Source organism: Paenibacillus sp. FSL P2-0121, assembly GCF_037975345.1.
GTDB lineage: Bacteria > Bacillota > Bacilli > Paenibacillales > Paenibacillaceae > Paenibacillus_AQ > Paenibacillus_AQ odorifer.
The window spans coordinates 5302577-5417919 of sequence record NZ_CP150245.1; the positions used below are offsets into that span (position 1 = coordinate 5302577).

Below are 115343 nucleotides of genomic sequence, written 5' to 3' on the forward strand. Positions count from 1 at the left end.
GATCTTTGGGCGATCCTTGCGCAGCTGGTCGCTCACCGCTCTTGCCCTGGCTCCCGAGCCGCGATCCCGCAGGGCAGCAATCGCTCGGGGCGCCATACGCGACCTTGCGCAGCTGGTCGCTCACCGCTCTTGCCCTGGCTCCCGAGCCTCGTTCCCGCAGGGCAGCAATCGCTCGGGGCGCCATACGCGACCTTGCGCAGCTGGGCGCTCACCGCTCTTGCCCGGGCTCCCGAGCTGCGATCCCGCAGGGCAGCAATCGCTCGGGGCGCCATACGCGACCTTGCGCAGCTGGTCGCTCACCGCTCTTGCCGTAAAGGCCCCGCAGGTGAACCCGCCAGGGGAGCCTAAGAAGGGCCGCTCCTTCAGCCACATGAATCCGTTCGTTTCCACCACCGTACCTAGTTTGCACGAGGCTTTACTTTGCGGGTGTCCAGAGGGCAGCAGCCCTTGGGGTCCCCCTTAGAAAGGGGGATTTAGGGGGATGGCCGCCCCGGAACAACAAAATAAGCGTCATCCCACCCCCAAAGGGGCGAGACGACGCTCGCGATACCACCCTAATTCTGCGCATGAGCACATCCTTAAGGGGAGTGTATTCAGCACAATCTCAGTCCTGCGCGTAAATCTTGTGCACAGGTCCGGTGTAACGTCCGGCAGACGGTTAGGCTTACGCACGATCAACGCTTCAGCTTAACTTCTAGGGGAAGATCTTCCGGCAGGGTTCGAACAATCGGCTCGCAGCAATCGCCGACTCTCTGGAGAACGTTACCTTGTCGTACTTGTCCCGTCATCGAATACATATAAACATTATACAGATATGTTCTATTTATAGACTTTTTGAATCTAAATGTCAACAACCATTCGCCCAATCTAGCTATTATGAGCGTACTTGCACATGGAGTTCACTTTATTATGGTCTATTTTATCGGAAAATAAAAATAGAGGGAATAGCTCCCTCTATTTAGCCAATTATCGTCTGAAACCTTTAGATGCGATGAAGAACATCATCCTTGAAAGCTACGTTCTCGCTCGCCTCACGACTCTCTAAGGCATTCCAGTCATCCTGTGATAACAGCTCCAGCTGAGCTTCCACTAATGTCCGGAAACGAGTGCGATAGATCGAAGCTTGCTTGCGCAATTCTTCAGTCTCAATAGCAACCTTACGGGATTTGGATAACGCTTCGTTAATAATACGATCGGCGTTTTTCTCCGCTTCCTTGATAATGAGCTGGGATTCCTTCTTGGAGTTGTTCTTCACATCATCCGCCGCTTCCTGAGCGACTAAGATCGTCTTCGATAAACTTTCTTCAATATTCACAAAATGATCCAGACGCTCTTGAATAGACAAAAGCTGATTCTGCAGTTCCTTGTTCTCACGGATGACGCTTTCGTAATCCTTGATCACTTGATCCAGAAATTCGTTGACCTCGTCCTCATCATAACCGCGAAGTCTCCGAGAAAACTCCTTGTTATGTATATCGAGCGGTGTTAATGGCATGCTGTGCACCTCCTAGAAATTTCGGACCTTCTTTATCTCTAAATCGCAACTAAGCGGCAGACAAAGAAGAAAGACTGTACTTCAAGTAAAGGCAGAAGGTGTTCCTGTGTTCCGCCTGCCATTCATGGTCCGCCTCTTCTTAAAAGTATCGGCGTCCAGCTTAAAAAATGTTTGATTCCCTCGAAATAATCAATTTCGACAAGTAAGACCGTATTCCTGCAAGGGATTCACACAAATTTACCAATCTGAACACGGTATCGGCCCTTTTTCGTCAAACTGCCGACCTCTAGAACCTTGAAGCGACCAAAGCCTTGAATAGATACCATGTCACCATCCTTAAGACCGCAGGATGGGTCTTCCTCCACTTTCCAGTTTACCCGAACACGTCCAGCCTTGATGGGAGCAAGAATTTTGCTTCGGCTAAGCCGTGTTACATCTGCGGCAATGCCATCCAATCGCAGGGATGCTACAGTCAAATCCATCAATTCCAGCTTAACCTCACTATTACGCAAGGCGGAAAGGGGTAATACTTCCGTACTTACCTGTATCCGGTGCACTCCAGTTAAATTCATAGCTAAATAATCTGCAATATCAGCAGCGACTACAACATGACAACCATCGTCCAGAACATGAATATCACCGATTTTGCCTCGTTTAACGCCCAGCCCCAGAATAGAACCCATGTAGTCCCCATGCTCCAGAGCCAGAAACTTCTGCTCCCCTGAGGTTATTGCAAGCACCTTCAGCTCCATGTCTTCCTGATCCAGGTCACGATAATCAGGAGCGACAAGCGCTCGCTTCCGCTCTGCCTCAGCATGTCCACCTTCCCATTTAACAATCACATCAGGATGGCGGTTAACTAAAGTTTGCAGAATAAAACCTTGGCGGGGATCGAGAAATTCAGTTAATTTAGTCTCATGATATTCTCCAGCGTTGGTAACCCATTCGAAGGCCTTGTCCACAAATTGACGTTCATCGGGATGAAAATGCCCGTAAACTTCGTTCTTCATCACAATTGCCTAAAAAATCAAATGCAGGATAGATTTAAGTCCGCCTGCAGCGAATTCCAAGACAAGTAATGCAATAATTGGAGAGATATCAAGTGTACCGAAGAGCGGTGGAATAAACCGTCTGAAAGGTGTTAAATACGGCTCTACGAGTTTGCTTAGCAGTTCTCCAATGAAGTTATCACGAACGTTGGGTAACCAGGACATTAGCACATAGAAAATAATCATGTAAAAATAAATGTTAAACAAAATATCGATAATGTAATCAATTTGAAGCAAAGCCCATTCACCTCATTCTGTTATAGTCTTGATCGTCACCTAGGATTTCTGTAATGGAGCCTTGAATTTCAACAGTATCTGGAGTGCACATAAATATATTGCCCCCAATTTTAGAGATTCCTCCCCCAAGGGCATAAACAGTTCCGCTGAGAAAATCAATAATTCGCATTGCTTGATCATTGCGAACACGCTGCAGGTTAATTACTACCGTCCGATGCGAACGGAGATGATCAGCAATCTCCTGTGCCTCATCATATGAACGTGGTTCATATAATACAACCTTGACATTTTTTTGCGAATGGATACTGACAACGTTGCCCCTCTGATTTTTGCGGGTTTCTACAGGGGCCGGCTCATACTCATCCTCTTCGTGGATTTGCTCCCGCTCCACAACTTCCTCTTCCTCCTGCAAGCCCAAAAAACTCATAAATCGGTTCATAACGCTCATCACGATCCCTCCTAATGGCCTACTAACACCGTACCCAGGCGTACCCAGGTGGCTCCTTCCTGTATCGCCACTTCAAAATCATTCGACATTCCCATGGACAGCTCCGTAATCGGCTCAGGTGTCAAAGCAAGTTGATTAAGCTCATCGCGCAGCTCACGAAGTCCGCGAAATACAGGACGGGTAAGCTCCGGATCACCTTCTAAAGGTGCCATCGTCATAAGTCCAATTACCTTAACGCGGTCCAAACTAGCGATTTCACGTAAAAATCCAGGTACTGCCTCAGGTGACAGACCAAACTTCGTATCTTCGCCAGAGATATTCACTTGAAGAAACACATTCACTTCCTGATCAGCAGCAAGCGCCTTTTTGTGTAATTCTTGCGCCAGAGACATCCGGTCCAAAGAGTGTATATATTGAAATTTGCCAATAACGTCTTTAACCTTATTGGTTTGCAAATGCCCGATAAAATGCCATGTCCCTTTGTCCCCTAAAACCTTCCATTTGTGCTCAGCATCCTGCCAGCGACTCTCAGCAACATGCTCTAGGCCTGCCTCCAATACGGAGGATACCATTTCCAGAGAAACATATTTCGTCACTGCAATTACCTTGACGTCATTACGATCCCGGCCGCTTGCCGCGCAGGCACGTGCTACACGTTCCTCTACCTCAGCAATCCTCTCCTGCAGTGTTAAAGACAACTTTCAACTCTCCTTTATTCCGATCCAGCTCGTCATTCTGCCTGTAATACCGTTTTCTTTGCGATAAGAAAAAAACAAATCACGATTACAGCTTGTACACCATGTTGTACATTCGATATGAGTCGGCAATATTCCTGCTTTTATCATAATGCGTCGATTCATTTCTTTCAAGTTTAGCAAGTATTTACTCTGATCAGTCTCTGAGGCTCTGTAAAGCTCCACAGCATCGAAAGTTTCTATCCCCTCATTCAAGCTGCCCTCCAGCTGCCGAACATGCTCCATCACATAATCATCCACCTCATAACAGCAGTCGCCAATGGATGGACCGATCGCTGCCACAATATCATGTGGATGGCTGCCGTATACCGTTTGCAGCTTACTCACCATAGCTGCGGCAATCTGAGCCACCGTTCCTTTCCAGCCTGCATGCGCAAGACCGACGACTCTACGCACGGGATCATAAAAATAAAGGGGCACACAATCCGCATAAAAAGAAGTCAACAAAACCCCAGGCACATCCGTCAGCAGACCATCCGTAGCTTGAAATGCCGATGCTCTGTCCTGTTGTCCCCGCCCACGGTCTACTTCCCTTACTACAGCTATCTCTGCCCCATGAGTTTGTTCTCCACAGGTCCATGCTTCCGGCTTGAAATCAAGAGCTTCGGCAAGCGCTCTCCGATTGCTCAGGACATCTTCAGGAGCATCCCCAACGTGAAACGCACAATTCAGGCTGTCATAGGGCGCCTTGCTAGCCCCTCCCTGTCTACCAGTAAACCCCGCTGTAATTTCGTTATGCTCCACTCGCCAAGGCTCCAGATGGAGCAGCATAAGCATTTCTTTCCCCTGCACAAACGGTTCCATTTCCTCACCTCCGCCTTAGTGTACCACATGTAAATACCCGTACAAAGTGACGGTTAAGCCTGATCGCCTAAATTCTTAAATAAAAAAACAAAAAACGCACCTAATTAATAAGTGCGCCGTTCGCTGCGATCTCCCCGTTCCAGATACATCGTTTCACGCTCTTCCTGTCCCGGAGACATCCGCGACTCTTCAATCTTCACGAGTACTACATCGGACCCGATCTTAACTATATTCCGCCATGGAATAATCAGATCTGTCCCGCCTCCGAACAATCCCATAAACCGAGTGTATCCGGGTATAACGATGGCATCAATGACACCACGGCGCAAATCAAGCTCCAGATCACTAATCTGCCCCAGCCGCTTGCCATCTACAATGTTGATAACATCCTTCGTCTGAAAATCTGAGATTTTCATTTTTTTGGCAGACCCTTGATAATCCTCGTTCATCTCACCACCCCTGTACAATCCGACCTATAGTCCAATATATGATCCGGAAGCTTGTCAACATGCATTAAAAAGAGGAGACAACCCAAAATCCTTAACCCGGATTCTGGAATATCTCCTCATGGCTACTGCTCTAAGATTTCACGTGTTTTTGCATTTGCTGAATCGCAGATTTCTCCAGACGTGAGACCTGTGCCTGTGAAATGCCAATCTCATCTGCGACCTCCATCTGTGTTTTCCCTTCGAAAAACCGCATGGATAAAATTCGTTTCTCCCTTTGTCCTAACTTACGCATCGCTTCACGTAATGCAATTTCTTCGATCCACGACACATCCTTATTCTTATCGTCGCTAATCTGGTCCATTACATAAATAGGATCGCCGCCGTCATGATAGATCGGCTCGAATAAGGACACTGGATCCTGAATGGCATCAAGAGCAAAAACAACATCTTCCTTCGGCACACCCAGCGCTTCTGATATTTCGAATATCGTCGGTTCCCGTGAGTTCTGATTGGTCAGACTATCACGTACCTGGAGCGCCTTGTAGGCGATATCTCTGAGAGAACGTGATACCCGAATCGGGTTGTTATCACGCAGGTAACGCCGAATCTCACCGATAATCATCGGAACTGCATATGTGGAGAATTTAACGTTTTGTGATAAATCGAAATTATCGATGGCTTTCATCAGACCGATGCAACCCACCTGGAACAAATCGTCAACAAATTCTCCCCTATTATTGAACCTCTGGATAACGCTTAGAACAAGTCTAAGATTACCGTTTACCAATTTCTCTCTGGCGGATCGCTCGCCCTGCTGCTGCAGCGAAGTGAACAGTTGCCGCATTTCCACATTCGTTAGAACAGGCAGCTTAGCAGTATCCACACCGCAAATCTCGACTTTATTACGGGTCATGATGATTTACCTCCCAAGGAGAAACATTACTGTACATTATCTCCCGGGCTCGCCATTTTATTCCTTGCTAATTTCACCTTACACCATCTTGTTAAACTCCTTGCGCAGCCGCTTGATAATTCTTTTCTCCAGCCGCGAAATATAAGATTGGGAGATGCCGAGCAGATCAGCCACATCTTTTTGTGTCTTTTCTTCGCCTCCGCGCAGGCCAAATCTCAGCTCCATAATGAGTCTTTCCCGATCACTCAGCTTTTCCAGTGCCTTTTGCAGCAGCTTGCGATCAACCTGTTCTTCTATGTTCCGATAAATGGTATCATTTTCCGTTCCTAATACGTCAGAAAGCAATAATTCATTGCCATCCCAATCAATATTAAGCGGCTCATCAAAAGAAACCTCACTCCGTGTCTTGCTGTTCCGCCGCAGATACATCAAGATTTCATTCTCTATGCAGCGGGATGCATAAGTAGCCAGTTTTATTTTTTTCTCAGGATCAAAAGTGTTCACAGCCTTAATTAAGCCAATAGCGCCAATCGAAACCAGATCCTCGATATTGATGCCGGTATTCTCAAATTTACGAGCGATATATACTACCAAGCGAAGATTGCGCTCAATCAACATCGCACGAACAGCTGCATCGCCGCTAGACAGCCGCTGAAGCAGATATTCTTCTTCTTCCCGTGTCAGCGGTGGAGGAAGTGCCTCACTCCCGCCAATATAATAGATTTCCTGACTCTTCAGCCCTAGTAGAAACAGCATGCGGTAATATTGCAGCTGCAGAGCAATTTTCCATTTGACCATTATTTGTTCCTCCTCCAAGAAGTGCACGGTTCGCGTGTGAAGCTTTCAAATCCCGCTTTCAGCCATCAGAAGTTTGGTTCAGCTAGCTTTAAAGATTAGGAAGGCAGTGCTGCAACAGTAGCACTCTCTTTTTGAGTCAAATCAGGATGTATTACAGCCCGATAGGCTCCATCCCCCGACAATGTCCCACCATCCAGCCCAATCAAGACTCTTTTACAATAAAAGATATCTTCACCAAGCTTTATCGTCACCTGATCAGGCTTCAGTGCGAGCATAAATGATGCCCCCCGGTTAACTCCCCTGTAAGGCACCAGTCGCATCCTGTCCTGCCAAGCAAACGACTGCCCGTCCGTTTCTAGTAAAAGTTTGTCCGCTCCGTCCTGAGTGAGTCTACCTTTCCATGTTTCAGGCAGATGTCCCTCCCAGAGCGAAGATTCCATAACCATCACCGGTATGCGGGTCAAAGGATCACAAAGCCGGTTACCTGTGTCTAGCAGGCCGGGACAGGAAACAGTCACTCCATCAATTTCTACTACCACCTCACCGATATAGGTTTCAAGCTGCTCCCTTCTGATTCGTGAGGAGTGCACTGCCTTGAAGCAGATTAACACCAGGGGAAATACTGCAATTACAAACCAAAAGCCAATCTTTAGGCGGTAAGCATGCCCTCCTGAAGCAGTGAACATAATACCATTCCAAATATCACCGGAGCTCTGCAGCAAATAGTGAATACCTACAATCCCACCAGCCGCTGCGAAATTGATAATATAAAAAGCTCCCATAGTGCGAAGGTAGCTTTGCAGACTCCCAAAACCAAAGGCAATCCATAGCATAACCACCGACAATCCAAACTTAATGAGGAAGGTATACATGAAAGACAACTCCGGCACAAACATCATCACCACATACAGCGCACCAACCAGAGCTGAGAGGACTAAACGCCACCATGATATCCTCAGCTTGACCATCCAGCCTGTCAGCCACAAAAGAATTCCGTCGATCACTAGATTGGCGGCGAATATCAAGTCAATATAAACAACCAGTGCATTCACCTGCTTACTATGGCGGAATCTATCCTGTAGCCAAAATGGATCAGGCTCTGTTTTTTTGGACGATATGATTAGTATAAAAAGTCTCGCATTCAAAGTCTGTCTAAACTTGGGGGGCATTCTTAAGGTTTTTTTGTCGAGTTATAGCGCGGGAGGGTTTTATTCCTACTGAACAACATTTCACATAAAAAAAAAGCACCGCATTGCCCTAGCTCTATTAGCTGGGGAATACGGTGCTTCATATCTTTTAATAAAAATATTTAATTAGTCATTGTTGCCACGATTACGGTTACGCAGGAACGTCGGAATATCTAATTGATCTGACGTATTCTGATTCCCGAACGGACGCAGATTAGCAGCGTTCTTATCCGGTGCTGCCGCTGGCTCGTTATTCGTCGAGACCGGACGGCGTCCTGGAGCTTCAGGCGATGGTTTATGTTCAAAGCCAGTAGCAATTACTGTTACTTTGATATCATCCTTCAGGCCTTCATCAATTATCGCACCAAAGATCATATTCACTTCAGGATCAGAGGCGGATGTAACAATCTCAGCCGCTTCATTGACTTCGTATAGAGAGAGGTTAGATCCTCCCGTAATGTTCATGATTACGCCGCGGGCGCCTTCAATAGACGTTTCCAAGAGTGGGCTCATGATGGCTTTACGTGCTGCTTCAGACGCACGGTTCTCACCATTTGCAATACCAATACCCATAAGCGCTGAACCGCGCTCTGTCATGATCGTCTTTACATCCGCAAAGTCAAGGTTAATCAGACCAGGAACCTTAATTAGGTCAGAGATACCTTGAACAGCCTGCCGGAGAACATTATCTGCTTCACGGAAAGCTTCCAACATCGGTGTTTTCTTATCAACAATTTCAAGCAAACGGTCATTTGGAATGACGATTAGTGTGTCGACTTTTTCTTTCAAAGCTTCGATTCCAAGCATTGCCTGGTTATAACGTTTTCTTCCTTCAAATGTGAACGGGCGAGTCACTACACCCACAGTCAGGGCTCCACACTCTCTAGCAATTTCAGCTATAACTGGCGCCGCACCTGTACCTGTACCGCCACCCATTCCTGCAGTAACAAATACCATATCTGCACCTTTAAGGGTATTCGAAATCAGATCACGGGATTCCTCCGCTGCTTTCTTACCGACTTCAGGGTTGGCGCCTGCACCCAAACCGCGGGTCAGCTTGTCCCCAATCTGCAGCTTGTGCTCCGATTTGGCCATATGCAACGCTTGGGCGTCTGTATTAACCGTAATAAATTCTACACCCTGAACGCCGTTTTCAATCATCCGGTTGACAGCATTACTACCTCCGCCGCCCACGCCGATGACTTTTATTTGCGCCAAGCTCTCCATTTCAAAATCAAATTCTAACATATTGTTCCATCTCCCCCTCAATGTGCTTGGATGGCCGGTCCAAGTATATCTGGACTTACACTTATATAAACTCGCTAAACATATTTTTTAGACGCTCCACAAATCCGGGCTTCTGAACAGTTTCCTGACTCGGAGTGGCGTTCTGCTTGCTCCGGTTGACCGTCTTTTTGTTGCTGCTTCCACCACTGTTTCTTCCACGGAAACTACGGACAACATTATGCAGAATACCGACACCGCCGGTAAACCCAGGGTCCCGTACACCGATATAATCCGGCACGGCGATGCGTACAGATGCAGCCAGCTCAGTCTGAGCAGCCTTCAATACACCCGGCATCGAGACAGTCCCACCTGTTAGTATATAACCTCCAGGCAGTTCACTGTAACCAAGCCGTTTAACTTCTTGACGAATCAGGTGGAATATTTCTTGCACCCTTGGCTCGATAATGGCCGCCAGATCCTCTTGGTTAAATTCCTTCTCCACGTTACTGCCAATGCGCAATACCTTGAAGACAACGTCTGAGGCTGCATCGTCAATCCAAGCACAACCATATTTAAGTTTTACCTTCTCCGCTTGATCAGTAAGTGTCCGAAGTCCGTAGGCAATATCATTGGTTACGAATTCTCCTCCGATCGGAATCGTGGAGGTTGCACTAAGAGAACCCTCTTCGTATATGGCTATTGTTGTTGAGCCCGCACCGATATCAACCAGAACAGATCCCATCGATTTCTCGTCCTTGGACAGCGCCAATCCACCAGCTCCAAGAGACATCAGCACAAGATCCTTTACCTTCAGCCCTGATTTCTCAACACAGCGTAGTAGATTATGTATTGGCGTCTTAGCACCCGTAATGATTGTTGCCTCAACTTCCAGACGAACACCAATCATTCCGCGCGGGTCTTGAATTCCTTCAAGACCATCGACGATAAATTGTTTGGGAACAACATCAATCACTTCACGCTCCGGAGGCATAGCAATGACTTCCGCAGCTTTAATTACGCGATCGATATCATCATCGCCGATTTCACGATCCTCATTCTGAACGGCCACAACACCGTGGCTGGATTGCAGGCCAATATGATTACCGGAAATGCCTACATAAACCTCTGATATTTGAATACCCACCATCTGCTCTGCATGATCTATAGCACTTTTGATCGATTGCACAGTTTGGTCGATATCTACAATCGCGCCTTTACGTATTCCTTCCGAATCGGCAGATCCAACGCCAATAATATTAAAGGTTCCATTGGTAACTTCCCCAATTATTGCCCGAACTTTGGATGTACCGATGTCCAAACTAACAATGATGTCATTGTTGCTCAAGTCCTATGGCACCTCCTGTTATAATCATAATTAATTGCATTACCTTATCCCGGTCCCGGGAAACTTCTCTGTACATATTCAACATACCTAATCCTTTCCCTCTTTTTTCTACAAATTTTTTGAACGGAATAATATTCCAACATCCCCAAATGTGAATAGTTACTCATATGTTATTGTAAAAATAGCAATTATCACAAGAAATATCGGCCTAATTGGTCATTTCAACCAAATATAGTACTATATCTCAAAAAAATCGAAGAAAAAAGAGGGATATAGCTTATTGCCCGTAACTCCGATTGTAGCATTTTTTTAACTCTATTAGTAGGGACTATTTACCTCCACACTACTCTTGCGCAACATCTTCTTCATCGCTTACAACCTGAAAGGGAACATATGAATCGGCTTCTAGCATTTTAATCAGTCCAGGCTGTTCAGTCTCTATAATCTGATTCAAATAGGACACCTTGCTCTTTAGCAATGAGATGGCTGTAATCACCTCAAAACGGGATCTAGTATAGAGCTTGATCCGGTCTGGAAAAGACAAGGTCGGCGAGGGAACAATCTCAGAGATATCACTTGTCAATTCATTAGGAATGCTTGCTAATGCTTGACAAAGCTTAGCCTTATTCGGATCTTCCGGGTCCCAGTTCGTTAATATGGGTTTCTCAACGGCAATTCCTGTCTCATTAACAGGGACTGCAGCTCCACTGGACAGAATTGCCTTCAAGAGGCCTCCCTGTTCCAGTTCATAGGCTACCGCTGAAAACTCCTCAATCTTCACTGTGATCACCCCGGGGAAATCCTTCTGCACGCTGACGTCTTTAATCGTCTTAAGCTTCAGCAGAGATTCTTCCACATCTTTCGTTGATACAGCAAAGAATTGCCCACCTATTTTAATTCCACTTTGTGAGAGTAGCTCTTCACTAGTAGAATACTTACTACCTTGAAAATCTATCACTGTAATATGGCTAATAGACGATCTAAAAAAAATCACAGCAAGAAGCGCAGTGAACAGCAGCAGCAGGATCGCCGTAATCTTACGGCTCATTTTTTTCTTAGGCTTGTCCTCTTTAAGAAGAGGTAATCGGGTTGTAGTCATTCTCATAATTCTCCGTAATAAGGCCCTGTCTCCTTCTCTGGGAGATCTGGAAGGAGACAGGGAGCTTTAATTGGCCAAATCAAGTGGATCCGTTACAGGCACCTTACGGCTTATACGCGCGCCAAGCTTCTGAAACAGCTTCTCTATTCCATCATAACCACGGTCAATGTGATGCGCTTGCTCAACGACCGTAGTCCCTTGTGCAGCAAGCCCGGCAATGACCAGAGCTGCACCCGCCCGCAAATCAGTAGCTTCCACAGTAGCACCATACAATCTCTGAACGCCGCGAATAAACGCACGATTCAAATCGATAGAAATGTCAGCACCCATCCGGGCCATTTCTTCCACATGTTTGAACCGTCCCTCAAACACCGTCTCCTTGATCACACTAAAACCATCGGCGAGCGACAGCAGCACCATGACCTGAGATTGCAGATCCGTCGGGAAAGAAGGATAAGGAGAGGTTACAATTCTCTCAACCGCACGCGGACGCCCCATGCAGCTGACATTAATTATATCATTGCATACTGTGATTTGAACACCAGCCCGCTTAAGCACATGAATAAGCGAAGTCAGATGCCCGGCGTTCGTATGTGTCAAGGTCACATTCCCACGTGTAGCTGCCGCAGCAATCATTACAGTTCCAGCCACTATCCGGTCTGGGATTACCTCGTACGTACAGGGATATAAGTTTTTGACACCCTGGATCGTAATGGTATCCGTGCCTGCACCGATAATCTGAGCACCCATACTATTCAAAAATTGCTGTAGATCCTGTATTTCCGGCTCTCTTGCTGCTCCCGATATCGTCGTTGTCCCCTCTGCCTTGGCGGCAGCCATCATAATATTCTCCGTGGCTCCAACACTTGGATAGTCGAGATGAATATCACTCCCTACAAGCTTTGAGCCCCGACAGGATATTCGTCCGTTGCTTTCCTCGATCTCCGCCCCCAGTGCTTTAAGACCCTGCAAATGAAGATCGATTTTACGCTCCCCGATCGCACAGCCACCAGGCTGATAGATCGTTACCTCACCAAATCTGGATAACAGCGGTCCCATTAAAAAAATGGAAGATCTCATCTGCCGCATCAAATCCTCAGGTACATGAGATGTCCCCACGGCTGACGTATCTATCGTCACCGTATCCTCTTGATGCACGCACCTGCAGCCCAGCCGATCCAAGATGTCTAGCATAGTCTCGATGTCCAGCAGCTTCGGCACATTATGCAGTGAGTGAACTCCTTCGGCCAGCAGGCTTGCCGCTAGAATCGGCAGCGCCGCATTTTTTGCTCCATGGATACGAATGGTGCCTGACAGGGGACTTCCACCCTCAATCACCAATTTGTCCAATGTATCACCTCCGAGATTACCGCTCACCCACCACAAACACTTCCGATACAAGGTCATATGAAATGTACAAGATTATCCTGCACTACCTTTCAGGTTAGGAAGTGTCCTGGGTGATTGTCACGATTATAGGATTATCCTATGTTCGTTCCTCCAAGTGTGTGACAGAGAGCTGCCAATAAGGAAAAACCTCTCAAAGGTTAATGGCTTAAGACTGTTTACCGGCTAGTCTTCGGAGTTCGTTAGTGACAATGGCAGCAGAATCCCTTTTGCCCAGTCGTTTGGAAGCCTCGGACATTTTTTGGCGTACAGCTTCAGTTCCAATGATTGCTTGCACAGCTTCATAAAGCGCCTTACCATTCAAATCCTTCTCAAGCAGCACCACAGCGGCCCCTTCGCGTTCCAGCTGTCTTGCATTCGCCTCTTGGTGATTATTCGTCACATTAGGAGAAGGGATAAGTACAGAAGGAATGCCCAGCGCTGTAATCTCAGCGAGAAAGGATGCCCCCGCCCGATTTACGATTAAGGAGGTACAAGCCAAGACCTCCGGCATATTGTGAACATAAGGTAGGACATGCAGCCAGTTCGGTGTGCTACCCAGCTTCTGACGCAATTCAGCACGGGTATCCTCAAAATAAGGCTCACCTGTAACGTAAACATAATGAACACCATTACCCTTACCCACAAATGGGGCCATTTCAATCATGGCTTTATTAATAGCCTTAGCCCCTTGACTGCCGCCAACAACCAAAACAACCGTGCTGTTATCCGGAATGCCCAGCGAGGCAAACCCCCGTTGTGGACTAGCCGTAGTAACCGTCGTTGCCCGAGGATTACCTGTGTAGATTACGTGCTTGCTCCCCGGAAAAGCAGATTCTGTCCCTTCAAAGCTTACGGCCACTGTACTCGCGTAACGACTTAGAAAACGATTTGTTAAACCAGGGATAGCATTTTGTTCATGGATCAAGGTTGGGATGCCCAGCCGGGATGCAGCGTAAACGACTGGACCACATACATAACCGCCTGTACCAATTACAACATCAGGCTTAAACTCTCTTAACATTTCTTTGGAAGCCTTAACGCCCTTTAAAAAACGCATCACCGTCTTGACGTTGTCCATGGACAGCTTGCGCCGAAAGCCAGTGATGTCGATAGATTTGAAAGGGATATTCTCTTGGGGAACGAGCTTGCTCTCTAAGCCACGCGTTCCACCAATATACAGGAAGGTAGATTCACTATCTTCTGATTCCAGTTGTCTAGCAACAGCGACTGCGGGATAGATATGACCACCCGTGCCTCCGCCGCTTAATACGATACGCATGTCTTTCACCTCGCATAACGGGATAAGTTCAATAGAATGCCCAGGGAGGTTAACATCAGTGTAAGTGAAGAACCTCCATAGCTAATCAGAGGAAGTGTGATGCCTGTTACAGGCATTAGACCGATGACCACACCAATATTAATAATGACTTGCACAGCCACCATACAGACGATGCCAACGGCCAAATAGCTTCCAAAACGGTCAGGCAGACTCATCGCCACCTTCATTCCGCGCCAGATTAGAATAAGAAACAAGATCAACACAGCCAAACCACCGATAAACCCCAGTTCCTCGGCCAATATAGAAAAAATAAAATCGGTCTGCGGCTCAGGTACATAACTGTACTTCTGCCGGCTCATTCCAAGTCCGAGACCCCCGAGCCCTCCAGGCCCAATCGCGTATAGCGACTGAATAATCTGGTAGCCTGCACCGAGGGGATCGGACCAAGGATCAAGAAAAGCGGTGATCCGCTGCAACCGGTAAGGTGCTGCGGCAACCAAAGCAACAAACCCAGCCACCCCAGCTACTCCAAGTGAGAGTAGATGTTTCATTCTTGCCCCAGCTGTAAAGACCATCATTAAGGCTGCGCCAAACATAACGGTACCTGTGCCCAGATCCGGCTGGAGCATAATCAGTGCAAAAGCTGATCCGATAAGCGCTAACGGGGGAAGTAAGCCACGAGTGAAGGAGGTGATATCATACTCTTCTTTTCCCAGCCAATTCGCCAGAAATAGAATCATCCCCATCTTCATGAACTCGGAGGGCTGAATCCCGAAGGAGCTGATTCCGAGCCAGCTGCGCGCTCCCCCGCGAACTACACCAATGCCGGGAATAAGCACCATAACGAGCAGGATAAAGCAGACAATCAGTGCCGGCTTAGCCAGCTTTTTTAACACTTTGTAGTCTGTATTCGCTGTAACAAACATTGCAACAAGTCCCAGTCCTGCAAACAAAAGCTGCCTCTTTACAAAGTAAAACGAATCTCCATAATTGCGGAAGCCTAAAACAGATCCGGCGCTGTATACCATCACCATGCCGATCACCAGCAAAGAAAGAATGGGAATCAGCAACCAAATATCGGGAGCATGACGAGTTTTGTTCATCAGGAGCACACCTCTTGCATCCGTAGTAGGGGCTTATCCACCCCCCTACTTAAAGGTTATGCACCGCCTCTTTAAAAATACACCCGCGCTCTTCATAGGATGTAAACATATCCCAACTAGCACATGCAGGAGACAGGAGAACGATATCTCCTTCTTCCGCCAGAGCGGAAGCTTCCCGCACAGCTGCTTGCAGCGCGGCGGCGGCGCTCTCCCCATTATCGACGGAGATAATCTGCTTTAATCCTGCCAGCTGTGCTACATTTATTAGCTTGTCCTTGGTTTGTCCTAACGCCACCAAAGCTTTGACGCGTCCGCTCAGGACAGGCAGCAGCTCCATATAATCGGAGCCACGGTCTAATCCGCCAGCAATCAATACCACCGGCCGCTGAAACGATGTCAAAGCCGTAATTGTCGCTTTGGAGTTCGTTGCTTTGGAATTGTTATAATAAGCGGCTCCAGCCTTATCAGCTACATACTCCAGGCGGTGCTCCACACCGCGAAAAGAAGAAAGCACTTCGCTTAATAGAGAGGGGGCCGCTCCAGCGGCAATAGCAATTCCACAGGCAGCCAGCGCATTCCCCACATTAAAGCGACCCGGAAGGGCGATGGAATCTACATCCGCGATTATCGTTTCCTTGTCCGCAGATTCGCGATAGATAATGTGGCGCTTCAGCTCATCATCTTGCCCCGTAATGTAGGACGGGCTAACAAATACTCCATGAGGCAGCTCCTCAAACAAGGAGAATGGAAGAATCGAAGCCTTCATATAGGGTACAAGTTCCCGGCAGACAGGATCATCCCAGTTCAGCACTGCTGTATCCGTAGCTAATTGATTAGCGAACAGCTTGGTTTTGGAATCCACATAATCTTTCATGCTTCCATGATAATCCAGATGGGTCTCTGCAATATTCAGCAGACAGCCTATCTTAGGCCGGAAGGTCTCCGTTCCTTTAAGTTGAAAGCTGCTAAGCTCAACTACCATCCAATCATCCTTTGTAGCCTCTTGTGCAGCCTGACAGAGAGGCGTACCAATGTTGCCCGCAACTATAGGGTTCATTCCCGCAGCTTCCAGCATATGGCCTACCCAGGTCGTCGTTGTCGTCTTACCATTGGAACCCGTGATCCCGATCATCGGCGCTGCACAAAGTCGATAAGCCACCTCTACCTCTGTGACCACTTCAATTCCAAGCTCAATTGCCTTTTGTACAGGGGGCGCAGAATAAGGAATGCCTGGATTCTTGATTACCAGACTTACACCTTCATGAATAAGACCTTCCGGATGCCCACCGCATATAACACAAATTCCCAAAGATTCCAATTCGGAAGCTTCGGGACTTTGATCTCTTTCCTTTTTATCGTTCACCGTAACTACAGCGCCGCGTTCATGCAGCACTTTAGCCACCTGGACACCGCTTTTAGCAAGCCCAAGAACCACAACTTCTTCACCACGATACTTATCTGGATGTTTCATTCTCTACAACCCCTTGCTAATAAATAGTCCCACAGCAGCCAACACCAAGCTAACCGCCCAGAACGAAATTACCACACGCCACTCCGACCAGCCACCAAGCTCAAAATGATGGTGAATCGGGCTCATTCTGAATACACGTTTGCCACGGGTTTTAAATGAAACGACTTGAATCACAACGGACAACATTTCAATTACAAAAACACCGCCAATGATGAGAAACAGCAGCTCACTCTTCGTGACAATAGCAATAGCACCTATCGCGCCACCAATACCAAACGAACCCGTATCCCCCATAAATACTTTAGCAGGGTGGGCATTAAACACAAGAAAGCCAAGTACAGCACCAATCATGGCCGCAGCACATACACCTGCCGCAATAGACGTAGCCTGCATTGCCACCACCGCGTATGCGGCCAAAGCAATGGCGCTAACCCCAGACAACAGTCCATCGACTCCATCTGTAAAGTTAACGGCATTCGTCACTGCCATCATCATAATAATGATGAATGGATAATAGAACCAGCCACCCCAATCAAAGCTGAAATCAGTACCTGGAACGCTGATACTTGTACTGTGTCCGGCATAGATCAGAAGACCGCACATTAAAGCACCAACCAGCAGCTGTCCAAATAACTTTTGACGTGCTGTGAGCCCTAAGGAACGCTTAAACACAATTTTGATATAGTCATCCAAAAATCCAATCAATCCAAAACCAAGCGTAGCTACAAGCAGTACATAAAAATCTGTATTCACCACAGAAAATTTCAGATAAGACAAGGTAAAAGCTACGATAATCACGATACCGCCCATAGTCGGCGTTCCCGCTTTCTTCAAATGGGTTTGCGGTCCGTCATCTCGCACCTGCTGTCCGAATTTCATCCTGCGCAGAAGCGGAATGAAGAGCGGAGCGGCAATGACCGCAAGGATAAAGGAAACAGCAATAGTCAATAACAATAGTTGATAATCCATGGGTACACCCCCTCCAATGATTTAGGTCTGTTGAATATCTTTATTTAGGCTCTGAAGCACTTCCTCGAGCTTCATCCCTCTTGATCCTTTAAATAGAACAATATCCTTAGCACTGCATTTCTCTAGAAGGACAGCGGTTAGTTCCGCTTTATCTGTAAAAGCTTTTACGCGCTCTTTGCCGAATTTCTCTTCTGCTGCTTTGGCAATATGAACGGATAATGGTCCGTAAGTACATACAAAATCAGTTAATGAAGGGTCAAGGTAGTAGCCTATTTCTTGATGAAATTCTACTTCCTCCGGCCCAAGTTCCAGCATGTCCCCGAGCACAGCGATTTTATTGCCACTGCATTTCATAGATTGCAGGACATCTATAGCCGCCTTCATAGAAGTAGGGCTGGCATTATAAGCATCGTTTAAAAGCGTAAGTCCGGAGGAAGTCCGAATCACTTCAATCCGCATGCCCGTCAACTTGAGCCTGCTGAGACCCTCCTTCATATTCTGCTCCGTAACCCCAAAATGACGAGCAACCGCTAGTGCAGCCAGAGCGTTAACAACGTTATGCTGACCTGGCAGCGGTAATGTAAAAGCATGTTCCTTATGACGGCTTGACGTGAACGTCATGCCACCAGTATGGGACATCATCCCTGTTGGATAATCATCATTATCCTCATTTAGACCAAATCGGAAGGTTCTCATCCCTTCTGGAGCCTTAAAAGTGGACTCTTGCATTACCTCAGTCAGCAGCGGTTCGTCACCATTATAAATCAGCAATCCCCCCGGCTTCAGCCCTTCAGCAATCTCCAGCTTGGCGCGGGCTATTTCTTTACGTGACCCCAGCTGCAGTAAATGCGACTCGCCTACATTAGTAATTACCGCTACGTCTGGTTCAGCCAAAGAAGCCAGCAGAGCAATTTCTCCCCGCGAGCTCATCCCCATTTCAAGTACAGCGATCTCTGTATCCTCAGCCATGGATAAAATAGTAAGCGGAAGACCGATATGATTATTGAAATTCCCTGCTGTCTTATGCACTTTGAACTGCACTTCAAGCAGAGACATAATGATATCTTTTGTTGTTGTTTTCCCGTTGCTGCCCGTAACAGCGACAACCTGTGGAGCCACTTCCTTCAGATAAGCAGCGGACAACTTCTGAAGAGCCTCTAGTGTATCTTCAACAATAATAACTCCGCCACCTTCAGGTACCGGTCCTTTATCGCGTTGCCACAAGGTTGCACCCGCACCAGCAGCCAGTGCTGCGGCAGCATAGTGGTGACCATCGAATTTGTCTCCAGATAGAGGCACAAACAGGCAGCCGGGTGTGATCTTACGGGAGTCGGTAACGACTCCCGTAAGGGTTGTATTCATAGCTTCGACAGCAGCAGGTTCCCCTGCGCACATGGCAGCAATATTTTCAAGCGTTCTTGTAATCAATAGTTTCGGCCCCTTATAACTTCTTTAGCGACGATGCGGTCATCGAAATCATGAACCACTCCGCCAATCAGTTGATAGGTCTCATGACCTTTCCCCGCAATCAATACTACATCGCCAGGGCTTGCCATTTCAATAGCCTTCCCGATAGCTTCTCGGCGATCAACAATCATATGATACCGGTCAGAGGTGACTCCATCCTCTACTAGTCCTGCTTCTATATCCTTCAAGATTAGTTGAGGGTCCTCCGTCCGGGGGTTGTCAGAAGTTACGAATACCATGTCGCTATATCGTGCAGCGATCTTCCCCATTAATGGACGTTTCGTCCGGTCTCTGTCACCGCCACAGCCAAACACTGTAAGCACTTTGCCGGTAGCAAATTCGCAGACCGTTTTTAATACATTCTCTAGCCCGTCTGGTGTATGTGCGTAGTCAACGATAACAGCAAATTCCTGACCTTCATCCACTGACTCCACCCGTCCAGCTACACCATCGATTGCCTCAAGACTAGTCTTGATATCAGCCAGAGAGACATCTTCCAATAAAGCAGCTGTAATCGCCGCGAGTGCATTGTAGACATTGAACTTACCAACCATACGGAGCGAAATGTCCGTCTTCCCCTTAAACGTATCTACATGGAAAAAAGTTCCTTTTGCGGTGATCGATATTTGCGAAGCTCGGACATTAGCGTTGTTATCAATGCCATATGTAATCACTTCCGCCGCAGTTTGGGTTGCAAAATATTGACTGGCTTCATCATCCGCGTTCAACACCGCATATTTGCGTTCTTCCTTCCACGGAGAGATCACATTTCCCAATCTGGAGAAAAAGAGCCCTTTAACCGCCCGATACTCCTCCATTGTATGATGATAATCCAGATGATCTTGGGTTAAGTTCGTAAAAATTGCCGTACGGAAGTCCGCACCCTTCACACGTCCTTGCTGAAGTGCGTGAGAGGATACTTCCATTACACAACATTCCACACCTTTGGAAGCCATATCATGAAGGGAACGCTGCAGATCTAGCGATTCTGGAGTTGTGCCTGACATAGGGTAGCTTTTGCCGTTATAGCGCATTTGAATTGTTCCAATCAGACCTGTCTTCATATTCTGATCCTGCATAATCCGCTCAATGAGATAAGTCGTTGTTGTTTTGCCGTTTGTGCCCGTCACCCCGATCATTCTCATCCGGCTGCTAGGTGAGCCAAAGAATGCATTCGACATGACAGACATCGCAAACCGGCAGTCATCCACAACAATCTGCGGGATATCAAGCTCCAGCTTGTGCTCACATACAATAGCCGCCGCTCCGGAGGCTACTGCTTGCGGCGCATATTTGTGCCCGTCCACGGTGTGGCCAGGCAAACAGATGAATAGATCTCCCGGGCCTACACGGCGGGAATCCGTCTGAAGATCAGTAATCTCCACATCTCCATCCCCGTATAGTTGCGAAGTAGCAAGACAAGCAGATAATTCGTTAACTTTCATAGTAATCCCTCACTCTACATTTTCGGATACGAGCTGAAACCTTATACCTTAATCATTATTCACTAGATGCTCCCATATAAATCCTGATGGTTGAGCCCTGTTCTACTCTGGCCCCAGCCTTAGGAGCTTGATTGATGACCGTATTTCCTGTGCCTGAACGTGCAAGATTAAAATTCATATTTAAATCCTCATAGATATCCTGCACCGTTGCTCCGGTAAGATCAGGTACGGTCACTATCGGAGTTTCGCCATACTTATAAGTTTTGGGAAGCTGATCACTGCGCTCCGGAACCTTCATATAGTGCAGCGAGTCTTCCAAAATATTTTGCACGATTGGAGCTGCAACCACACCCCCAAATTGAATCCCTTTCGGATTATCCACGGCAGTGTACACAACGATCTGAGGATCATCCGCTGGCGCAAAGCCAATAAAAGAAACAATGTGCTCTGTTGGAGAATAACGTCCATTTACAACCTTCTGTGCAGTACCCGTCTTGCCACCTACACGATAGCCGTCAATAAAAGCCGGCCGTCCTGTGCCTTTGGCAACCACGCTCTCAAGTGCTGCCCGCACCTTCTTGGATGTCTCCTCCGAAATGACCTGCCGCACAAGCTCTGGCTTCACCTCTGATACAGTCTCTCCAGTAACCGGATTAACCCATGCTTTTGTTACATGCGGTTTATAGAGATTACCGCCGTTGATAGCCGCGGATACCGCAGCAATCTGCTGAATAGGCGTAACCGAAACCCCTTGACCAAAGGCTGTAGTCGAAAGCTCTACCGGACCTACTTGATTAAGCTTGAACAGAATACCATTAGCTTCCCCATTCAGATCAATTCCCGTTTTGCTGCCAAAACCAAAATCACGAATATATTTGAAAAGTGATTCTTTTCCCAGCCGTTGCCCTAAGGCGACAAACCCAGGGTTACAGGAGTTCTCAACTACCTGTAGAAAGGTTTGACTACCATGACCGCCCTTTTTCCAGCAGCGCAGCTTTGCGCCCGCCACCTCGATAAACCCCGGATCATAGAAATGATCGTTCTGAAGATCTACTTTACCTTCCTGCAGCGCAGCAGCCAGAGTGATGATTTTGAACGTTGAACCAGGTTCATAGGTCATCCAGATAGGCAGATTCCGGTTGTAAATCTGCGCATCATATTCCTTGTATGATGCTGGTTCATACCCCGGTCTGCTAGCCATGGCTAGTATCTCACCATTCTTCGGATTCATAGCTATAGCCCAAGCACCCTGCGCCTGATATTTCACCATAGCCTGATCAAGCTCACGTTCCATAATGGACTGGATCTGTTTATCAATCGTCAGCTGCAGATTAAGTCCGTCTTGAGGGGCAGAATATTTCTCAGATGAGCCAGGCATAAGTCTTCCGCCCGCATCAGACAAATAAGAAATATTGCCGGCTATACCTTTGAGCAGATTGTCATATATACTCTCTACTCCTGTAATACCCTGGTTATCTATACCTGTGAAGCCTAGAATATGCGCGGCTAAATCGCCGTAAGGGTAATACCTTTTGCTATCCTCAGCGACAACGATGCCCGGCAGCTGCAAATCACGGATGCTCGCGGCAAGATCCATCGTAATTTTGCGGCCGCCGGGCTGAAGTTTCACCGACATTTCTTTTTTGGACAGCAATGTCATCAGCTTCTCCTCAGTCATCCCAAGCAGTGGAGCTAATTGCTGTGCTGTCTTTTGCTTCTCTTTTACCTGCACCGGTACTGCATACACTGTAGGTGTGGTGATATTAGAAACGAGCGGCACACCTTCACGATCCATAATTTCACCACGTTTAGCGGTAAAAGGAATATTGCGGCGCAAGGAATCTTCTACCTTCGCAGTCAATTCCTCGCCTTGAGATAATTGCACATACGCAAGACGCACGACCAGCGAACCGAATAACACTGCCAGTCCCAGCAATGTCCACAGCATTCTCCGCCGTGTTACGACTTTGGAAACCTTCATTCCGTTCTCCCCCACTTTCAACAATAGACATGAGCTCTTATCTTCATGACTATTCGGGACAAACAGGGGTTAGAACAAGCTATGTTCCGCTCTCGGAATCTGTCCCCTCATCAGCAGGCGGGGCCACGGGAATATCTTCGCCATAATCATTTAATGGCTTCATTTTCAAAGTGACCAAGGTCTTGCCATTTTGCGTGCCTACAATCTGTTCTGAGACGTAACCTTCACCGTCTACCGCAATCTCTACTTTTAGTAGAGTTAGAATTTCAAGTGCATCACGCAGGGATTCCCCTTTTAAATCTGGAATGGTAGGCTGAGCCCCCTGTGGACTTAATAAATAGATCCGTTGCCCTGTAGCAAGCTTCGTACCTGCCTCAGGATATTGACTCTCTACAGTAGATCCTTCACCGACCACTACATAATCGAAGCCTTGATCCAAAAGTGCTTCTCTTGCTTCCTTCATCGTCTTGTCTGTTAGATCTGGTGTAGTCCGAAGTGCGACTGTTTCAGTCTTAGCCGGCTTTTTGCTGCTGCTATCACTAGCCTCAGACGCCAGCTTAGGTACTCCCATGTATTGCAGAGACTGGGATACAATCTCTTTAAATACTGGAGCAGCTGCCTTACCGCCGCCAACCTCAACGTTCGGTTCGTCAATAATGACAATAACAGCGATCTTTGGATCATCAACAGGAGCATAACCAATAAAGGAGACAAGTACTTTGGATTTCACATAATCCTTACCTTCAACCTTGATAGCCGTTCCTGTCTTACCTGCCACGCGATAGCCGTCAATATAAGCGTTGCGGCCTGTTCCTTTTACTTGGTCAGCAACAACCTGCTCCAAATATTCACCCGTTTTCTTGGCGCTTTCCTCATCAATCACCTGACGCACTACACTAGGCTGAGTAACCTTTGTCTCACCAGTGTTAGGGTTTGTGACCTCCTTAACTACATACGGAGTCATCAACTTCCCCCCATTAGCTATAGCAGATACGGCAACTAGCTGTTGAAGTGGGGTTACTAGCACTTTACCGTGTCCATATGCGAGTGTCGCAATTTCTATAGGACGTCCAAGGTTAGGGTTAACGACCCCGCTTACTTCTCCCGGCAGATCGATTCCCGTTTTCTCATTGAAGCCAAAATCATTGATATACTGTAATAGCTTGTCCTGTCCGAGCATTTCATATAGCTTAACGAATAGAACGTTACTAGAACGTTTCACACCTTCAAGAAAACTGATTTGCCCCCATCCAGCATGATTAATATCATGCAGTGCCTTACTATATCCCTTTATCCGGATGGACCCGGACAAAAATGTCGCAACAGGATCAAAAAGCTTTTCTTCTACTGCGGCGGCAAGCGTTACAATTTTGAAAGTGGAACCAGGCTCGTATTTAGATTTAATAGCATGATTATAGAATCCCGCCCCATCGGCCCCGGTCTTCCAAAATTCATTTGGATTATAGGTAGGCATATTGGCTAATCCCAAAATCTCCATCGTGTTCGGATCAGCAGCAATGACACTCATACTTTTTGGCTTATATTGCGCATACGCCTTTTGCATGGCCTCTTCTATATAATGCTGGATCGTACTATCGATTGTAAGCTTGAAATTACTTCCATTTACTACTGGCTTATAGGTATCTTGTGAATCCGGCAATTTTACCCCTTGACCGTCACTTTGATAAAGCAGCTTGCCATCGGCACCCTTAAGCTCCGTATCAAAGTATTTTTCCAGTCCCATGATAGCATTGCCGTCCCTATCTGTATAACCTAAGATATGTGCAGCTAATTCATCTTTTGGATAATATCGTTTCTGCTCTCTAACAAGCCCAATACCGGTCTCTTGAATTTTATGTTCTTTACCTAGGGCTACATAAAATTCTTTCACCTTATCGGCAAGCTCCTGATCAATCTTCCAGCCTTCATTACGAATTTCCCGGTTCTTGAGGTAAGCACCCGTCTTTTCGTCCTTGGCTTCAACCAGCTTACGCAGCTCATCCTCTGGTTTGCCGAGCAATTCGTGTAATCCTGTGATGACCTCTTCCCCGATGCCTTGTTGTTGAATCACTTCAGGATTCACCACCACGGTATAAGCAGGGACATCGCTAGCGAGCACACTCCCGTTACGGTCAGAAATCGTACCTCGCTCCGCTTTGATAGTTGAGGTATGCGCCCAAAGTGTGGCGGCCTTTTCCTGCCATTCCTCACCTTGCATAACTTGAATCCAGAACACTCTAACGATCAAAACAAGAAAAAAGAGGGTAATACACCCTCCTATAAACAGCGTGCGAAGTTTTATTCTTTTCAGCATAAGCGAACCTCACAACTTTTTTTATTGCGATCTTGCCAATCGCTCACTAATTATCACCTGGAGTCGTTGCCGAGCTTGCCGGAATATAGATTGTTGCATTCTCATCCGGGGACACATAACCAAGATCCCGTGCTTTTTGGGCGACTTTCTGCTCTAGATTCTGCTTTTCCATCTGATACGTAGAAATCTGCTTCTTGGCTGTTGCAATATCCTGATCTAATTTCTGAGCCTGCAAGTTCAAATCATAAATTTGGACGTAACGTGAAATCAGGGTGATCGCCACCAGAACGCATACTCCTAGCGTCAGCATATACAAAAGTTTCTCTTGCAGCGGAAGTACTCTTCGTCTGGTAACTACTTTTGTCTTCTCGCGGTAAAGGGGGTTTACCTCTTCTTTTCTTTTGGGCTGAACTGCTAAATTGCCGCGGGTATAGGCCATCTCTGACTCTCCTTTATCGTCAATTACAATTTTTCTGCAATGCGCAGCTTAGCTGAGCGGGCTCGGGTATTAAGCTCAAGCTCTTCTTCAGAAGGCACAAGCGGTTTACGATTGATTAACTTAAGCGTGCCTTTCGCGCCGCATACGCAAAACGGAAAGTCAGGCGGGCATGTACATCTGCTTAAATAGCTGCTAAAAATTTGCTTGCAAATTCGGTCTTCGAGCGAATGAAAGGTGATGACGGATACTCTGCCTCCTGGTGCAAGGCAACGTACTGCACTATGTAGCCCTTCTTCAAAAGCACCCAATTCGTCATTCACAGCAATCCTTAATCCTTGAAAGCTACGTTTAGCGGGATGCCCGCCTGTTCTTCGAGCAGCTGCCGGGATACCTTCCTTGATCAGTTCTGCTAATTCTCCTGTTGTCTCAATAGGAGCTTCTTCTCTTCTGTCTACAATTTTTCTAGCGATTCTCCGCGAGAATTTCTCTTCTCCATATTGGAAAAGAACACGGGCAATCTCCTGCTCGGACCATGTATTCACAATTTCAGCAGCCGTCAAAAGTGCTGACTGATCCATGCGCATGTCCAGCGGAGCATCATGATTGTAACTAAAGCCTCGTTCCCCTTCGTCAAACTGAGGAGAGGATACGCCAAGATCAAAGAGCACTCCATCTACTTGGGGAATACCATCTGTTTGTGGCACAAAGGGCACATCCTTAAGTACACTCTCCAGATCACGGAAGTTAGTCTTAATAGTCACAACCTTGTCTCCGTATTCCGCTAATCTTTCTTTGGCGTTCTCCAAAGCCCAATCATCTTGATCCAAACAGATTAAACGGCCTTCGCCGCTAAGTTTGGAAGCGATAAGTGAGCTGTGACCCGCTCCACCGAGAGTGCAATCTACATAGATTCCGTCTTTTTTGATGTGCAGCCCTTCTGTCGCTTCTTCCTTAAGCACCGTGATGTGGTGAAACAAGCTGCATCCCTCCAGGACAGTATTCGTTATTGTGTTTTATAGATCAAAATTGAAATCCACCAATTTCTCAGCGATTTCGTTGAACGATTCCTCGGACTGTTCGAAGTACTGTTCCCAAAGCTCTTTGTTCCAGATTTCCACCCGGTTCGAAACGCCCAGAATGACACAGTCTTTGTCCAGTTTGGCATACTGCCGTAAATTGGCCGGCAGATTTACCCTTCCCTGCTTATCCCAAACACATTCAGTTGCACCTGAGAAAAAAAAGCGGCTAAATGCGCGGGCATCTGATTTCATCAGCGAAAGGCTTTTAAGCTTTTGTTCCATGATTGCCCATTCTTCCATGGGATAAACAAACAGGCAGGAGTCTAGGCCGCGGGTCGTCACGAAGGAGGTTCCGAGCAATTCACGGAGTTTAGCCGGAATAATGATTCGGCCTTTGTCGTCAATGCTGTGTTGATACTCTCCCATGAACATCCTTTTTCCCACCCCTAATCCCCGAATCCCCACTTTACCCCACTTTTCACCACTTAAGCATAATAGATTCGCCATTAAAAATCAAAAACCTTTTTCTGGCCAAGGAAATTTTTCCTAAATCAGATAGCTCGTTTCCCGAAAAACATTTCTCCACAGAAAAAAGCCATACAATCGGAATCTTGTCCGTTGCATGGCTTTGTTAAAAAAGTTGCTTCAGTTCAAGGTACACTGGTTAATACACTTTATTGTTATGCGTTCGGTTATTAATCGTTCAAATTCCAGCTGTCCAAATAATCCACTTGTGCCGGAGTGAGGCTATCGATGTTAATGCCCAGACTTTCCAGCTTATAACGTGCTACTTGCTCATCCAGCTCATAAGGAACATTTTCAACTTTTACGCCAATGCTCTTATAATTATCATTTACATATTTCAGCGACAGTGCCTGGAGTGCAAAGGTTGTATCCATAATTTCAGCAGGGTGACCATCAGCAGCACCCAGATTTACAAGTCTGCCTTCAGCAAGCAGATATAATTTACGTCCGTCACGAAGCTGGTACTCTTCGATATTTTTGCGAACGGTACGTTGGGATACGGATCTTTCCGACAGCTCAGGCTTATTCACTTCAACGTCGAAATGGCCCGCGTTGCACATGATTGCTCCATCCTTCATCACATCATAATGTTCACCGCGAATTACATAACGGTTACCAGTTACTGTAACGAAGAAATCACCAACCTTAGCTGCTTCCAGCATTGGCATTACTTCAAAACCGTCCATATGTGCTTCAACGGCTTTAATCGCATCAACTTCTGTGACAACTACTTTTGCTCCAAGTCCTTTGGCGCGCATGGCAACACCTTTACCACACCAGCCGTAACCGACAACAACTACTGTTTTGCCCGCTACGATAAGGTTGGTTGTGCGAATAATTCCATCCCATGCCGATTGGCCAGTGCCATAACGGTTATCAAACAAATATTTGCAGTAGGCATCATTAACCGCGACCATTGGGAACTTCAATACGCCTTGCTTTTGCAGAGCTTTTAAACGAATAATCCCGGTAGTTGTTTCTTCAGCACCCCCGCGAATATTCTCCATCAGATCAGGACGCTCCGAATGCAGCAATGTAGCAAAATCCCCACCGTCATCAATAATCAAGTCCGGTTTGCTCTCCAGTGCTTTGATATTAAGGGCTTTAAATTCTTCAGGAGACGGATTGTATTTAGCAAATACTGTGATTCCATCCTCCACAAGCGCTGCACAAACATCATCCTGTGTAGAAAGTGGATTCGAACCTGTAATGGTTACATCTGCACCACCAGCTTTGACAACCTTCGCCAAATAAGCGGTTTTAGCTTCCAAATGCAATGTGATCGATACTTTCAGACCTTTAAATGGCTGTTCTGCTTCAAACTGCTCACGAATACGGTTCAGTACCGGCATATGCTGGCGAACCCAGTCGATTTTCAAATGCCCTTCCGGTGCGAGTGACATATCAGCCACGATACTATTTTGTTTAGATGAACTCATTATGAAACCTCCTAAAAGTTTTATGGAGCTATACTTCTATGATCCACTTCGCAATAAAACTTGCTCCGTAAGCATACGCTTTGTTTTGTGAGCGTTACTCCAGTGATCTGCTTCGTACAAAACTCACTTCGTAAGCATAAGCTTAGTTTTATGAAGCGATACTTCCATTACATATAAATGATGCGATGTGTTCCACTGTAATCCGGTTCAACCGTCATTAACTCATCCAGCCAAGCAAGTCCGTACCGGTTCAAGTAATACATGATATTGTACACTCTTTCCTGCAGTTTACCCAGTGGCATTAACGACAGCTCGATTCGCTCCCATTGCCGGATTGCAGCTTCGTTCTGTTTTGCCATTGCATCTTGGGCTTTCGCCTGTAAAAAAGTAATCTGATCTAGAATCTTCTCTTTATTGTTATTCCCCAGCTTAAGCAGACCGGCCTGAACCGTTCCAAGCTGCTCAATCAGCGGTTCGTACATGGCGGCGAATGAGGTCTTGGTTTCTTCAAAACGACGTTCAATCCCCAGCTCATCCTGTGCGGCCAGCCATTCATGTCTTTTATGATCCAGTCCTTGTCTTACATCCTCAAAGCTAAGTTGATATTTATCCATATGCTTGTGCAGCGTACCTTCTACGACAGTAAAAGACATTCTAGGGATAATTAACGGCATTTCTCCCCCAATGGTCTCAAACGCACGACGCGGAATGGCCCAGTAAGCAATCTCACCTTGACCCAGCACCGTTGCCAGAACAGGCAACACATAATCCTGCATAAGTGGACGTGTCAGCACATTATTGCTAAAGCGTTCCGGATGTGCCTGCACCTCCTCAAGTAATTCATCACGGGAAAAGGATACCTGACCCTTGCGATCCGTAAAGATTCCGTCCTTCTTGTGAAGCAGAAGCCGTGTACCTTCATGAATATAAAAGAGGTTGGCATTGCCAGCTGTAACATCAGCCTGAAGCTCATATCCGGCGCCCACAATATCAGAAGCAGAATTCATATACGCTGTTTCCAGTGCATCATTCTGCATAATTAGCGAAGTGAAAAATGGCTGTTCTAACTTACGTAAGTTGGGATCAGCAGAATCAAGCAGAATTAGACCAAATTTACCAAATAATGAACCCATCAGCTTGGCAAATGCATCTGTCATACTATCTGCTCTAAAAGAAGAAGTGCGAATGAATTCCATAATCTGCGGCTTAAAGTCGCTTTCCTGAAGCAGACCGTCTAACTGTTCCACTACCTGCTGCCAACTTTCCTCTTCTACACGAATATCACTTACTGAGGAGCGTTTCTCTTCTGACTTTTCTATCTTAATCTTAGTAATCTCCTGCGTACGATTCAGTACATACGTATGATTCACTTCATCCCAGTCATGATCTTCACCTGCAATCCAGAATAAAGGAACTACCGGTCGGCCGAGTTGTTCAGCTGCTTCTTTTGCCGCCATAATAGTAGTTGCAGCTTTATATACCACTAACAGGGGTCCAGTAAATAGTCCGCTTTGCTGCCCACCTGTCACCACTAATGTCCCCGGCTGCTCTAAGAGAGCCAGCGAAGCCATCACCGCATCATGCGAGTTATGCTTTTCATTATATTGACGTAGACACTCAGCAATCTGAGTCCGGTCGGCACGAAGGCTTTCTCTGCCGTCTAGCCACTCTGCCCTTCTACTTCTACTTTCTTTATTGCGGAAATCCCCACCGTACAAATGACTAACCTTTTCAAAATGATCTATATAGTCGCGCGAGAGTGCAGATCCACCCTTGAGCGGTTCCGTTACAATATTCATTTGCTAGTGCCTCCAGTTCTACTAAGCAGTTATATGTAAATCCAAGTTCGTAAAAACTCTCTATGATTGTATCCAAAGTCAGGAGCCGCGTCAAAGTAAAACATGTCTTGATATCAGCAACACAGGTACAGCCAACTGTTCAATTATACTATAAATTCATTAAATAATATCCTAAATACATACAAGAGGCGAGAGCATAATGCTCCCGCCTTTGAAAACCTAAGTATAAATTATGCGAATTTTTTGCTGACAAAGTGGCCTTTAGATACTTCTACTAATTCAAAGTCACTGTCATTGGTCTTATCGTTAGCAGAATAAATAGGGCTGCCAAGCTCATCATGCAAGTGAATACGTTTTTTGTTGACTTCAATTTCCGGATCCGGAACTGGAATAGCCGACAATAGGGATTTAGTATAAGGGTGGATAGGATTTGCATACAGCTCTTCACTTTCCGCCAACTCAACCATTTTACCCAAGTACATAACTGCTACGCGATCACTGATATGTTTAACCATGGACAGATCATGCGCGATGAAAAGATAAGTCAATCCAAGACGATCTTGCAATTCTTTAAGCAAGTTAACGACCTGAGCTTGAATGGATACGTCAAGTGCGGAAATCGGCTCATCACAAACGATGAACTTAGGATTAACCGCTAACGAACGGGCAATCCCGATACGTTGACGTTGTCCACCGGAGAATTCATGCGGATAACGGGTTGCATGGTCATGGTTAAGACCAACCATATCCAGCAGTTCTTCAATCCGTTTCTTACGTTCTGCACGGCTGCCAGCCATTCCGTGAATGTCCAGTGCCTCGCCGATGATATCAGAAACCGTAAACCGCGGGTTAAGCGATGCGTACGGATCTTGGAAAATCATTTGCATGTCGCGGCGCATAGCCTTCATTTGATTTCCAGGCAATTTATAAATGTCTGTACCATTATATTTCACACTTCCAGCAGTAGGCTCATACAAGCGAAGAATCGTACGTCCAGCAGTAGTCTTACCACAACCGGACTCACCTACCATCCCAAGTGTCTCGCCCTCACGGATCGTGAAGTTAATATTATCAACAGCCTTAAGAACCTTACCTTTACCTACATTAAAATATTTCTTAAGACCTTCTACCTCTATTAGGTTCTTACTCAAGAGTACTGCACCTCCTTGGCCATCGAATGCAGATTCCAGCAACGCGCCATATGCGTTTCGCTGAATTCTGTGGCGCCGGGATCGATTTGTTCGCACACATGCATCGCTTCATTACAACGAGCAGTGAACGGACAGCCGATCGGCGGCTTGATCAGATCTGGCGGTGTGCCGATGATCGGAATAAGCGGCTCGCCTTTCTTTTGGTCCAGACGCGGCATTGAGCGCAGCAGACCTTTGGTGTATGGATGTTGTGGATTTTTAAAGATTTCCCATCTTGTTCCGGTCTCCACAACCTCACCTGCATACATTACAATCACCCGATCACACATGCCAGCAACTACGCCCAGATCATGTGTAATCAGAATAATGGAGGTACCTAGTTTTTGCTGCATCTCTCTCATAACTTCCATGATCTGCGCCTGAATGGTTACATCTAGAGCTGTTGTAGGCTCATCTGCTATCAGCAAAGCCGGACGGCAAGCTAACGCGATTGCGATCATTACACGCTGGCGCATACCGCCTGAGAATTCGTGGGGATATTGGTTAAAGCGAGCCTCCGCATTTTTGATGCCTACTAATTTCAACATCTCCATACCTTGCTTTTTCGCTTCGGCCGCTGACATTTTCTGATGTTTAATCAAAACTTCAGTGATCTGTTTGCCCACTTTGATGGTTGGGTTCAGAGAAGTCATCGGGTCTTGAAAAATCATGCCAATATCTTTACCGCGAATAGATTCCATTTCTTTCATGCTTTTGTCTAGCAGATTCTGTCCTTGAAAAATAATCTCTCCCTTTTTCACTTTAGAAGGTGGAGAAGGGATCAACCGCATAATCGATTGAGCAGTTACACTCTTACCGCTGCCGGACTCGCCGACGATGGCAACCGTTTCGCCTTTGCCAATTTCAAAATTCATACCACGGACAGCTTGTACTTCTCCGCCCTTAACAAAAAAGGAAATATGCAAATCTTTGACTTGTAAAATAGGTTCCATCCATATTCCTCCTATTTCTTCAGCTTAGGATCAAGCGCGTCACGAAGACCATCACCGAAAATGTTGAAAGAAAGCATTGTTAAGCTGATTAGGATCGCAGGGAACAAGAAGCGCCATGGATAGTACAACCAGCCGGTGAGTGAGTCATTGATCATCGATCCAAGTGAAGCAACAGGAGCTTGTACACCAAGACCCAAGAAGCTTAGGAAGGCCTCAGCAAAGATAGCATTTGGTACAGACAGTGTAATGGTTACGATAATCGGACCAACCGCATTCGGCAGAAGGTGCTTGAACAACAGTCTCGCAGAACCAGCACCCATGGAACGGGACGCCAATACGAATTCACGATTCTTGAGCTGCATAATTTCTCCACGCACAATCCACGACATCGTAATCCAGCCTGTAATGGTTAGAGCTAGGATGATTGTTCCAAGACTTGGCTCAAGAACGACCAAGAGCAAGATTACAACCAGCAAATAAGGAATAGAATACAAAATTTCAGAGAATTTATTCATAATATTATCTACACGGCCGCCGAAGAAGCCCATAATGCCTCCGTAGATAACACCGATGAACAAGTCGATGGCTGCCGCAGCAAGACCAACGATCAAGGAAATCCGTGCACCGTACCAAGTACGAACAAAGATATCACGACCAAGATCATCCGTTCCAAACCAGTGATCGGAGGAAGGGGGCTTATTGGTGCTCATCAAATCATTAGAATAATAGTTATATTTCGAGATAAAAGGTGCAAAAATCGCTGCAAGTACAATCAAACCCAGGATACCGAGCGCAGTCATCGCCATTTTATTTTGACGCAACCGTTGCCAAGAGTCTTTCCAAGCAGAGAGACTCTCACGCTGGATAACTTCGGCTTCTTTTTCATCTACACCGACTTTTTGAAAATCTTCCGGTTTTAGATTTAGCAAGTTATTTTCAGTAGCCACTATTTAGCCCTCCTTTCCTCCACTTAATTTCATACGTGGGTCAATTAATACATAAGCAATATCCGTAATAAAGCGGGCAACCATGAGTAATACACCATAGAAAATGGTTATCCCCATAATAACGGTATAGTCACGGACACCAATCGCTTCCACGAACTGTTTACCAATACCCCCAACACCAAAGATCTGCTCGATAACAACCGAACCAGTTACGATGTTAGCTGTCATTGGACCCATATAAGTAACAACAGGTAGAATTCCGTTACGAAGTACATGGCGGCTCAGAATAGCCATCCAGCTCAATCCCTTTGCTTTAGCCGTTTTGATATAATCCGCATTCAAAACTTCAAGCATACTTGAACGGGTCAAGCGGGCGATAAAGGCGATCGGCTGTGCCGAGAGCGCGGCCACGGGTAAGAAATAATAGATTGGCCCTTTAAAACCTGAAACCGGTACCCAACCCAGTTTGAAAGCAAATACATACTGCAGTAATGACGCGACTACAAAGCTCGGAACCGCAATCCCCAGAACTGCCAGCACCATAGCTGCGCTGTCAATAAACTTTCTGTGATAGAGTGCCGCCAACATGCCGAGAAATACTCCGACAATAACCGCCACAACGATTGCGACGAGTCCCAGCTTCAGCGACGCTGAAAAGGTTTGACTGATCAAATGTGATACATCTTGATTTAGGCGTTTCATTGAGACACCTAGGTCACCTTGGATAATATCACCTAAATACTTAAAATACTGATGAGAGAGCGGCTTGTCCAGACCATATTGTTCCATCAGACGTGCTTTAATTTCTGGCGGTACCTTCTTTTCAGAAGTAAACGGATCCCCCGGAATAGCTTTCATCAAGAAAAAGGTAGCTGAAATCAATACAAATAGAGAAACCAACATATAGAAAAACTTATTTGCGACATAACGAACCATCCCCATCACACCTCCTCCGACAATTTTTGATACACATAATAATGATTTTATGAAAAAAACGGATTTTTGTCTATTTTCTATATATGTTATTAATAACATTAATTAACAAATAGACAGGAATACAAAAAAAAGGGATATATATGGAATTCCACATATATATCCCGAAGTATTCTGCAACTTCAGTCAACTAACTATTCTGTTGTAATTACTAAAGCAATATCTTAGTGCTCAAGCAAGTATCCGCGAGTCAAGTCAATTGCACCACTAAAGTCAAGAGTAACACCTTTAAGGTACTCTTTAGTCAGGGAGTTGTTAGTGTAGTAGTACAAAGGAATCAGAACCATATCTTGCTCAATGAGCAATTTCTCAGCTGCAGCAAACTTTTCTTGACGTACTGCCAAGTCAGTGCTTGTTTTAGCTTCGCTGATCAATTTGTCATACTCAGGGTTAGCGTAACCAGTATCATTGTTACCGCCACCTGTTACCCACATATCAAGGAAAGTCATTGGATCATTGTAATCCGCAGTCCAACCAGCACGAGCAACTTGGTAGTTCAGGTTTTGACGGTTTTCAATAAATACAGCCCACTCTTGGTTAACGGTTTGTACGTCGATACCAAGATTGTTTTTCCACATATCAGCAATCGCCAAAGCGATTTTCTTGTGACCTTCACTTGTGTTGTAAGTCAGGGAGAATGTAGGCAGTTTATCCATACCTTCTTCTTTCAGACCTTCAGCAAGCAATGTTTTAGCTTGTTCTAGATCTTCAGTGAAGTAGCTATCTTTAACTGCTGTACGGTATTCACCATCAGCACCAGCGATACCCGGAGGTACATAACCGTATGCTGGGAATTGTCCACCTTGTACTACATTGTCAATCAAAGCTTGACGGTTAATGGACATTGCAAGAGCCTTACGGATTTTAGCGTTTGTGAAAGGTTTTTCAGTGATATTGAATTCGTAGTAGTATACGGAAGCAATACCTTTACGGCTGAATTCGTTAGGAAGTTCTTTTTGCACGATTGGAATTTGTTCTGATGGAATTTCACCAGTTGGTCCACCGGCACGATCGTATTCACCGTTCTTGTAGCTGAGCAGCTCAGTTGCACCGCTGTTTACAAGGGAGAAGTCGATTTTGTTAAGTTTAATGGAATCTTTATCCCAATATTTATCGTTTTTAGTTACAACAAGTGTTTGACCTGTAGTCCACTCTGTAAGAGTGAAAGCACCGTTAACGATCATAGTATCTTTGCTTGTTGCCCATTTAGGATTACTCTCAATGGATTTGTGTACAGGGTAATAAGTGTAGAAGGAAAGCAATCCAAGGAAGTAAGGAGTTGGGGCTTCAAGAGTAACTTCAAGAGTTTTCTCATCAACCGCTTTGACACCTACTTGACTGAAATCGGTAATTTCCTTGTTGTAGAACTTTTGAGCATTTTTGATGTAGTACAATTGATAAGCGTAAGGTGCAGCGGATGCAGCAGCAGGATCGAGCACGCGTTTCCAAGCGCGAACGAAGTCTTCTGTTGTTACAGGATCGCCATTACTCCATTGTGAATCACGGAGTTTGAAAGTATATACCAGACCGTCAGCGGAAACTTCCCAGCTTTCAGCAACACCTGGTTCAGCTTGACCAGATTCAGCATTCATGCGAGTCAGACCTTCGTACATTGTTGTCAGGACAGTGTGAGCTTGGCTATCTTGAGCCAATCCTGGGTCAAATGTTGGAGGCTCAGAACTAAGGTTAATTCTCAATGTTTGGTCAGCAGCCAATTTTTCTTCTGTAGCTGCATTACCAGTTGCCGTGTTACCAGTGTTAGCATTGTTACCTTTATTGCCGCTGTTTGCATTGTTTCCGCCGCAGCCAGCAAGCACTGTGCCGATAACAAGTACTAATGCAATCATTAGCAATAGACTTTTACTCTTCTTCATCTAGCAGTTCCCCCTAAATAGAATGTGGTATATGGTTTATGATTATACAACCAGTGGTCAAAAAAATCTAGTGCAATGTTTTCAGAAAATATTTTTTTTTTAAAACTTTAAACTTTTGTGACGTTGACGCTTCACCGAAGCAGTGGAACGTTACATCGCTTGTGATATGTAGGTAATTAGCCCAACAAACATAAATAATAAATATCCGAAGCTCATAAAAAAGAACGAAAGTCTCCAAACTGCCCGAAATAACCGCTTCCCATCTACCTTTCCTTTCATCCGATTTTGAGCTCCGCCAATCAGTCCAGCGGATATTAATACAATAATTAGTATAAGGTAAAACCCAAAACCGGAATTAAAGATGTTATTAAACAATGCGGAGACCGACAATAATAAAAAAAATGTGGTCACGTCCATAGCGAGCATAAAAGTTTTCTTTTTATCTTTTTTTAAGCCCTTTCCAATGAAAAAAACAATCAAAAACGGCACAATCGGAATAACGCTTAAAGTAATAACCGAATCCATCAGCAGTCCCATAGCTTCACCTCTCCCCAGAGATCATACCCCAATACCTTCTACTAATTGGCAGAGCCAGCGATTTAATGGTGCCGACACTCCAGATCGTTCTGCCATTTCTACAAGACTTCCATTGATCCAACGAATTTCTGTGGTTCTTGAAGCAAGTACATCTGCCAGCATAGATGAAATATTGCCAGACGTTAACCGGCACACCTGAAGGATGTTATCCCAAGCATCCTTATCATAAGTAATTTCACAGAAATCATACACCATTATTGCTTCTTCAAAAACTTCCTTCATTAATTGGAGGCGTTGCTCTGAAGACAACAGCTCCCCATTTGGAATACGCCAAATCGCCGTGAGTGGATTTATAACGGCATTGATCAAGAGCTTCCGGTAAATCATGGTATCCACTTCATTCGACAAAAAGGCTGCGAATCCTGCCATTATGAGAACTTCTATTAAATTATTCGCTTTTAAATCATTATGTATGCTATGAGCTTGTCCATCCCCTAAGCTCCATTTTCCTATCCACACCTCCCCTGCTCCTGCATGAATGACCTCAGTTAATGATTTGCGCTTCGCAGCCTCCGTAGTCACAGCTACATATAAATTGGCGTTTGGCAACAAGCCTCCTAACATCTCCATATGTCCTGTACCATTCTGAAAACAAATCATATGTACTTGCTCTTCCTTAAGTAGGGATAGAAATTCAGGCAAATCATTATGTAGAGTATTCTGTTTAACCGTCACCACGATCCAATCACTCGGCTCTTCTAGATAAGCACCAGCGAACTCCCCTATTGGCGCGGATACAAACTGATCTTCCGAAATTGTTATCGGCTCGCGTCCATCCTCGTAGGTAACCGTTAAGCCATCACGCCCTAATCGTTGGCATTGTTCTATCCCTCGGCACCACAGCCTCACATCATTTCCGGCTTGGATCAGTCTCCCTGCCAGCAGCAGCCCGAGTGAACCTGCACCAATTATATCAATTTTCATATAACCCTCCTGCTGATCTTAAGCACAATTTTTCTAAGTATACCAAAAACCCCGCAAGTGGTGCTTAAAAAGCAGACCACTTGCGGGATTGTTAGTTAACCTATCGTTCATTCAATGCGTTCTAAATTTCCGTTACCATCCATTTTGAAACGAGTCTTCATTTCTTCTTCTTCTTCATTTAAGAAAGCAAGCCTGCGAGCACGATCCATAATCTGAATTAAAGCTTTGTAATCATCGTTGACTACCCGGTAGTCGCTTTGAGCAAGATTAACCTCTTTAGACAACCGCTCATTCTCAGATCGTAATTCTGTTAATTCATCTTCCTTCTCGCGCAGGTCTCTTTCCAGCATTTTCAGCTGACGTCCTGCTTCCTGGATCGTACCCTTCCATTGTCTTAAGAAACGAATGACCGCATCAATGGATAATGTGTTTTCACTTAATCCCTCACCGCGCCCAAATTCCTCATCGACATCACCCAGAATGAGACCAGCTACTTGCGCTCCTCTTACTGACGGCTGCTTTTTCAGGTAGCTACGCTTTTGACGTTGCCCTTTAGCAATACCGATGGCACCTTCATAACTTTTCCGAACACAACTGTTCCAGCGGAATCCGCAAGCGGCCGAAGTTCTGCCGATTTTTTCACCCACCTCTTCAAAAGCGGCAAGCTGTGTGCTGCCCTCCCGAATGTGTCGCAAAGTTACTTCTGCCAATATTAGATCATCTTCTGCACTCCAAGCGTCCTGTCTAACGGCTGTCATAAAGCCAAACCTCCTAACAACGTCATGAAATAACCATCTCCATAACCGGCAGTTCTGCCGGGTAGTGAATAGGGATAAAAGCTGCTTACTCCATTTCTATGCTTCTCATAGAGTTCATAGAATCTATTTGATACTAATTTGTATTTCCATTATCTGCGTACATCATACGCATAAAACTATAAATTCTCTTTTTTAAAGCACTAATCACTCAGGTCAATTATAAAAATCACATTTTTTGAAGATTAGTGCATTTTTTTCAATGAATTCGTTTACACATAATTATGTTGAGGGTATAATAAATCGAAGGAATATTCGTGAGATACATACTGGAAGGGGGACTCTCTCTTGGACCGCATGTTTCGGGTATTAGGTTTTTTCACATTAGCTATTGGATTGATGGCTTTCGCCGGAGGTCTAACAGAAATGGCCTTGCTTTTCTTTTTACAAACTGCATTTTTCGTAATACTTGGCTATATGAAATTTACTGAAAAAACTTATGTTCTTCTCTTCTGGGCATACATGATTCTGACTTTCACCGGATTTAGTTATTGGACGATCTTTCAAATGGGTCTTCCACTATAAATTGCAGTACTCTTTTGGAGCGGATGAGGTCCTTATCTTATAAGGATCACTTCCGTTTTTTTGTTTGTATGCTATTTTAGAAGGGTTAAACATATTATTAGTACATACATATATCATTTCAAAAAAAAGGTGGTGGTGTGGTGCGCTCCCGCATTTTACAAAGCCGCATGATTGCAACCATACTAATTCTCTTCTGCTGTACTTTGTTTCCGTTACAACCTGTGAAGTACTTGTCTGCCGATCCTAGCGGTGATTTTTTCAATTCTGCTATACCAGATAATGAAGAAACCCGTAAACTACTTGAACAGACCTTGTCTTCTGCAGAAATTGAACGTGAAATCATCAAGATTACAGCCGAACAAAAAGCACTTGAACAAAAGGTAGAAAGCCTGAACAGACAAGCTACCCAGAAAAAAACAGCCATTGCGGACCAACAGGAACGGGCAGGTGCAGTTGTGCGTTCTTATTATATGGGGGATAGAGATAATCTTCTGGCCGCGTTTTTTTCAGCAAAAAGTATCAGCAGATTCCTGGCTCTGTTCGATTATTATGAGATTATTATTGGAAATGACCGCGATATTCTCTCACAATATGAAGAACAATATAAGGATTTGAAGGATACCCTTCAGACTGCGAAGCGAAACTCGGAAGAGCTCGCCCGATTGCGTACGGCTCTGGAGGAACAGCAAGTTCGGGTAAACGCGCTCAACAAGGATATTGAGGGTGGGATTAAAAATAGCAGCGATCCTGAAAATATGAGTACTCTACTTAAAGAATTCACATTATATTGGGAGAATATCGGCCTGCACGAGGTAAAAACTTATTTCAAGGCGTTATCCTCCGCAATGAATAAACTACCACAGTTTGTTCAGAATCGAGAGGGTGTACTGACCCGAAAAGGAATGACTTATGAGCTAAACCTGAAGGAAGAGGATCTGAATGAATTTTTGCAATCGCAGAATTCGCTGTTTAAAGACTTCGCCTTTCATTTCAATGACGGATCGATTACTGCCACTGGAAAAAGCGGAGCGCTAGCCCTTTCACTGACCGGTCACTATACCATTCAGGAAGAACCGATCAACGGCCTTATATTCCAAGTCGATCATATTGTATTTAACGGTCTTGAATTGCCTGACACAACAAGAAAAACGTTGGAAGAAGAATTTGACTTAGGCTTTTATCCAGGCAAAATAGTATCTTTCCTTCGTGCCACGGCAGTAGATAGCCAAGAGGGCGTCTTGCATGTTAAGCTTTCCATTTCATTTTAGGCCTTCTTTTAGAAATTCTTTATAGCCTTCCGCATCTATCTGCCCTGTTAATAGTAACGATACAGCTTCAACAACCTTACTCCAGCCGCCCTGTGACTCATCCTCCGGGGCGGTTTCTTCTGTCAGCAATAGCTCAACATCGAAAGGAAGCTTGTATTTAAAAGCATGCTCCGAACGATAAAGAACATCAAGCGCCGGCAAGCTCCCCGTATTCTCCAACCAATCCAGCTGAGCATCCTCTGAGGTGATAAAGGTCAGCCAATTCACAGCTTCCTTTGGACTTTGAGATTGAGCTGGAAGGGCAAAAGATCGACTGTAACAGGATTCAAACCCACCCCCATTATTAGCAGTCAGGGCCGGTACAGCAGCAAGGGATGAATTTCCATGCTTCTGCCACTCGGATAACGGTAATGAAGCAACGGCGACACTACCTCCTTGTAGCATATCCCAGACATCTTTATTGTAGCGGCTGGTGAGATAAAAATAACTGCGGGCGTTCTGAATCCAATTCAACACCTCTTGGTTATCTGCTAACAAGCTGCTATTCATGCTCTCCATTACCGCTGACAATCCATAAGGATTGCGGGTATCCATCGCAAGTAAATATTTCCCTTGCTCTTTTAGCACATTCTGAAGCAGGATATTCCACTCTTCGAGGCTTTTGGGTAATGCATTAAAACCCAGCTCCGCCAGCCGTTGTGGGGAATAAACAAGCACGTAAGGATCTATATCTAACGGGACTCCCCAATTATATCCATTCCACTGCATCCAGGGGATCAACTGTGTTAACGGTGCACTCCCCGGAACGCTCTGATACACATCCATCGGCAATAAATATCCACGTGTGGCCCAGTCCAGAATGCTTCGTCCATCTGCCATGACTATATCCGGGCTGTCCCCGATCGTTAAATCATGCTTCAATACCTCATCGGCATCCTCCATATCCACATTGCTTAAAATAACCTTTACTCCACTTTCTAAGGTATAACGGTTGCTAAGGAGCTCCAGTTCACTAAATTCTTCGCTATTTAAAGATACTCTTATGTGTAAGCTATCTATAGTTCCCTCATCTCCGGAAGAGGGATGAGTCGACTGACTTTGTGGTCTTTTCATAGGACGTGGATCGTTACTGGTACTCAATTCCATACTGGGCGACAGGCTTGTCAGCGATAGTAGTAAAATTGCAAAAAGCAGCCAATAATTTTTGCGTTTCAGCACGATTTCCCACCTTCCCTTTTGATTTGTCTCCCCTATTTTACCAAACCCTCCGGTGCTTGTCTTTAGTTTGTGAAACCGTTCTCTTTCTATTATATGGGTGATACGCCAGAGGCATTAAAAATAGGAAGGTGATCTGACCGCCATTACAAGAAAGCTTTGGACTTCCGATCGCTGTTATCCTCAGATTTCCTGATTTAATTACCGCATCATGCGGTTAAAATCCGAGGATAAAGGCGAACGCTTCGCTTTTACAGTTCCAAACTTTCTTTCCATGGCTCTAATCACCACAACCAACTTTAAATTCCTCTGCCGTTTCCGGGCGGGCAGGAAAAAGCCGGGAGTGTTTGCTTCTCCCGGCTGAAAATAGGATTGATGAACGGTTAGAGTAGATCCGCGGCCAATTGCGCCAAGCGGGAACGCTCACCTTTTTCCAAAGTAATATGTCCGCTAATCCCTTGCTGCTTAAACTTCTCGACGATATAGCTCAGTCCGTTGCTCGCAGCATCCAGATATGGATGATCGATTTGCTCCGGATCGCCCATTAGAATGACTTTACTTCCTTCTCCCGCTCTGGAGACAATGGTCTTCACCTCATGACGGGAAAGGTTCTGCGCCTCATCAATAATAATGAACTGCGATGGGATTGAACGGCCGCGAATATAGGTTAAGGCTTCTACCTGTATACTTCCTAGCCCCATTAAGATTTTATCGATATCGCCAGCTTTTTTGGTATCGAACAGGAATTCCAGATTATCATAAATAGGCTGCATCCAGGGTCTAAGCTTCTCATCCTTCTCACCGGGCAAGTAACCAATGTCCTTACCCATAGGAACAACCGGACGGGCGATAAGCAATTTTTTGTATTTATGTTCATCCTCCACTTTGAATAGTCCGGCTGCAAGCGCCAATAACGTCTTCCCTGTCCCAGCCTTACCCGTGATCGTTACGAGTGGGATTTCATCATTTAGCAGCAGCTCCAGTGCCATTCGTTGTTGAGCATTACGGGCGCTAATCCCCCAAACCGAATCATTGCCCAGATAGAGTGGCTCCAGACGTGTGGCATCACTATTCACTTTGAGAAGAGCTGATTTGCCAGTGCCAATCTCATCCTTGAGAATCACAAATTCATGAGGGTACAACGGATACGACAACGCAAGCTGTTTTACCGTCAGAGAGCGGTGACTGTAATATTCATCAATCAATGCGGGATGAACCTGCAGAGATTGGTAACCAGTGTATAGTTCATTTAAGTCTCCAGTACGATCTGACAAATAATCCTCTGGCGTAATTCCCAGAACATCCGCTTTAATACGAACCAGTACATCCTTGCTCACAAGCACAACGGGACGCGGATCGGGCTTCTCATTCTCTTCATTCAAATAATTGAGAGCAACAGCCAAAATCCGATTGTCGTTAGACACCTCGCCAAACATTTCCTGTACCTTCACAAAACTGCGATGGTTAAGTTCTACCTTCAGCTTGCCTCCATGCTCCAGTTCCACACCACTATGCAAATGACCTAGTTCCCGGAGTCCATCAAGCAATCGGGATACCGTACGGGCATTCCGACCGATTTCGTCAGCATTGCGCTTCTTGGAGTCGATTTCTTCCAGCACAACAGCCGGAATAACCACCTCATGCTCCTTGAAAGAGAAAATTGAATTGGGGTCGTGCAAAAGCACGTTGGTATCTAGCACAAATATCTTGTTCATATTATCCCCTCCACAGCGCCTGGTTTGATTGATCATACATAACTCTTTCCGCCAAGGGAAAAGATATGGTACAGAAACGATTCTTTGGCTGAAAGGAGTAATCACATATGAGAAAATCAATATGTCTGTTGCTGGTACTGCTGCTACTGACAAGCTGCGGTATCGCTAATAAAAAGACATCACCCTCTCCTCAGAATAAACAATCTGCGAATGCTGTAAAGGGTACGGGGAACCATGAGGTTCGGCAATTGTCCAATGATGGTGCGACTAATCCTAAAGCCACCTCAAAAGCTGGTCAAGCCGTCAATGTTAATGGAGAAAGTGAAATTGCACTTAAGGATCATTTTGAACAGTTGGCCAAAAGAGTTCCCGGTGTAAATGGCGCACACTGTGTAGTCATGAACAAAGTTGCCATAGTTGGTCTTGATGTAGAAGGTTCTCTGGGCCGTTCACGTGTAGGAAGCATCAAATATTCTGTAGCGGAAGCCATCCGCAAAGACCCAAGAAGTGTACGGGCGTTTGTCACTGCGGATATGGATCTCTCCAGCAGATTAGCGGAAATGAGCCGCCATATCTCCAAGGGACATCCGATATCCGGATTCTCATCCGAGCTGGCCGATATTATCGGACGAATCATGCCACAGCTGCCAGAGGATACCAAGCCGCAAAAAAATGCACAGTAGAGGTTAAGAACAAAAGATGTTCTTTGAGTTCAAAAAAAGCCCAGTGATATTTTCACTAGGCTTTTTTCATGGCAGCAAATACTTGTCCGTCCAACTTCTCAGCGGCACGTCCATCATAAACTTTCGCATATCTTGGGGCGGAGTCCAGCTGCGCGCCGTAAAAAAGCGCGTTGCGGACCGCTTGAATTTCAACATCAAAACAGCACATCTTAAAAGGAACATCTTCTAGCGGGTCCTGCCTTACAGCAGCACTACCGTTAATGGCATAGACAGTTCCTTCACCAAACACAGTTATAGTTATTAATGGATTAACCTTCATATTATTCACAAGTCTTGAACGATGATCAATAGCCAAACGCACAGTACTAGGACTAACAGCATAAAGCCACGAAATAGCTGTGGATGTAGGACCGCCTGTCTCCGCATCAACTGTGTTTAGAAGAACAAAGGTTTCCGATTGCAGCATCGATAGCAAAGTTTCATTCAGCTGAGCAACGGCTTCGGACATAAGTACTGGCCCCCTATGCGACGTTAATTCATTCGATTTATTATATTATAGCACAGGCTGAAACTTGCATTCAATTTTAGCTATGGAAGATATTAAGGTCCTCAAGGCGTCTCAGCAGCTGTCGAATCAGCTCCCGTGGAAATTCCTGCAATCCGATCCTGCAAGCTTTTCTTAGCGGCCTCAAACTCCTCATCATTAATATATACATATGGACTTCGCCACGTTCCAGTAACCGGCTTGAATTCGATATTCTCTTTGGAAATCTTCCAATACGTCGCAATCATATCTTTGATTTGCGAATTTTCGATATCTGTCTTCATGTTACTGTCCACTGCATCAAGCACCTTGCCGATTTTTAATACGCCACCAAGCGATTGCATCTGATCCACCAGACTGTTCAGAACTTCGTTCTGGCGTTTGTTGCGATCAAAATCATCTGATGCGTTGGTCTTAGGCTTGCAATTGGATTTACGATACCGCACATAGTCCAGTGCATTTTTTCCATCCAGCTCTGCCGGACCCTTTTTCAGATTGATATTCGTGCCATCCACAGTGTCTGTATAACACATATTTTCACTAATATTTACTTCGACTCCCCCAAGCTCGTCCACTACATCACGGAAGCCCTGAAAATCAAGAATCGTTGTATAATCTACATCAATATCCAAATACTTACCCATCATCGTCTTCATCTCATCTTCAGCCAGTAGACCAGAGGATTTCTCCTTACCCTTGAAGCGAGCATAAAATTCATTAATTTTCGTCTTCTTATAGCCACTTAGCTCCACGTAGGTATCACGAGGAAGCGAAACAATAGTCGCTGATTTAGTCTTAGGATTAAGTGCTGCAACCATGATTACGTCAGTCAAATAAGACTCGTGTTTAGGTCTGTTATCCGTTCCCAGTATAAGCATTGTCAGTGGTTTTTCTGAAGCGGAATGCCCTGGAGCAACCGTACCCTCAACCCCTGCATTAAATACGCCATGCTCAAGCTTCCAATACAGATAACCGCCATAACCCAGCACGCCGAGGATCGCAATAATTAGCAAAGTTAACAATACTCTAACTAATCTGCCAAAAAAACCTCTCTTTTTCACTTTCTTTTTCGTTTTTTTCTTAGAAGCACCCTTCACAGGCTGTTTTCTATTAGTAGGTTGTTGCCCGTTTGCTCTTGGAGGTAAACCGCTGTTTCTTGTACTCATAATAGAATAAAGTCCTTTTCATTTCATTTAGAATTAGAATTGCTACATTAATTAGACGATCCTTAAGGTACAAAAGTTGCGATTACGATCTCTTCGCTGCTGCCGCAGCCTTTCTCTTCTGTCGAGCTTCTACTATATAACGTATCCGTACCATCAGCATTAATCCGACAGCAACCAACAGACACTGGATAATCGGAAGCTTATCATGTTGGAAAATGAGGAGCATGCCAGAGCCAATCGCCATCATTATGTAGAGCATGATTTCCTTGCCAATCGATAACTTTTGATTCACACGAAAGACTTGATTATAAACAAAAGTAAGCAATATAAAGATAACAATATAAGCGACGATTGGATGCTCAGCGAACCACACCTGCATAGATAACCGCACTCCTCCCAAATTTAAGATACGTTTACATTATATCATCAGTAGGGGAATTTTTTGTTTCTTATATTAAAAAAAGCCGCCGGATGCAATAATCCGGCGGTCTTATTCATAAGCATGTGTTTACGCGTTGGCTTGTGCTGTTTTACGTTGTTTCTCTACACGTTCGCGTTCGCCTTTGTTCAGAATCTTTTTACGCAAACGAATTGATTTAGGTGTAATTTCACAATATTCATCATCGTTCAAATATTCAAGTGCGCCTTCCAAAGAGAAGGTGCGTGGTGTCTTCATTTTTACAGTATCATCTTTTCCTGAGGTACGCATGTTGGTAAGTGCTTTTTCCTTACAGATGTTAACGATAATATCGTTATCACGGGTATGCTCGCCTACGATCATACCTTCATAAATTTCTGTACCTGCATCCAAGAAGAGAATACCACGATCCTCAACACCCACGATTCCGTATTGAGTTGTTGATCCAGTCTCACTTGCTACAAGCACACCTTGATGACGTCCGCCAACTTGACCAGCAACCAGTGGAGCGTAGCTGTCAAAAGCATGGTTCATAACGCCGTAACCGCGTGTCAAAGTCAAGAAGTAAGTGTTGTAACCAATCAATCCACGTGCAGGAATCAGGAACTCCAGACGTACTTGACCCGTACCGTTGTTAATCATATTGACCATTTCGGCTTTACGAGTACCCAGACTCTCCATAACAGAGCCCATGCTCTCTTCTGGAATATCAATCATTAGACGCTCAAGCGGCTCCATTTTGACACCGTCGATTTCTTTAATGATTACTTGTGGTTTAGAAACTTGCATTTCATAACCTTCACGACGCATATTCTCGATCAGAATACCAAGGTGAAGCTCACCGCGTCCAGAAACGATAAATGCATCAGGACTATCAGTTTCTTCCACACGCAAACTCACGTCTGTTTCAAGTTCTTTAAATAGACGCTCACGTAGTTTACGGGAAGTTACCCATTTACCTTCTTTACCAGCAAAAGGACTGTTATTCACTAGGAATGTCATTTGCATGGTTGGCTCGTCAATCTTCAGAACCGGAAGTGCTTCAGGGTTTGCAGGATCAGCAATGGTCTCACCAATATTGATGTCCTTGATCCCTGCAATAGCAACGATATCCCCTGCGCCCGCTTGCTCTGTTTCAATACGTTTCAAACCTTGGAAGCCGAACAATTTCTCGATACGTGCAGTTTTGCTCTTACCATCACGCATAATAACTGTTACAGATTGACCTTGTTTGATCACACCGCGGTTAACACGTCCAATCGCAATACGACCCAAGTATTCGTTATAATCCATCAACGTTACGAGGAATTGAAGCGGTTCTTCAACACTTTCGGTTGGAGCTGGAATATGTTCAACAATGGTTTCGTAGAGCGAAAGCATCGTTTCATCTTGTTTCTCAGGAACCATGCTTGATGTACCATTAAGAGCAGATGCATAAACAACAGGGAATTCCAATTGTTCGTCATTTGCTTCAAGTTCGATGAACAAATCGAGCACTTCATCAATAACTTCCTTAGGACGAGCAGCTGGACGGTCAATCTTGTTCACGACAACGATCGGTGTAAGTTTTTGTTCCAATGCTTTACGCAGAACGAATTTCGTTTGCGGCATGCAGCCTTCATAAGCATCAACAACCAGCAATACACCGTCAACCATTTTCATGATCCGTTCTACTTCGCCACCAAAGTCAGCATGTCCAGGTGTATCCACAATGTTGATCAAAAACTCTTTATAAGTAATTGCTGTATTTTTAGCTAGGATTGTAATTCCACGTTCCCGTTCGATATCATTAGAGTCCATAGCACGTTCTTGCAAGTGCTCATGGGCGCTGAAGATCCCCGATTGTTGAAGGAGCTGATCGACGAGTGTTGTTTTGCCATGGTCAACGTGGGCAATGATCGCAATGTTGCGAATATCTTTTCTTGAATGCATGATTTGTATCCAAATCCTCTCATTTATCAAATTAAAACTGTTAAAATTCATAGCATGTCACGGCAGTCTCACAAAAGAAGCGCCAGGCAGAAAGCCGACGCTTCAACATAACATTAATATTATAGTGAAAGTACCATGAAAAGCAAGTCTTTTTATGAAAAAACAGTTACCAATTTCCGTTTTTTTTCACAAGATCCTACAGCAATTAGCTTCGATACCATCTATTCCGGCCACGTGCTCTGCCTCGACCGGTAATCAGCCAAATTCCTACAGCTATTAATACAATCCCGATCAGGTAGATCGCGCCGGTGCCCATAAGGCTGAAAATACAAAGCGCAAGGCTTAGTAAGCCTAATGTTACAGCAATTGCTGACAGGCCACCCGTCCGTCTAGGTTCATAGATGGAGTATTCATACAAGCCCACGGCAAGACCAAGCAACAGCACAGGCCATAAGCTGCTCATAAGCCCCCATCCCCAAATATTGCAGAGGCCAAACAACAAACCATACACCGTTAATATCCCGGCAGGAACCAATACCGAGGCCGAAGCACGACGGCTGAAAAATAACATGTGTAGTACTATTCCTGGAATTAAAATCACTAGAGGCCAAAGCGCGCGCCCCAAAAATCCGAAGACGCCCAGCTTACCTAATAAAATCACGATGCCAGCAGCAACAATAAAAATTCCTAGCTGTATATCTTTCTTTGAAGACATCCTTCACCCATCCCTTCAATTTCACGTCTACCTCATTTCCTCGTCACCTTATAGCCTGAAAGCGACAGGATTCTTACTCATATATTATCCGAAACATACACAAAATGCCATCACTCCCTGTGATTAATCAGTGTCGATAACCGCTTCTGATCACGCAAAAAAAACGGACAATTCCAATTTATGGAGATGTCCGTTTAGTATTGCCTTTTATTGCAATTTATTAACCTGCAGATGTTTTTCTGCGTTTTATTGCTCCCGTAACGACAACTAATATTCCTAAGGCAATGGGCAAATAGGAATGTGAGGAAGGGAACAAAAAGGAGAGCATCGTCCCTAATTTTGCATCCTGAAGCAACATATCCCCTGCTGTAAACGCCAATATATAAGCACCGATAAATACGAGCACTGGAAACCGGTGTAGCCAGCCTACAATAATGCCGCTTCCCCACACTACTATCGGAATGCTAAGGGCAATCCCGATGACAATTAAAGCCAAATCTCCTTTAGCTACTCCTGCAATAGCTAGTACATTATCCAGGCTCATAATGAAGTCTGCTACAAGAATCGTTCGGATTGCTTTCCAGACTGAGGATGATTCCCTTACTCTGAGATCCTCCTCTTCCTCCAAAAGCAGCTTGAACGCTATCCATAGCAGCAGCATTCCCCCTCCAGCCTGAATATAAGGGATTTTTAATAGCAATACCGCAACAAAAGTAAGCAAACACCGCAGAACAACTGCGCCTGCTGAGCCCCACCATACTGCAGTCTTTCGGTGCTTCGCCGAAAGATCCTTGCTGGCCATTGCGATAACCATTGCATTATCTCCGCTCAGCACCAGATTAATCATCAATATTTCACCAAGGAGCAATAATGAATCCATTCGCACTTACCTCCCCGAGTCACATGTAACTACTTGTATGTTCGGAAATGACAAGCTATGCTTCCTGTCCAACTTTTTTTGAGCGTGAACGCATGTTGGCTCCTTTTTTTGCGTATACAAAACTAAGCATATTTTGAAGCTCAATCTAACAAACTTGGGAGTGACTTTGCTTTGAATACATCCATTTGGGAGTTTATATTATCGCTGCTCAACATTATTTTTCTAGATCTTATTTTGGCGGGAGATAATGCCATTGTGATCGGTCTTGCGGCGCGTAATTTACCGTCAGACACGCAAAAGAAGGCTATCGTATTTGGAACAGCAGGTGCTGTAGTGTTGCGGATCTTCGCAACGATTCTGGTCGTATGGCTGTTGAAAATCCCCTGGTTACTGCTTGCCGGAGGGATTTTACTCATTCTGATTGCCTATAAGCTGTTAACCAGTGAGAACACTTCAACAGATATCAAGGCAGGTCAAAGCTTGTGGTCCGCTGTAGGGACAATCATTTTAGCTGATGCTGCCATGGGCCTTGATAATGTGATCGCCATTGCCGGAGCTGCCAAGCATAATATCTCACTGGTTATCATAGGACTGCTGATCAGTGTCCCCATCGTTGTGTGGGGAAGTACCCTTTTTATTAAATTAATCAACAAATATCCATGGATCATTTATATTGGTTCTGCTGTCTTAGGTTTCACTGCTTCAAGTATGATTACGGATGAACATCAGCTTGCGCCATTTTTTGATCATCATCCGCTGCTCAAATATCTGTTTATAATCGTGATCATTATAGGTATTTTGGCAGCGGGACATTGGAAACGCCAATCAAAACCAGAAGAGCCTCAGGAGGGCACAATCGTCTAAACCACAAAAAAACTGCCTCAGAACGTAGATTTCACTACGCTTCAAGGCAGTTTTTTGGTTTATTATTTTAGAACCATTCTTCCTGTAATCCAGCCTCGACACTTACAACATCACTAGGCTTCTCATCTCCATAGGGAGTGATTAACACGGTCTCTGTGGCTTCAATCGCCGCTTCCAGAAGTTCAGAATATCCCGGAAGCGTAGCCTCTATCTTATCCACAATCCGTAAATTCGGATTTGTTGTAGGTGATTTTGGAACAAATAAAGTACAGCAATCCTCATAAGGAAGGATAGACAAATCATAGGTACCGATGTTCTTCGACAGGTCCACAATATCACTTTTGTCCATCATTACCAGCGGACGCAGAAGGGGCAGGGTTGTCGCCCGGCCAATCACGTTCATGCTTGGCAAGGTCTGGCTAGCGACTTGTCCCAGACTATCCCCGGTTACAATCGCCAATGCACCTTCGCGCTCAGCAAGCTGGGTAGTAATTCTCAGCATTGCCCGCCGCATCAGTGTAATAATCAGATTATCCTGGCCGATGCCGGTAAAGGAAGTCTGCACTTCAGTAAAGGGTACCAGATGCAGCTTGATTACACCCGCATAACGTGACAATACCCGCGCAAGATCCACAACTTTTTGTCTAGCAAGCTCGCTTGTATAAGGATAACTGTAGAAGTGCACGCACTCCACTTCAAGTCCGCGCCGCATGGATGACCAGCCTGCTACGGGACTATCAATGCCACCGGACAGCAATAACATCGCTTTTCCGTTAGTGCCTAATGGAAATCCACCTACACCGGCAATATTTTCACAGAAAATATAAGTATGTCCCTGACGAATTTCGACCCTCAGCTCTAATTCAGGCGATTTAACGTCTACGGTGAGGCCAGGATATCCTTGCAATAGTGGTGTCGCGATCCGTTTATTCATCTCAATGGAGCCGTAAGGGAACTCTTTCCATACCCGCCGAGCATTAACCTTAAATCTGGTGCCCGGAGCAGGCGCGATTATCTCCAAAAATTGACGGCTGACCGCTACAATATCCTCAAGCTCTGACTTAGAAACCTTCACTGGACTAACTGAAGCAATGCCAAATACATTCTTCAGTGCTTGTACCAATTCAATCGCAGATTCCCCGTTCAATTCCACGTAAATTCTTCCGAATTCCTTGCTCAGAACTACGTTTGGATAAGGCTTAATCAATTCCTTCACATGACGCAGTACGGTTTTTTCAAATCGGGTACGATTTTTGCCCTTTAAAGTAAACTCTCCAAAACGCAGGAGCAGCATATCAGCGTATTCTATACTATGGGCTCTGCCTTCTGCAGATTCCTTGTTCATCATGCTCATTTGTTACTTCATTCCTCCTTCAGCAATCTTTAAAGCTTGTACCGCAGTGGTTAATGCTTGCTCAAGCGCAGCGACATCCTCATCTGTATGACTGTCGCCAAGGCTAATACGAATCCCACCTGAAGCACTGGAGACATCTTTACCCATAGACAATAATACACGACTAGGCTCAGCCAGTCGTGAGGAGCAGGCCGAACGGGTGGAGACAGCCATCCCCAGTTCCTCTAGCTTGCGGGCGAATACCTCTCCCTTCATGCCAGGGTAAGAGAAATGCACAATATGGGGAGCTCCATCCTCTCTGCTGTTTATAACAAATTCAGGAACGGTGCGCAAGAAGCGTAATAATCGATCTCGGAGTGGAACCAACTGGGCAACGAAGGTTTCGCGCTGCTCACCACTCATGCGGATAGCTTTGGAGGATGCGACAATCGCAGGTACATTTTCAGTTCCAGCGCGTTGTCCTTCTTCATGAGAGCCCCCTGTAAGCAATGGGAATAGCTTAATTCCCTCTTTGATATACAGTAATCCCACTCCACGTGGGCCTCGAAGCTTATGAGGAGACAGGCTATAAAGATCCACCTGCCAATCCTTTAAGTCAACTGCAAGCTTACCATATCCCTGAACACCATCTACATGAAATAAGGTTCGCGGATTCACAGCTTTAATCAGCTTCCCCATCTCTTTAAGCGGTTGTATCGTTCCAATCTCGTTATTGACATGCATCACACTAACAAGCACTGTGTCGCGCCGGACAGCAGCAGCTACGCGCTCAGGATCAACAACGCCAGTGCTATCGGGTGCTACAAAAGTAACCTCCCAGCCCATTCGCTGCAATTGCAGGAAACTCTCATATACAGAGGGATGCTCTATTTTTGTAGTTACCAAATGGCGACCTCTAGTCTGATATTGCAGAGCAGCGCCTTTTATCGCCAAATTATTGCTTTCCGTTGCACCAGAAGTGAATAGAATCTCCTGCGGTTGTACAGATAAAGCAGTAGCGCATACTTCACGCGACCGTCTGATCAGCTTACCCGCTTCACTGCCCGCACGGTGCAAAGAGGAAGGGTTCGCATAATGCAGCTTCATAATTTGTTCCATCGTCTGCACCACTTCTTCATAGGGCGGTGTAGCGGCGGCATAATCCCAGTAAAGCATATGTCAAATGTCTCCTTTACTTCGTTGAGTGAACTTATTATCGAAAAAGGATCAAACGGTGTTTCCCGTTTGATCCTTTTTATTATACCGCGTATTGAGCGCGAGCGCGTTCTATTTTAAAGATATAAGATTGTGTCTCTTTTGGAAGCAGGCTAAGTTTCTCCAATAATTCCTGATCATTGGTTACTCCCAGATCTGTTACCCGTCCCGGCCCTGCGTTGTAAGCTGCAAGTGCCATCTTTTCCTCTCCGCCAAAGCGTTTCAGTTGATAAGATAAATAACGTACGCCGCCATCAATGTTTTGCGCCGGATCGAACGAATCAGTAACCCCTAAGCCGCTCGCGGTCCCATCCATAAGCTGCATTAAACCTTTAGCCCCTGCCGAAGAGACCACATTAGGATTAAACGAAGATTCAGTATCAATCACTGCTTTGATCAGATCAATCGGCACGCCATATTTAGCACTCGCCTTCTGGATGAGATCATCATAGCTCGTAGGTGTGGAACCCGTTATTTCCCCGGAAATTATGTTATTGAAGGTTTCTGTTGTCCCGCCTATCTGCTGCCATAACAAGCTGCTGACTGAAGTTGCATCCGGGAGAGAAGTCAAATAGCTTGAACTTTCACTACTCGTTGACATTGCCTGAAGCATTGTCGCAAATCCAGAAGCTGAAACTCCCGTTGACCGTTCATTTCCATTCGCGGAGCTAGTTTTTTCGGTTGTAGCCTTAAGGTTGATCCATTTAAGCTGCCCTAACCCGTCGGTTACAGCGGGATTGATCTGCATGCTGGCGCACTCCTTTTTTGTCCTACTCGAATCATATATAAGGTTTCGCGTTGAAATTTCGATGAATTACGGCTTAATCTTACATTTTATCTGAGATTATTGCTATATGTTGGAATGAAAAAACAGACTTCAGACCCTGATATTTAGGTCTAAAAGCCTGTTTAGATCAAAGCCATTCAGTTCTTTTTAGCGCGCAAAGGGAATCATCACGAAGTAACTTAGTGTCGCAACAATCCCTAAGCCCATTGCCCATGCCCCAAGCGTTTTTTGCTCTTTAACATAGGAATAATAACCAACTACGGCAGCGATGGGTCCGAGAATAAAGGACCAGATGAACAATGAGGCGATCCCCATCCCCAGTCCAACATACCCCATTACCCGGCTTCCACTATATTCCGCTTCACTGTCCTTGCGTTCTTCCACTATCCGCGGGGCATCCCGAACCTGCATTGGAACCGGATTTACCTCAGCAGCGTATTCTTCGCGATGCTCTCTGTCCCGACGAGGATAGTCCACTCTCCGCGGACGAAGAATGACTTTTCTCGGACCAGATTGTTCCCGTGATGAGCTTGATTCATTATCCTTTTCTGTGTCCATTCTGGCGGCCTCCTAAGCGTTCGGCTTAAACGTCAGACAACATGTTGCAGATGATGTACTGGCATGATCGCGGTGACCTTCATTTGTCATTTCTTCAGCATATTCTTCCTTATAACCATTGCCTACGTGCTTATCGATCTCGATGACAATTTCTTCAGCCCGGCATAAATTATGCTCGCCCCAATAATGACAATTGCTCACGCTACATTTTACTAATGGTTTTTCACTCGACATAATTATCACCTCGGCTTCATTATGTCCGCTCCATTTACCCGCTATTCGACAGAGTGGTTTCCAGTTGATGTATCGAGACAGGGCTTTTAATCCACGCAAAAAAGGACCAGCTCATTGTCATTACAAAATGACAAAGTGCTGATCCCTTTAGATCACTATTTAGAAGTTAAACCTGATTTTGCATACGTTTCTCGGTCAAATAGTCGTTCTCATAATAAATGAGATCATCGCGAAGATCTTCATACGTTTTGGTGATTTCTAGGATGATATCACGTGCGGGACGTACTGGCTTTTTGCGGAAACGGATTGCATCCTGACCAGTATAAGCGTAACGGCCATCTTCAGAATAGCTTTCATTTTTCGGATAAAAGAAGTTGTTCACGCCATAGTGATATACATTATAAAGCGCTTTCTGTGCAAAAGATTCATCGAATGTCGCACGACGCAGCGCAACGCCTAATTTCTCATATGACATTTCCGAGAACACTAATAGGTGACGAAGATCGGACAGAAAACCTTGGTAAAATTGTACGGTTTCCTCATCTCCCTCAACTACAAGCTGAGGCAATGCATGCTCATTTAGAAATACTTCCATTTTGTCGATTACCACTTTAAGTTTATCTCTCGTCGATTCACATAATTTCTGCACATTGGCTGCTGACATAGCGGTTGCTCCTCCTTATTATTCCCTGCTCTTGTAGTCAATAAAGTTAATCCTCTGAAAGAAACCGCCCTAAAGACGTATCTCTTTATTCTTGCAATATCAGGATGTGAACACAGAGAAGTCTAACCTTCTGAACAATTATTAAGAACAACATCTAATGAGGTATCTCTTACAAAATCAAGAAGACAATTCGAGATACTTATTCTCTCTGATATTATCATAAAAAACGTTAGGAAGGTATCCTTTTCTAAGATGCATAAAAGATACGCTCTCTTCTAAACCTATAGACATTACATTGCATAGAGGAGCGGAAATCATGTCACGAAAAAATCTAACAGTTGCAGGTTTGGTTACAGCAGCTTTTACAGTTGGGTTACTTACCTTTGCCCTGCGCCCTGCCACTAATGGGACGACCAGAGATGTCGCAAAAGTCGCTGTTCAGAATCCGGCTCCAACTTCAGCTTTGCATTCACCTCCAAATCCCTCTCAGGAAAAAACATTAAAGAAAACCTCCTTAAGCCAGGATGTGGAGGCGACAGATCATCTGAATAGAGTCGATGTCAGTAGACACTTAACTAAACTCCTGTCTGAAACAGACGGGATGTCTTCGATTCATGATAAATCAGTGTATGCGAAACGATTGCAGCAAGACCACGGGTTTATCTCCATGCTGATGTGGATCGATTTCCGCACACAAAAGACTGAGACCTTTAAGTCGTCTTTTCCAAAAGGAACCGAACAGGAGAACAAACAGCTTCTAAAATATCTCAATACGGCAAAATCAGCAATCCACGGTCATCAATCCTATGAATCTCCAACGTTTACAATCGGTAAAGAAAAATATTACTTTATCGCTCAGCGGAACAAAGAGAAAAATGTAGGGATTATTGCTCTTATTAACCAAAAGGTGCTTGGGCGTGTGGCAGACCATCAGCTGAAGAACCTGCGTCTCATTCCGTATCCTAAGGAAGGCAAATACCATGTGGAATCAGTCCATACCGATAACTTAAAGGACATTACAGTCAAGACCGGCCATGATAACGAAAATGCCAGCCATTTTTATGAGAATGAAATTGTAGTCCGTTTTAAGGGAAATGCTCCGACTCAGGGGCAGCTCCAGACGATAACCGCCGATATCCACTGCAAGCAGCCACGCAAGCTGGGATATGCCTATATCTTTCGCTCTGAGAAGATGACCTATTATCAGCTGAAATCCTATTTCACCAACAAATGGCATCCCGAGTATACGGAACCTCACTATATGTATTTAACCAATGATACCATCACTAAAAACGATGAAGGAACTGTCACGCCTAACGACATGTTATTCTCCACTTACCAATGGAACCTCCCGGCGATTGAAACGGAGCTAGGGTGGAATCTTTCCAAAGGCAGCAAAGAAGTGGTTGTAGCCGTAGTCGATACGGGAGTGCAGATTAATCATCCTGATTTACAAGGTAAGCTTTTGACTGGTTACAATGCCATTACCAATGGTTCCACACCCGAGGATGATGTAGGTCACGGTACACATGTATCTGGAATCATTGGCGCACTTGTTAACAACGGGGAAGGTGTAGCTGGCATCAGCTGGTACAATAAGATCCTCCCTGTAAAAGCGCTAGATAACTCAGGTGCCGGAACGACTTATTCCGTAGCAGAAGGTATCATATGGGCAGCTGACAATGGCGCAAAGGTTATTAACTTAAGTTTAGGGAATTATGCCGACTCGCAGTTCCTCCATGATGCGATTAAATACGCCTATGACCGGGACATCGTGCTTGTGTCTGCAGCAGGCAATGATAATACAGAACGGCCTGGATACCCTGCAGCTTATCCCGAAGTGATTGCAGTGGCTGCTACAAATGCTTCAGGGGAAAAAGCCTCCTTCTCCAACTACGGCGATTATATTGATGTCGCTGCACCCGGAGAAAGCATCGCAAGCACCTATCCGGACAGCCAGTATGCCGCTTTATCCGGCACGTCGATGGCCAGTCCCCATGTCGCTGCGCTGGCGGGTCTGGTACGTTCACTGAATCCTAATCTGACGAATAAGGAAGTTATGGACCTTATGACCAAAAACGCTGTTGATCTGGGAACTTCCGGCCATGATAAATACTTTGGCTGGGGTCAGGTCGATATTTATAAAACGCTACAAGCGGCAAGCGGCAATCAAGTCCCATTGCAGCTTTTTCCGCAACATGTACGCCAGCAAATGAATCAATTAAAACAAAGAACAAATAACACCCCATAACCGTATCATTGCAAAAACCGGCCAAGTAAGCGCAGAAACCGCTGTAACCCTTCCTCCATTTCGAGTTCCTTCATTTGCGAATAGCAAAGACGGATGTGGCGGGAAGGCGTTTCCGCAGAGTAACAGACATCACCGGGTAAAAAAGAAATGCTCTCCTGCTCCGCCAAGTCATGCAGGCTTGCGATATCAGGAGAAGGGGGCAGCTCCAGCCAGAGATTAAGTCCTCCCTCTGGTAGAATATAGTTCACTCCAGGCGGCGCGTACAGCTTCAGAAGCTTCGCCGCCTTTTCCATACGACCACGGAGTGTAATTCGTAGCTGTGCTGCGTAGGCGTCGTATTTTTCAGCGATGAAGGGTAATACGGCCTTCTGTGTCAGCAAGGGACTTCCTAGATCACTCGCAGATTTAGCGGCGATCAGCCGGGACAGAATATTTCCTTCTGCAGCCACACAGGCGATTCGGCAACCAGGTGCAAGTACTTTGCTAAAGCTTTTCATATAGACTACATGTCCATCGGGATCCATTGATTTAATCGCCCTAGGTGGTGGTGCATGGAAATATAAATCACTAAATGGGTCATCCTCAACAATGAGGCAACGGTAGCTGCGCGCTAATTCCAGCAGTCGTTGTCTTCTTGTGATGCTCATAGTTACGCCGCTTGGATTTTGAAAAGTAGGGATGGTATAAATTAGCTTTGGAGGTCTTTGATCACACATTTTTGTAAGAACATCCACTCGCATCCCTTCACTATCGGTAGGCACAAAAATCATCTCTGCACCTCGTCCCGCAAAAACATCAATAGCACCAGTATAGCTAGGCGCCTCAAGATAGACTGTATCTTCAGGACCAACAAATGTACGAGCCACCAGATCAATGCCTTGCTGAGTCCCGCTGGTTATCATCAAATCGGAAGAAGTGAGTGAAACCCCACGCGATTTCAAATGTTCTCTCATGACATTCCGCAGCTCAAGATCTCCCTGAAAATTCCCGTAGGTTGCCATAAGCTCCGGTTGCTCTTTGACCAAAGATGCATAGGTGTCACCAATATCTTGAAGTGGCAGCAGCTCACTGTGGATGGCGGCTAAATGAAAGGGATACTTCACTTCTGAAACATCAAAATTCCGCCAAAGCTGAGCCCGCGGCAAATAATCATCATATAAATCCTGCCAGCAACCCTCTTCTTGACGTCTATTATGGGTTGGATCGGCTACAAAGCAGCCTTTACCCTGTCTGCAGTAAATAAGTCCTCGTTTCTCAAGCATATCGTAAGCCTTGCTTACTGTAACCTGACTCACGTTCAAGGTTATAGCTAGACTTCTAACGGAGGGCAGCCGGACACCTTGCTGAAGCAGTCCTGATGAGATCCGCTGACTGAGGGTTTCACTAATTTGATGGGGCAGAGTTTTGCTGCCGCTGCGATTCAAATCGATATGCATGAACCCTTCACCTCCACTGTTATATTCAACGCTTTACTGTTATACAGCACTCCTATTATGATAGCATCAAATCGAAAGGTGGAGAACTAATTTATGGATATCAAATACTCAACGGCAGCCAATCATCTAGGATCATCAGCAGTTCGGGAGATTCTAAAAGTTACACAAGGCAATGACATTATTTCACTTGCAGGCGGGCTGCCTGGGGAGGATTTGTTTCCCTTGGAGGCCGTACGTGATGCCTATAATCGTGTGCTCTCCAGCGACACCTCAGCGCTTCAATATGGGCTTACCGAGGGTTTTACTCCACTACGTGACAAAATCGCTGAAAGGCTTACCCGGCAAGGCATCCCGGTTACAGCCTCTGAGATGGTATTGACTACAGGCTCACAGCAAGCTATAGATCTGTTATGCAAAATATTGCTGGATCCCGGCGATGCAGTTTTTGTGGAAGCGCCCACCTATCTGGCAGCACTACAAGTGCTCGGTTCTTACCGGGCTGCTATACATTCGATACCAAATGATGAACATGGCATTCTGCCGGATCAGTTGGAAGAGCAGATTCGGATACATCGGCCAAAACTGCTATACGCAGTTCCGACCTTCAACAATCCGTCTGGAGCAACCTGGAGTAAAGAACGCCGCGAGAAGGTGGTTGAAATCTGCCGCCGTTACGGTGTTCTTATTCTAGAGGACAATCCCTATGGAGAAATAACCTTTGATGAAGATAAAACTCTATATCCACCCTCATTAGCCTCCATCGATAGAAGCTTCGGCGGGGATCATTGTGTAGTCTACACAGGGACCTTCTCCAAGATCGTCGCCCCTGCCCTACGCACCGGCTGGATTATCGGCGATTCCGAACTAATCAAGACCATCGCCAAGGCAAAGCAAGCAGCCGATCTGCATTCCAGCACCATCGACCAGCGTGCTTTAGATGAACTGCTGTTGCATTTTGATATTGAGCAGCATATCCGCCTCATCTCAAGAGAGTATCATTCGCGTATGAAGCTCCTGTCCGCGGAACTCAGATCACATAACTGGAAAGGAGCACATTTCCTCGAGCCAAGAGGCGGCATGTTCCTATGGCTTACCCTTTCCAAAGAGATCAATACTAAGGAATTACTCCCGCTGGCAGTGGAAAACGGAGTAGCGTTCGTACCCGGAGAGGTATTCTATTCAGCGGAGCCTCACAAAAACAAAATGCGCCTTAACTTCACACACACGCCACCAGAGCAAGTTCCTGTTGCTGTCCAGCGTCTAGAGAAAGCATTGGTACAATGGCAGCAAAATCAAAACATCGTTCGGTCGTAAACAACTGCTCGTAATCAATACCTACGATGGCAAAATAAAACGGCTTCTCCATCCTTTATTGGACGGGGAAACCGTTTTTTGTGAGCAGATTTCTGAGCTTTCACTTTTGCGCATTTGCAGAATGTTACATTTACGCATTTCTGCAAATCACATTTAGCATTTCTACTTTTGTGGCACTACATAGCTCATTTCGTATTTTCACATTTCACATTTCACATTTCACATTTCACATTTCACATTCAGCAATTTTCACACTTCATATTTCTGATTTCCACATTTCAGCGCCTCTACAGATCCCATTTTCGTATTTCCCCATTCAGCAATTTTTGCTCGTCACATTTCGCATTTTCACATTTCAGCGTTTCTGTACAACTCCATTTAGCATTTTCACATTCAGCGATTTATGCACATCTCGTTTCGCATTTTCACATTCGCATTTCTACACTTTGCACGTCATATATCCCATTTCCCACATTTCGCTTTCCGCATCACCAATTATCCTCTAGTTACTCAACACATCTACCACTCAATTAACTCCGATTTCACAGCGAAGTTACAGCCAGAGGTTACAATTGATATTTTGCTACTAACTCCAATCTTCCCGCAGAAGATTAGCCAAGCTCCGCATTGTTACAGTTTGCTAGCTACTAATCTAATTCTGGCGTCAAAATAACCATAGAGTTCGGGAGTTCGGGAGTTCGGGAGGTTCGTATCGGACCCCAGCGCTCTTATTTGCATCAATTCCGCTCATTTGGTTTGCTATCGGACCCCATAGTCACTATTCGATCCAAAACGCCCGATATCCACCCTATTTATGCCGAATAACGGCTCTCCAGTCCGAAACTCCTCCAAAAAGGCATAAAATACACAAATAGCTGCATCTCGGTCCGTTAGCATATCAGCTCATCAAACCATCAACCATCAACCATCAACCATCAACCATCAACCACCAGCCATCTGCTCATCAACCACCAGCTCATCAACCACCAACCAGCTCATCAGCCATCAGCTCATCAGCCCATCAGCCGCTAGCAATGCTTCTAAAAAGTCTAATTTCTGCATATCACGTTCCAAATCCCTGCATGTTATCGCATTTACTGCTTTATATATTTGCCGTATCCGCATTTGTTTGCAACAAAAAAGGCGGCGTAAGCCGGGTTACCGGGATACGTCGCCGTTTGTATGGTGTTGTTATTATAACGTTGCAGTTAGGAAAGTTTGCCGTAAGCCGGGTTCTGTGCTCGTCGTGGTTCGATCGGGAACTACCCTCCCACCATAAGCGACAATCATCTATCTAGGCCATACATTACTGCACAGCTCCAGCGACCAACCTAGACGCGCCTCAGGCTAAGGCTGCTTATTCAGCTGCGTCTCATTAGGTCTTGCTCCAGATGGGGTTTACCAGGAACGAAGTCACCAGCGTTCCTCGGGGTCTCTTACACCTCGGTTCCATCCTTGCCTGTGCCGCCCTAAGGCGGCCATCGGCGGTCCATTTCTGTGGCACTATCCTTCAGCTCGCGCCGACTGGACGTTATCCAGCATCCTGCCTTATGGAGCCCGGACTTTCCTCCCGTGACGTCTTCACGTCACCGGCGATTGTCTGTCAAACTTTCCGAACAACATTATATATTATACAGACATCACATGTCTGGCACAAGCATTATTAAATGGCAATTTTATAGGAACTTAAATGGCTCCGTATTCACCTGCGAAGCATGCACAGCTGTATCATACTTATGCTCGGCCAATTTTCCAGCCATCCACTCCGCTACTTTCTCTTTCATGATCTTCTCCGCATTATGTCCCGGATCAATCAGAGTGATTCCGGCGAGCGCAGCATCCTGAACTGTATGATAATCCAGATCCCCAGTAACCAGGACATCCGCACCGCGGAAAATAGCACTGTTATAATACTTTCCACCCGAGCCGCCGAGAACGGCAGCTTTACGAATCGGACGGTCCAAATCACCAACAACCCGTACATGGTCTACCTTCAGGCCTTTTTTTACCGTCTCCACGAATTGTCCAAGGGTTGTAGGCTCTTTGAGCTTTCCTACCCGCCCAAGTCCTAAGCTGCGGCCTTTAAGATCCATTGAGTACAAATCATAGGCAACCTCTTCATAAGGATGGGCCTTAAGCATAGCCTGCACCACTTTATTGCGGATGGAGTGCGGGACGATCGTCTCAATACGAATTTCCTCGGCACGTTCCATCTTACCTTTTTCCCCGATATAAGGATCCGTGCCTTCTCCTGGAATAAAAGTACCGTATCCCTCGATATTGAAGCTGCAATGACTATAGTTGCCAATTGCCCCTGCTCCAGCATTCAGAATAGCATCCAGAACCTTCTGATGATGATCCTTCGGCACAAATACTACCAGCTTTGATAATTGCTCGGAGTGAATGTCTTTGATGGGTACTCCGTTTTCTATGCCAAGAGCTTCAGCCATCCAATCATTCATTCCACCTTCGGTGACATCCAGATTCGTGTGGCTGATGTACACCGCAATGTCATTCTTAATTAATTTTTCATACATTTTGCCCGCCGGTGTGTCTGTCTGGATTCCTTGCAATGGACGGAAAATAATCGCATGATGCGCAATAATCAAATTGCAGCCTAGACGAATCGCTTCTTCAACTACCTCATCATTCACATCTAAAGCAACTAATACATTAGTGATTTCTTTTTGCAGCGTGCCCAGTTGAAGGCCAATTTTGTCCCAATCCTCAGCTAAATGCTTAGGAGCCAGTTGCTCCATATACTGAATTACTGTTTGTCCCTTGGCAAACATTGTAGCACCTCCGTAATTTCCCTGATCTGACCTTGAATCTGTTTCCGTTTATGCTCAGCAGATTCGAGTTCTGAACGTGACAACGATGTTAAAATGCCTTCCAATTTCTGAATCTCACCCTGCCACTTAGCAAAAAACACAGTATTTGGCGCTTGAAGCAGCCATGGTCCCATTTGAAGCAAGGCCTCTTGCCCAAGGACTTTAGCGGAATCCCCCAAGGTTAATTCACGATATACACTTTCATTTGTAATTCCAGCGTCCGTATTTTCTGGTACAGCCGTCAATACTTCATATAGCTTCCCGTCTTCTTCCAAAATTCTCTCAGCTACGAGTACCCATTTATTATTTAATAACCAGCGGCGCAAAATATCCTCGCCTACATTCGGTTGAAGCAAAAGGGTTGTAACCTCTTTTAGCTTCCCCTGGCTTTGACCCCGGTCCAGAATCGCGGCAATTAATGCGCCTCCCATGCCAGCAATCGTGATACAATTGACTTCACCAGGTTCCAGAACCTCAAGGCCATCTCCACGGCGCACCGAGATCACCTTCCCTAGTCCAGCCTCTGCAACGCCCTTACAAGCAGCATCAAAGGGACCCGGGTTTACTTCACCTGCAATTGCAAACACAGCCTTACCGCTTTCGACAGCGGCCACAGGAAGCAAGGCATGATCGGAACCGATATCTGCTAATCTGCTTCCTTGCGGAATTTGCTCCAGCAATTGCTGAAGCCGATCTGATAATTTCACATTGTTCATGTTGCCACCCACGTTATCCATTTTTTTCGAAACCCAAACAACAAAGCTAACCCTGCTGCAATCTTTAGGATCAGCATCAATGAAATCCACTGCGGATAATCCTGTCTTAATAAAAGAGCGTCAAGCTCTGGCATGATCCAAAGCGATACTCCCACTGCAAAATAAACACTGGCAACACCTCTTACCTTATGATGCAAAAGCCAGCTTAACCATACCATCAGCACACACAATGGCAGCCATAGGAACTCCAGTTCAAATATAGAGGCCTCCGGGCTTCTTCCACCGAAGAACCCTGCATACAGTAATGCCCAAAAAGCAAAACCACAGTACTGCAACAAACCTATCCGGAGTAAAAATCCCAAAATACACCATAACAAGCCGCAGCACCCAATTAGAATAGGCCTCCAGAGCTGAGGATCCAGATCATGCAAATCAATCAGCCATAGCCCAAAACCAAGCGTTAAAACACTGCCCAGCCCCGCTAGGATAAGACTGATAACATTGTTCCGGTCCTTATAAACGGCGGAGTATCCATAACAAATAATTAATACAGATAGTGCGGTTGCAAGTTGCAAAGGCCAGGGAAAAACGCTAAAATAAAGACTAATCAAGAAAATCAAGGAAATAATTCCAAAAGAAAACAGCCAAATTTTGATGCTTCCCTGCTGTAAATTTCTCAGCGATATTGGATTGTTATCCTTATTCGCATCCTCATCGTCATACAGATTGGTTAAGAAATCGCAATACTGCTCTGGCAGCAACCGGCTTTTTCTCCAATACTGAATCTCTTTTATAATGATGTCGCGTTTTTCCAAATTCACTGGCTCATCCTTCTTTCCAGATACACAAGGTCAACACATTTTTTACCAGCGTAAATTCAAATAAAAGAACCTCCTGCCACTGAGCAGCAGAAGGTCCAGTTCATGAAATACTATTCAAGGAAATCCTTAAGCCGTTTACTGCGGCTAGGGTGACGAAGTTTGCGCAATGCCTTGGCTTCGATCTGGCGGATCCGTTCCCGGGTAACACCAAACACCTTGCCGACTTCTTCAAGCGTTCTTGTCCGTCCATCATCAAGGCCAAAACGCAGACGAAGTACATTCTCTTCACGCTCCGTGAGCGTGTCCAGCACATCCTCCAGTTGTTCCTTCAGGAGTTCATAAGCCGCTGCATCCGCAGGAGCCAATGCTTCCTGATCCTCAATGAAGTCTCCTAGATGAGAGTCATCTTCTTCACCAATTGGTGTTTCCAAGGATACAGGTTCTTGGGCAATCTTCATGATCTCTCTAACTTTCTCCACCGTCAGTTCCATCTCAGCCGCAATTTCCTCTGGGGAAGGTTCGCGTCCCAGTTCTTGCAGCAATTGGCGAGAAACCCGAATCAGCTTGTTGATCGTTTCCACCATGTGTACAGGAATACGAATGGTACGCGCCTGATCCGCAATCGCACGAGTGATGGCCTGGCGAATCCACCAAGTCGCATACGTACTAAATTTGAATCCCTTGTTATGGTCAAATTTCTCTACTGCTTTGATCAGACCCATATTACCTTCCTGAATCAGATCCAGGAACAGCATACCGCGTCCGACATAACGTTTCGCGATACTTACTACGAGACGCAGGTTCGCTTCTGCAAGACGGCGTTTAGCTTCTTCATCGCCATTCTTAATCCGCATAGCAAGCTCAACTTCATCGTCAGCCGACAACAAAGGAACGCGTCCGATTTCTTTTAGATACATACGGACAGGGTCATTAATCTTGATCCCTGGTGGCAGCGACAGATCGTCATCAAAGCTGAAATCATCGCTGTCTTTATCCTCATTATCCTCACTTGGTCGGAGGCTGTTAACCTCTTCATCGTTCTCGTTTACAACCTCAATTCCCAAATCACTGAGTTGCTCGTAGAACTCCTCCATTTGCTCGGGGTCTTGATCAAACGGCGATAATTTCTCCATAATATCTTTGTAATTTAATGATGATCTTTTCTTACCTTGCTCAATGAGCTGATCCTTCACCTGATCCAAAGTAAATTCTGCTTCCAATTCAGTATGCTGATCGTTCGCCATAATTCGACTCCCTCCTCCCTAGGTACATCCTGTCAACATGTCATTGTCTCTCTAGGGCTATAATCTCACTTGCTATTTGTGCCGCACGCAAAAAGTCACCTGACTTTTCAGCCTGAATCATCTCTTCACGCTTCTGTTCCATTTTGCGTTGCAGTGGGTATTTCCGCACTTCACGAATACAATCATCTAGAACCTGCATATTCCAGTCCGGAGGGGTATCCATCATGGATATTGATGTCGCAGTTTTCTCCAGACGATCATCCTGAAGTGATGATAGAAACCGACTAATGCCGGGTGGTTTGCCTTGCGCGTAATAGGCATATAGATAAGCAGCAATTGCCGCATGATCAACGATGTTGAAATCTTCTCCGAGGCGTTCGCCTACATACGTGGCGGCTTCCGGGTCCTGAATCATAAAGGACAATAGACGCCGTTCCGCGACATGATAAGCGGGTAGTAAGGTCGGTGTCTGCACCTGCCCTTTTTTATGCCTACCATTATTCCACCTTTTGTCGTTATTATCCCCTTCAGGGATGTTTTTTTGCATCGATGCCCTAAGTAAATTACAATCCTGCTTCAAACTATCATATGAAAGTTCGAGTTCAGCAGCGATTTCCTTCAGATAAACCTCTCGCTCTGTTGAGGAATGCAGTGAAGCAATAACTTCTAAGGCTTCCTTGACATAGGCGATTTTGCCATCTTCCTCTAGGAGTATATGGTTTTTTTTCAGATATATAAGCTTAAATTTTATGGATGAAACTGCTGAATCAATAACCTGATCTTTAAATCTTTCTCCTCCATGCTTGGAGATAAATTCATCCGGATCCACCCCGCTTGGCAGTAAGGCGATCTTTACACGCAGGCCGCTGCCTTCAAGCATCGGAATGGCCTTCATGGCTGCTGCTTGTCCCGCCCGGTCACCGTCGTAAGACAGTATAATTTCATCAGCCAGGCTCTTCATCAGTGCCACATGACCCTCCGTCAAGGACGTTCCCATCGTTGCTACGCCGTTATGCACACCCGCTTCCCAGGATGAGATGACATCTCCGTATCCTTCAAACAGGACGATTTGTCGAGTTTTGCGAATGGATGCTTTGGACTGGTGCAAATTGTACAATATCCGGCTTTTGTTAAACAATCTACTCTCCGGAGAATTTAAATACTTAGGTTGACCCTCTCCAAGTATTCTTCCGGCGAATGCGATTACCTTGCCTGTACGGTTGGCAATCGGAAAGATAATCCGGCCACGGAAACGATCCAAATAGCCTTTGCCCTCACCGCGGGCTGACAGAAGTCCGCCTTTCTCCATTTCCGCAAGATCAAAATTTCGTTTCTCCAAAAACTGCAGCAAAGTATCCCAGCGGTCCGGAGCATATCCGATCTGAAACTGATCAATCATTTTATCACTGAAGTTCCGGCCTCTTAAATAGTCCATAGCGGCTTTGCCGTGTTCCGTGTTCTTCAGCAAGTAATGATAGAACTTTGCCGACCATTCATAAGCTTGAATCAACCGGTCGCGTTCCGGATCAGGAGGAGACATCATACCTCCCTTACCTTCTGGAACGGGAATATCACTTTCTTCAGCCATTATTCTGACAGCTTCGGGGAAGGTTAATCCTTCGATTTCCATCCTAAATTTGATGGCATTTCCACCCATACCGCAGCCAAAGCAATGAAATACTCCCCGGTCGGGGGTAACAGTAAAGGAAGGGGTTTTCTCCGAATGGAACGGGCAGAGGCCCCATAAATATTTCCCCTGCTTGGACAAATGAACAACCTTACCGACTGTATCGACTATATCATGACGCGCAAGCACGCTTTCGATAACCTCTTCCGGAATATTGCCGTGTCCGCTAGCCACTTCAACCACCTTCATCTCTTAACAAATAAATATAATTCGCTATTGCTCCACATTCTCCTGCAAAAGTATTAAAAGTTTTGTCAGTTTATGTTGAAAATAAGTTTTTTCTTCTGCCGTTATGGGTTTTGGACCCTTGGAATAATGTCCCCGTCTTCGTTCCACGGCCCTGGCATGTCTTCCCTCCAACATAAAATCCATCTTGGAATTGTCGTATTCCTGACCACGAAATGAAAGCACACTGCATCGTTTACCTAGTGCAAGTGCCGCAAGACCATAATCTTGAGTCAATACCACATCTCCTGCAGTAATATGATTGGCAATATATAGATCGGCACTCTGATCTCCTCGATCCACCTGCACAACCGTTACACCCTCTTCAGCTTTCAGTGCATGGTCATAAGAAGATACCATAAGTACCGGAACACCAAAGGTGCGACCTACCTCAGCGATCTCTTTTTTGACCGGACAAGCATCCCCATCCACCACTATCGTTCTAGACTGGGACTTCTCCATGATCATCACCAATTTCCCGTGTAATATATATACGCCCTCTCCGCAAGAAATCCTTCTTTCTAAGCATAAATACGGAACGGATGTCAAATGACGCATTGGCACCGTTCCGTATATTTATACCCCAAACCAACATTCTATACCATAAGATTCAAATTTTCTTGATTAAAATTACCAGACAAGCTTCGCGAAATCAGCGAACGACTTGGAGTCAGCATCAATACCCGCAAGCAGAGCCAAACGGTTAGCACGCACTTGCTCGTCCTCCGCCATAACCATAACGGAATCAAAAAATGTTGTAACGGCGTCTTTTAGACCCGAAAGAATCCGAAGTGCTTCTTCGGCATTTTTTGCCGCCATAGCTTCAAGGTAAGGTGCGTGAAGCTCCTGCCATGTATTAAAAAGCTGCAATTCAGCATCTTCTTTAAGTAAAGCAGGATCAATCACTTCACTGGTTGCTTTACTTGCCAAATTACTGACACGAGTAAGCGAATCTACGGTAATCTTGAAATCTGCTTGGTCGGACACAGCAGCCATAAGAGCACGGCTTCTGCCCACAACATCTACCACGTCGTCAAAACCAGCCGCTGTAACAGCGTCCACAACATCATAGCGTACATTGTCAGATAAAAGACGTTTTACACGCAGACCGAAGAACTCGTACAGGTTTATACGTAGTTCATCTCCAGAATGTTTCGTATTTCCTGAATTTTCATGAATTTCAATCGCCGCTTCAAAAATTTCGCGCAGCGTAATTGGCAATTTATGCTCAAGCACAATTTGGACAATACCTGCAGCCTGACGGCGCAGGGCATATGGATCCTGAGATCCTGTCGGGATGATGCCGATGGAGAAGCAGCCAACAATCGTATCGATTTTGTCCGCTATGCTGACAACTGAACCTGCTTCTGTTGAAGGTACAGCATCTCCTGCAAATCGTGGCTGATAATGCTCGAAGATCGCTTTTACCACAGTTTCAGGCTCGCCTGCTTTACGTGCATAATCTTCACCCATTGTTCCTTGCAGCTCAGGAAATTCATAAACCATTTGTGTTACAAGGTCGAATTTACAAATATCCGCAGTGCGACTTACTTCGGACACAGCAGTAGCTGACAGTCCAAGCTTCACAGCCAGACGATCAGAGATTTGGCGAATACGGCGCACCTTATCCCCTACACTGCCCAAATCTTCATGGTAAACAATGTTTTCAAGCTTGGCTAACGCATCGTCAATCTTCATCTTTTGATCTTCTTGATAGAAGAATTTGGCATCTGATAGACGAGCACGAAGCACTTTTTCATTTCCCTTAGCGATAACATCCAAGGATTCTGCATTCCCGTTACGTACAGTTACAAAGAATGGCAGTAGCTTGCCAGTTGCATCAAAAACAGGGAAATAACGCTGATGCTCACGCATCGAGGTAATCAGCACATCCTGAGGAATCTCTAAGAAAGATGGATCAAAGGTTCCAAAGAGCACGGTTGGTGTTTCTACCAAGAACAGTACTTCTTCCAAAAGATCTTCTTTAATCGCAATCGTCCAGCTTTTCTCTTCAGCCAATTTGTTAATTTGATCTAGGATAAGCGTTTCCCGTTCCTTCACATCCACAAGTACATGCTGCGCACGCATGCTCTCCACATATTGCGCAGGCTCCGAGATTACAGTCTCTGTACCCAGAAAACGATGTCCACGGCTCACATTACCCGCTTTTACATCCGTAATTTCCAAATCAATGATCTCTTTACCAAAAAGAGCAACCATCCAGCGAATCGGACGAACGAATTTAAAATCGTAAGCTCCCCAGCGCATGTTCTTCGGGAAAGTCATTGCATTTACAATACCCAGAAGTCCTTCTGTGAGCAAAGAAGCAGTCTCTACACCCGCACTATTTTTTGTGGCATAAATATATTCCACGCCAGCTAGCTCTTTAAATGTAAATTGCTCTGGAGATACACCTTGACTGCGGGCAAACCCTAGCGCAGCTTTACTCCAGTCGCCGTTAGCATCCAGCGCGATTTTGCGTGAAGGTCCTTTGACCTCTTCGCTAATATCCTCTTGCTTCTCAGCCGCGTCCTTAACAAATACAGCGAGACGACGTGGCGTAGCATATGCAGTAACTCCAGCATGGTTTATACGTGCAGAATCCAACCACTTGGACATTCTATCTTGCAGCTGTTCCATCGCAGCACGGATAAAACGTGCAGGAATTTCCTCCAGACCGATCTCAAACAGGATATCTTTAGACACGGTCAGCACCTTCTTTCTTCAGCAGCGGGAAGCCAAGCTTCTCGCGTTCCTCAAGATATGTTGCCGCTACGGAACGGGCAAGATTACGCACTCGGGTAATAAATCCAGTCCGTTCAGTTACACTAATTGCCCCACGCGCATCGAGTAGATTAAAGCTATGTGAGCATTTCAACACATAATCGTAGGCTGGAAACACAAGATGTTTCTCCATCGCTCTACGTGCTTCCTCTTCATACATGTTGAACAGCGAGAATAACATTTTTACATCCGATACTTCAAAAGTGTAGGTAGAATGCTCGAACTCCGGCTGATTAAAAACATCACCATAAGTCATACCGCTTACCCATTCAAGATCGAACACATTTTCTTTATCCTGAATGTAAGAGGCTAAGCGCTCCATACCGTAAGTGATCTCTACAGCAACAGGGTTAGCTTCGATGCCACCTACCTGCTGGAAGTAAGTAAATTGAGTGATCTCCATACCGTCCAGCCATACTTCCCATCCCAGACCCGCACAGCCCAGTGACGGATTCTCCCAGTTATCCTCTACAAAACGGATGTCATGCAAGAGCGGATCAATACCGAGTGCTTTCAAGCTATCCAAATAGATCTCTTGAATGTTATCTGGTGAGGGTTTGATGATTACTTGGAATTGGTGATGCTGATACAGACGGTTCGGGTTCTCTCCATAACGACCATCGGAGGGACGACGTGAAGGCTCTACGTAAGCCACTCTCCAAGGCTCAGGACCTAGCGAGCGTAAAAAAGTCATAGGGTTCATCGTGCCGGCGCCTTTTTCTGTGTCATACGGCTGTACGATGATACAGTTCTGTTCAGCCCAGAACTGCTGCAGTGTCAAAATCATCTGCTGGAAGTTCATAATACCGTCTCCTTCGCTTTACAAGTTTTTTACAACAGCTTGCCTAAAACTTTCTACCATGGAGGCGGCACTTTTAGCTCCTGACAGCAACAAAAAGCCCCCGCCCCCATGCCTGATTAACAGACATAGGGACGAGAGCTTAACTTATTCTCCCGCGGTTCCACCCTACTTGATTTCATACCTTGTATGAGCAAGCTTGCTGCCAAGACAAGAACGAAATCCACTTTCATTCGCCGCATTCGTACTCCCGGGTGCCATGTTCATGAACGTTGTCCCGCTAGGCTTCCACTGCCCCCAGCTCGCTGAATAACGACAATACAGTCCACTACTTTCCCGATCAATGCACGCCTCTCCCCAATTGGAGCATAACGACGATCATATAATAAACTGATCCTATAGTAACGGAAAAATCAGCTTTCGTCAAATCTTGTACTTGTCGAGCTGGTCTAGGAAACTTTGTGACTTCAGCTTTAATCCGAGTTGCACATCCATAAAGGCCCGCATAATTTTTTTCAGCTCATCCCGGCTGCTTTCCTTTACATCCACATTGCCTAGTCTAGTCAGGTCAAGTCTGGCGAATAATCGCAGCAGCTTCAACGCACGAGCAGAGACCTCCATGGCTGGAGGGTCATTATGTTTACAACTGCGGCACAGTGCTCCACCAAGGCGAGGGCTGACCAGCAGTTGATCATCCGGCTTCTCGGCACCACAAATTACACAAGAATCGAATTCAGGACCATAACCGGCTGCCTGTAAGATTTTCATTTCAAAGACATTTATGATAACGCCGGGTTCCTTGTCCTCTTCAAGTGCATTAAGACAGGCCGTAAGCTGGCGAAACCAGAAGCTTCCCGTTTCCTCATCATGCAGAACACGATCAAGCAGTTCACACGCATAAGACGCATAAGCAGCTTTGATCAAATCCTCACGCAGCGGATGGTGCGACTTCGTAATTTCGCCAGAATTCAGTGTCCCAAGTCCTCCATTATTTCTAAAAAAAACAAATTCCCCAACGGTGAACAGTTGGATCAATGCAGCATGGCGGCTTTTGACCTTCTTTGCGCCACGCACCAGAACCCCTACTTTTCCCGCGTTCTCGGTGCAAAGCGTAATAATTGCGTTCCCCTCGCCGTAGTCCATGCTGCGGATGACGATCCCTTCCACCCTGTGTAGCATGCCTCTTCCCCCAACCATTCGGCAAGCAACCAGTCCTTATTGCGCTTCTTCATCACAGGCCTTCTCTTCCTCCACTAGCTGTAATCCACTATCTTCAAGCGGATGGCCAGCTTCCTTATACAGCAGGTAAGCATCGACGTCTCCTGTCATTGCAAAATACTTCCACGAAAAGTTTCGCATTCGTATTCATCCTTTCTTGGGAAAGACGATGTCTCTTATCAAGAATTAGGATGGTGCGATGGAGCAGGTTCTATCCTTGCAATTCCTACCAAACGAGGAATAACGGAATTAACTTAAAGGTCTTTATGGAAGCCCAAATCCCGCAGAACGCGGTCCTGATTGCGCCAATCTTTTTTCACTTTTACCCATAGCTCCAGAAAAATCTTCGAACCCAGCAGGTTCTCAATATCTGTCCGAGCCCGTCTGCCGACCTCTTTCAGCATTGCCCCTTGCTTGCCGATAATAATTCCCTTTTGCGAATCACGCTCAACAAAAATAACAGCTGAAACATGCACCACTCCATTAGGCTCAACCTTCATATCTTCGATGGCTACAGCAATAGAGTGCGGCACTTCTTCACGAGTCAAATGCAGAATTTTCTCCCGGATTAATTCCGCGCAGACAAATTGCTCGGGGTGATCCGTGATTTGATCTTCCGGATAATACTGAGGGCCTTCCGGCAAGTACTTGGCAACCTGCTCTAACAGCGTGTTAACATTGCTGCCCATCTTCGCAGAAATCGGAATAATTTCGGCAAAATCATGCAGCTTGTTATATTGAGCCATAAGCGGGAGCAGAGCTTCCGGCTCTATTTTATCGATCTTGTTGAGCACCAGAATCACCGGTGTCTTCAGACCATTTAATTGCTCGGCAATGTAACGGTCTCCACCGCCCAAGCCCTCTGACGCATCCACAAGGAATAACACTGCTTCTACTTCACCCAGTGTACTCATTGCAGTCTGGTTCATGTAGTCGCCTAGCTTGGACTGTCTTTTATGAATCCCCGGTGTATCCAGGAATACGATTTGTGAAGTGTTTGTTGTGTAAACACCATGGATTTTGTTTCTGGTTGTTTGTGGCTTATCCGACATAATAGCAATCTTCTGGCCAATGACCTGGTTCATGAGTGTTGATTTACCTACGTTTGGTCTGCCGATAATTGCGACAAAGCCTGATTTGAATTTCATATTATCTTCCTTCCATACTTACCTTCTAAATTTGCGTTTGAAAATCTTTTAAGATCTTTTTCGATCCCCCTAAATCCCCCTTAGCCAAGGGGGACCCCAAGGGCCCCGGCCCTCTGGACACCCGGAAATGGGCGTAACTGCAACGTTAGGCTGGATTAGAGGGACTATGGTGCATGAGCGCTTTTGTGCCCTGTTGGGGACACACTACACTGTCACTTATTAACACGGTTCGCATTAAGCTCACCATAGATAAAGATTACTGAGATGCAGCTTACGGTCAGGGTTCAAGTTACGATGTGCAAAGAATCGCTGGCGGCTTTTGCCGTGGCGCTTACCTCGTAATGTTACTCTAAAAACACATAGTTTGCACCAGTTTAGCCTAACTTGGTAGAACTAGAACACTTTTAATTGTACTTTGTACAACTAATTTTAGGTTGAGTTTATGTTTTTGGTGTTTAGTTGTATTTTGTGCAATTAAATCCTGTCTTAAGAGCCAAATATGGGCTTTATCATAAATTTAATTGTACTATCTGCAACTAAATTCATTTTTGTCGCGAAAGAGTAGCAATTTAACTGTACATTGTGCAATTAAAGTAGCAACCTTCGTCTAACTATGCCTGATTTGCCCTTAAACAGGCACAGGCATTAAATCAAAACCTCATTTTATTCTGGAGCTTGTCCTTGCTTCAGATCTACGGGACCAAAAGCGCCTGGAAGCAATTCTCCCACCGTAGTCTCAACGATATCACCCTTCATGTTCCCAAGAATAACCTTCATATCCGGCGAACACAACTCAATCATTACTTGCCGGCACACACCGCAAGGTGAAACGGGGCCGTCAGAGTCAGCTACTACGGCAATTGCTTTAAAAGAACCAACAGCGTGACCGTCCGCAATCGCACGGAATAGTGCTGTCCGTTCCGCACAGTTGGTTGGCCCAAAAGCAGCATTTTCCACATTACAGCCGTGGTGAATATGACCATCCTGATCAAGAAGGGCAGCTCCCACTCCGAATCGGGAATATGGAATGTAAGCTTTTGCTCGTGCTTTAATCGCCTCTTGCATAAGAAGAGTAGAATCCATATTTTGACCTCCTAAAGTTTTGTGAGTATTGACTTCATTGATTTTTCTTCGCACAAAACTTACTTCGTAAACATCTAATTAGTTTCGTTTATCGTTATTTTCTTGCGTGCACTAAATTTTATCAGTGTACTTCATGAGATATATTCGGGTACATAACTCACTTCAAATTTTTCAGTAACGAAAGAGGCGGAATCGCAAAACGCGGGTCCGCCTCTCCCCTGAATTGATTTTGTATCCTGATTATGACATAAGTCCGCTAATCCAGTCCATCACAGGGTGATAAAAAACATAGATCCCGACTAAGACAGCAAACACCGCCGTGAGAAGCACAGCTCCTGCGGCGGTATCTTTTGCTCTCTTAGCCAGTGGATGAATCTCTGGCGAGATCAGATCAACCGTCGCTTCAATCGCCGTATTGAGCAGTTCGGCAGTTAGGACAAGCGTGATCGAGAACAGCAGCAACATCCAACTGGCCAGCGGAAGTCTGAACACGGCAGCGGCTACTAGCACAACCACCGCTAAACAGCAATGCACCTTCATGTTAAGCTCGGATTTGAATGCCGACACTAAGCCTTGCGATGCAAACCGAAAAGAGTGCCAGAACTTCTTGTGCCCTACCGCCGTGTTCTTCACCATTAGCGCGTCAACCCAACCTGAGATAGTACTTGTTCTTGCTTGGACATCATCTCTGCTTCTGAGGCTTCATCCTGATGATCATATCCTAACAAATGCAGAAATCCGTGAACGAAAAGAAAACCAAGCTCTCGTTCCAGTGAATGGCCATATTCCAGCGCCTGCTCCTGCGCACGAGTTACGGAAATGATTATATCCCCAAGTACGTCTGGAACATCTTCCAGCGCCTCGCCTTCCTCTACCTCGTATATAATGTCCAGCTCGTCCTCTCCGCTTTCATTCATAGCAAAAGAAAGCACGTCCGTCGGACGGTCAATGCCCCGATATTCCAAATTCAACTCATGTATACGAACGTTATCGACAAAAGTAAGAGCTACCTCGCCCCGATCGATCCCTTCCGCTTCACCTGCTTTTTGCAAAATACTCTCCAGCAGCGTAATGAGATCGTCCTTTATCTCGTATTCTTCCTGCTCGTTATCCCAAACGATCTCCAAACTCATGGGTTAGGTGCCCCTTCCTCTTTTTTCGGCTTACGCACATCTTCTGGGTATTCGATCCGTGAATGGAAAATTCCCATAACCGTCTCCTTCAGAGTCCGTGCAATAATATCCAATTCTTTAATCGTCAAATCACATTCGTCAAACTGATGATCATCCAGTCGACTTTTAATAATCTTCTCAATCATCGTTTCCACCTGCAGAACAGTTGGCTTACGCAATGATCTCACTGCAGCCTCGACACTGTCGGCAATTCCCACAACGGCTGCTTCCTTCGACTGGGCTTTCGGTCCAGGATAACGGAAATCTTCCTCGGTAAAATCAGCCTCGACACCTTTTTCTTCCGCCAGCTTCAGTGCCTTATGGTAAAAATAATGCAGGAACGTTGTTCCATGATGCTGCTCCGCAATGTCACGGATTGGCTTTGGCAGCTTATATTCTCGTTGCATTTCCACCCCGTCACGGGCGTGGGCAACGATGATAGATTTACTAAGCTTCGGTTCAATAGAGTCATGTGGATTTTCCATATTATTCTGATTCTCGATAAAATAAAACGGACGTTTTGTTTTGCCAATATCATGATAATACGATCCAACCCGGCACAATAGCCCATCTGCTCCAATCGCTTCCGCGGCAGCTTCTGACAGGTTACCTACCATTACACTATGGTGATAGGTTCCCGGCGTTTCGGTAAGCAGTTTGCGCAGCAGCGGGTGGTTTGGATTAGACAATTCTACCAGCTTCAATGCCGATAGAATACCAAAGGTTGCCTCGAAAAAAGGCATTAGCCCAATCACAAGTACAGCCGTCAATAGTCCCCCTGCAAAAGCAAAACCAACCGAATACAAGGTACCTACCTCTTTCCATGCTCCTCCACCTAACAGTATCTGCATAAAGACTGTCAGACAGCCAAAAAGCGATACCATAATCCCGCCTTTAAGGAGCGTGGAGCGTTGACCCGCACGGTGAGTCGCAAAGATAGCCACGTACGAAACCACGATAGCAAAGAAACCAAAGTTAAAATCAAAGATTGAATTCTGCTGCACATTCAAAATAACACTCGCCAGTACACTGAATAGAATGGAGCAGAAATAGGCCAAAGGCATGTCCAGAAGCATTGCAATTAACATTGCGCCGATCGCCACCGGTGCCAGGAATCCGATATAAGATCGGACATCGGTCTGCAAAACAGCGGCCAGCCGCATAGAGATAATAGTTATAACAAATACAAGCACCAGCATCAATAGCTGAGAATTGTTGTACTTAAAGCCTGAGGTGCCGCCTGAATAACGAATGAACGCAAGCAAACCGACGGAGAGCATCGCAGAGAGAATCAATAGGCCTAACTGTGGCCAGTAATTCACCTCATTGCTTAGTAGCCCATTCTCATCCAAAAGAGTGTAGAGCTCTGGAGTAATTAGCTGCCCCTTAGCAACAAGCGTGTCCCCTTGCTCAATGAATACATCAGGTGTGTTCTCCCGGGCTTGTACCTTTGCTTCCTTGGTAGCATCCTCATCGTAGAACTTGTTACTTGTGATCACAAGACGTACAAGCTCCTGAACAACCTCACGCGCTGTACGCTGGCTTAGAGAACTAATACTGACCTGTTCCGCTACCTTGGCGCGAGCGGTCTGCGCATCCGTAATCTGATCATTCATCAGCCTAGTTACAATATCTCGGGCGACAGGCTTCATCTCGATAATGTCCTGAGAGGTCAGGCGCGGAATCTTAATGTAAGTCTCTTCCGGAATGACATAGGTCTGCTCTTTGATGACAGATTGCATTTCATCCAAGAGGTGATCTGAATATGTAGCGCTGCCCCGATTGGAAGCTACGAAATTCAAGATGAAATCGCTGGCTCTCTGCGGGATTTCATCACGATAAATCCCCGTCTTATCGCTTTGCGAGATCAGATCATCCTGATTGAGGCGATCTATCCGGTCCAGCAGCGAGGTCACTAGGTTGTCTGCCCTCATCGGGATAATTTTGTACTTGGGAGATACGCTTTCGGCCGCTTCCTCAGCTGCTTTTAACGTAGCTTTGGTGTCCTTAATTTGTTTCGGTGCCGTTATTTCCTTTGCACTGTAAGTATTCTCTTTAATATCATATTTCTTAGGTAGCAATTCTGGCGACAAGCTGAAGTAGAACACTAGTCCGAGTAACAGGAAAAGAGCATAGCGTGTCACTGCGCTATACTTCCATCCGTTGTTCGTATATACAAATCCGCTTAATTTAGATGGTTGCTTTGAAGCCATGAAGACAATCCCCTTTATTGGAGGTTTTCGGCAGAGCGGTCATAGGCAACGATAATTTTCTGCACCAGGGAATGCCGTACTACATCCTGTTCCGCGAAGTAGACAAAGCCAAGTTCTTCTATGCCGGATAAAATCGCTTTGGCCTCAATCAAACCGGATTTCTTGCCGCGGGGCAGGTCAATCTGGGTAACGTCACCTGTAATCACCATTTTGGACCCGAAGCCGAGTCGAGTCAGGAACATTTTCATTTGCTCAGGTGTTGTATTCTGCGCTTCATCCAAGATGATAAATGAATCATCCAATGTACGTCCGCGCATATAAGCCAGCGGAGCAATCTCAATCAATCCCCGTTCAAGTGCCTTAGCCACCTGGTCGGGCCCCATAACGTCGTATAATGCATCATAAAGCGGACGCAGATATGGATCTACCTTTTCTTGCAAATCCCCTGGAAGGAATCCTAGACTCTCTCCTGCTTCTACTGCGGGACGCGTAAGAACAATACGCTTAACCGAACCTTCTTTCAGTGCCGTAACTGCAAGCACCACTGCCAAGTAGGTCTTCCCCGTTCCTGCAGGACCGATTCCGAATACAATATCACGCTTCTTGATCGTTGTCACATAATGCTTCTGGCCGACCGTTTTGACACGGATAGGCTTTCCGCGAAAAGTTGTAGTAATTTCTCCTTTGAACAAATCGAGCAATTGATCAGCACGAAAATCTTTCGCCAGTTCCACAGCGTACTGCACATCACGTTCAGTAAGTATGTAACCGCTCCGAATGAGGGACAGTAGCACATTAAACAATTGCCCCAGCATGTCTACTTCCCGCTCAGCTCCACGAATCGTTAGCTCTGCTTCACGCGAATCAATAATGGCGGGAATTTCACTCTCGATGATTTTTAAGAATCCATCCTGCGGGCCAAACAGCGATTGCGCTTCTCCCGCATTTTGCAAAGATATACGAATGCTTGCAGTCTGTTCTGACAAGTAGCCTCATTCTCCTCAATTGTTTACTATTGGCAGTTCTTCGGAAATTTTTTCTTCTACTTCAAAGATCACTTTCATATAAACTTTACCATTCTCTTTCTTCTCATGCAAAACTTTTTGACTTTTGATGACGCTATCAACACCATATCGAGCTAAAATATCATTCTTCGCCCGCTCAATTCCCCTCGCAACTCCAGCTTCTGGAGTTATCGTATCCTTTGTTTCATTGATCTCCATTTCTTTCTCAGTCATCAGGCCCAGCGGCAGCTCAATAGAGCGCCAAGACAGCGGATCATGCTCTGTGAGCGTCTTTGAATTCTCAAAGGAGGATTTGCCATAACCCCACAGCTGAATAGCCCATTTCCCCAACACGAGATAGGTGCGATCCTTACGCTCCCCAGTGTAGGTGCTATTGGTTGTTTCAAGCGGAACCTCGATATTGTACTCATGCCAAACCAACCCCTTAACCTCACCCTTGGCAACCACATACTCTACATTTTCTTCGTCTCCAAGAGCACCGGAAATCAGGATATCCCCTTTTTTCACACGCGAATTACGCGCTACTACCGGTCTGCCCTGCTCCGCATATATTTCTGTTACCACCGCATCTGTTCGGCTAATTAAATGCCGTTGGCTAAGCAAAGGTTTGATATCGGGCTGTTTAGCCTCTACAACCTGAATTTTGATGCTCGTCCCCGTCCGTTGCAGCCCTATCCAAGAAACACCCGGTAAATGGGCCAGCAGCCCCTTAGAGAGCTTGTCCGGCTCCTCCAGACGCCATATCCACTGAAAAGGATACACACCCTCCTGGCGAGCGGCAGCCAATATATCCTCAGAAGCAATTTTTTCATTCCCTTCGACTCTAATACTCCATACCATCGTAGATAACATAAAAAGTGTAATTCCAAACATTAAAATACCTATGCCAAAAAATTTCCTTTTCCACAGCCGCGCCATAAGAAATGGAAGTCCGCTTCTACCGGTTACGTGCATACGACAGCCTGTCTTTTTTAAAATCGGCCGGAGGACATAAAAATCATCCAGAAGCAGCTTAAGGGAAGCGCCGCCCTCAGCGGGCCTCACATCCCAAATCATGATTCCTGCTTCAGAAATGAAATTAATAAATCGCTCCACCTGAGGTCCCGTCACATGCAGTGTAACGAACCCCCGCAGTGATGACAGAGGTGGCTCCTTCATGATCTCTCCTCGCTTTCGTTATATCTGATCTCCCCGATAACGCCTTCTACAGCCAATTCCTGGCCTAGAATATTTCGGATGACAAGTCCCTCGCCTGTGATTTCAAGCGATCCTTTAGCTAACGCGAGCTTAAGCTGACCAGAGGAAAAATGCAGCACGCCGCGATGATTCTCAATATGCAGTTCCTTATTGCCGATCAGGGTGATCCGGGGCATTTCCTGTAATAAGTCCTGTGGTAGATCCAGTACCCCGTTTGTCCATCCCCGCAGCCTGCGGCCAATACGGGTCATAAGTAGACGTTCCCCCTTCCTGCCTTCTGTACACCTTATGCGGCAACGCTTTTTTTTATGAGAAGAAGTAACAAAGGAGGAGCCTTCTAGTGTGAAAAAAGCAAAAAAAGCCCCGGCAACCTATCGTAAAGATAGGAAACCGAGGCTTTATTGTTACTATGATCCGTAAATATTATCTTCGGGTGGAATGCGGCTGACGAGAACGCGGTGGTCCCAGAATCTCTGCCCAGACTACACCATTGCGCAGGTCGTCACGACTCCCTGTTCCATGTCTCTGGTCTCCCGCAGAGGGTGAGTTTGTGTTCTTAGTCTTATTTGATCTTTTGGTATCTGCACCCGCTATCCCGTCAAAAGCAGATTGAAGGCGCCGCACCTCTTCTTGCATTCTTTGTGTGCGTAATTCAACTCCGTCATCGGCATGCTCCAAAGACATTCCTTCTCCAGTAGAATAATCTGGAGTTGGTATATGCGCGGGTTCTGGAAAGGCAGGAGAGGCATCATACTCCCGGTTATCATCTGACCTCGACTGCCGGGAAGAGGTGCTAACAGGAGCAGGAAATCCACTGCCAGACTCCGCTTGACGCCCTCCATCGATATCCGGGCGTTTTACCCGGCGGAGCGGAGAATCCTCTCCGCCCCCAAAAGTGGGCATTCCCCCGCGAGGAGCTCCTTTGGGCTTGTTTTTAGTTGCTTTATTCACATTGGATACGATCGCGAATATAATAACCGCAATAATATAGATCCAGCTCATGGAGATTCACATCCCCTTTTATTTATTATTGTTAGGACGGTTATTGTCGTCCTGATCATTCATTTTGCCGAGAGAGCCCCGCATTTGGGTATCTGCCTCGATGTTTTTGATATTCATATAATCCATCACGCCGATTTGGCCATTTCTGAGCGCCTCAGCCATTGCCATAGGCACCTGAGATTCAGCTTCCACAACAAGTGCCTTCATCTCTACTACGCGCGCCTTCATCTCTTGCTCGTGAGCGACAGCCATCGCTCTGCGTTCTTCCGCTTTGGCTTGTGCAATGCGTTTATCTGCTTCTGCTTGCTCGGTTTGTAGATAAGCACCGATGTTCTTGCCTACATCGATATCCGCAATATCAATGGAGAGGATCTCAAAAGCAGTACCTGAGTCAAGCCCTTTGGACAATACCGTCCGCGAAATCAAATCCGGGTTCTCAAGGACATCTTTATGGGAATCACTCGAACCTACTGTCGTTACAATCCCTTCACCAACACGGGCAATAATCGTTTCTTCACCCGCACCACCCACGAGGCGGTCGATATTGGCACGAACAGTTACGCGCGCTTTTACCTTAACTTCAATCCCGTTCTTAGCAACAGCCGCAACAACCGGTGTCTCAATTACACGAGGGTTAACGCTCATTTGCACAGCCTGCAGCACATCACGTCCTGCAAGATCAATGGCTGCTGCGCGAGTAAATTCCAAAGGAATATCTGCACGTTGTGCTGCAATAAGCGCATTAACAACACGGTCTACGTTACCACCTGCGAGATAGTGACTCTCCAGTTGATTAATGTTCAGTCCAAGACCTGCCTTAGTCGCTTTAATCATTGGGTTAACGATACGACTTGGGGTTACACGACGCAGTCTCATCGCCACCAGCGTAATAATACTGATTCTAACGCCCGATGCTAATGCTGAAATCCAGAGCATAACCGGGAAGAAACTTAAAAACACGCTCAATACAATAATCACCACTACCGCGATGAACAGAATAGGAATCAAAGATGCTTCACCCATACTATATAACCTCCGTAAATTTGTTGTAGAACTATTATTGGTTCCAGTGTTTACCTTATTCCTTGATTTCTTTCACAACAATCCGTCCGCCCTCTACTTTAATAACAGAGACCGGTGCATTAGCACTAATAAAACTACCTTCTGTAACAACATCCACACGTTCGCCGCCTATCATAGCTGTTCCTGAGGGACGAAGTGGAGTAATACTGGTTCCTGTAGCGCCTAATAAGCTAAGCTTCTCTTCTACAGGCACAAATCCCTGATCTTTAGTAAGGCTTTCCTTCAAAATAAATCTGTTCCATATCCCTCGTTCTTTAAAAATGACCGCAACAATTACTACAACTATAGTCGCAGCTACGAAAGAGATACCTAGACTGAGCAGTGCATGCTTATAGCTGTAAGCAGCTCGTACAACACCCGCTACAAGGCTGACAGAGCCTAGGAGCCCCAATATTCCGAAGCTAGGCACAAAGAGCTCCAGCACAAGCATGACAAGCCCAATGATAAACAAGAGCCAAGTTTCCGCTCCGGCGAATCCTGCAACATAGTTGCCGAAGAAATATAACACAAAAGCCAACGTCCCGATAATTCCTGGCGCACCAAAGCCTGGAACAATCAGTTCAATGACAACGCCTGTAATCCCAATGAACAGCAGAATCGTCATAATAATCGGATTGGTCAGAAATTGCGACATTTTTTCCGCACCGGTATGCTCTACGCGAAAGATGTCGTCTGTAGTATATCCAAGCCACTGAATTGCTTCTTCAGGGGTATCTGTAATTTGATCAGCGTAACCAGCTTTTAAAGCTTCTTCACTAGACAAGGCAATGATTTCTCCCTGTGTCTTAGTCACTCCAAGCTCTGGCTTATCCACGACCAAATTACTATCCACCATTCCAGCAGCAATGTCTGGATCACGATCATTCAGAGCAGCAGCGCCGATCATTTTAGATCTCCAGTAGGATATCATTTTGGCATCATCGACTTTTTGACCATTCATGTCTACCAAGGAAGCGGAGCCGATCATACTGCCCGGCTTCATGATTATTGCACCTGCATTAAGTGCTATGTAACTGCCTGCAGAAGCGGCATCACCTTTAATATAGGCAGCTGTTGGTATTTCACTCTCTCTTACCATCGTCCCAATCTCTTCTGCCGATTTCACCAGCCCTCCAGGTGTATCGACCTCTAGTAGAATAAGGACTGCTCCATAATTAGCGGCTTCTTCAAATCCTCTTTCCAAAAAGCTTTGCAAACCCCGTTCAATCTTTTGATCTACCGGAATAATAAACACGGGACCTTTTTTCAGCTCACTGTTCGTAACCCCCGGTGTTTTCGGGGCTGCCCCGTCAGCGCTTACATTCGTTGCAAAGGGTGTCAGGAGGAGTAACAGCAGGACCACAGGAATGCTAGCTAACAGTATTTTCCGTAATCTTCTCAATGATTTTACCTCCCTTCTTTAGCTTGACCCAGAAACTCATAACCCTTAATACGCTGAAATTGGATTTACGTTTCATAACATAGAAAAGCACCCCTTTTGCAAGGGGTGCTAGTGCTATATTATTGCAGAAATTGCAGAACCGCCTGGTTCACGAGTTTACCATCAGCGCGACCTTTGACCTTAGGCATCAGTGCGCTCATGACCTTCCCCATTTCGCTCTTCGAAGAAGCACCGGTTTCCTGGATGGTCTGCTGTACAATTACTTTAATTTCTTCTTCGGAAAGTTGCTCGGGAAGATATTTAATAATAATCTCGATTTCTGCTTTTGTACTCGCGGCAAGCTCGTCGCGACCCGCTGATTCAAATTCTTGGAGGGCATCTTTGCGCTGTTTGATTTCACGACTAAGGATATCAAGCACTTCGTTGTCGTCCAATGTTCTCTTCAGATCTATTTCAAGATACTTTATTGTAGAACGAACCATTCGAATCGTGGAGAGCGTGAACTTGTCCTTACTCTTCATCGCTTGCTTCATATCTTCGTTCAATCTCTCGCTAAGATTCATGCGTGGGTAATCCTCCTAAAACTTTCTCTTACGAGCAGCCTCAGACTTCAGCTTTTTCTTAACGCTCGGCTTTTCGTAATGTTTGCGTTTCTTCACCTCAGCCAAGACACCATCTTTTGCGATGGAACGTTTAAAGCGACGAAGTGCAGCATCAATTGTCTCGTTTTTGCGAACTTTCGTTTCAGACACAGGTTTCCCCTCCCTCCGACCATACCGTCCAAGAGCATAACACGGTTTATCAAACTCCATTATAGGTCAAACGGAAATAACGTGTCAACCTTCGTGCTATTCTTTTTTCTGGCAAGTTCTTCAACATTAAATGATTATGCTATGCGTGCGAAGCTGAGTTTCCAGTGAGCGCACCCAGCTTGGCTCCACCCAGCAGGTGATAATGAAGATGAGGCACAGCTTGTCCACTATCAGGTCCGCAATTATTGATTAAACGATAACCAGACTCAGCAATTCCAAGGTCTTTGGCGATCTGTTGGGCTACACTGTGGATTTCAGCAATTAGCGGAAGATCCTCAGGTGTAACATCATTCATTGAAGCAATGAACTTCTTGGGAATGATCAACACATGTACCGGTGCAGCCGGCTCGATGTCGTAAAATGCAAGAATACGTTCATTCTCAAATACTTTTTTGGAAGGAATAGTACCCTCAATAATTTTGCTAAACACGGTCTCCATAGAATGCTTGCCTCCTAAAAATTGGTGAAATTCCACTTCATCATAAGATAATCATACAGGATAATCATCAAATACGAAAGCAGCAAGCAAACTCAGCATAATCTGCCCTAAACTGTATCTGTTACAGAATGAACCATTAAATAAATATATCAACACCGTTAGGCCTAAAAAAGACAAAAAAAAGAGAAACACCCTTCACAGCTTATAAAGCTGATTCGGCGGCGGACGTATGAAAAGGAGTTCATTCCCTGCCATACGTCCGCCGAGGTGTTTCTAAAGTAATGTCGGCTTAGCTGTATTATAACAGCGCGTTGATACTGTATCTGTGATAAGAATCACACACATTATAGATCTTCACATTTTTTCCAAAAGGATCCGAGATCCCCCTCCACCCTGCTCAGCAGGTACTACTACCAGCTTGCGTGGCAGTCGTGCCCGAAGCTCTGGAACATGGCTGATAATGCCGACAGACAGTTGGTCGTTATGCAGTCTTTCCAGTGAGGTAATTACCGTATCGAGCAATTCCGGATCCAGCGTACCAAAGCCTTCGTCCAAAAAGAAAAATTGCAATGGATACTGCCCCCGCAGCTGAATCTGTGCCGAAAGTGCAAGTGCAAGTGACAAGGAAGTTAAGAACGTCTCTCCGCCGGAAAGCGTGGAGACCGGTCTTCTTACACCACCGTTTCCATCATCACGGATTACAAAGCCACCACCCGAATCAACCTCCAGTGCATAACGCTGTTTGCTCAGGAAACGAAGCCGCTGGGAAGCAGACTGGCATACCTGCATCAATTGTTCCTCCGCAATATACTCAACAAAAGCATTTCCACGTAAAACCGTCTGCAATTTGGACAAATGATCCTGTAGAGAAGCATGTTCTAGCCGCTGGGCTTCGAGCTCCATCCAGCGAATATGCCGATGCCGCAGATCCTCCAGATCTCGCTCTGCGCGCGCTCTTGCTTGCAGCGACATTTCATCCTCTGACTTACACACGCTTAAGCTCTCCTGGCTAACTTGCCACTCCTCTTCACTTAAGCTGGCTCCGTCAAGCTTCTCTTCAATATTGCGCAGCTGCAATGAGACTTCAGCTTCTTCCGCACGATGGGCATGTACCCGAGAAGAAGAAATTTCCCGCTCTTCAGGTGCGAGAGCTGCTCCTTCAACCTCAGCGGCGGAACTAAAAGGTGAAGAGGTTAAGCTTTGCTCCCACAGATGGCTTGAAGTCACATAATGCTCTCGAGCAGATTCTGCAGCCTGGCGGGTAATTGCTGCCTCCTTGATCTCATGCTGCGCTTTTTCCGCTGCCGTGAGATGTAATCGTTGGCTGGTCTCCACAGCTGCTAACAATTCCTGCAGACGACGCTCACACTCTGCTAGAAGAGGGGCAGCAGCGCGGCCATTAGTCCACTCTAAAAGACGCCGTTCTTTTTCACGCTGCAATTCTTCTTTGCCTTCCATCTGTGTATTCCACTGAGTAAGCTCTTTATCGAGTCCGGTGATGGTCTCCTGAAGATTCTGCACCGAAGCGCTTTTCTCATCCAGAAACTTGACACTGATTTCCAGTCGGGATCTAATTTCCTCAGCTTGAGCATCCTTAGCTAACAGCTCACGATAAGCTTTTTCTACCTCTTCCGGTGCCAAATCAGGGAACTGCTGTACCCAGTTCTGCCGCAAAGCGGTTAGTTGGCCACTCAGTTCCTCGGCTTTGGCGGTTAGGCCTTCTACCCAGCTTCGCTCACCTTCGGCACCCGCTGCTTCTTTGAGACATAGCTGCTGAACTTCCTGCATCGATTGCTGCCACTGTATCGCTGTACGGCGCAGTTCTCCAGACTGGCTTTTTAATGCTAAAAATGCAGCATCAAGTTCTGCCAAAGCCTTTTCATCTGGGATGGACATATCGGTAGAGAAAACCTCGGCAGTGCTGACTTCTGAGCCTGCCGCTGCAGGATGATTTACCGTATCAAAAGCTCCATCACCAAACACCTGCTCCAGCCAAACCAGGTCCTGCTCCCGCAGACCACGGAACATATGGCGTGCTTCCAAAGCACGTCTGGACAACACCCGAGCCTGTTGAAGCTTTATCTCCAGTTCCTGTTGCTCTACGTTATCCTGCAATACAGCAGGGGCCGGGTGGTGTTCGCTGCCACATACAGGGCAAGGTTGTCCTGCTTCCAATTCTTTAGCCAATCCAAGCGAGAGTCTGTGCAACTCATGCCCCTTGAGGGCCGCTTCCAAAGAACTGATATGTTGCTCCAGACTTTCTGCTGCGGTGCACGCAGCTTCTTCTGTCGCCAGCAGCTTCTCTTGATGCAGCGCCGCCTCGCGGATCAGCTGCCCGCGAGAAGCTTCCTGCTGCCCGCGACGGCCCTCGGCCTCCGCGAGGCGCGCCTGCGCAGCCGCGAGTGCAGCGGCACGCTCGCGGCGCTCCTTCTCCGCCTTATCCCACTGGGATTCGGCGGAGTGCAGCCCTTGCAGTCTCTGCATCGCTTCTTGCAGAGACTGCCGCTCCTGGGAGCGGACACCGAGCGGCTGCAAGCTCTGCTGCAGCTCTTGCTGGCGCTTTTGGCCCTTGGCCAAAAGCTCACGCTCCCGGGCCATGCCCTCCCGCAGCTCCGTCAGCTTGCGGGAGGCCTCTTCGCGGCGCTCGCGCAGAGCCGCGAGTTCGCGCCGCAGGGCGCCGAGCTCGGACTCGAGCTCGAGCGCGCGGCGGTAGGTGTCGGCCCCCTGCCGGAGGGCCGGCTCTTCCGCCGCAAGCGCGGCCTGCGCAGCAGCTGCGGCCGCAGCGGCATGCGCCGCCTCCTGCTCGGCAGCGGCGGCCAGCACCTCTTGACCCTCCGCGCGGGTCAATCGGCTCTTGAAGGCATCTTCCGCGCTTCGCCATGCTTTCAGCGCGGGAAGCCTAGCCTCGGCCTCGTCAGCTTGGCCGAGCTTCCGTTCAAGGAGGAGAATCTCCTCCTCCTTGGAGAACAGTCCCTGCCGCTGCAATTCGCGGCGGGTCCGTTCCTCTTGCAGCTCGCGAATGCGCGTGAAACGCTCCGCGACCTGCAGCGCCGCCTCCAGCTTGCGGCGGCATTCCGCAGCATGCTGGGCTGCTTGTTCGAGGCGCTCCGCCGCTGCCTTTACATCCTCTTTGCCTGCGCTGCCAAGCCCCTGCTGCTCCGCTTCGAATGCGCGGAGCGCAGCCTCATTCTCCTTCACCCGTCGGCTAAGCTTCAACGCAAGCTGATCGCCATACTGTTCCAAATGGAACAGGCGCTGCAGCATTTGTCGGCGGTCTACGCCCCGAAGCGATAAGAATTCGGCGAATTTCCCCTGCGGCAATACAACTGCTCGCGTGAAGTCATCCATCTTGAGCCCAATATGCTCTTCCACACAACGTGTAACATCTGCGAGTTTATCCGCCATAACGTTATCCCCGTCAGGTGTAACTTCTATGAAACGGCTAATGGTGTTACTGACTGTTTGCTCACCTGTCCGCTTGAACTTACGTTCAACGCGATAACGATGTGCCCCAGCGGAAGAAGTGAGCTCAAAGGTAAACGCCACGCTGAGTGAATCCTCAGAGTGATTCATAATCCCCTGTGTTCCATTAACGGCGCGCTCCACTTTGCCGTACATCGCCAAAGTAATAGCATCCAGCAAACTGGACTTGCCGCTGCCCGTAGGTCCAAAAATCCCAAACAGCCCGGTCTCACACAGACTTTCAAAATCTATTTCCTGCATTTCTCTATAACTCTGCAATCCTGCAACTTTTAATAAAATAGGCTTCACCTTAGTTCTCCTCTCCTTCCTCCGGCTGCTGCCGTTCTTCTTCGGTTAGCTGTAAGAACAGCTCAATCAAACGATCCTCCGGCTCCGCCCCGCCCGTCTGGCGCTGATAGAATTTACGGAACAATTCTTGTACAGGCATACGTGAACGGGAAATCTGTTCGAGCTCCAGCTCCATTTGCGGATAAATCGGACGAATATGAATGATCCCCTCACGTGATTTACGCAGGCGCTGAATATCATTCATCGACATAGCTTCACTGAGCCGAATCTCCAAATCTATAAAAGCGGAAGCATCTCTACCTTCATCCAACCAGTTATATACCTCTTGCAATCCCCCCGTAGAGCTCCATCTTACAAGTGGACGCCCACAGCGAAGATAGATTTCTTCGAAGGTCGGCTCACCGCCCGGCGCAACATCAATCAGCGTCACCGACTTGGCTTGTCCTGCTTCCGAAAAGCTATATGCCAGCGGGGATCCGCTATAACGGATCATCCCTTCCCCTTTAACACGCTGAGCGCGATGAAGATGGCCTAGTGCAGTATATTGCGCTCCACAGGATAAAGCAGAAGGGTCTACAGTGTAAGCCCCGCCCACCTGAATCGGGCGTTCCGAATCACTCTCTACACCTCCAAGCACATAAATATGGCTCATCGCCAAATTCACGGTTTGTGGCGTAAATTCCCGTCCCAACAGTTGCATAAGTTTGCCTACCCGTGCGCTGTAAGCTAGTCGAAGCTCCTCTTCCCCGCTGTCCCCAGCAAGCAACTCACCGAGACGTGCCTCAGAGGGATAGGGAAGGGCTGCGATTTTGGCAATCTCACCTGTCCGCGCAGCATGAACTGTCACTGGCTCTGAGGTTGGAAGTCCTACCAAGGTAATCCCCTGCCTTAATACAAGCGGGGAGACTGAAGATACGCGCTCCGGTTGGTCATGATTGCCGGCAATCACCACAAGGGGCCTGCCCCCTGAAGTCAGCCTGGCAGCAGCCTCATAGAATAATTGCTCCGAAGCCGCTGGTGGATTAACGGAATCGTACACATCTCCCGCCATCATAATCAAATCCACCTTATGAAAATCGGCGATCTCCACCAATTCATCTATGAACTGCTCTTGCTCCTTCTGGCGGCTTCTTCCCTCCAGCGTACGGCCCAAGTGCCAATCCCCCGTATGCAATATCCGCATCTTCGTCCTCTTTCCCCGCTCCTATGCGGCAATGAATAATTTATAATTTCACAGCATGATCGCCTTCAAAAAAGTACAGCCAAATCTCGCTGATCGGTTCTCCCAAAATATCATGTAATGCCTTGCTGTATAACTCTAGCTGAAAACGATATTTTTCCTTAAGTGCCTCTAGTCCGCCCTGATGTTCTAATACAGAGTCCGTCTTATAGTCTAGCAGAATAATCCGGTCCTCTTCACGGAACAGGCAGTCAATGACCCCTTGAATTAGCACAGCCTCACTAAAGCCTTCCTTATTGTTCTCAGGGGAAAGCTCCGAGACGGCTTCATTCATATAATCGAGCCCTCGATAAGCCTCACCTGCGGGAACCATATAACTGAACGGCATTTCTCTAAGCTTCCAAGAAGAAGCTATTAATCTACGTCCCAGTTCATTAGTATAAAAAGCTTCTATCTGATCGGGAGCTACAGCCTCCACCTGCTCAGCAGTTAGAATAGCCACTCTCTGAAGTCGGGCTAAGGTTTCTTCCACAACCATAGGATCAACCGGGCCCTCCAGCGGAATATGCTGCATGACTGTATGGTATGCTGTCCCGCGTTCCGCTGGGGTTAGACTGCGTTTTTCCATAAATTTCGGACGCCGCAAATGAAGACTGTCCGCACCTGCAACACTTGGACGTTTATCGGTTTCTATTGAGGTTGTAGAATTGCCTTCTTCCAGCAGATCAAAAGAGGGCTGCTCCTGCAACGACAACAACGCTTTTAACTCCGTAACAGAAGTTTTAGCCGGAATACCTGAGGCTGCCGCATACGGATAATTCCATTCCAGTCTTCTAGCAATTTCATCGCTAGTCTCTGTTTCATATATATTTACAGCTTCACCCTTATGCAGTGCTTCGAGTACAGCTTGCCGTTCCTCTACCTTCTCCTCAGTCTGATCCGTTGGCAGGAACGCCCCAGAATTAAGTTCGGAAGCATTTTGCACACTGATGCTCCAGTTGGAGACATCGTTGTGCAGCACCGTGGAGACGGTACCTTCTGAACCGCCCAGCTTACGAAGAATCGCCGCCGCAGGGTGCCGGATCAATGCCGGTCCAACCCAGTCCAAATAGCTGCGCCCTCGGGCCAGCAGATGATCTGCAAGCAGCAGCTCATCCCGGTTCTGTACGCTGCTCCAGCTAGCGATTTTGCGCGGCAAATCTCTTACAGTGCCTACTAGAATCATTTTATCTCTCGGACGAGTTAACGCTACATATAATACACGCATCTCCTCCGCTAATAATTCAAGCCGTGTACGCCGGTTAATAGCCAGATAAGGAAGTGTTGGGTAGCTAACTCGCGTTTCCCGTTCCACAAAACGCGGCCCAAAGCCAAGCTCTTTGTGCATAAGAAATGGCGAATGCAAATCTTGTCGATTGAACTGTTTTGCCATCCCGGCTACAAAAACAACAGGGAACTCCAGCCCTTTGGATTTATGGATGGTCATGATTCTGACGCCATTGCCTTCTTCACCGCCACCGCCAGCTACACCCAGATCTCCGCCGTTCTCACGAAGCCGTGAAATGAACCCCAGAAAACGGAACAATCCACGCGCTGCGGTGTCATTCTCAAATTGCACAGCCCGATCATACAAAGCTTTAAGATTGTTCTGGCGCTGCGAGCCTCCAGGCAGTCCTCCAACCCATTCCAGATAGCCGCTCTCCCCATAGATACGCCAGATCAGCTCACTGAGACTACCTTGTCTAGCCGCATTTCTCCAGCTTTCCAGCTGTTCTAGGAAATGTCTAAGCTTGCGCTTCAGTTCTGGACTGATCTGCGGCAGATCTTTATCAGGTAAAACATTATTTTCGACGGTGCTTGCGGATTCAATCACAGGAGCCGAGAAGAGGTCATACTCTTCTTCAGCCTCTTTTGCATCTTGCATATCCACCGCCATCTGTACTGCTTGAAAATAAGGACCCTGACTACACATACGCACCGTAGCCAATTCTTCTTCCGTTAATCCGACCACAGGTGAACGAAGTACGCCAGCCAGCGGAATGTCCTGCTGAGGATTATCAACTATTTTTAAGAGGGAGAGTGCAATTTCCACTTCTGTAGCTTCAAAATAACCTTTATTCAGATCACCATAAGCAGGGATTCCTTCCATCCGAAGCTCTTCGATGATCAGAGGGGTCCAGATTCTTGCCGAGCGAAGCAGGATTACGATATCACCGTAAATAACCGGGCGCATAATCTTGAGTCCTTTATCGTAGATAAGCAGCGGCGATCCACCGGTCATCCCCGTCATTTGTGAAATACGCCGGGCAATTGCCCGTGCTTCCAGCTGCGCCGTCTCGCTCTCAATGGCTTCACTCTCCTGAAGTGGCGCCTCACCGTCTTCAGAAGTCTCTTCTGACTTCCCTGTTGTTGAACCACGATCTATCAATAATAACTCCGGTGCAAAAAAGGTATCGGGACCCTTCTCTGCTGCACCTGGGAAATTCGCTCCGTAAACAAGCTCAGCGCGTTCGTCATAATTAATCTCCGCTACCGTCTCATTCATAATCTGCCGGAAGATCATATTAACGGCATTCACAACCTCCATGCGACTGCGAAAATTACGGGCCAGATCGATAACCGAACCGCTAGACGATTCATTAGTAATTTCAGATGGATCATCGATTGGGTGTGAGCCAAAGCTGCGGTATTTATCCAGGAATAGCCCCGGCTCCGCCAGACGGAATCGATAGATACTTTGCTTCATATCTCCGACCATAAACCGGTTACCGGGTGTTTCACGGGATATTAGCCGCACAATCTCCTCTTGCACACTATTCGTATCCTGATACTCATCCAGCAGAACCTCATCGAATTGAGCACGGTATTCCATAGCTGCATCAGAAGGCAGGGAATGACCGGGCGTAGAGTCCGGATGGCGTAGAATTTGCAGACAATAATGCTCCAAATCACTGAAGTCGACTAGACCTCTTCCTGCTTTTTCAATTCTATAACGTTCACCGAATGCTATCACTGTCTCTGCAAGCTCTGCCATCAGTGGAGCCGCTTCGTTCAGCTCTTTCAAAAAAACCTCAGGCGGACGGCCAAACAATGCTTTCTGAAGATCTAAAATACTCTTCTTCACACTGTCGCGCAGTTCCTTCACCATCTCCTGCAGTCTAGGATCTGTCGAATCCTTCTTACAAGCCTTTAATTTTCCAAAATATACTTCCATAAAAATATCATATAATTCTGCCCAAGGTCGTTCGTTAACGGCATCCTGCAGTGCATTTACCATCTCAAGATCAGTGGTTAAATTCTCAGCATAGGGTGCCGGACCACCCGGTTGTAGTGCAATCTCCCGGCCTTGCATCAGCTGACTGGCTGCACCCGCAAGTGTCAGCTTCGCTTCTTCAAGAATGCTCAGCACCCATGGCGTTCCACCCAGACTTTCGGTGTCTGGCAATGAGAAATCAGCTGCAGTATCACGGAGCCATTGCGCTGGCCAAGGATGGCTGCGGGCGTAATCATGCAATCGCTGTATGAGCGCATGCACTGCATCATCACTGCGTTCACCACTGAACCAATCAGCGAGCTGCACAAATATGCTATCCTCGCCATCCGCACCTACCTCACCGTACTTTTCCTCCAGCAACTCTTCGAGCAGCTCCTGCCGCATCATCTCCGCTTCATGCTCATTTAATATGCGGAAACCCGGATCAATCGGAATCATTTGATAATAACGCCGGATCACTTCCAGACAGAAGGAGTGCAACGTTGTAATCGAAGCTTTGCCCAGCAGGGATAGCTGACGGCGCAAATGGTCGTTCTCCCCGTTCTCCTCCAGCTCCCGATCAAGGGCTTCCCTGATCCGCTGCCGCATTTCGGCAGCCGCAGCTTTGGTAAACGTGGCTACTAGTAGCCTGTCTACACTGAAGCCGTTCTCTTCCTTACTGATCTTTCGAATAATCCGTTCTACCAGCACCGCCGTCTTGCCGGAACCTGCTGCCGCAGCAACGAGGATGTCATCACCGCTCTCCGCAATGGCGCGCCACTGGTCATCACTCCATATACTTCCTTCCGGTTTCGCTTCTATTTCAGCCTTCATACTCAAGGTGTAGTTCCTCCTTTGCGGGACAGCAGATCCCATATAACGTCCTTCCCTGGCTTACCCAGATTGTTATAGCTGTTACCTTCCACAGCTTCATCGAACTGGCAGACAGGTCTAAAGGAACAGAATGTGCAGGCGGTCTCCTGCCCAATTCGGTACGGCTCAATCGCTACATCACCCTCTGTTATCCGTGTCCCGATATCCGAGATCGTCCCTCTAACGGAGGATAATAGATGGCCCCACTGCTCTGGTGTAGCTACTGAGGCACTGCTATAAAAGCTGCCGTCAGCTTTTACTGCTACAGGCACGATAGAAGAATACCCTTTGTCTAAAGTCGTATCCATCAGGGAGACAACCTCACGATCTGCTGTAAGCAGTCCTTTCATCTTGAAGCGTTTCAACAGCTCTTGCTCAGCCTGTTCCTTGTTCATCCCGTTGGATGAAGTTAACAACGGATCATGCACATGGAAATAAAGTGTGCCTGCTGGAAGTGCCGGCTGCCCCAGCCATTGCTCCGAATATGTCAGCAGCACATCCAAATAAGTCAGCATTTGCAGCGACAAGCCATAATACACCTCATGCAGCTTGAGATCCTTTTGGCTCGATTTATAATCAATTACCCGCAGAAGAATACCGTTCTCTCCACGAGCCATGTCTACACGGTCAATCCGGCCAACGACCTCCATCACACAGCCATTCGGCAGCGTAATTCTTAAAGGCGGCAACTCCTTATCCGGTCCAAAATCCAGCTCCAGCCCTACTGGCTCAAAGCTGCCCCGGCGGGCGTGCTCGCCCAGAATCACAGAAGCACGTCCAACAATATTCTTAAGCTTACGGGAGATGTACCCGTAACGTTTGGAGCTCATTAGAATTTCACCCTGCAACATCGGAGATAGCCGTTCTACTGTCTCACTGGCCTCACGCCGACATTCATCCGGAGATAAGCTGCCCCAGCCCCGTCCCTCTTGTTTCAGTCTTATCGCCATATCACTTAGCGCAGCATGGAACAGCTGTCCAATATCAGGTGCTTGCAGCTTATATAACTGGCGCTCTTTCAGTCTTAGTCCGTAGGACGCAAAATGGGAAAATGAGCACGCAACAAATTTCTCCATCCGGGACACACTGCCCCGCAGTGTTGAGCCACCATACAATCTGAGGCTTGTGCCACGCTTTAGCTTCGTTCCCTCATTACGATAGAACAGTGAACTTAGCAAACGTTCCAGTTGAAATTTACGATCTTCGTTCTTAGTAAACCAGTTATACACATCCCACCATAGCTCCGGAATTTCTGTTCCTTGGCGCCACTGCCGCAGCTGCATAATCAATGCGCGAAGACTCTGTTCTGGTTGACCAATGAAACCGAGATGGATAGGATTTCCGACTTCTATAGGTAGTCCCGAGGGGGGAAGTGCTGACAAGCTGTGCTCTTGAACCCTTGGGAACATTCTATGCAAATGCCGGATAACCTCAGAGGGAAGGAGAGCTTTGCCCTCATCATCCGCTGTAGCGTAGCTAATCCAGAGCTTTCGGCTTCCTGTCGTTAGTGCATTATAGATCAGAAACCGCTCGTCCAGCAGTTTACGAGAAGCGCCGGGAGCAAGCTCCATTCCAGCATTCTCTAGTACGGAGCGTTCACCTTCCGAGAGAATTCCATCTTCCTTAAACTGCGCAGGCACAACACCTTCATTAAATCCAAGCAAAAAAGCATATTTAACCCCCGTTGGGCGAGTCCGATCCATATTGCCGACCAATACTTGATCCAGTGCGGGCGGAACTAGTCCCATTTTAAGTTCAGCAAGACCTGTCTCTAGAACTCCAGTGAACACTTCAAACTCAAGTCTTTCATTGCCCATCATTTCTACTATCTGATCTAGCAGATCAAGTACCTCACCCCACAACTGGCTATGTTCCCTAGCCTTCTCGGGTTGGCCCTTCTCCATAGACTTAACACTGAGTTTCTCCAGCTTCCGTGCAACATCCGTCTCTTCAAGCAGCTTATACATTGCCGTACATAGTTCAAGGCCGCTTCGGCTTTTCTGGATTCGTTTCTCAAAAGCAAATAATGGACCTGTTATACTAGCACGGCATCGTTCCATAGTAGCAAGCAGTTCATCATCCATCTGTCTGCCGCCTTCCAGCGACAAGCTAGGAATACCTTTCCAGGAGCGGCCATCTGTCCAGCGGTACCCCTGAATCCCACAAGCCAGCACATAGTTTTCTAAAGCATCCATATCATCACGCGTAATACTACCGTCTAGCGGAAGCAGAAGCTCCGTCTTTACGCAACGGAATACATCCTCATAACGCCAGCGACGACGCACTACATCCAATGCGGAACGTATAAACTCCACTAGCGGATGATGCAGCTCATTCACCTTCTGGTCCAGAAAAAATGGCACTCCATAATCTTGGAACAACGGCTGAACCAGCTGCTCGTAATCGCCAATATTGCGCATCAATACGGCCATTTCGCCATATTTTGCACCTTCATCCCGCGCCAGTCTAGTCATTTCGCGCAGGGCTCCCTCAACCTCTGCTCTGTGCGAAACTGCGGCGCCTATGGATATAGCCTCTCTTGCAAGTTCATCCGCACCTATCCAAGCCTTCCGGCGATCATATCCCCGTTCAAGGTGAGCAAGTACTGGACTTTCTTCAAAACGTGGAAGAACCATTGGCTCCAGCAGCTCGTCCCATACATCAATGCCCAGCTCTTCAGCAATTCCACGCAGTTTAATGTAAGTAACCGCAGTTGGGTGAAACAATTCAAGCTCATTCAACTGATCTCCATAGGGGTAAGGACGATCAATTGTAAGCGAAACCGTCAGCTTCGAAGCTTGCTGCATCAATTCTCGAAGCACTACGAATTCCTGCGGAGTAAATCCATGGAACCCATCTACCCAAATCTCTGCCCCGCGAATGTAGGAGGAATCTGGAATATGCTCAGCCAGTTCTGCTAAACGATCCTCTTCATCGATATAAAGACGGGACATTTCCTTCTCTAAATCGCTAAATACCAGCTGCAAATCATCCAGCTTACCCTCAAGAATAGGACTTCTTGCAATAGCTCCTCGCATAGCGGACAGCTGTTCCTCTAAATCAGTGGAACCCAAACAGCAACGTTTCATCTCCGTGTGCAGTTGGTTCAGACGTTCCACAAAACCCGGTCTGTCTGCTGAGGCACCGAATAATTTCAGTTCCTCTTTGCGGCGACTGATGATTTTGTAAATTAACATTTTCTTACCTTCTTCACTGATTGGCAGACTTGCACTGCCACCAGTTTCCTGCTTCACACGATAGGCAAGCCGCGAAAAACTCAGTGTCTGCGCCCGAAGGCTTCCCTTCACATTCCCTACGGTCAGAAGCCCCCGTTCTGCTCCAAAAGAACCTTGCTCTGGCACAAGAATAATAATCGGCGCACCAAGCGGTTCCTTTTCTAAGGAAGAAGAGATAGATTCCCATATTTTTGTTGTCTTGCCACTGCCCGAGCGGCCTAGTAAAAAGGTTACCGGCATAAATGATAAACTCCTTCCGTAGCGGAGAAAATATATAGAATACAGGGTGAAATATCCACCCATTGATTACACTCCAATTAAAAAAGTTCAGTGATTCCTCGTCCCCTCAGTATATCATAACCACACTAATCGGAACATGTGTTTGCTAGTATTTTCTAATGTTTTACAAAGGATAAACAGCTACGAGTACAAATAAAAAAAGCAAACCTCCGGATTTTGGCGGCTTGCTTTTTAGAGTGTTTAGTTTGTTTTTAATGCCAGATGTGCAACGTTAGATTGGAGCTGCCAATGTCAGAGCATAGGGTCAATGTTAGACTGTTCAGCGTTCGGCGTTCAATACTCAACACCCCGCACTCAACATTAGCACTCTACACCGATCGTTTTGTAATCCGCATTCCGCATATCATAATTCAATAAGCATCATTCGTTGTTTACCATTTAGTATTCCGAATTTAACATTCAACATTTCGGCTCGGCTTGTTTCATTAATTACTTACGGACCCAGGAGCCGTTATTCGTGGATTCAGTGCTGTTATGGCAGCTTTTCGGACCCCACTGACGCTATTCTTCGAAAATGTGTGACATTACGGGTGTTTTTGGGGCAATAGCGCCTTTGGGGTCCGTAAGAATTCAATAATAGCCTGTTTGCGCTAAATAGAGTCATCTGAGTCCGTTAGCAACTCCTTGCATTACAGTCGACTCACGACCACCCTACGTCCAGCCCGTTTATCCTACTTGTTACTTGGCACTGTAAACCTTTTTGACCTTCAGGCTTATTTTTTACTCCGCACTTCAAAAATCGCAAACTTCAGATAGTGTCCTTCGTTAACGCCAAGTATTTGTGGGTGGTCTTTGCCTGCGGCCCGCCATTCCACAAGTCTCAGCACCTTGCCAGCATCTTTAGCCGCATCGGCAATCGTTTCGAGGAACAGATCTGGCTGCATATGGTAAGAACAGCTTGCGGTAACCAAATAGCCGCCTTCGTTCACCAGCTTCATCCCGTGCAGATTGATATCCTTGTAACCACGACAAGCGCCAGCTACTGCACTTTTGGTTTTGGCAAACGCCGGAGGGTCCAGGATGACTACATCCCAAGTTCTTCCTCCACCTGCTGTCATCGGCTTGGATGTGTCGGTTTTGGCTGTTTTGCCTCCGGTTTTAGGATTTGCAGCAGCTGCTGCCGTCTCTGTTCCACTTGCAACTGTCGCCCGTTCAGAACGTTCCTCTAGTCCTTTAACCTGATTCCGTAGATATGCAAAAGCATCATCCACTACGAATTCAACACGATCGCTAAAGCCGTTCAGCTCCACATTCACTTTGGCACTCTCAATGGCGTGTGCTGAAACATCAAGGCAGGTTACTTTTTTCGCGCCATACTTGCAGGCATGCAGCGTGAAGCTGCCCGTATGCGAGAAGCATTCCAGCACTGTCGCACCGTCCCAATAAGGGAACGTTACATGTTTGCCGCTCTTATTAACTGGTAAGGTCTGTAGTGAACCATCCTCAGTTTCAATTTCCTGTAGCGTAATGCCGCTTCGTCCTCCCCACCCTTTCATGAGCGGAGCAATGGAAGCTCTATTCTCACGTTGGTCAAAGAAGTAACCTGTCTTCTGGCCCTCTTCAATATCAACGACCAGCTTCAGGCCATTCTCGCTCACGGTTACATGCCTTGGACATTCCCCGTACAGCACACCCGTTGTCTGCTCCATACCTTCAAGCTCGCGCACACTAACATCACTGCGCTCATAGATTCCGCGCGGTTCCATAACCTGCACCAATGCTTCGACGATTTCTGCACGCCGCTTGTCCATTCCGAGGGTAAGCAGCTGCACAACCAAAATATCTCCGAATCGATCTACAATAAGCCCCGGCAAAAAGTCCGCTTCACCATAAACCAAGCGATAAGCATCCGCACCCGGAAGGAACCGGTTTCTGTGTTGCAGACAATTCGCAAACCGTTCTGCAAAAAAGGCTGTATCCATGATCGCAAGGGGTCCCTGCGATACAATTCTTACCCGAATCTGTGACGCTGGATTGTAATATCCCACGGCCAAAAATCGGCCCTGATGATTAAGGACATCTACTAATCCCCCCGCTTCCGGATTCCCTTCTACCGATGCGACTTCACCTGCATAGACCCATGGATGGCCCTGTTCCAGTCTTTTTTTGCGATTGCGTTCTAAAATAACCGATGGCAATGACTTCAACTCCCTGTTTTTCTAAAAATGTTTTTATACATGTCCCATGCAATACATTCATATATTGGTGTACAACCCTCGTCCAAAGGAGTATGCCCTATGTTCAGTGATTTGCTGTTCCCTATCATATATGGTCTTGTTATCTTTCTAGCCGGCATGAAGCTGATGGAAACGGCGTTGTCCAAGCTAGCAGGCCCTCTATTAACTACAAGCCTAAATAGAGCTACCTCAACACCTATTAAAGGAATGATTGCCAGCAGCCTGTTGTCCGCCTTACTCCAGAGCAGTACTGCTGTAACGGTGTTGACTATCGGCATGGTCAATGCCGGCCTGCTTACCTATGCCCGCACACTTGGCATTATCCTGGGCAGCAACATCGGCACCACATTAACTACAGAATTGATCGGACTTCAGATCAATACCATGGCCACGCCCTTGCTGGCAGCCTCGCTCAGTCTGTGGGCAGCGGCAGTTATTGCAGGCGAACTGCCGCCTACATCGCGAGTGGCAGAGTTCTGCCACAAAATATCCCCGCCGCTGCAATTTATCAGTCTGGCTGTATCAGGCTTCTCCCTCGTCCTATGGGGCATCGCTGTCATGCAGTCTATCGGCGGAATACTTCAGGAAAGTGGCTTATTCCTCTGGTTCCTAAACCATGCCGCTACTAGTGCCTTATGGGGGCTCGCCGCTGGAGCGTGCCTAACAGCCATGCTCCATAGCAGCGCTGCTGTCATAGCTATGGCTATGAGCATTGCCGCCTCGGGTGCCATGCCGCCTGAGCTAGGTATAGCCATTGTGCTGGGCGCCAACGTAGGCACCTGTGTCACAGCGGTCATCGCTTCCATCGGCGGCACGCCATCCGGCGTCTTCGTCGCTTGGTCCCATGTTGCGCTTAATGTAGGTGGTGCACTATTATTCTTGCCCATGATCGGGCTGCTACAAGCAAGTGCTGCATGGATTGGTGGAGGCCCTGCTTCACAAATCGCCCACGCCCAGACCATTTTCAACGTAGTCTGCTCACTTCTAGCACTGCCATTATGCTACCTGCCTATATGGTCAAAACTGGAGAAACATCTTCAGTCTTAACAAAAAGGTGCCGTTTATTATAATCCCAGTTTTCCACAACTGTACTATTATACTTCAATCGAAAATATTATAAAACCGCGAACCGTCGTAAAAAGTGATCACCGTCGAGAAAATTCCAATCAGCGCAAACAAAGCCAATGCAAAATAATCGTCTCTCGTGAACGGGCGACGGCTATACCAAGTTCGTTTGGTCTCAGTGCCAAAGCCGCGCAGCTCCATAGCGGTACTGATATTTTCAATCCGCTCGATACTAGTCAGAATTAGGGGCATCAGAATCGAAATGATATTTTTTAGCCGCTTAGGCAGCTTTTCTTTTCTAGAAATATCTATTCCCCTTGCTTGAGCAGAAAACGATATATTCTCATAATCTCGTTGAATATCCGGAATGTACCGCAGTGCCAGCGATACAGAATATGCAATTTTATAGTTCACTCCAACTCTATTTAAGGATGCTGCAAATTCACTGGGATTGGTCGTTAGAAGAAATAATAATGCCATAGGAATGACCACCGCATATTTCAGGGCAATATTGAATTGATAAAATAGCTGCTCCCAAGTTACCGTATACCGGCCTGCAATATGCATAATATCATGACGTGTCCCGTAAACACGTACGCCCTCCAAAGGAGAAAAAATAAAGATAGCTATATGATTAAGCAAAAAGAAAATCAAAATAAAATATAATACGAAAGCATAATCCTGAAATTGAACTTTGGAAATTCTAAAGGCAAGCAAACTAAATAACAGCATCACAATTAGACATCTTGTATCATATGTAATCATCCCCGTCACAGACCACACTACAAATAAAATCAACTTCGTAGCGCCGGTAAGACGGTGAATAGGTGAATCCTGCTTCGTAAAAGTTAACATTTTGGCCTTCATCCGCCTCGGCTCCTCCTATCATACGCAATAAACCTTCTAACGAACTCCTCCGGTTGTTTCAATCCAGCTTTTATAGCTAGGGCAAAAAGCGAGGTTTCTTTCAAGTTCGCTTTTTTCACCACATCAGTATTCGTTAATATTCGCTCAGGGCTATCATCCGCAAGCTTCACGCCATCAGCTAACACTATAGCTCTATCGGCATATTCCAGCATCAAGTGCATATCATGCGTAATCATAATGACCGTCATCCCCTGCCCCCGCAGCGTCAAGAGAAACTCCATCATTTCGTTATAATGCCTGTAATCCTGAGCAGCAGTCGGTTCATCCAAAATGATCACTTCCGGCTCCAGTACCAGAATGGCGGCAATCGTGACCCGTTTCTTTTGGCCGTAACTGAGCGCCGAGATCGGCCAGCTGCGAAAAACATAAAGTCCGCACACCTTCAAGACTTGATGGACGCGTTCACGAACGAGCTCCTCAGGGCAACCTCGGAGTCTTAGTCCTAGGGCAACCTCATCATATAAAAGTGTCTTAGAAATCATATGATTGGGATTTTGCATAACAAAACCAATCCGCTCTGCCCGCTCCTTAATCGTGTCCTGAGCAATATCACGCCCATGCATCCGTATTGATCCGGAAGTAGGTTTATAGAAGCCACAAATCAGCTTAGAAACTGTAGATTTCCCAGCCCCATTTCGCCCCGCTATACAGACCATCTCTCCTTTATGAATACAGAGATTGAGCTTATCCAGCACCTGCTGATTTTTTTCGTATCCAAAAGAAATATCTTGCAGTTCAAGGATGGGTGGGCTCTCCAGCTTATCCTGGCGCGACTGATTGCACTCATACCAGATCTTAAGTTTATTAGAACACGCCTCCAACTGAATATCGTTCACATGCTGCGGATTCATATTTGCTGTAATCGAACATCCGGCATACTTCAAAGCCGTTAAATAGAGAGGTTCCCGAATGCCAACTTCTGAAAGCAACGTTGTGCTCAACAGCTCTGCAGCCGGCATATCCGCCGCAATACGTCCTTCATGGATCACAATAATACGATCCACCGCCCGATGCAGCACCTCTTCAAGACGATGCTCGATCATAATAACGGTTTTACCTGTCTCTTTATGCACTCGATCAATAAGCTCAATCGCTTTTGTACCGGTATAAGGATCTAAGCTTGCCAGCGGTTCATCAAAGAGCAGGATGTCCACATCACCTACCAGTACACCTGCCAAGGACGTTTTTTGCTTTTGTCCACCCGATAACTCCTGAGGAGAAGAGGCCAGAAAATCGTGGATATCCACCGCTCTTGCGGCAGCCGCCACTTTGCTCTTCATTTCTGTCTGCTGAACCACATGGTTCTCTAGACTGAAGGCGATATCCTCACCAACCGTTAATCCTACAAATTGTCCATCCGGGTCCTGCAATACGGTACCTACCTGATTGGACAGCTCTGCGATACTCAGATCCTTCTGCTCCTGGCCTATAACCCGTAATGAACCTGATATTTCCCCTCTGTAAGCAAAAGGGATGAGACCATTAATGCAATGAGCCAGTGTACTTTTCCCAGAACCTGAGGGTCCCACGATAAGCACCTTCTCCCCTTCAACAATCGTTAAGTTAATCCCCTGTAGTGTGGGTTCCTGCTGCGCCCGATATTGAAAGCTGAAATCCTTAAATTCAATCATTACTTTTTTCATCTGAGACCTTCCTCTGGGTTAATGTGAAGAGAAAAAAGCCGGTGATTTCCACCGGCTTTTTAGCTTGGATATGTATTCCACTCAAGCTTCTCTAGTCAAGCTGCCCTGTTTCGTTCTTGTCTTAGCATACGCAATGGCTAGTAAAGATCCGATCACTGCCACCGAAGCTATATTTAATGCACCTGCGGTCAGTCCTTGCGTAAATACTTTATTAGCGGGTTCTGCATAGATCAGAATATCCAACACTGGGGCTACAAGGAACCAAGCTACAGCATTCGCTGCAATCTGAGCCAGATTAAAGCGTATTATTTCCTTCCGTCCGAATTCCCCGTCATGAATAGCGATTCTAGCTACTAACAAGCCAATAACCAGCCCTACAATTCCTGATGATATGACCCAACTGAACCATGGCGATCCATAAGATATCGTATCCTTCAGGGTATGCCCGATCAGGCCTATAAATAATCCAGCAAACGGGCCGTACAATAGGGAGAACAATGCCAGTAATGCGTATGTAGTCTCGATGTTAGTGTTTGGAATACCCGAAGGAATCGAGCCGAATCTCCCCAATATAACGAATAAAGCAGAACCAATACCAATCGCTACAATCGTCTTGATCGACAACACCTTTTGTTTTGCCATGTTTTCATCTCCCCCAACGCATCTATTATGTTTTATGTGATTATACATCGGAATAGTCGGAATTACTATAGAATCTAAATAAAAAAATCTGCAAAGCAACATAATGTTGGCTTTGCAGATTCATAGTTGATAATTCAGATCTTATTCTCTATTACTTCACTGTCACTGATACTGTAACTGTTTTGCCGCCTAGCTTTCCTTTAATGGATGTCGTTCCTTTACTCACAGCTACAATCTGACCACTTGCAGATACTCTCGCTACAGAAGGCTTGGAGCTGGTCCATACCGCACTTCCAGTAACAACAGCAGTCTTACCAGTATCATACTGTGCAGTCACAACAACATTCTGAACGGCTCCCGGAGCCATTTTCAGTCTGCTCTCATTAACGGTCAGCTTTGTTAATTTAGGAACTACAGTAATTTTGACACTAGCAGCAATCCCTTGGTAAGATCCTGTCAACGTAGCAGTACCTTCTGTTACTGCTTTAACGGTTGTAGCTTTAACCGTAGCAACCGCCTCGTTTGAGGACTCCCAATTCATACTGCTGGAGACATTCCCTGTCTTACCATTAGAATAATAAGCCGTTACCTTTATCGCTTTAGAGCCTTTAATGTTCATTTCGATAGCAGTAGGTTCTACAACTAGCTTAGTAACCTTTTGTTCAATGGTAACTGGGATACTGATGGTTTTATTAGCGTAAGTTCCCTTTAAAGTAGCAGAACCCTTCACCAGTCCTTTGATTACCTTACCGGAAGTTGTTGTCTTGATAATCGCATTCGTACCGGTAAGCTCCCATTCCATAGTTGCAGTAGCATCAAGTTCACTGCCGTTTTCCATCACAGCTTTTACTTCAGGAACAGCCTTCTCTTCACCAGTAACAATCACCAGGTTTTCTTCTGGTCCAAGCAAGACAAGGACTTTATCTTTCACTGTAACCTTTACTTCAACACTTTTTTCTCTTACAGCAGTTTTTGAAGTCGTTGGGTTTTCTGATTTTATTTTACCGATAACCTTCACAATACCTGCCGATTCAGCAACAATCTTGCCGTCTTTAATGGTGGCAATCTCATCATCCGCAGAAGTCCACTCAATATCACTGCTAAGATCTAGCTTTGTTCCGTCAAGCTTTGTACCATTTACTTTTGGAAGGCTTACGGTGTCATCTGTGTAAAGCTCCAATTCCGTCTTGTCGGCTGCCAGTTCTGTGATCGTAGGATACACTGTCAGCTTAAAGCTTTTATTAATTCCTCTGTACTCTGCTTTAATAACCGAAGTTCCCACTGCTTTAGCAGTCACTGCCGCAGTATCGCTACCAGGCGTAACGGTTGCCGCCAATTGGTTATCCGAAGTCCATACTGCGCTGCCTGAAATGTTCGGAGTAGAATTCGCAGCATCGCGAACCTCAGCTTTAACGTTCAGGGTTTCGCCCATAAACAGGAATTGATCTCCTGTAGGAGTAAGTAGCAGCGCTTCATAAGGAGCACGTACATATACGTCTACTGTTTGTGTAATCCCTAGATAGGATACTGTAATTACAGCTTTACCAGCAGACAACACTTTGATCTCGCCTTTGTCTACTGTAGCTACACTAGCACTAGAAGAGGACCATTCCGCTTTCTCTGAAATATCATTTGCGCTGGATTTTGTAGTTTCTTTAGTCTCTGCAACCAACTTCAAAGGTGCATCTCCGACTAGCATCTCTAGTTCTTTAACGATTTTGTCGTCATGTTTAAGCTCAATTTCAGAATAAGGCAATTTCACTACAGCCTTAAAGGTTGCTGTTAAGGTCTTGTATTTGGCAGTGATCGTTGCTGTACCTTCACCAGCCAAAGTGATCTTACCTTCTGCAATGGTCAACACGCTTGTGTTGGAGCTGCTCCAAGTAGTATCAGCCGTTACATCCTTAGCAGAAGTCGCTGTTTCTCCACCAATCGCATTGGCTTTGACCAGCAGTTTATCCTCATCATCACCCAATTTGTAGTTCCCTTCAGAACTATATTCGAGCTTCAGTTCTTTAACAGGATGGGCTACCTCAACTTCAATGGTAGCAAGTGCATGATTATAAGTCGCTGTAATAATAGCTTTTCCACTGTCAATCGGAGTCAATAGGCCATTTACTACCTTTACAGCGTTTGTGTTAGAAGAATTCCATACAACTGCACCTGTCACATCTCTTTTAGATGAGGACCCTTCCACATTCGCATATACCTTAAGTTGCTTTGGCGTTTGTCCAACCGTAAGCTCTACTTTAGCGGAGCTTTCGAATTCAATCGAGTTGATATCGCCGGTCGCTGCAAAGACACTTACCGGAAAAACCGCAGTAGCTAACAATATCATGATGAGGAGCATTTTCGTCATTTTCCTGTACACAGTCATTTGTTCTCTCCCTTAGGCTATAATGTCGTTCGGTGGTTTATCCCCACACTCTTTTACTTATATCGACAATTGTACCCTAAGTGTTTACCCCCTGGCTCTATAAAGCGAAATTCGGGACTTTCAGACTAGATAATACGGTAAAGGTTGATCAAAATATTAGGAAGTAATATGCTAACTACTAAATTCTTTCTTGAAACAAGGGGGCTACGATGAGTGCAGAGAACGTCCAACTAGAAGCAATCCCGTCTCCTAAACAGGAAGATAGCTTCCTTAAAGGGGTAAAAGATTGTATTCCCACACTACTAGGGTACTTAAGCATCGGACTCGCAGCAGGTGTTGTTCAAAAGACAGCCGGGCTCAGCATTGCTGAGATTGCCTTAATCAGCTTGATTCTTTACGCGGGCTCAGCTCAGTTTATAGCTGCTGGAATGATAGCTGTTAGCAGCTCGCCTGCGGCCATTATTATTACGATATTTATCGTGAATCTTCGCCATATTTTACTTAGTGCAGCTCTTTCACCTTATTTCCGCCATCTTTCCCCACTGAGAAATATGCTGGTTGGTTCTTTATTGACTGATGAGACCTTTGGAGTTGCCATCAATCAAGCTTTGAATAAGCAGCAAATCAGTGAAAAATGGATGCACGGTCTAAATCTCACCGCTTATTTAAATTGGTTTCTTGCGAATGTAGCGGGAGCTTTTTTAGCCCAGTGGATCTCAGACCCTGATCAATTCGGTTTACAGTTTGCCTTACCTGCGATGTTTATTGGCATTCTTGTAATTTCCATGATTGACCGTAATAAAATCAAACTAGATTTGGTTGTCGCAATCCTTGCCGTGATCATAGCAGTAGGAAGCTCCTTCCTATTCTCCAGCAGTGTTGGAGTGATTATCGCTACAGTCATTGCGTCAACAATAGGGATGGTGTTTGAAAAATGGAAGTGAGATGGGATGTATTTCTGATCATTCTAGGAGCAGCTTTTGTGACCTTTATTCCCAGGGTGGCTCCGCTCATGATCCTTAGCCGGTTTGAATTGCCAGAATGGGGAATGCGCTGGTTAAACTATGTTCCTATCTCTGTTATGGCAGCATTAATAGGTCAGGAGATTTTTTTGAATGATGGGAAATTTTCGTCTTTAGCTAATAACATTGAGCTTTTTGCGGCATTGCCTACTTTTTTGATTGCGATAAAAACCCGGAGCTTGCTAGGCACTGTACTGGCGGGGATTGTTTCAATCATGATTCTACGGATGTTTTTTTGATCCACTTCTACGCGTATGAAGTCACTATCGGACACAGCTGACCTTATTCGCAGCATTATCCCACTTTTGGAACACTAACGGACACCATAGTCGCTATAGTCATGAAAAACACCTATTATGAACTACTTTCTGAGGAATAGCTGCACTGGAGTCCGAAACTAAGCATAAAAGGCAAAAAAAATACAAATAACGCCAGCTGGGTCCGAAAGCATCATGAGATTGTTATGAATTGGTGGTCTAGACAGCAACAACTTAAAAACAGAGCAGCCCTTCCCCGCTAACGGGAAAATGGCTGCTCTGTTGTCTTTTACTAATATCTATTGCTTAACGGATATCAATTGCTTAACGGATAGCCTGCTGAAGCCCAGTCTGACTAACCCCGACCAACTCACCGCGGCATTCGTTCACGCCAGCTTCCGTTATCCTCACCTGACAAAGTTCTCCTTGGAGTGAATCTTCTCCATCAAAGAACACCTGCAAATAGTTGTCGCTAAATCCATGCTGGATATTGCGCCCCGGAGCCCCTTTTGCGGCTCTTTCCGGAATAACACTTAATGTCTGGCCTACAAATTTGCGAGCATAAGCTATTTGCATTTCTTCCGAAAGATCAATCAATTCCTGCACGCGTACATTTTTGATTTCTTCGTCGATCTGATTCTCCATCCGCGCTGCCGGAGTGCCCGTCCGCTTGGAGTAAGGGAATACGTGCATCTCGGAGTAATTAATAGCCTTCATGAAGTCGTAGCCGGCACGGAACATTTCATCGGTCTCCCCCGGGAACCCAACGATAACATCCGTAGTAATCCCGACATCTGGCATCGCCTGACGGATCAGCTGCATTTTAGCGTAATATTCTTCTGTCGTATATTTACGGCGCATCGCTTTCAGCACATCATTATGTCCGGCTTGCAGCGGGATATGCAGATGACGGCACATTTTAGAGGAACGGTTCAGCACCTCCAGCAGCTTCTCATCGATCTGGCTAGCTTCGATAGAACTGATACGTACCCGCTCCAGTCCATCCACCTTATCTAGATCCCACAGCAAATCGGCTAGACGGTAATTATCAAGATCGTCACCGTAACCACCGGTATGAATACCCGTGAGCACAAATTCCTTATACCCTGCTTCTACTAATTGATGTGCCTGGGTTACGATACTTTTGGGATCACGGCTGCGGGAAAGTCCACGCGACCATGGAATGATACAGAATGTGCAAAAGTTGTTGCAACCATCCTGAATCTTCATAAAAGCACGCGTCCGATCCGCAAAGCCAGGTACATCCATCTCTTCGAATTCACGTGTCTTCATAATATTACGAACAGCGTTGACCGGCTGACGTGAGGCTTCAATGTTCTTTACATGCGTCATGATCTGATCGCGGTCCTGGTTACCAATAACAAGATCGACACCAGGAATATCAAGAATCTCACCAGGAGAGGTCTGCGCATAGCAGCCAGTAACCGCCACGATAGCTTCCGGATTGCGGCGAACGGCACGACGAATCATTTGACGGCTTTTTTTGTCACCTGTATTAGTTACAGTACAAGTATTAATCAGATATACATCGGCGGGTCCCTCAAAATCGACCTGCTCGTAACCTTCATTTTTGAATAGCTGCCAGATGGCTTCAGTGTCATAAAAATTCACTTTACAACCTAAAGTATAAAATGCTACGGATGGCATCTCTTAAGCTCCTCCCATTTCTCCCGATTCATATAAAATACAAGCAGCGGCAACCATGCCCGCTGTCTCACAGCGCAGAATACGCCGTCCTAGTCCTACGGAAACCGCACCAGCTTCTTCTGCCTTTTGGCATTCCTCTGGTGTAAAACCCCCTTCAGGACCTACCACAATCAGTACCTTCCCACCAGCCTGCGGTGAAAGCGAGGATAACCAAGGGGCAACACTGCTGCGAAGCTGCAAGCCTTCTTCTTTTTCATAACAGAAATAAACAGCATCATATTCACTAAAAGTCTGTAGCAGCTGCTTCCAGGATAACGGTGAGCCTACAGCCGGAACGATGTTCCGGTGTGCCTGCTCGGCAGCTTCTTTACAAATTTTACGCCAGCGGTCCAGCCGCTTACTTTCCTTGCGTTCATCGTATTGTACAATCGTGCGCTCCGACAGAAAAGGAATAAAACCAACGGCTCCAATTTCTGTACACTTTTGAATGACAGTTTCCATCTTATCGGCCTTGGGTAAGCTCTGAGCCACTGTGATTTTTATCCGCGGTTCATGCGTCATCTCCAGGGTTTCCAGGATGTTCACTGTCACTTCCCCTATTTCGATCTGAGCAATCTCCACTAACGCTTCACGGGAGACGCCATCGCTGACAATAAGCTTGTCCCCAACCTTACCGCGCATGACTTTGGCAATATGCCTTGCATCTTCCCCGTCAATTCTAACGTTATCTGCACCAAACTGCTCTGGTGTAACAAAATATCGCTGCATCTCTTCATCATCCTGTTCATGAATTCAGTAAGAAGAAACGGTAAAGACGCCTTAATAAAGACGTCACCCGTTTCTTAGAGAAATATAACTATGGATCAGGCGAAATTTAACTATCCTATTTTTCAACAAATTACATAATACAATGTTTAAGCAGGGTTGACCAGACTTCAGTCCCTACCTTAGCTGCCAAACATTCTTAGGAATAGCTGCACAAATGTTCTCGACATTTCACTAGCCCAGTGGCCAAGAGGATCGATGGTATAGGTTCGTAACCCTGGAATAAACAGAATTAATAAAAAGATAAATACAGCCCATTGCTCAAATTGCTGTAATCTGCCCCGAATGGAGCGAGGAGCAATATCCTCCACAATCCGGTAGCCATCCAGCGGAGGCAATGGAATCAGATTGAACAAGAATAAAAAGAAGTTCCATTGAATAAAGGTGCCAAAGAACAGATACACTGCCTCTAAAACGCGATCATTGGAGATCGACTCTAATACACCGGTTGCCGCAAGCACCCCATATATTAAAGCACCAATAATCCCTAGTAACAGGTTACTGATTGGGCCCGCAGCAGACACAATGACTCCCATCAGACGGGGGCGGCTAAAGTTATCACGGTTTACAGGAACTGGACGTGCCCACCCGAAACCAGCAACCAGCAGCAGTAAAATACCAAAAAAATCGAAGTGTACAGCAGGGTTAAGCGTCATACGTCCTAATAATCTAGCGGTAGGGTCACCGAACTTATTTGCGAAATAAGCATGACTGAATTCATGTACTGTAAAAGCAATTAAAATCGTAATGAGCAGAAAAGGAAGCTGATCCAGATCTACACGTATTATACTTTGCAATATATCCATTTTTACCTCTTTCCGGCTGTAAATGCCACCCAATCTTCTTCACGGGATACTTCCATAATCTCAAAGCCGGACTCTTGTAGTGCGTTAGCCACAAGTCCTTCTTTATCCTTATAAATACCAGAGGTAATATACAAGCCTCCTGGCTGAAGTGCACGATACACATCATCCGTAAACAATACGATGATTTCTGCCAAAATATTCGCAACTACAATCTTCACCGGGAGTGTAACGCCGAGGCTATCCTCTGTTACTTGCTCCGCAGGTGTTCCCTCAAGAGTGTGACCCGGTCTAGCGGATGGCCACATTTCTCCAGCAGCCGTGTCAGCTACACCTTCACCGCCTAGCAAGGAGAGCAGGTCGCTTTCTTTTACCGTAATGAACTTTTCAAGTTTATTCAGTGCTACATTCTCCCGCGCACTTTCAACAGCTACAGGGTCCAAATCTAACGCCAGCACGGATTTCGCACCGAGCAGCATTGCACCTACAGCCAATATTCCTGAACCCGTACCAACATCGATTACTTCTTCGCCGCCGCTAATATTCTTCTCGAGCGCACGCAGGCACAAAGCTGTTGTAGGGTGAGTCCCTGTACCAAATGCCATACCAGGGTCCAGCTCAATGATTGCTTCATCTGGGCTCTCAGGCGTATATTCCTCCCAAGTTGGTTTAATCGTGAGACGCTCCGATACCCTGAGCGGTTTAAAATATTGCTTCCAAGCATGCGCCCATTCGTCTTCATCTACGGTTTTCCAAGAAATCAGCGATTTGCCCGGATCAATGCCGTACTCACGCAATTCTGCTACCCGTGGAGTCAGTTCTTCTATAACAGCATCCATATCCGTGGAATCGGCATAATAACCTTTGATTACCGCTTCCCCTTCTGGGATATCATTCAAGGGTTGGTCGTATAATTCACCGTAACGCGTATTCCGTTCTTTACTGAGTGTTCCGGATTCTTCAATAGAAACCCCACCCGCTCCTGCTTCATATAAAAAATTCGAAATCATTTCTTGTGCATCTTCTGTTGTATGTATCGTCACTTCATGCCATAACATCTTTATGTGATCCTCCTAAAGTTTTGTGAGCGTTAGCTTCATTGATTAACTTCGTGCAAAACTGGCTTCGAAAGCATAGGCTTAGTTTTGTGAGCGTTAGCTTCATTGATTAACTTCGTGCAAAACTGGCTTCGTAAGCATAGACTTAGTTTTGTGAGCATTCGCTTCATAGTATAACATTTCTTCTTGGGGTAACGCCAAACTACAGATCAACGCTCTGCCATGCCCGTGCTGTTCCTGCAAAAGCAATCGAGCGAATGATCATCTACCATCCCCGATGCCTGCATAAAAGCATAACATATGGTAGAGCCGACAAACTTCATGCCTCGCTTTTTTAATGCTTTACTCATTGCGTCAGACTGAGCCGTTGAAGCAGGGACATCCGCACGTGTCTTCCAATGGTTAAGTGTAGGCGCGCCCCCCACAAAGCTCCAGAGATAATCTGAAAAGCTGCCTGTTTCCGCACTAATTTGCAAATATACTTTTGCATTACGAATGATAGAATCAATCTTTAAGCGATTTCTAATAATCCCAGGATCGTTCATCAGCTCAGCAATTTTCAGCTCATCATAATGCACAATTTTTTCCGGATCAAATCCATCAAATACCTCTCTGTAATGTGCCCGTTTTTTTAAGACGGTGTACCAGCTTAACCCTGCCTGCATGCCTTCGAGCATAAGTAATTCAAACAGCTTCCGGTCATCATACAGAGGTTTGCCCCACTCTTCATCATGGTATGCGATATATAAAGGATCCTCATTAACCCAAGCACAGCGAGTGATTTCCATCCTTTTCTCTCCTTTACGCTAATCCTCGCTGAGTCCACTCAGCATCTACTCACTGTAAACGAAAAAAAGGGAAGAACACAAGGTTCCTCCCTAAAAAAGATTTTCTATGGCCGCAGCTGCACTCTTGTTTCTTTATCCGGATCGTCAGTCGTATAGAAGAATATATAAATAGAAGCTTCTGTACCTTTGAAACCCTTGTAAACATCAATGGCCTTATTGTTTCCATCCCCCGTGAAATTAACGGTCAGAGGTTTACCTAAAATACGCTCTTTCCCCAGTCCGATATGGGTCTGGTTAATTCCACCGAAGCGAGCATCTTCACTTTCAGTCTCTACATAAAGATCGGCACCCTGCATATAGTACGTCCATTTTACCGGGTATCCGCTAAGCTGCTGGATAAGCGTCTGTTTCTTATCAGATATATTCGTCAACAGAAGTGGTGTTTTTTCGTCCTTGTTAATTTTATAGCTGCCGTGCTGAGTCACCTTGTATTTAGCAACAAAGGTAATTGGCGTCTCTTCTGTGATTTCAAGGTCAACTGGCCGCTCAAAACGAAGCACTGTTAATTCCGGCTCACCTTCTGGAGATCTCCAGAAATTGCCCTCCAGCGTCTTGCCTGCTACTTCAAGAGTAGACTTTTGATACGGGAAATTGTTGCCTTTCTCTTTACTTCTAATAGCGATTCGAATTTGAGTAGGCGTCACTACCATTTTCTCCAGCGTGTAATTAGGTTCGCCCTCTTCTAGCGGCAGATTCAATGAAGTATTTATGGTTCCGCTCTCCATCTGCTTTTTGCTTAATTGAAGATCAAAAGCTAGGGGCCCCTCAACCTTTTTCTCTTGTTTCATGTACTGCAGCTTGTAATTCACTTCTCCACTGGAAATATCAGCCGCCTTAAAATATTGCTGGGACGTATATTCCCCGTTTTCTCCCGGTGTACCGAAAGCACCTCCAGCCAGCGAATTTATGAGCGTTCTGTTTTTGTAAGCGACTATATTTGGAAAGGCCCATTCTTTTGTTTCTGGCTGATCAAAAATGATCGCTGAAGAGAATAATATTTTTTCTTGTCCTTGGGTAAAAGGTTTCACCTCTATGCTGCGCATTCCTTCCTGTCCAATAGGAAAATTTTGTGTCTCCTGCGATTGGATATCCAGCGGTAAATCTAACTCCTGTGTGCTAAAGGCTTGCAGATTATCTGCAACTAGTTGCACATTCACAGTATCCTTTTTCGGTGTCCAATCACTCTCGAAATATCCGTTGTAATGTTGATTTTTCTCATCCCATAACACATAACTGAACTCACTAGGACCATTCGCCCCATCTGCGCCCTTCAAAGTCATTCCATTAACATTCCAATTTTCATTTTCCAAGCGTTTTCCTACATCCAAAGTGAATAAGATAACCGTCCGATTCTCATCCACAATCGCTGTATGTAGCTTCAGAGTTACTCCATCCTGCGTCACTGACTGGTTCAGTTGTTGTCCGAGATTTTGGGCCAGCGCTGCTTGAACGCCTCCTCTCCCATGGAGCAAATTATCCCAATCATAATGCACTGCTGCATATACGGGTGCCGCTGCAATAAGTACTGAAAATGAAGCCACCACAGCTATTTTACTCCAGTTTCTCCCTCTGTTCCCGCTACCATTCGCCATACGAAGTTGTAGGGGAGTCATTGTACTGTTTTCTTGCTCTAAACGTCCCCACATGCGTTCAAAATCTGGATAAGGCACACCTTTATCTTCATTTAAACGATGCTCCAGCATATTTTCTAACTTTTTCAAAAGCTTCGCCCTCCTTTAGTTCAAGTTGAACCCCAGCCTCCTGCAGGATTCTCCTCATTACCGTTAGCCCTTTATGCAGCCTAGATTTGGTCGTTCCAAGTGGAATGGACAGCAGATCCGAAATTTCAGCCAGACTGAAATCATGCATATACCTAAGTGTGAGCACCATCCTAAGTTTGATAGGGACCTGGCTCATATATTGCGCCCACTCGACCTCCGTCTCACGCTGCTCAATCTGCTGCTCCACAGCTGTTTCTGCCGTTTTATTAAAGAAATGAAGGTTGTCCGTAATCTTCTGTTGTAAAGTCCGTTTTCGTTTCAAATGATTGAGGCAATGGTTGACCGTTATTTTCATAATCCAA

General features: G+C 46.1%; 99 protein-coding genes, 1 other RNA gene and 1 other annotated feature (1 of these 101 cut by a window edge). Of the genes, 9 read left to right on the plus strand and 91 right to left on the minus strand.

The genetic code is table 11. The features are described 5' to 3' along the window. Window positions 1-522: 522 nt before the first annotated feature. Window positions 523-797: a binding site (T-box leader), on the minus strand. 185 nt (window positions 798-982) lie between these two features. From MKY54_RS23465 to MKY54_RS23635, 35 genes are all read right to left on the minus strand, one after another. Continuing rightward, entirely contained in the window at window positions 983-1495 is a 513-nt protein-coding gene (locus MKY54_RS23465; RefSeq protein WP_051491297.1) for a DivIVA domain-containing protein, read from the minus strand. A 227-nt stretch (window positions 1496-1722) separates the two neighbouring features. Next, the gene (locus MKY54_RS23470) at window positions 1723-2505 is read right to left on the minus strand and encodes a YlmH/Sll1252 family protein (protein WP_036683613.1); all 783 of its coding nucleotides are present in this window, start codon (window positions 2503-2505) and stop codon (window positions 1723-1725) included. A gap of 9 nt (window positions 2506-2514) precedes the next feature. After that, on the minus strand, window positions 2515-2781 hold the full coding sequence (locus MKY54_RS23475) for a YggT family protein (protein WP_036683616.1): 267 nt from the start codon (window positions 2779-2781) through the stop codon (window positions 2515-2517). 7 nt (window positions 2782-2788) lie between these two features. After that, a complete protein-coding gene (gene sepF, locus MKY54_RS23480) occupies window positions 2789-3229 on the minus strand; it encodes a cell division protein SepF (protein WP_036683619.1) in 441 nt (146 codons plus the stop codon). Window positions 3230-3240: 11 nt separating this feature from the next. Beyond that, window positions 3241-3927 carry a YggS family pyridoxal phosphate-dependent enzyme gene (locus MKY54_RS23485; protein WP_036683622.1) on the minus strand — a complete coding sequence of 229 codons (687 nt, stop codon included), beginning with the start codon at window positions 3925-3927 and terminating at the stop codon, window positions 3241-3243. 3 nt (window positions 3928-3930) lie between these two features. Next, window positions 3931-4788, minus strand: a complete 858-nt coding sequence (pgeF, locus tag MKY54_RS23490) for a peptidoglycan editing factor PgeF (protein ID WP_036683625.1) — start codon at window positions 4786-4788, stop codon at window positions 3931-3933. Window positions 4789-4892: 104 nt separating this feature from the next. Next, entirely contained in the window at window positions 4893-5237 is a 345-nt protein-coding gene (locus MKY54_RS23495) for a YlmC/YmxH family sporulation protein (protein WP_036683628.1), read from the minus strand. Between the two features lie 130 nt (window positions 5238-5367). Then, on the minus strand, window positions 5368-6150 hold the full coding sequence (sigG, locus tag MKY54_RS23500) for an RNA polymerase sporulation sigma factor SigG (RefSeq protein WP_036683631.1): 783 nt from the start codon (window positions 6148-6150) through the stop codon (window positions 5368-5370). A 78-nt stretch (window positions 6151-6228) separates the two neighbouring features. Next, window positions 6229-6951, minus strand: coding sequence for an RNA polymerase sporulation sigma factor SigE (gene sigE / locus MKY54_RS23505; protein ID WP_036683937.1), 723 nt, complete (start codon window positions 6949-6951; stop codon window positions 6229-6231). Window positions 6952-7043: 92 nt separating this feature from the next. After that, window positions 7044-7991, minus strand: a complete 948-nt coding sequence (gene spoIIGA / locus MKY54_RS23510) for a sigma-E processing peptidase SpoIIGA (protein ID WP_076129086.1) — start codon at window positions 7989-7991, stop codon at window positions 7044-7046. A 270-nt stretch (window positions 7992-8261) separates the two neighbouring features. After that, entirely contained in the window at window positions 8262-9383 is a 1122-nt protein-coding gene (gene ftsZ / locus MKY54_RS23515; protein ID WP_076129065.1) for a cell division protein FtsZ, read from the minus strand. 61 nt (window positions 9384-9444) lie between these two features. Further along, window positions 9445-10707 (minus strand): cell division protein FtsA, encoded by a 1263-nt coding sequence (gene ftsA, locus MKY54_RS23520; RefSeq protein ID WP_076136520.1) that lies wholly within the window; start codon window positions 10705-10707, stop codon window positions 9445-9447. Window positions 10708-11050: 343 nt separating this feature from the next. Further along, window positions 11051-11806, minus strand: coding sequence for an FtsQ-type POTRA domain-containing protein (locus MKY54_RS23525; RefSeq protein WP_339188128.1), 756 nt, complete (start codon window positions 11804-11806; stop codon window positions 11051-11053). A 66-nt stretch (window positions 11807-11872) separates the two neighbouring features. After that, window positions 11873-13156: a UDP-N-acetylglucosamine 1-carboxyvinyltransferase gene (murA, locus tag MKY54_RS23530; protein WP_036683642.1), complete on the minus strand. Its 1284-nt coding sequence runs from the start codon at window positions 13154-13156 to the stop codon at window positions 11873-11875. 205 nt (window positions 13157-13361) lie between these two features. Further along, window positions 13362-14474, minus strand: coding sequence for an undecaprenyldiphospho-muramoylpentapeptide beta-N-acetylglucosaminyltransferase (gene murG, locus MKY54_RS23535; RefSeq protein WP_076136524.1), 1113 nt, complete (start codon window positions 14472-14474; stop codon window positions 13362-13364). 5 nt (window positions 14475-14479) lie between these two features. After that, entirely contained in the window at window positions 14480-15577 is a 1098-nt protein-coding gene (gene spoVE, locus MKY54_RS23540; protein WP_036683647.1) for a stage V sporulation protein E, read from the minus strand. Between the two features lie 49 nt (window positions 15578-15626). Beyond that, window positions 15627-17048: a UDP-N-acetylmuramoyl-L-alanine--D-glutamate ligase gene (gene murD / locus MKY54_RS23545; protein ID WP_339188132.1), complete on the minus strand. Its 1422-nt coding sequence runs from the start codon at window positions 17046-17048 to the stop codon at window positions 15627-15629. A gap of 3 nt (window positions 17049-17051) precedes the next feature. Continuing rightward, on the minus strand, window positions 17052-18017 hold the full coding sequence (mraY, locus tag MKY54_RS23550) for a phospho-N-acetylmuramoyl-pentapeptide-transferase (RefSeq protein ID WP_036683653.1): 966 nt from the start codon (window positions 18015-18017) through the stop codon (window positions 17052-17054). A 21-nt stretch (window positions 18018-18038) separates the two neighbouring features. Then, entirely contained in the window at window positions 18039-19445 is a 1407-nt protein-coding gene (murF, locus tag MKY54_RS23555) for a UDP-N-acetylmuramoyl-tripeptide--D-alanyl-D-alanine ligase (protein ID WP_076306391.1), read from the minus strand. Next, on the minus strand, window positions 19442-20929 hold the full coding sequence (locus MKY54_RS23560; RefSeq protein ID WP_339188134.1) for a UDP-N-acetylmuramoyl-L-alanyl-D-glutamate--2,6-diaminopimelate ligase: 1488 nt from the start codon (window positions 20927-20929) through the stop codon (window positions 19442-19444). The genes murF and MKY54_RS23560 overlap by 4 nt, the downstream gene beginning before the upstream one ends. A 55-nt stretch (window positions 20930-20984) precedes the next feature. Beyond that, window positions 20985-22910, minus strand: a complete 1926-nt coding sequence (locus tag MKY54_RS23565; protein ID WP_076129053.1) for a stage V sporulation protein D — start codon at window positions 22908-22910, stop codon at window positions 20985-20987. 79 nt (window positions 22911-22989) lie between these two features. Then, complete coding sequence (locus MKY54_RS23570) at window positions 22990-25224, minus strand: penicillin-binding transpeptidase domain-containing protein (RefSeq protein ID WP_076217859.1); 2235 nt, start codon at window positions 25222-25224, stop codon at window positions 22990-22992. A 46-nt stretch (window positions 25225-25270) separates the two neighbouring features. Then, window positions 25271-25663: a septum formation initiator family protein gene (locus MKY54_RS23575; RefSeq protein WP_036683668.1), complete on the minus strand. Its 393-nt coding sequence runs from the start codon at window positions 25661-25663 to the stop codon at window positions 25271-25273. A gap of 23 nt (window positions 25664-25686) precedes the next feature. Further along, complete coding sequence (gene rsmH / locus MKY54_RS23580) at window positions 25687-26640, minus strand: 16S rRNA (cytosine(1402)-N(4))-methyltransferase RsmH (RefSeq protein WP_036683671.1); 954 nt, start codon at window positions 26638-26640, stop codon at window positions 25687-25689. A 36-nt stretch (window positions 26641-26676) separates the two neighbouring features. Next, entirely contained in the window at window positions 26677-27114 is a 438-nt protein-coding gene (gene mraZ / locus MKY54_RS23585; RefSeq protein WP_036683674.1) for a division/cell wall cluster transcriptional repressor MraZ, read from the minus strand. A gap of 263 nt (window positions 27115-27377) precedes the next feature. After that, complete coding sequence (locus MKY54_RS23590; RefSeq protein ID WP_170914265.1) at window positions 27378-28649, minus strand: adenosylhomocysteinase; 1272 nt, start codon at window positions 28647-28649, stop codon at window positions 27378-27380. 164 nt (window positions 28650-28813) lie between these two features. Continuing rightward, the gene (bshC, locus tag MKY54_RS23595; RefSeq protein WP_076129044.1) at window positions 28814-30445 is read right to left on the minus strand and encodes a bacillithiol biosynthesis cysteine-adding enzyme BshC; all 1632 of its coding nucleotides are present in this window, start codon (window positions 30443-30445) and stop codon (window positions 28814-28816) included. A gap of 230 nt (window positions 30446-30675) precedes the next feature. Next, window positions 30676-31596, minus strand: coding sequence for an ATP-binding cassette domain-containing protein (locus MKY54_RS23600; RefSeq protein WP_036683682.1), 921 nt, complete (start codon window positions 31594-31596; stop codon window positions 30676-30678). After that, window positions 31593-32588: an ABC transporter ATP-binding protein gene (locus MKY54_RS23605; RefSeq protein WP_036683686.1), complete on the minus strand. Its 996-nt coding sequence runs from the start codon at window positions 32586-32588 to the stop codon at window positions 31593-31595. Before MKY54_RS23605 ends, MKY54_RS23600 begins: the two co-directional genes overlap by 4 nt. 11 nt (window positions 32589-32599) lie before the next feature. Further along, window positions 32600-33535: an ABC transporter permease gene (locus tag MKY54_RS23610; RefSeq protein ID WP_036683689.1), complete on the minus strand. Its 936-nt coding sequence runs from the start codon at window positions 33533-33535 to the stop codon at window positions 32600-32602. Window positions 33536-33538: 3 nt separating this feature from the next. After that, the gene (locus tag MKY54_RS23615; protein WP_036683691.1) at window positions 33539-34471 is read right to left on the minus strand and encodes an ABC transporter permease; all 933 of its coding nucleotides are present in this window, start codon (window positions 34469-34471) and stop codon (window positions 33539-33541) included. A 221-nt stretch (window positions 34472-34692) separates the two neighbouring features. Then, entirely contained in the window at window positions 34693-36402 is a 1710-nt protein-coding gene (locus MKY54_RS23620) for a peptide ABC transporter substrate-binding protein (RefSeq protein WP_076129042.1), read from the minus strand. 150 nt (window positions 36403-36552) lie between these two features. Next, the gene (locus MKY54_RS23625; protein WP_076129040.1) at window positions 36553-36939 is read right to left on the minus strand and encodes a DUF3397 domain-containing protein; all 387 of its coding nucleotides are present in this window, start codon (window positions 36937-36939) and stop codon (window positions 36553-36555) included. Between the two features lie 21 nt (window positions 36940-36960). Then, the gene (locus tag MKY54_RS23630) at window positions 36961-37923 is read right to left on the minus strand and encodes a 2-dehydropantoate 2-reductase (protein WP_076129038.1); all 963 of its coding nucleotides are present in this window, start codon (window positions 37921-37923) and stop codon (window positions 36961-36963) included. 107 nt (window positions 37924-38030) lie between these two features. Next, a complete protein-coding gene (locus tag MKY54_RS23635) occupies window positions 38031-38681 on the minus strand; it encodes an RsfA family transcriptional regulator (protein WP_036683702.1) in 651 nt (216 codons plus the stop codon). Window positions 38682-39026: 345 nt separating this feature from the next. On the opposite strand from MKY54_RS23635, the gene MKY54_RS23640 reads away from it, so the two are divergent. Next, window positions 39027-39263 (plus strand): DUF2626 family protein, encoded by a 237-nt coding sequence (locus MKY54_RS23640; protein WP_036683705.1) that lies wholly within the window; start codon window positions 39027-39029, stop codon window positions 39261-39263. 167 nt (window positions 39264-39430) lie between these two features. After that, the gene (locus tag MKY54_RS23645; protein WP_076185283.1) at window positions 39431-40531 is read left to right on the plus strand and encodes a hypothetical protein; all 1101 of its coding nucleotides are present in this window, start codon (window positions 39431-39433) and stop codon (window positions 40529-40531) included. On the opposite strand, the gene MKY54_RS23650 is transcribed toward MKY54_RS23645, so the two are convergent. Both MKY54_RS23650 and MKY54_RS23655 read right to left on the minus strand, forming a co-directional pair. Continuing rightward, window positions 40523-41749 (minus strand): extracellular solute-binding protein, encoded by a 1227-nt coding sequence (locus MKY54_RS23650; RefSeq protein WP_076185253.1) that lies wholly within the window; start codon window positions 41747-41749, stop codon window positions 40523-40525. The two genes, MKY54_RS23645 and MKY54_RS23650, sit on opposite strands and share 9 nt — an antisense overlap. A 380-nt stretch (window positions 41750-42129) precedes the next feature. Next, window positions 42130-43461, minus strand: coding sequence for a PhoH family protein (locus MKY54_RS23655; RefSeq protein ID WP_036683710.1), 1332 nt, complete (start codon window positions 43459-43461; stop codon window positions 42130-42132). A 107-nt stretch (window positions 43462-43568) separates the two neighbouring features. Here MKY54_RS23655 and MKY54_RS23660 point away from each other — a divergent pair, with 107 nt between their 5' ends. Then, entirely contained in the window at window positions 43569-44144 is a 576-nt protein-coding gene (locus tag MKY54_RS23660) for a YhcN/YlaJ family sporulation lipoprotein (protein WP_339188140.1), read from the plus strand. A gap of 55 nt (window positions 44145-44199) precedes the next feature. On the opposite strand, the gene MKY54_RS23665 is transcribed toward MKY54_RS23660, so the two are convergent. The 6 genes from MKY54_RS23665 to MKY54_RS23690 all read right to left on the minus strand — a co-directional run bounded on the left by MKY54_RS23665 (window position 44200) and on the right by MKY54_RS23690 (window position 49799). Then, the gene (locus MKY54_RS23665; protein WP_076129033.1) at window positions 44200-44652 is read right to left on the minus strand and encodes a pyridoxamine 5'-phosphate oxidase family protein; all 453 of its coding nucleotides are present in this window, start codon (window positions 44650-44652) and stop codon (window positions 44200-44202) included. A 101-nt stretch (window positions 44653-44753) separates the two neighbouring features. Beyond that, the gene (locus MKY54_RS23670) at window positions 44754-45854 is read right to left on the minus strand and encodes an LCP family protein (protein WP_076129031.1); all 1101 of its coding nucleotides are present in this window, start codon (window positions 45852-45854) and stop codon (window positions 44754-44756) included. Window positions 45855-45936: 82 nt separating this feature from the next. Then, window positions 45937-46233 (minus strand): YlaH-like family protein, encoded by a 297-nt coding sequence (locus MKY54_RS23675; protein ID WP_036683721.1) that lies wholly within the window; start codon window positions 46231-46233, stop codon window positions 45937-45939. Between the two features lie 129 nt (window positions 46234-46362). Continuing rightward, on the minus strand, window positions 46363-48204 hold the full coding sequence (gene typA / locus MKY54_RS23680; protein WP_076129029.1) for a translational GTPase TypA: 1842 nt from the start codon (window positions 48202-48204) through the stop codon (window positions 46363-46365). 205 nt (window positions 48205-48409) lie between these two features. Next, a complete protein-coding gene (locus MKY54_RS23685; RefSeq protein ID WP_076217856.1) occupies window positions 48410-48919 on the minus strand; it encodes a hypothetical protein in 510 nt (169 codons plus the stop codon). 220 nt (window positions 48920-49139) lie between these two features. Further along, window positions 49140-49799: a TerC family protein gene (locus MKY54_RS23690; RefSeq protein WP_076136549.1), complete on the minus strand. Its 660-nt coding sequence runs from the start codon at window positions 49797-49799 to the stop codon at window positions 49140-49142. 171 nt (window positions 49800-49970) lie between these two features. Here MKY54_RS23690 and MKY54_RS23695 point away from each other — a divergent pair, with 171 nt between their 5' ends. Continuing rightward, a complete protein-coding gene (locus tag MKY54_RS23695; RefSeq protein WP_076278783.1) occupies window positions 49971-50663 on the plus strand; it encodes a TerC family protein in 693 nt (230 codons plus the stop codon). A gap of 67 nt (window positions 50664-50730) precedes the next feature. On the opposite strand, the gene thiI is transcribed toward MKY54_RS23695, so the two are convergent. From thiI to MKY54_RS23725, 6 genes are all read right to left on the minus strand, one after another. Further along, complete coding sequence (thiI, locus tag MKY54_RS23700; protein WP_248549392.1) at window positions 50731-52011, minus strand: tRNA uracil 4-sulfurtransferase ThiI; 1281 nt, start codon at window positions 52009-52011, stop codon at window positions 50731-50733. 9 nt (window positions 52012-52020) lie between these two features. After that, complete coding sequence (locus tag MKY54_RS23705) at window positions 52021-53172, minus strand: cysteine desulfurase family protein (RefSeq protein ID WP_076129021.1); 1152 nt, start codon at window positions 53170-53172, stop codon at window positions 52021-52023. An 82-nt stretch (window positions 53173-53254) separates the two neighbouring features. Continuing rightward, on the minus strand, window positions 53255-53959 hold the full coding sequence (locus MKY54_RS23710; protein WP_038572880.1) for a lytic transglycosylase domain-containing protein: 705 nt from the start codon (window positions 53957-53959) through the stop codon (window positions 53255-53257). Window positions 53960-54145: 186 nt separating this feature from the next. Then, the gene (locus tag MKY54_RS23715) at window positions 54146-54556 is read right to left on the minus strand and encodes a hypothetical protein (protein WP_038572882.1); all 411 of its coding nucleotides are present in this window, start codon (window positions 54554-54556) and stop codon (window positions 54146-54148) included. Between the two features lie 12 nt (window positions 54557-54568). Beyond that, entirely contained in the window at window positions 54569-54790 is a 222-nt protein-coding gene (locus tag MKY54_RS23720) for a DUF1540 domain-containing protein (RefSeq protein WP_036683762.1), read from the minus strand. Window positions 54791-54956: 166 nt separating this feature from the next. Next, the gene (locus MKY54_RS23725; protein WP_036683764.1) at window positions 54957-55454 is read right to left on the minus strand and encodes a YpuI family protein; all 498 of its coding nucleotides are present in this window, start codon (window positions 55452-55454) and stop codon (window positions 54957-54959) included. A gap of 316 nt (window positions 55455-55770) precedes the next feature. On the opposite strand from MKY54_RS23725, the gene MKY54_RS23730 reads away from it, so the two are divergent. Beyond that, the gene (locus MKY54_RS23730) at window positions 55771-57705 is read left to right on the plus strand and encodes a S8 family peptidase (protein WP_339188142.1); all 1935 of its coding nucleotides are present in this window, start codon (window positions 55771-55773) and stop codon (window positions 57703-57705) included. A 5-nt stretch (window positions 57706-57710) separates the two neighbouring features. Here the strand turns inward: MKY54_RS23730 and MKY54_RS23735 are convergent, their stop codons facing one another. Further along, window positions 57711-59141, minus strand: coding sequence for a PLP-dependent aminotransferase family protein (locus MKY54_RS23735; RefSeq protein ID WP_339188145.1), 1431 nt, complete (start codon window positions 59139-59141; stop codon window positions 57711-57713). Between the two features lie 93 nt (window positions 59142-59234). Between MKY54_RS23735 and MKY54_RS23740 the strand changes: the two genes are divergently transcribed. Continuing rightward, entirely contained in the window at window positions 59235-60455 is a 1221-nt protein-coding gene (locus tag MKY54_RS23740; protein ID WP_076278785.1) for a PLP-dependent aminotransferase family protein, read from the plus strand. A 1209-nt stretch (window positions 60456-61664) separates the two neighbouring features. Here the strand turns inward: MKY54_RS23740 and rnpB are convergent. The 30 genes from rnpB to MKY54_RS23890 all read right to left on the minus strand — a co-directional run bounded on the left by rnpB (window position 61665) and on the right by MKY54_RS23890 (window position 100086). Further along, window positions 61665-62067: RNase P RNA component class A (gene rnpB / locus MKY54_RS23745), an RNA gene on the minus strand. A gap of 64 nt (window positions 62068-62131) precedes the next feature. After that, entirely contained in the window at window positions 62132-63247 is a 1116-nt protein-coding gene (locus tag MKY54_RS23750) for a Nif3-like dinuclear metal center hexameric protein (protein ID WP_076098536.1), read from the minus strand. Beyond that, window positions 63223-63993 carry a class I SAM-dependent methyltransferase gene (locus MKY54_RS23755; RefSeq protein ID WP_076281514.1) on the minus strand — a complete coding sequence of 257 codons (771 nt, stop codon included), beginning with the start codon at window positions 63991-63993 and terminating at the stop codon, window positions 63223-63225. The genes MKY54_RS23750 and MKY54_RS23755 overlap by 25 nt, the downstream gene beginning before the upstream one ends. A gap of 5 nt (window positions 63994-63998) precedes the next feature. Beyond that, window positions 63999-64823: a hypothetical protein gene (locus MKY54_RS23760; RefSeq protein ID WP_036683797.1), complete on the minus strand. Its 825-nt coding sequence runs from the start codon at window positions 64821-64823 to the stop codon at window positions 63999-64001. Window positions 64824-64933: 110 nt separating this feature from the next. Continuing rightward, entirely contained in the window at window positions 64934-66067 is a 1134-nt protein-coding gene (rpoD, locus tag MKY54_RS23765) for an RNA polymerase sigma factor RpoD (RefSeq protein WP_036683799.1), read from the minus strand. Between the two features lie 40 nt (window positions 66068-66107). Next, the gene (gene dnaG / locus MKY54_RS23770) at window positions 66108-67943 is read right to left on the minus strand and encodes a DNA primase (protein ID WP_232061436.1); all 1836 of its coding nucleotides are present in this window, start codon (window positions 67941-67943) and stop codon (window positions 66108-66110) included. 24 nt (window positions 67944-67967) lie between these two features. Continuing rightward, window positions 67968-68447 (minus strand): DUF188 domain-containing protein, encoded by a 480-nt coding sequence (locus MKY54_RS23775; RefSeq protein ID WP_076220169.1) that lies wholly within the window; start codon window positions 68445-68447, stop codon window positions 67968-67970. A 162-nt stretch (window positions 68448-68609) separates the two neighbouring features. Continuing rightward, complete coding sequence (gene glyS / locus MKY54_RS23780; protein WP_339188149.1) at window positions 68610-70685, minus strand: glycine--tRNA ligase subunit beta; 2076 nt, start codon at window positions 70683-70685, stop codon at window positions 68610-68612. Then, a complete protein-coding gene (gene glyQ, locus MKY54_RS23785; protein ID WP_339188151.1) occupies window positions 70678-71565 on the minus strand; it encodes a glycine--tRNA ligase subunit alpha in 888 nt (295 codons plus the stop codon). The genes glyS and glyQ overlap by 8 nt, the downstream gene beginning before the upstream one ends. Before the next feature lie 420 nt (window positions 71566-71985). Further along, entirely contained in the window at window positions 71986-72741 is a 756-nt protein-coding gene (gene recO, locus MKY54_RS23790; protein WP_036683821.1) for a DNA repair protein RecO, read from the minus strand. 36 nt (window positions 72742-72777) lie between these two features. Beyond that, complete coding sequence (locus MKY54_RS23795; protein ID WP_076098533.1) at window positions 72778-72921, minus strand: YqzL family protein; 144 nt, start codon at window positions 72919-72921, stop codon at window positions 72778-72780. Window positions 72922-73034: 113 nt separating this feature from the next. After that, a complete protein-coding gene (gene era / locus MKY54_RS23800) occupies window positions 73035-73928 on the minus strand; it encodes a GTPase Era (protein ID WP_036683823.1) in 894 nt (297 codons plus the stop codon). A 663-nt stretch (window positions 73929-74591) separates the two neighbouring features. Further along, window positions 74592-75011, minus strand: a complete 420-nt coding sequence (locus tag MKY54_RS23805; RefSeq protein WP_076129005.1) for a cytidine deaminase — start codon at window positions 75009-75011, stop codon at window positions 74592-74594. A gap of 240 nt (window positions 75012-75251) precedes the next feature. Next, on the minus strand, window positions 75252-75647 hold the full coding sequence (locus tag MKY54_RS23810; RefSeq protein WP_076185260.1) for a diacylglycerol kinase family protein: 396 nt from the start codon (window positions 75645-75647) through the stop codon (window positions 75252-75254). Then, window positions 75647-76144: an rRNA maturation RNase YbeY gene (gene ybeY, locus MKY54_RS23815; RefSeq protein WP_076218334.1), complete on the minus strand. Its 498-nt coding sequence runs from the start codon at window positions 76142-76144 to the stop codon at window positions 75647-75649. Before ybeY ends, MKY54_RS23810 begins: the two co-directional genes overlap by 1 nt. Continuing rightward, window positions 76141-78396, minus strand: coding sequence for an HDIG domain-containing metalloprotein (locus MKY54_RS23820; RefSeq protein WP_036683831.1), 2256 nt, complete (start codon window positions 78394-78396; stop codon window positions 76141-76143). Before MKY54_RS23820 ends, ybeY begins: the two co-directional genes overlap by 4 nt. Before the next feature lie 14 nt (window positions 78397-78410). Beyond that, a complete protein-coding gene (locus tag MKY54_RS23825; RefSeq protein ID WP_036683834.1) occupies window positions 78411-79382 on the minus strand; it encodes a PhoH family protein in 972 nt (323 codons plus the stop codon). A 15-nt stretch (window positions 79383-79397) separates the two neighbouring features. Beyond that, window positions 79398-80579, minus strand: coding sequence for a sporulation protein YqfD (gene yqfD / locus MKY54_RS23830; protein ID WP_076128997.1), 1182 nt, complete (start codon window positions 80577-80579; stop codon window positions 79398-79400). Then, window positions 80576-80869 carry a sporulation protein YqfC gene (gene yqfC / locus MKY54_RS23835; protein WP_036683844.1) on the minus strand — a complete coding sequence of 98 codons (294 nt, stop codon included), beginning with the start codon at window positions 80867-80869 and terminating at the stop codon, window positions 80576-80578. The genes yqfD and yqfC overlap by 4 nt, the downstream gene beginning before the upstream one ends. A 172-nt stretch (window positions 80870-81041) precedes the next feature. Continuing rightward, window positions 81042-81620: a hypothetical protein gene (locus tag MKY54_RS23840; protein ID WP_339188153.1), complete on the minus strand. Its 579-nt coding sequence runs from the start codon at window positions 81618-81620 to the stop codon at window positions 81042-81044. Window positions 81621-81638: 18 nt separating this feature from the next. Continuing rightward, complete coding sequence (floA, locus tag MKY54_RS23845; protein WP_036683849.1) at window positions 81639-82643, minus strand: flotillin-like protein FloA; 1005 nt, start codon at window positions 82641-82643, stop codon at window positions 81639-81641. A gap of 55 nt (window positions 82644-82698) precedes the next feature. Further along, the gene (locus tag MKY54_RS23850; RefSeq protein ID WP_248549505.1) at window positions 82699-84084 is read right to left on the minus strand and encodes an NfeD family protein; all 1386 of its coding nucleotides are present in this window, start codon (window positions 84082-84084) and stop codon (window positions 82699-82701) included. Window positions 84085-84203: 119 nt separating this feature from the next. Continuing rightward, window positions 84204-84647 (minus strand): GatB/YqeY domain-containing protein, encoded by a 444-nt coding sequence (locus MKY54_RS23855; RefSeq protein ID WP_036683862.1) that lies wholly within the window; start codon window positions 84645-84647, stop codon window positions 84204-84206. 15 nt (window positions 84648-84662) lie between these two features. Next, complete coding sequence (gene rpsU / locus MKY54_RS23860) at window positions 84663-84836, minus strand: 30S ribosomal protein S21 (RefSeq protein ID WP_036657994.1); 174 nt, start codon at window positions 84834-84836, stop codon at window positions 84663-84665. Between the two features lie 139 nt (window positions 84837-84975). Further along, window positions 84976-85335, minus strand: a complete 360-nt coding sequence (locus tag MKY54_RS23865) for a histidine triad nucleotide-binding protein (RefSeq protein ID WP_036683863.1) — start codon at window positions 85333-85335, stop codon at window positions 84976-84978. A 354-nt stretch (window positions 85336-85689) separates the two neighbouring features. Next, window positions 85690-89106, minus strand: coding sequence for an AAA family ATPase (locus tag MKY54_RS23870; protein WP_339188156.1), 3417 nt, complete (start codon window positions 89104-89106; stop codon window positions 85690-85692). Window position 89107: 1 nt separating this feature from the next. Continuing rightward, window positions 89108-90289: an exonuclease SbcCD subunit D gene (locus tag MKY54_RS23875; RefSeq protein ID WP_076136581.1), complete on the minus strand. Its 1182-nt coding sequence runs from the start codon at window positions 90287-90289 to the stop codon at window positions 89108-89110. 40 nt (window positions 90290-90329) lie between these two features. Then, window positions 90330-94373 carry a helicase-exonuclease AddAB subunit AddA gene (gene addA, locus MKY54_RS23880; RefSeq protein ID WP_339191270.1) on the minus strand — a complete coding sequence of 1348 codons (4044 nt, stop codon included), beginning with the start codon at window positions 94371-94373 and terminating at the stop codon, window positions 90330-90332. A gap of 2 nt (window positions 94374-94375) precedes the next feature. Next, complete coding sequence (gene addB / locus MKY54_RS23885; protein WP_339188161.1) at window positions 94376-97888, minus strand: helicase-exonuclease AddAB subunit AddB; 3513 nt, start codon at window positions 97886-97888, stop codon at window positions 94376-94378. Window positions 97889-98661: 773 nt separating this feature from the next. Continuing rightward, window positions 98662-100086, minus strand: coding sequence for a class I SAM-dependent rRNA methyltransferase (locus tag MKY54_RS23890; RefSeq protein WP_339188164.1), 1425 nt, complete (start codon window positions 100084-100086; stop codon window positions 98662-98664). A gap of 99 nt (window positions 100087-100185) precedes the next feature. On the opposite strand from MKY54_RS23890, the gene MKY54_RS23895 reads away from it, so the two are divergent. Further along, the gene (locus MKY54_RS23895; RefSeq protein WP_076128981.1) at window positions 100186-101172 is read left to right on the plus strand and encodes a Na/Pi symporter; all 987 of its coding nucleotides are present in this window, start codon (window positions 100186-100188) and stop codon (window positions 101170-101172) included. Window positions 101173-101226: 54 nt separating this feature from the next. Here the strand turns inward: MKY54_RS23895 and MKY54_RS23900 are convergent, their stop codons facing one another. The 4 genes from MKY54_RS23900 to MKY54_RS23915 form a co-directional block, all read right to left on the minus strand. After that, window positions 101227-102057 carry an energy-coupling factor transporter transmembrane component T gene (locus tag MKY54_RS23900; RefSeq protein WP_076128979.1) on the minus strand — a complete coding sequence of 277 codons (831 nt, stop codon included), beginning with the start codon at window positions 102055-102057 and terminating at the stop codon, window positions 101227-101229. Then, window positions 102054-103760 carry an ABC transporter ATP-binding protein gene (locus MKY54_RS23905; protein ID WP_076128977.1) on the minus strand — a complete coding sequence of 569 codons (1707 nt, stop codon included), beginning with the start codon at window positions 103758-103760 and terminating at the stop codon, window positions 102054-102056. The genes MKY54_RS23900 and MKY54_RS23905 overlap by 4 nt, the downstream gene beginning before the upstream one ends. Window positions 103761-103841: 81 nt before the next feature. Beyond that, window positions 103842-104402 (minus strand): ECF-type riboflavin transporter substrate-binding protein, encoded by a 561-nt coding sequence (locus MKY54_RS23910; RefSeq protein WP_076128974.1) that lies wholly within the window; start codon window positions 104400-104402, stop codon window positions 103842-103844. Window positions 104403-104553: 151 nt separating this feature from the next. Further along, window positions 104554-106779, minus strand: a complete 2226-nt coding sequence (locus MKY54_RS23915; protein WP_076128972.1) for a hypothetical protein — start codon at window positions 106777-106779, stop codon at window positions 104554-104556. Between the two features lie 209 nt (window positions 106780-106988). Between MKY54_RS23915 and MKY54_RS23920 the strand changes: the two genes are divergently transcribed. Both MKY54_RS23920 and MKY54_RS23925 read left to right on the plus strand, forming a co-directional pair. After that, window positions 106989-107723 carry an AzlC family ABC transporter permease gene (locus tag MKY54_RS23920; protein ID WP_036683898.1) on the plus strand — a complete coding sequence of 245 codons (735 nt, stop codon included), beginning with the start codon at window positions 106989-106991 and terminating at the stop codon, window positions 107721-107723. After that, complete coding sequence (locus tag MKY54_RS23925; protein WP_076304270.1) at window positions 107714-108040, plus strand: AzlD domain-containing protein; 327 nt, start codon at window positions 107714-107716, stop codon at window positions 108038-108040. Before MKY54_RS23920 ends, MKY54_RS23925 begins: the two co-directional genes overlap by 10 nt. 342 nt (window positions 108041-108382) lie before the next feature. Here MKY54_RS23925 and mtaB read toward each other — a convergent pair whose 3' ends face one another. The 7 genes from mtaB to MKY54_RS23960 form a co-directional block, all read right to left on the minus strand. Continuing rightward, the gene (mtaB, locus tag MKY54_RS23930) at window positions 108383-109726 is read right to left on the minus strand and encodes a tRNA (N(6)-L-threonylcarbamoyladenosine(37)-C(2))-methylthiotransferase MtaB (RefSeq protein WP_076304269.1); all 1344 of its coding nucleotides are present in this window, start codon (window positions 109724-109726) and stop codon (window positions 108383-108385) included. 3 nt (window positions 109727-109729) lie between these two features. Then, window positions 109730-110494 carry an RsmE family RNA methyltransferase gene (locus tag MKY54_RS23935; protein WP_076185272.1) on the minus strand — a complete coding sequence of 255 codons (765 nt, stop codon included), beginning with the start codon at window positions 110492-110494 and terminating at the stop codon, window positions 109730-109732. 179 nt (window positions 110495-110673) lie between these two features. Continuing rightward, entirely contained in the window at window positions 110674-111357 is a 684-nt protein-coding gene (locus MKY54_RS23940; RefSeq protein WP_076128966.1) for a site-2 protease family protein, read from the minus strand. Between the two features lie 2 nt (window positions 111358-111359). After that, window positions 111360-112412 (minus strand): 50S ribosomal protein L11 methyltransferase, encoded by a 1053-nt coding sequence (gene prmA, locus MKY54_RS23945; RefSeq protein ID WP_036683907.1) that lies wholly within the window; start codon window positions 112410-112412, stop codon window positions 111360-111362. Between the two features lie 209 nt (window positions 112413-112621). Then, window positions 112622-113200, minus strand: a complete 579-nt coding sequence (locus tag MKY54_RS23950) for a DNA-3-methyladenine glycosylase I (RefSeq protein ID WP_076192116.1) — start codon at window positions 113198-113200, stop codon at window positions 112622-112624. Window positions 113201-113304: 104 nt separating this feature from the next. Further along, window positions 113305-114981, minus strand: coding sequence for a DUF4179 domain-containing protein (locus tag MKY54_RS23955; protein WP_339188170.1), 1677 nt, complete (start codon window positions 114979-114981; stop codon window positions 113305-113307). Next, window positions 114941-115343: the 3' portion of an RNA polymerase sigma factor gene (locus tag MKY54_RS23960; protein ID WP_076128962.1), read on the minus strand. Its footprint extends 158 nt past the window's final position; 403 of the gene's 561 nt are visible here — the last part of the coding sequence; its start codon lies off the right edge, out of view; it ends in the stop codon at window positions 114941-114943. Before MKY54_RS23960 ends, MKY54_RS23955 begins: the two co-directional genes overlap by 41 nt.

What these genes read in the sequence shown, in the direction of transcription:
- MKY54_RS23465 (WP_051491297.1), bottom strand. Translation starts at nt 1,495, where the DNA reads ATGCCATTAACACCGCTCGATATACATAACAAGGAGTTTTCTCGGAGA.
- MKY54_RS23470 (WP_036683613.1), bottom strand. Translation starts at nt 2,505, where the DNA reads ATGAAGAACGAAGTTTACGGGCATTTTCATCCCGATGAACGTCAATTT.
- sepF (WP_036683619.1), bottom strand. Translation starts at nt 3,229, where the DNA reads ATGAGCGTTATGAACCGATTTATGAGTTTTTTGGGCTTGCAGGAGGAA.
- pgeF (WP_036683625.1), bottom strand. Translation starts at nt 4,788, where the DNA reads ATGGAACCGTTTGTGCAGGGGAAAGAAATGCTTATGCTGCTCCATCTG.
- MKY54_RS23495 (WP_036683628.1), bottom strand. Translation starts at nt 5,237, where the DNA reads ATGAACGAGGATTATCAAGGGTCTGCCAAAAAAATGAAAATCTCAGAT.
- sigG (WP_036683631.1), bottom strand. Translation starts at nt 6,150, where the DNA reads ATGACCCGTAATAAAGTCGAGATTTGCGGTGTGGATACTGCTAAGCTG.
- ftsZ (WP_076129065.1), bottom strand. Translation starts at nt 9,383, where the DNA reads ATGTTAGAATTTGATTTTGAAATGGAGAGCTTGGCGCAAATAAAAGTC.
- MKY54_RS23525 (WP_339188128.1), bottom strand. Translation starts at nt 11,806, where the DNA reads ATGACTACAACCCGATTACCTCTTCTTAAAGAGGACAAGCCTAAGAAA.
- murG (WP_076136524.1), bottom strand. Translation starts at nt 14,474, where the DNA reads ATGCGTATCGTATTAAGCGGCGGAGGCACGGGTGGTCATATCTATCCC.
- spoVE (WP_036683647.1), bottom strand. Translation starts at nt 15,577, where the DNA reads ATGAACAAAACTCGTCATGCTCCCGATATTTGGTTGCTGATTCCCATT.
- murD (WP_339188132.1), bottom strand. Translation starts at nt 17,048, where the DNA reads ATGAAACATCCAGATAAGTATCGTGGTGAAGAAGTTGTGGTTCTTGGG.
- mraY (WP_036683653.1), bottom strand. Translation starts at nt 18,017, where the DNA reads ATGGATTATCAACTATTGTTATTGACTATTGCTGTTTCCTTTATCCTT.
- MKY54_RS23560 (WP_339188134.1), bottom strand. Translation starts at nt 20,929, where the DNA reads ATGAAAGTTAACGAATTATCTGCTTGTCTTGCTACTTCGCAACTATAC.
- MKY54_RS23565 (WP_076129053.1), bottom strand. Translation starts at nt 22,910, where the DNA reads ATGAAGGTTTCCAAAGTCGTAACACGGCGGAGAATGCTGTGGACATTG.
- MKY54_RS23570 (WP_076217859.1), bottom strand. Translation starts at nt 25,224, where the DNA reads ATGCTGAAAAGAATAAAACTTCGCACGCTGTTTATAGGAGGGTGTATT.
- MKY54_RS23575 (WP_036683668.1), bottom strand. Translation starts at nt 25,663, where the DNA reads ATGGCCTATACCCGCGGCAATTTAGCAGTTCAGCCCAAAAGAAAAGAA.
- mraZ (WP_036683674.1), bottom strand. Translation starts at nt 27,114, where the DNA reads ATGTTCATGGGAGAGTATCAACACAGCATTGACGACAAAGGCCGAATC.
- bshC (WP_076129044.1), bottom strand. Translation starts at nt 30,445, where the DNA reads ATGAATATTGTAACGGAACCGCTCAAGGGTGGATCTGCACTCTCGCGC.
- MKY54_RS23605 (WP_036683686.1), bottom strand. Translation starts at nt 32,588, where the DNA reads ATGGAACCTATTTTACAAGTCAAAGATTTGCATATTTCCTTTTTTGTT.
- MKY54_RS23615 (WP_036683691.1), bottom strand. Translation starts at nt 34,471, where the DNA reads ATGGTTCGTTATGTCGCAAATAAGTTTTTCTATATGTTGGTTTCTCTA.
- MKY54_RS23620 (WP_076129042.1), bottom strand. Translation starts at nt 36,402, where the DNA reads ATGAAGAAGAGTAAAAGTCTATTGCTAATGATTGCATTAGTACTTGTT.
- MKY54_RS23625 (WP_076129040.1), bottom strand. Translation starts at nt 36,939, where the DNA reads ATGGGACTGCTGATGGATTCGGTTATTACTTTAAGCGTTATTCCGATT.
- MKY54_RS23630 (WP_076129038.1), bottom strand. Translation starts at nt 37,923, where the DNA reads ATGAAAATTGATATAATTGGTGCAGGTTCACTCGGGCTGCTGCTGGCA.
- MKY54_RS23635 (WP_036683702.1), bottom strand. Translation starts at nt 38,681, where the DNA reads ATGACAGCCGTTAGACAGGACGCTTGGAGTGCAGAAGATGATCTAATA.
- MKY54_RS23645 (WP_076185283.1), top strand. Translation starts at nt 39,431, where the DNA reads ATGATTGCAACCATACTAATTCTCTTCTGCTGTACTTTGTTTCCGTTA.
- MKY54_RS23655 (WP_036683710.1), bottom strand. Translation starts at nt 43,461, where the DNA reads ATGAACAAGATATTTGTGCTAGATACCAACGTGCTTTTGCACGACCCC.
- MKY54_RS23660 (WP_339188140.1), top strand. Translation starts at nt 43,569, where the DNA reads ATGAGAAAATCAATATGTCTGTTGCTGGTACTGCTGCTACTGACAAGC.
- MKY54_RS23665 (WP_076129033.1), bottom strand. Translation starts at nt 44,652, where the DNA reads ATGTCCGAAGCCGTTGCTCAGCTGAATGAAACTTTGCTATCGATGCTG.
- MKY54_RS23670 (WP_076129031.1), bottom strand. Translation starts at nt 45,854, where the DNA reads ATGAGTACAAGAAACAGCGGTTTACCTCCAAGAGCAAACGGGCAACAA.
- MKY54_RS23675 (WP_036683721.1), bottom strand. Translation starts at nt 46,233, where the DNA reads ATGCAGGTGTGGTTCGCTGAGCATCCAATCGTCGCTTATATTGTTATC.
- typA (WP_076129029.1), bottom strand. Translation starts at nt 48,204, where the DNA reads ATGCATTCAAGAAAAGATATTCGCAACATTGCGATCATTGCCCACGTT.
- MKY54_RS23685 (WP_076217856.1), bottom strand. Translation starts at nt 48,919, where the DNA reads ATGTCTTCAAAGAAAGATATACAGCTAGGAATTTTTATTGTTGCTGCT.
- MKY54_RS23690 (WP_076136549.1), bottom strand. Translation starts at nt 49,799, where the DNA reads ATGGATTCATTATTGCTCCTTGGTGAAATATTGATGATTAATCTGGTG.
- thiI (WP_248549392.1), bottom strand. Translation starts at nt 52,011, where the DNA reads ATGATGAACAAGGAATCTGCAGAAGGCAGAGCCCATAGTATAGAATAC.
- MKY54_RS23705 (WP_076129021.1), bottom strand. Translation starts at nt 53,172, where the DNA reads ATGCTTTACTGGGATTATGCCGCCGCTACACCGCCCTATGAAGAAGTG.
- MKY54_RS23710 (WP_038572880.1), bottom strand. Translation starts at nt 53,959, where the DNA reads ATGCAGATCAATCCCGCTGTAACCGACGGGTTAGGGCAGCTTAAATGG.
- MKY54_RS23715 (WP_038572882.1), bottom strand. Translation starts at nt 54,556, where the DNA reads ATGGACACAGAAAAGGATAATGAATCAAGCTCATCACGGGAACAATCT.
- MKY54_RS23720 (WP_036683762.1), bottom strand. Translation starts at nt 54,790, where the DNA reads ATGTCGAGTGAAAAACCATTAGTAAAATGTAGCGTGAGCAATTGTCAT.
- MKY54_RS23725 (WP_036683764.1), bottom strand. Translation starts at nt 55,454, where the DNA reads ATGTCAGCAGCCAATGTGCAGAAATTATGTGAATCGACGAGAGATAAA.
- MKY54_RS23730 (WP_339188142.1), top strand. Translation starts at nt 55,771, where the DNA reads ATGTCACGAAAAAATCTAACAGTTGCAGGTTTGGTTACAGCAGCTTTT.
- MKY54_RS23735 (WP_339188145.1), bottom strand. Translation starts at nt 59,141, where the DNA reads ATGCATATCGATTTGAATCGCAGCGGCAGCAAAACTCTGCCCCATCAA.
- MKY54_RS23740 (WP_076278785.1), top strand. Translation starts at nt 59,235, where the DNA reads ATGGATATCAAATACTCAACGGCAGCCAATCATCTAGGATCATCAGCA.
- MKY54_RS23750 (WP_076098536.1), bottom strand. Translation starts at nt 63,247, where the DNA reads ATGTTTGCCAAGGGACAAACAGTAATTCAGTATATGGAGCAACTGGCT.
- rpoD (WP_036683799.1), bottom strand. Translation starts at nt 66,067, where the DNA reads ATGGCGAACGATCAGCATACTGAATTGGAAGCAGAATTTACTTTGGAT.
- dnaG (WP_232061436.1), bottom strand. Translation starts at nt 67,943, where the DNA reads ATGAAGGTGGTTGAAGTGGCTAGCGGACACGGCAATATTCCGGAAGAG.
- MKY54_RS23775 (WP_076220169.1), bottom strand. Translation starts at nt 68,447, where the DNA reads ATGATCATGGAGAAGTCCCAGTCTAGAACGATAGTGGTGGATGGGGAT.
- glyQ (WP_339188151.1), bottom strand. Translation starts at nt 71,565, where the DNA reads ATGAACTTCCAGCAGATGATTTTGACACTGCAGCAGTTCTGGGCTGAA.
- recO (WP_036683821.1), bottom strand. Translation starts at nt 72,741, where the DNA reads ATGCTACACAGGGTGGAAGGGATCGTCATCCGCAGCATGGACTACGGC.
- MKY54_RS23795 (WP_076098533.1), bottom strand. Translation starts at nt 72,921, where the DNA reads ATGCGAAACTTTTCGTGGAAGTATTTTGCAATGACAGGAGACGTCGAT.
- era (WP_036683823.1), bottom strand. Translation starts at nt 73,928, where the DNA reads ATGAAATTCAAATCAGGCTTTGTCGCAATTATCGGCAGACCAAACGTA.
- MKY54_RS23805 (WP_076129005.1), bottom strand. Translation starts at nt 75,011, where the DNA reads ATGGATTCTACTCTTCTTATGCAAGAGGCGATTAAAGCACGAGCAAAA.
- MKY54_RS23810 (WP_076185260.1), bottom strand. Translation starts at nt 75,647, where the DNA reads ATGGTGAAGAACACGGCGGTAGGGCACAAGAAGTTCTGGCACTCTTTT.
- ybeY (WP_076218334.1), bottom strand. Translation starts at nt 76,144, where the DNA reads ATGAGTTTGGAGATCGTTTGGGATAACGAGCAGGAAGAATACGAGATA.
- MKY54_RS23820 (WP_036683831.1), bottom strand. Translation starts at nt 78,396, where the DNA reads ATGGCTTCAAAGCAACCATCTAAATTAAGCGGATTTGTATATACGAAC.
- yqfD (WP_076128997.1), bottom strand. Translation starts at nt 80,579, where the DNA reads ATGAAGGAGCCACCTCTGTCATCACTGCGGGGGTTCGTTACACTGCAT.
- yqfC (WP_036683844.1), bottom strand. Translation starts at nt 80,869, where the DNA reads ATGACCCGTATTGGCCGCAGGCTGCGGGGATGGACAAACGGGGTACTG.
- MKY54_RS23840 (WP_339188153.1), bottom strand. Translation starts at nt 81,620, where the DNA reads ATGAGCTGGATCTATATTATTGCGGTTATTATATTCGCGATCGTATCC.
- floA (WP_036683849.1), bottom strand. Translation starts at nt 82,643, where the DNA reads ATGGGTGAAGCATCTTTGATTCCTATTCTGTTCATCGCGGTAGTGGTG.
- MKY54_RS23855 (WP_036683862.1), bottom strand. Translation starts at nt 84,647, where the DNA reads ATGAATCTTAGCGAGAGATTGAACGAAGATATGAAGCAAGCGATGAAG.
- MKY54_RS23865 (WP_036683863.1), bottom strand. Translation starts at nt 85,335, where the DNA reads ATGGAGACCGTGTTTAGCAAAATTATTGAGGGTACTATTCCTTCCAAA.
- MKY54_RS23875 (WP_076136581.1), bottom strand. Translation starts at nt 90,289, where the DNA reads ATGCGGATATTGCATACGGGGGATTGGCACTTGGGCCGTACGCTGGAG.
- addA (WP_339191270.1), bottom strand. Translation starts at nt 94,373, where the DNA reads ATGAAGGCTGAAATAGAAGCGAAACCGGAAGGAAGTATATGGAGTGAT.
- addB (WP_339188161.1), bottom strand. Translation starts at nt 97,888, where the DNA reads ATGCCGGTAACCTTTTTACTAGGCCGCTCGGGCAGTGGCAAGACAACA.
- MKY54_RS23895 (WP_076128981.1), top strand. Translation starts at nt 100,186, where the DNA reads ATGTTCAGTGATTTGCTGTTCCCTATCATATATGGTCTTGTTATCTTT.
- MKY54_RS23900 (WP_076128979.1), bottom strand. Translation starts at nt 102,057, where the DNA reads ATGAAGGCCAAAATGTTAACTTTTACGAAGCAGGATTCACCTATTCAC.
- MKY54_RS23905 (WP_076128977.1), bottom strand. Translation starts at nt 103,760, where the DNA reads ATGAAAAAAGTAATGATTGAATTTAAGGATTTCAGCTTTCAATATCGG.
- MKY54_RS23910 (WP_076128974.1), bottom strand. Translation starts at nt 104,402, where the DNA reads ATGGCAAAACAAAAGGTGTTGTCGATCAAGACGATTGTAGCGATTGGT.
- MKY54_RS23915 (WP_076128972.1), bottom strand. Translation starts at nt 106,779, where the DNA reads ATGACTGTGTACAGGAAAATGACGAAAATGCTCCTCATCATGATATTG.
- MKY54_RS23920 (WP_036683898.1), top strand. Translation starts at nt 106,989, where the DNA reads ATGAGTGCAGAGAACGTCCAACTAGAAGCAATCCCGTCTCCTAAACAG.
- MKY54_RS23925 (WP_076304270.1), top strand. Translation starts at nt 107,714, where the DNA reads ATGGAAGTGAGATGGGATGTATTTCTGATCATTCTAGGAGCAGCTTTT.
- mtaB (WP_076304269.1), bottom strand. Translation starts at nt 109,726, where the DNA reads ATGCCATCCGTAGCATTTTATACTTTAGGTTGTAAAGTGAATTTTTAT.
- MKY54_RS23935 (WP_076185272.1), bottom strand. Translation starts at nt 110,494, where the DNA reads ATGCAGCGATATTTTGTTACACCAGAGCAGTTTGGTGCAGATAACGTT.
- MKY54_RS23940 (WP_076128966.1), bottom strand. Translation starts at nt 111,357, where the DNA reads ATGGATATATTGCAAAGTATAATACGTGTAGATCTGGATCAGCTTCCT.
- prmA (WP_036683907.1), bottom strand. Translation starts at nt 112,412, where the DNA reads ATGTTATGGCATGAAGTGACGATACATACAACAGAAGATGCACAAGAA.
- MKY54_RS23950 (WP_076192116.1), bottom strand. Translation starts at nt 113,200, where the DNA reads ATGGAAATCACTCGCTGTGCTTGGGTTAATGAGGATCCTTTATATATC.